95 protein-coding genes (1 of these 95 cut by a window edge) are annotated in these 115,057 nt (G+C 59.9%); 47 read left to right on the top strand and 48 right to left on the bottom strand.

Going from position 1 to position 115,057, the window contains the following annotated elements; translation table 11 throughout:
• From M2103_RS06110 to M2103_RS06095, 4 genes are all read right to left on the bottom strand, one after another.
• On the bottom strand, positions 1 to 518 hold the beginning of the coding sequence (locus M2103_RS06110) for an MG2 domain-containing protein (RefSeq protein WP_277509413.1). 5,728 nt of this gene lie to the left of the window's left edge; only the first 518 of its 6,246 coding nucleotides appear in the window; its start codon is at positions 516 to 518; its stop codon lies beyond the left edge, outside the window.
• A 120-nt stretch (positions 519 to 638) separates the two neighbouring features.
• Positions 639 to 2,066, bottom strand: a complete 1,428-nt coding sequence (locus M2103_RS06105; protein WP_277509412.1) for an NAD(P)/FAD-dependent oxidoreductase — start codon at positions 2,064 to 2,066, stop codon at positions 639 to 641.
• Positions 2,067 to 2,206: 140 nt separating this feature from the next.
• Positions 2,207 to 2,746 carry a DJ-1 family glyoxalase III gene (locus M2103_RS06100; RefSeq protein WP_277509411.1) on the bottom strand — a complete coding sequence of 180 codons (540 nt, stop codon included), beginning with the start codon at positions 2,744 to 2,746 and terminating at the stop codon, positions 2,207 to 2,209.
• Positions 2,747 to 2,956: 210 nt separating this feature from the next.
• On the bottom strand, positions 2,957 to 3,937 hold the full coding sequence (locus M2103_RS06095; RefSeq protein WP_277509410.1) for an RNA polymerase sigma factor RpoD/SigA: 981 nt from the start codon (positions 3,935 to 3,937) through the stop codon (positions 2,957 to 2,959).
• Between the two features lie 413 nt (positions 3,938 to 4,350).
• On the opposite strand from M2103_RS06095, the gene M2103_RS06090 reads away from it, so the two are divergent.
• A complete protein-coding gene (locus M2103_RS06090) occupies positions 4,351 to 5,679 on the top strand; it encodes a hemolysin family protein (protein ID WP_277509409.1) in 1,329 nt (442 codons plus the stop codon).
• Positions 5,680 to 6,042: 363 nt separating this feature from the next.
• On the opposite strand, the gene fmt is transcribed toward M2103_RS06090, so the two are convergent.
• The 4 genes from fmt to M2103_RS06070 all read right to left on the bottom strand — a co-directional run bounded on the left by fmt (position 6,043) and on the right by M2103_RS06070 (position 10,157).
• Positions 6,043 to 7,119: a methionyl-tRNA formyltransferase gene (gene fmt, locus M2103_RS06085; protein WP_277509408.1), complete on the bottom strand. Its 1,077-nt coding sequence runs from the start codon at positions 7,117 to 7,119 to the stop codon at positions 6,043 to 6,045.
• 96 nt (positions 7,120 to 7,215) lie between these two features.
• Entirely contained in the window at positions 7,216 to 8,748 is a 1,533-nt protein-coding gene (gene der, locus M2103_RS06080; protein ID WP_277509407.1) for a ribosome biogenesis GTPase Der, read from the bottom strand.
• Between the two features lie 167 nt (positions 8,749 to 8,915).
• Complete coding sequence (locus M2103_RS06075; protein WP_277509406.1) at positions 8,916 to 9,344, bottom strand: biopolymer transporter ExbD; 429 nt, start codon at positions 9,342 to 9,344, stop codon at positions 8,916 to 8,918.
• Positions 9,345 to 9,470: 126 nt separating this feature from the next.
• Positions 9,471 to 10,157, bottom strand: a complete 687-nt coding sequence (locus M2103_RS06070; protein WP_277509405.1) for a MotA/TolQ/ExbB proton channel family protein — start codon at positions 10,155 to 10,157, stop codon at positions 9,471 to 9,473.
• A 223-nt stretch (positions 10,158 to 10,380) separates the two neighbouring features.
• On the opposite strand from M2103_RS06070, the gene ribH reads away from it, so the two are divergent.
• From ribH to ftsY, 3 genes are all read left to right on the top strand, one after another.
• Positions 10,381 to 10,860 carry a 6,7-dimethyl-8-ribityllumazine synthase gene (gene ribH, locus M2103_RS06065; protein WP_108825572.1) on the top strand — a complete coding sequence of 160 codons (480 nt, stop codon included), beginning with the start codon at positions 10,381 to 10,383 and terminating at the stop codon, positions 10,858 to 10,860.
• Complete coding sequence (gene nusB, locus M2103_RS06060; RefSeq protein ID WP_108825573.1) at positions 10,857 to 11,309, top strand: transcription antitermination factor NusB; 453 nt, start codon at positions 10,857 to 10,859, stop codon at positions 11,307 to 11,309. The genes ribH and nusB overlap by 4 nt, the downstream gene beginning before the upstream one ends.
• 209 nt (positions 11,310 to 11,518) lie before the next feature.
• Positions 11,519 to 12,469: a signal recognition particle-docking protein FtsY gene (ftsY, locus tag M2103_RS06055; protein WP_108825574.1), complete on the top strand. Its 951-nt coding sequence runs from the start codon at positions 11,519 to 11,521 to the stop codon at positions 12,467 to 12,469.
• Between the two features lie 18 nt (positions 12,470 to 12,487).
• On the opposite strand, the gene M2103_RS06050 is transcribed toward ftsY, so the two are convergent.
• The 9 genes from M2103_RS06050 to M2103_RS06010 form a co-directional block, all read right to left on the bottom strand.
• Positions 12,488 to 13,069, bottom strand: coding sequence for an NAD(P)H-dependent oxidoreductase (locus tag M2103_RS06050; protein WP_277509402.1), 582 nt, complete (start codon positions 13,067 to 13,069; stop codon positions 12,488 to 12,490).
• A 432-nt stretch (positions 13,070 to 13,501) separates the two neighbouring features.
• The gene (locus tag M2103_RS06045; RefSeq protein WP_277509400.1) at positions 13,502 to 16,615 is read right to left on the bottom strand and encodes a type I restriction endonuclease; all 3,114 of its coding nucleotides are present in this window, start codon (positions 16,613 to 16,615) and stop codon (positions 13,502 to 13,504) included.
• Positions 16,612 to 17,961, bottom strand: coding sequence for a restriction endonuclease subunit S (locus tag M2103_RS06040; RefSeq protein ID WP_277509399.1), 1,350 nt, complete (start codon positions 17,959 to 17,961; stop codon positions 16,612 to 16,614). Before M2103_RS06040 ends, M2103_RS06045 begins: the two co-directional genes overlap by 4 nt.
• A gap of 7 nt (positions 17,962 to 17,968) precedes the next feature.
• Positions 17,969 to 20,269 carry an AAA family ATPase gene (locus tag M2103_RS06035; protein ID WP_277509398.1) on the bottom strand — a complete coding sequence of 767 codons (2,301 nt, stop codon included), beginning with the start codon at positions 20,267 to 20,269 and terminating at the stop codon, positions 17,969 to 17,971.
• A gap of 67 nt (positions 20,270 to 20,336) precedes the next feature.
• Complete coding sequence (locus tag M2103_RS06030; RefSeq protein ID WP_277509396.1) at positions 20,337 to 21,338, bottom strand: virulence RhuM family protein; 1,002 nt, start codon at positions 21,336 to 21,338, stop codon at positions 20,337 to 20,339.
• Positions 21,335 to 23,668, bottom strand: coding sequence for a class I SAM-dependent DNA methyltransferase (locus tag M2103_RS06025; protein WP_277509394.1), 2,334 nt, complete (start codon positions 23,666 to 23,668; stop codon positions 21,335 to 21,337). Before M2103_RS06025 ends, M2103_RS06030 begins: the two co-directional genes overlap by 4 nt.
• 62 nt (positions 23,669 to 23,730) lie before the next feature.
• Entirely contained in the window at positions 23,731 to 24,771 is a 1,041-nt protein-coding gene (locus tag M2103_RS06020; protein ID WP_277509392.1) for a PDDEXK nuclease domain-containing protein, read from the bottom strand.
• 119 nt (positions 24,772 to 24,890) lie between these two features.
• A complete protein-coding gene (locus M2103_RS06015; protein WP_277509390.1) occupies positions 24,891 to 25,772 on the bottom strand; it encodes a carbon-nitrogen hydrolase in 882 nt (293 codons plus the stop codon).
• A gap of 61 nt (positions 25,773 to 25,833) precedes the next feature.
• Positions 25,834 to 26,373 carry a L,D-transpeptidase gene (locus M2103_RS06010; RefSeq protein WP_277509389.1) on the bottom strand — a complete coding sequence of 180 codons (540 nt, stop codon included), beginning with the start codon at positions 26,371 to 26,373 and terminating at the stop codon, positions 25,834 to 25,836.
• A gap of 15 nt (positions 26,374 to 26,388) precedes the next feature.
• On the opposite strand from M2103_RS06010, the gene M2103_RS06005 reads away from it, so the two are divergent.
• From M2103_RS06005 to M2103_RS05965, 9 genes are all read left to right on the top strand, one after another.
• The gene (locus M2103_RS06005; protein ID WP_277509388.1) at positions 26,389 to 27,420 is read left to right on the top strand and encodes an aspartate-semialdehyde dehydrogenase; all 1,032 of its coding nucleotides are present in this window, start codon (positions 26,389 to 26,391) and stop codon (positions 27,418 to 27,420) included.
• A 90-nt stretch (positions 27,421 to 27,510) separates the two neighbouring features.
• Entirely contained in the window at positions 27,511 to 28,620 is a 1,110-nt protein-coding gene (gene ribB, locus M2103_RS06000) for a 3,4-dihydroxy-2-butanone-4-phosphate synthase (RefSeq protein WP_108825584.1), read from the top strand.
• A gap of 236 nt (positions 28,621 to 28,856) precedes the next feature.
• Positions 28,857 to 29,384: a sigma-70 family RNA polymerase sigma factor gene (locus M2103_RS05995; RefSeq protein ID WP_277509387.1), complete on the top strand. Its 528-nt coding sequence runs from the start codon at positions 28,857 to 28,859 to the stop codon at positions 29,382 to 29,384.
• Positions 29,381 to 29,869 (top strand): hypothetical protein, encoded by a 489-nt coding sequence (locus tag M2103_RS05990; protein WP_277509386.1) that lies wholly within the window; start codon positions 29,381 to 29,383, stop codon positions 29,867 to 29,869. Before M2103_RS05995 ends, M2103_RS05990 begins: the two co-directional genes overlap by 4 nt.
• A 40-nt stretch (positions 29,870 to 29,909) precedes the next feature.
• Positions 29,910 to 31,556, top strand: coding sequence for an RDD family protein (locus tag M2103_RS05985; RefSeq protein ID WP_277509385.1), 1,647 nt, complete (start codon positions 29,910 to 29,912; stop codon positions 31,554 to 31,556).
• Between the two features lie 42 nt (positions 31,557 to 31,598).
• Positions 31,599 to 31,805, top strand: a complete 207-nt coding sequence (locus M2103_RS05980) for a hypothetical protein (RefSeq protein ID WP_277509384.1) — start codon at positions 31,599 to 31,601, stop codon at positions 31,803 to 31,805.
• Between the two features lie 84 nt (positions 31,806 to 31,889).
• On the top strand, positions 31,890 to 33,920 hold the full coding sequence (gene ispG / locus M2103_RS05975) for a (E)-4-hydroxy-3-methylbut-2-enyl-diphosphate synthase (RefSeq protein ID WP_345783542.1): 2,031 nt from the start codon (positions 31,890 to 31,892) through the stop codon (positions 33,918 to 33,920).
• A gap of 475 nt (positions 33,921 to 34,395) precedes the next feature.
• Positions 34,396 to 35,763 (top strand): chromosomal replication initiator protein DnaA, encoded by a 1,368-nt coding sequence (gene dnaA / locus M2103_RS05970; RefSeq protein WP_277509382.1) that lies wholly within the window; start codon positions 34,396 to 34,398, stop codon positions 35,761 to 35,763.
• 114 nt (positions 35,764 to 35,877) lie between these two features.
• Positions 35,878 to 36,489 carry a hypothetical protein gene (locus M2103_RS05965; RefSeq protein ID WP_277509381.1) on the top strand — a complete coding sequence of 204 codons (612 nt, stop codon included), beginning with the start codon at positions 35,878 to 35,880 and terminating at the stop codon, positions 36,487 to 36,489.
• 167 nt (positions 36,490 to 36,656) lie between these two features.
• On the opposite strand, the gene M2103_RS05960 is transcribed toward M2103_RS05965, so the two are convergent.
• Complete coding sequence (locus tag M2103_RS05960) at positions 36,657 to 37,973, bottom strand: hypothetical protein (RefSeq protein WP_277509379.1); 1,317 nt, start codon at positions 37,971 to 37,973, stop codon at positions 36,657 to 36,659.
• 28 nt (positions 37,974 to 38,001) lie between these two features.
• Positions 38,002 to 39,699 (bottom strand): DEAD/DEAH box helicase, encoded by a 1,698-nt coding sequence (locus M2103_RS05955; protein WP_277509378.1) that lies wholly within the window; start codon positions 39,697 to 39,699, stop codon positions 38,002 to 38,004.
• 267 nt (positions 39,700 to 39,966) lie between these two features.
• Here M2103_RS05955 and M2103_RS05950 point away from each other — a divergent pair, with 267 nt between their 5' ends.
• Positions 39,967 to 41,034, top strand: coding sequence for a M42 family metallopeptidase (locus tag M2103_RS05950; RefSeq protein ID WP_277509377.1), 1,068 nt, complete (start codon positions 39,967 to 39,969; stop codon positions 41,032 to 41,034).
• 275 nt (positions 41,035 to 41,309) lie between these two features.
• Positions 41,310 to 42,584, top strand: a complete 1,275-nt coding sequence (gene glyA / locus M2103_RS05945; protein WP_277509376.1) for a serine hydroxymethyltransferase — start codon at positions 41,310 to 41,312, stop codon at positions 42,582 to 42,584.
• A gap of 191 nt (positions 42,585 to 42,775) precedes the next feature.
• Here the strand turns inward: glyA and mgrA are convergent, their stop codons facing one another.
• The 5 genes from mgrA to pyrF form a co-directional block, all read right to left on the bottom strand.
• Positions 42,776 to 43,768, bottom strand: coding sequence for an L-glyceraldehyde 3-phosphate reductase (mgrA, locus tag M2103_RS05940; protein ID WP_277509375.1), 993 nt, complete (start codon positions 43,766 to 43,768; stop codon positions 42,776 to 42,778).
• Between the two features lie 55 nt (positions 43,769 to 43,823).
• Positions 43,824 to 44,507, bottom strand: coding sequence for a DUF480 domain-containing protein (locus tag M2103_RS05935; RefSeq protein ID WP_277509373.1), 684 nt, complete (start codon positions 44,505 to 44,507; stop codon positions 43,824 to 43,826).
• Between the two features lie 81 nt (positions 44,508 to 44,588).
• The gene (gene ispF, locus M2103_RS05930) at positions 44,589 to 45,071 is read right to left on the bottom strand and encodes a 2-C-methyl-D-erythritol 2,4-cyclodiphosphate synthase (RefSeq protein ID WP_277509372.1); all 483 of its coding nucleotides are present in this window, start codon (positions 45,069 to 45,071) and stop codon (positions 44,589 to 44,591) included.
• A 36-nt stretch (positions 45,072 to 45,107) separates the two neighbouring features.
• Positions 45,108 to 45,836 (bottom strand): 2-C-methyl-D-erythritol 4-phosphate cytidylyltransferase, encoded by a 729-nt coding sequence (ispD, locus tag M2103_RS05925; RefSeq protein ID WP_277509370.1) that lies wholly within the window; start codon positions 45,834 to 45,836, stop codon positions 45,108 to 45,110.
• Between the two features lie 58 nt (positions 45,837 to 45,894).
• Positions 45,895 to 46,620, bottom strand: a complete 726-nt coding sequence (pyrF, locus tag M2103_RS05920; RefSeq protein ID WP_108826558.1) for an orotidine-5'-phosphate decarboxylase — start codon at positions 46,618 to 46,620, stop codon at positions 45,895 to 45,897.
• 213 nt (positions 46,621 to 46,833) lie between these two features.
• Between pyrF and M2103_RS05915 the strand changes: the two genes are divergently transcribed.
• Together M2103_RS05915 and M2103_RS05910 are read left to right on the top strand one after the other, a co-directional pair.
• Entirely contained in the window at positions 46,834 to 49,692 is a 2,859-nt protein-coding gene (locus tag M2103_RS05915) for an insulinase family protein (protein WP_277509367.1), read from the top strand.
• 46 nt (positions 49,693 to 49,738) lie between these two features.
• Positions 49,739 to 50,560, top strand: coding sequence for an RNA pseudouridine synthase (locus M2103_RS05910; protein ID WP_277509365.1), 822 nt, complete (start codon positions 49,739 to 49,741; stop codon positions 50,558 to 50,560).
• A gap of 21 nt (positions 50,561 to 50,581) precedes the next feature.
• Here M2103_RS05910 and M2103_RS05905 read toward each other — a convergent pair whose 3' ends face one another.
• Positions 50,582 to 51,481: a hypothetical protein gene (locus M2103_RS05905; RefSeq protein ID WP_277509364.1), complete on the bottom strand. Its 900-nt coding sequence runs from the start codon at positions 51,479 to 51,481 to the stop codon at positions 50,582 to 50,584.
• 37 nt (positions 51,482 to 51,518) lie between these two features.
• On the bottom strand, positions 51,519 to 51,911 hold the full coding sequence (secG, locus tag M2103_RS05900; protein WP_277509363.1) for a preprotein translocase subunit SecG: 393 nt from the start codon (positions 51,909 to 51,911) through the stop codon (positions 51,519 to 51,521).
• Between the two features lie 224 nt (positions 51,912 to 52,135).
• On the opposite strand from secG, the gene M2103_RS05895 reads away from it, so the two are divergent.
• The 6 genes from M2103_RS05895 (at position 52,136) to M2103_RS05870 (ending at position 59,243) form a co-directional block, all read left to right on the top strand.
• Positions 52,136 to 52,564, top strand: a complete 429-nt coding sequence (locus M2103_RS05895) for a hypothetical protein (RefSeq protein WP_277509362.1) — start codon at positions 52,136 to 52,138, stop codon at positions 52,562 to 52,564.
• 69 nt (positions 52,565 to 52,633) lie between these two features.
• Positions 52,634 to 54,628, top strand: coding sequence for a DUF3857 and transglutaminase domain-containing protein (locus tag M2103_RS05890; RefSeq protein ID WP_277509361.1), 1,995 nt, complete (start codon positions 52,634 to 52,636; stop codon positions 54,626 to 54,628).
• Between the two features lie 71 nt (positions 54,629 to 54,699).
• Positions 54,700 to 56,646: a DUF3857 domain-containing transglutaminase family protein gene (locus M2103_RS05885; protein ID WP_277509360.1), complete on the top strand. Its 1,947-nt coding sequence runs from the start codon at positions 54,700 to 54,702 to the stop codon at positions 56,644 to 56,646.
• A 292-nt stretch (positions 56,647 to 56,938) separates the two neighbouring features.
• On the top strand, positions 56,939 to 58,192 hold the full coding sequence (rho, locus tag M2103_RS05880; RefSeq protein WP_277509359.1) for a transcription termination factor Rho: 1,254 nt from the start codon (positions 56,939 to 56,941) through the stop codon (positions 58,190 to 58,192).
• A 56-nt stretch (positions 58,193 to 58,248) separates the two neighbouring features.
• A complete protein-coding gene (locus M2103_RS05875; RefSeq protein ID WP_277509358.1) occupies positions 58,249 to 58,701 on the top strand; it encodes a hypothetical protein in 453 nt (150 codons plus the stop codon).
• A 209-nt stretch (positions 58,702 to 58,910) separates the two neighbouring features.
• Positions 58,911 to 59,243, top strand: coding sequence for a hypothetical protein (locus M2103_RS05870; RefSeq protein ID WP_277509357.1), 333 nt, complete (start codon positions 58,911 to 58,913; stop codon positions 59,241 to 59,243).
• Positions 59,244 to 59,436: 193 nt separating this feature from the next.
• Here M2103_RS05870 and M2103_RS05865 read toward each other — a convergent pair whose 3' ends face one another.
• Positions 59,437 to 61,998, bottom strand: a complete 2,562-nt coding sequence (locus M2103_RS05865) for a glycogen/starch/alpha-glucan phosphorylase (protein ID WP_277509356.1) — start codon at positions 61,996 to 61,998, stop codon at positions 59,437 to 59,439.
• A gap of 328 nt (positions 61,999 to 62,326) precedes the next feature.
• Between M2103_RS05865 and M2103_RS05860 the strand changes: the two genes are divergently transcribed.
• Positions 62,327 to 63,256: a GNAT family N-acetyltransferase gene (locus M2103_RS05860; protein WP_277509355.1), complete on the top strand. Its 930-nt coding sequence runs from the start codon at positions 62,327 to 62,329 to the stop codon at positions 63,254 to 63,256.
• A 114-nt stretch (positions 63,257 to 63,370) separates the two neighbouring features.
• Here M2103_RS05860 and M2103_RS05855 read toward each other — a convergent pair whose 3' ends face one another.
• Together M2103_RS05855 and M2103_RS05850 are read right to left on the bottom strand one after the other, a co-directional pair.
• On the bottom strand, positions 63,371 to 63,835 hold the full coding sequence (locus M2103_RS05855) for a family 16 glycoside hydrolase (RefSeq protein ID WP_277509354.1): 465 nt from the start codon (positions 63,833 to 63,835) through the stop codon (positions 63,371 to 63,373).
• The gene (locus M2103_RS05850; RefSeq protein WP_277509353.1) at positions 63,775 to 64,212 is read right to left on the bottom strand and encodes a family 16 glycoside hydrolase; all 438 of its coding nucleotides are present in this window, start codon (positions 64,210 to 64,212) and stop codon (positions 63,775 to 63,777) included. Before M2103_RS05850 ends, M2103_RS05855 begins: the two co-directional genes overlap by 61 nt.
• A 322-nt stretch (positions 64,213 to 64,534) precedes the next feature.
• On the opposite strand from M2103_RS05850, the gene M2103_RS05845 reads away from it, so the two are divergent.
• Complete coding sequence (locus tag M2103_RS05845; RefSeq protein ID WP_277509352.1) at positions 64,535 to 65,761, top strand: M14 family zinc carboxypeptidase; 1,227 nt, start codon at positions 64,535 to 64,537, stop codon at positions 65,759 to 65,761.
• 168 nt (positions 65,762 to 65,929) lie between these two features.
• Here M2103_RS05845 and M2103_RS05840 read toward each other — a convergent pair whose 3' ends face one another.
• The 4 genes from M2103_RS05840 to M2103_RS05825 form a co-directional block, all read right to left on the bottom strand.
• Positions 65,930 to 66,382, bottom strand: a complete 453-nt coding sequence (locus M2103_RS05840; RefSeq protein ID WP_277509350.1) for a hypothetical protein — start codon at positions 66,380 to 66,382, stop codon at positions 65,930 to 65,932.
• A 518-nt stretch (positions 66,383 to 66,900) separates the two neighbouring features.
• Positions 66,901 to 68,316: an NAD(P)(+) transhydrogenase (Re/Si-specific) subunit beta gene (locus tag M2103_RS05835; RefSeq protein WP_277509349.1), complete on the bottom strand. Its 1,416-nt coding sequence runs from the start codon at positions 68,314 to 68,316 to the stop codon at positions 66,901 to 66,903.
• A gap of 3 nt (positions 68,317 to 68,319) precedes the next feature.
• Positions 68,320 to 68,604, bottom strand: a complete 285-nt coding sequence (locus M2103_RS05830) for an NAD(P) transhydrogenase subunit alpha (RefSeq protein WP_108825619.1) — start codon at positions 68,602 to 68,604, stop codon at positions 68,320 to 68,322.
• 397 nt (positions 68,605 to 69,001) lie between these two features.
• The gene (locus M2103_RS05825; RefSeq protein ID WP_277509348.1) at positions 69,002 to 70,141 is read right to left on the bottom strand and encodes an NAD(P) transhydrogenase subunit alpha; all 1,140 of its coding nucleotides are present in this window, start codon (positions 70,139 to 70,141) and stop codon (positions 69,002 to 69,004) included.
• Positions 70,142 to 70,404: 263 nt separating this feature from the next.
• On the opposite strand from M2103_RS05825, the gene M2103_RS05820 reads away from it, so the two are divergent.
• Positions 70,405 to 71,835 carry an MFS transporter gene (locus M2103_RS05820; RefSeq protein ID WP_277509347.1) on the top strand — a complete coding sequence of 477 codons (1,431 nt, stop codon included), beginning with the start codon at positions 70,405 to 70,407 and terminating at the stop codon, positions 71,833 to 71,835.
• Positions 71,836 to 71,911: 76 nt separating this feature from the next.
• Here the strand turns inward: M2103_RS05820 and nth are convergent, their stop codons facing one another.
• Positions 71,912 to 72,589 (bottom strand): endonuclease III, encoded by a 678-nt coding sequence (nth, locus tag M2103_RS05815; protein ID WP_277509346.1) that lies wholly within the window; start codon positions 72,587 to 72,589, stop codon positions 71,912 to 71,914.
• Between the two features lie 176 nt (positions 72,590 to 72,765).
• Here nth and M2103_RS05810 point away from each other — a divergent pair, with 176 nt between their 5' ends.
• Positions 72,766 to 73,551, top strand: coding sequence for an SDR family oxidoreductase (locus M2103_RS05810; RefSeq protein WP_277509345.1), 786 nt, complete (start codon positions 72,766 to 72,768; stop codon positions 73,549 to 73,551).
• A gap of 133 nt (positions 73,552 to 73,684) precedes the next feature.
• On the top strand, positions 73,685 to 74,491 hold the full coding sequence (locus M2103_RS05805; RefSeq protein WP_277509344.1) for an RNA methyltransferase: 807 nt from the start codon (positions 73,685 to 73,687) through the stop codon (positions 74,489 to 74,491).
• Between the two features lie 62 nt (positions 74,492 to 74,553).
• On the opposite strand, the gene M2103_RS05800 is transcribed toward M2103_RS05805, so the two are convergent.
• The 3 genes from M2103_RS05800 to glmS form a co-directional block, all read right to left on the bottom strand.
• Positions 74,554 to 75,126, bottom strand: coding sequence for a queuosine precursor transporter (locus M2103_RS05800; protein ID WP_277509343.1), 573 nt, complete (start codon positions 75,124 to 75,126; stop codon positions 74,554 to 74,556).
• A gap of 185 nt (positions 75,127 to 75,311) precedes the next feature.
• Entirely contained in the window at positions 75,312 to 76,526 is a 1,215-nt protein-coding gene (locus M2103_RS05795; RefSeq protein ID WP_277509342.1) for a DUF1015 domain-containing protein, read from the bottom strand.
• A gap of 118 nt (positions 76,527 to 76,644) precedes the next feature.
• Positions 76,645 to 78,507, bottom strand: coding sequence for a glutamine--fructose-6-phosphate transaminase (isomerizing) (gene glmS / locus M2103_RS05790; protein ID WP_277509341.1), 1,863 nt, complete (start codon positions 78,505 to 78,507; stop codon positions 76,645 to 76,647).
• 128 nt (positions 78,508 to 78,635) lie between these two features.
• On the opposite strand from glmS, the gene M2103_RS05785 reads away from it, so the two are divergent.
• Positions 78,636 to 79,922, top strand: a complete 1,287-nt coding sequence (locus M2103_RS05785) for a glucose-1-phosphate adenylyltransferase (RefSeq protein ID WP_277509340.1) — start codon at positions 78,636 to 78,638, stop codon at positions 79,920 to 79,922.
• Positions 79,923 to 80,106: 184 nt separating this feature from the next.
• Here M2103_RS05785 and M2103_RS05780 read toward each other — a convergent pair whose 3' ends face one another.
• Positions 80,107 to 81,057 carry a ribose-phosphate pyrophosphokinase gene (locus M2103_RS05780; RefSeq protein WP_277509339.1) on the bottom strand — a complete coding sequence of 317 codons (951 nt, stop codon included), beginning with the start codon at positions 81,055 to 81,057 and terminating at the stop codon, positions 80,107 to 80,109.
• Between the two features lie 31 nt (positions 81,058 to 81,088).
• Positions 81,089 to 82,135, bottom strand: a complete 1,047-nt coding sequence (gene lpxD, locus M2103_RS05775; RefSeq protein ID WP_277509338.1) for a UDP-3-O-(3-hydroxymyristoyl)glucosamine N-acyltransferase — start codon at positions 82,133 to 82,135, stop codon at positions 81,089 to 81,091.
• A 343-nt stretch (positions 82,136 to 82,478) separates the two neighbouring features.
• Between lpxD and M2103_RS05770 the strand changes: the two genes are divergently transcribed.
• The 8 genes from M2103_RS05770 (at position 82,479) to M2103_RS05735 (ending at position 91,076) form a co-directional block, all read left to right on the top strand.
• Entirely contained in the window at positions 82,479 to 83,759 is a 1,281-nt protein-coding gene (locus M2103_RS05770) for a class I SAM-dependent rRNA methyltransferase (protein ID WP_277509337.1), read from the top strand.
• Entirely contained in the window at positions 83,756 to 84,421 is a 666-nt protein-coding gene (locus tag M2103_RS05765) for a peptidase M22 (protein ID WP_277509336.1), read from the top strand. Before M2103_RS05770 ends, M2103_RS05765 begins: the two co-directional genes overlap by 4 nt.
• Positions 84,422 to 84,463: 42 nt before the next feature.
• Positions 84,464 to 85,615, top strand: a complete 1,152-nt coding sequence (alr, locus tag M2103_RS05760) for an alanine racemase (RefSeq protein ID WP_277509335.1) — start codon at positions 84,464 to 84,466, stop codon at positions 85,613 to 85,615.
• 125 nt (positions 85,616 to 85,740) lie between these two features.
• Positions 85,741 to 87,012 (top strand): MFS transporter, encoded by a 1,272-nt coding sequence (locus M2103_RS05755; RefSeq protein WP_277509334.1) that lies wholly within the window; start codon positions 85,741 to 85,743, stop codon positions 87,010 to 87,012.
• A gap of 112 nt (positions 87,013 to 87,124) precedes the next feature.
• The gene (locus M2103_RS05750) at positions 87,125 to 88,207 is read left to right on the top strand and encodes a zinc-binding dehydrogenase (RefSeq protein ID WP_277509332.1); all 1,083 of its coding nucleotides are present in this window, start codon (positions 87,125 to 87,127) and stop codon (positions 88,205 to 88,207) included.
• Positions 88,208 to 88,323: 116 nt separating this feature from the next.
• Positions 88,324 to 88,812 carry an Lrp/AsnC family transcriptional regulator gene (locus tag M2103_RS05745; RefSeq protein WP_277509331.1) on the top strand — a complete coding sequence of 163 codons (489 nt, stop codon included), beginning with the start codon at positions 88,324 to 88,326 and terminating at the stop codon, positions 88,810 to 88,812.
• A 31-nt stretch (positions 88,813 to 88,843) separates the two neighbouring features.
• Positions 88,844 to 90,022 (top strand): aminotransferase class I/II-fold pyridoxal phosphate-dependent enzyme, encoded by a 1,179-nt coding sequence (locus M2103_RS05740; RefSeq protein WP_277509329.1) that lies wholly within the window; start codon positions 88,844 to 88,846, stop codon positions 90,020 to 90,022.
• Positions 90,023 to 90,167: 145 nt separating this feature from the next.
• On the top strand, positions 90,168 to 91,076 hold the full coding sequence (locus M2103_RS05735; protein ID WP_277509326.1) for a homocysteine S-methyltransferase family protein: 909 nt from the start codon (positions 90,168 to 90,170) through the stop codon (positions 91,074 to 91,076).
• Between the two features lie 33 nt (positions 91,077 to 91,109).
• Here M2103_RS05735 and M2103_RS05730 read toward each other — a convergent pair whose 3' ends face one another.
• From M2103_RS05730 to M2103_RS05705, 6 genes are all read right to left on the bottom strand, one after another.
• Positions 91,110 to 92,225, bottom strand: a complete 1,116-nt coding sequence (locus M2103_RS05730) for an ABC transporter permease (RefSeq protein ID WP_277509324.1) — start codon at positions 92,223 to 92,225, stop codon at positions 91,110 to 91,112.
• A 124-nt stretch (positions 92,226 to 92,349) separates the two neighbouring features.
• Positions 92,350 to 93,513 (bottom strand): ABC transporter permease, encoded by a 1,164-nt coding sequence (locus tag M2103_RS05725; protein WP_277509323.1) that lies wholly within the window; start codon positions 93,511 to 93,513, stop codon positions 92,350 to 92,352.
• A gap of 147 nt (positions 93,514 to 93,660) precedes the next feature.
• Positions 93,661 to 94,236 carry a transposase gene (locus M2103_RS05720; protein ID WP_277509322.1) on the bottom strand — a complete coding sequence of 192 codons (576 nt, stop codon included), beginning with the start codon at positions 94,234 to 94,236 and terminating at the stop codon, positions 93,661 to 93,663.
• 155 nt (positions 94,237 to 94,391) lie between these two features.
• Positions 94,392 to 96,194, bottom strand: coding sequence for an ATP-binding cassette domain-containing protein (locus M2103_RS05715; RefSeq protein ID WP_277509321.1), 1,803 nt, complete (start codon positions 96,192 to 96,194; stop codon positions 94,392 to 94,394).
• Positions 96,195 to 96,266: 72 nt separating this feature from the next.
• Positions 96,267 to 97,274, bottom strand: a complete 1,008-nt coding sequence (gene hlyD, locus M2103_RS05710; RefSeq protein ID WP_277509320.1) for a secretion protein HlyD — start codon at positions 97,272 to 97,274, stop codon at positions 96,267 to 96,269.
• The gene (locus tag M2103_RS05705) at positions 97,271 to 97,954 is read right to left on the bottom strand and encodes a CerR family C-terminal domain-containing protein (protein WP_277509319.1); all 684 of its coding nucleotides are present in this window, start codon (positions 97,952 to 97,954) and stop codon (positions 97,271 to 97,273) included. Before M2103_RS05705 ends, hlyD begins: the two co-directional genes overlap by 4 nt.
• Before the next feature lie 205 nt (positions 97,955 to 98,159).
• Between M2103_RS05705 and M2103_RS05700 the strand changes: the two genes are divergently transcribed.
• Positions 98,160 to 98,822, top strand: coding sequence for an energy transducer TonB (locus M2103_RS05700; protein WP_277509318.1), 663 nt, complete (start codon positions 98,160 to 98,162; stop codon positions 98,820 to 98,822).
• Positions 98,823 to 98,960: 138 nt separating this feature from the next.
• Here the strand turns inward: M2103_RS05700 and M2103_RS05695 are convergent, their stop codons facing one another.
• The 3 genes from M2103_RS05695 to M2103_RS05685 form a co-directional block, all read right to left on the bottom strand.
• The gene (locus M2103_RS05695) at positions 98,961 to 100,544 is read right to left on the bottom strand and encodes a BNR-4 repeat-containing protein (RefSeq protein WP_277509317.1); all 1,584 of its coding nucleotides are present in this window, start codon (positions 100,542 to 100,544) and stop codon (positions 98,961 to 98,963) included.
• Between the two features lie 89 nt (positions 100,545 to 100,633).
• Positions 100,634 to 101,101, bottom strand: a complete 468-nt coding sequence (locus M2103_RS05690; RefSeq protein WP_277509316.1) for a transcription elongation factor — start codon at positions 101,099 to 101,101, stop codon at positions 100,634 to 100,636.
• A gap of 8 nt (positions 101,102 to 101,109) precedes the next feature.
• Complete coding sequence (locus tag M2103_RS05685) at positions 101,110 to 101,901, bottom strand: 4Fe-4S binding protein (protein ID WP_277509315.1); 792 nt, start codon at positions 101,899 to 101,901, stop codon at positions 101,110 to 101,112.
• A gap of 133 nt (positions 101,902 to 102,034) precedes the next feature.
• On the opposite strand from M2103_RS05685, the gene hemB reads away from it, so the two are divergent.
• The 9 genes from hemB (at position 102,035) to M2103_RS05640 (ending at position 115,003) form a co-directional block, all read left to right on the top strand.
• Positions 102,035 to 103,051 carry a porphobilinogen synthase gene (gene hemB / locus M2103_RS05680; protein ID WP_277509302.1) on the top strand — a complete coding sequence of 339 codons (1,017 nt, stop codon included), beginning with the start codon at positions 102,035 to 102,037 and terminating at the stop codon, positions 103,049 to 103,051.
• Positions 103,052 to 103,189: 138 nt separating this feature from the next.
• Positions 103,190 to 104,089: an ABC transporter ATP-binding protein gene (locus M2103_RS05675; protein WP_277509301.1), complete on the top strand. Its 900-nt coding sequence runs from the start codon at positions 103,190 to 103,192 to the stop codon at positions 104,087 to 104,089.
• A 36-nt stretch (positions 104,090 to 104,125) separates the two neighbouring features.
• A complete protein-coding gene (locus M2103_RS05670) occupies positions 104,126 to 105,478 on the top strand; it encodes an ABC transporter permease (RefSeq protein ID WP_277509300.1) in 1,353 nt (450 codons plus the stop codon).
• Between the two features lie 163 nt (positions 105,479 to 105,641).
• Positions 105,642 to 108,500: a beta-galactosidase gene (locus M2103_RS05665; RefSeq protein WP_277509299.1), complete on the top strand. Its 2,859-nt coding sequence runs from the start codon at positions 105,642 to 105,644 to the stop codon at positions 108,498 to 108,500.
• 151 nt (positions 108,501 to 108,651) lie between these two features.
• The gene (locus M2103_RS05660; RefSeq protein ID WP_277509298.1) at positions 108,652 to 110,001 is read left to right on the top strand and encodes a hypothetical protein; all 1,350 of its coding nucleotides are present in this window, start codon (positions 108,652 to 108,654) and stop codon (positions 109,999 to 110,001) included.
• Complete coding sequence (locus tag M2103_RS05655; RefSeq protein WP_277509296.1) at positions 109,998 to 111,029, top strand: AAA family ATPase; 1,032 nt, start codon at positions 109,998 to 110,000, stop codon at positions 111,027 to 111,029. Before M2103_RS05660 ends, M2103_RS05655 begins: the two co-directional genes overlap by 4 nt.
• Entirely contained in the window at positions 111,026 to 112,741 is a 1,716-nt protein-coding gene (locus M2103_RS05650) for a hypothetical protein (protein ID WP_277509295.1), read from the top strand. The genes M2103_RS05655 and M2103_RS05650 overlap by 4 nt, the downstream gene beginning before the upstream one ends.
• Positions 112,734 to 113,720, top strand: coding sequence for an ABC transporter ATP-binding protein (locus tag M2103_RS05645; RefSeq protein WP_277509294.1), 987 nt, complete (start codon positions 112,734 to 112,736; stop codon positions 113,718 to 113,720). Before M2103_RS05650 ends, M2103_RS05645 begins: the two co-directional genes overlap by 8 nt.
• On the top strand, positions 113,717 to 115,003 hold the full coding sequence (locus M2103_RS05640; RefSeq protein WP_277509293.1) for a hypothetical protein: 1,287 nt from the start codon (positions 113,717 to 113,719) through the stop codon (positions 115,001 to 115,003). Before M2103_RS05645 ends, M2103_RS05640 begins: the two co-directional genes overlap by 4 nt.
• The last annotated feature ends 54 nt before the right edge of the window (positions 115,004 to 115,057 follow it).

Genomic DNA, 115,057 nt, shown 5'->3' with positions numbered 1-115,057 from the left:
GCTTCAAAGTGCGAGGCGGTTTCGGTAAGAACACGACGTGCGTCCCAAGTGAGGAAATCGTCGGAGGGGGGCTCGGCGGTTTGTGTGCGTCGGAGGAGTTGCCAACGGTTGGCTTGATAATACGCCCACCAAGTTTTCGCGAGTGCGGTTTCAAGAAGCGGGCGCATTTGCGGCGAAAGCGTTGGGCGTGCATTGCCGTTGGTGTCGGCGGGCGGCGTGTCGGCGAGCCAGGCATTGAGTGCGCGAATAACATAAGCGGGTTGCTCTTTTTGTTTTTCGCCGGAGGCGTCGGTTTGCGTTTTTTGCAGGATGGCTTTCAGCGCCTCGGCATGAGAACCATCGGCAAGCGCGCTGGTTATAATACTGTCGAGCGCGGCGGAGGCGGTTTTGGGCTGGCCTGCTTTTTGTGCGTCGGCGACAGCGCGCCAGTCCGCGGCGCGATTCGCCGCGAAGAGTGAAGGAGGAAGGGTGAAGATCGAAAGGAGGAGCGCGAGGACGAGCGGGAGGTTGCGTTTCATATAAAGGGAAAACGGTTGAGTTGAGTTTTTATTAACCATGGAGAGGCACGGAGGAATTCATGAGGAATAGCTGATCAATTTTCCTCTGTCTCCGTGTATCTCCGTGTTCTCCGTGGTTAATTATTGGTTTGTTTTTTCGGCGAGTTCTTCGAGGGGGTAGGTGATGATTTCGGCGATGGTGGGATGATACCAGGGAGCGCGGAGCATGTCGTGGACTGTCGCGCGCATTACGAGCGGGGTGCTGAAGATGTGAATCAGCTCGCCGGCGTCGCGGCCCACGATTTCGGCGCCGAGGATGCGGCCGCGTTTTGGGTCGGCGAGGACTTTTACGTAGCCGGCGTTGGCGTCCATGAGGATGGTTTTGCCGTGGTCGTTGTAGGGATAGCTGGCGGCGATGAAGGGGATTTTTTTTGCGCGGAGTTGGCTTTCGAGCAGACCGATGGTGGCGAGCGCGGGGTCGGTGAAGACGACGTTGAGGAGGTGCGCCGAGGAAAGGATTGCGGGGATCCGCGGCGGGCGGGTTGACGGGAGAAATGCGTGGCGGGCGGCGAGTTCGCCTTGGGCGATGGCGAGGTGCACGATGTCGTTGGGACCGCAGACATCGCCGCCGGCGTAGATGTGCGGCGCGGTGGTTTGCTGGTGGCGGTTGGCGCGGATGCGGCCGGCGGGTGTGAGACGGACGCCGGCGGCGGCGAGATTGAGGCCGGCGGTGTTGGGTTCGCGTCCGAGGGCGTTGAAGAGGTGGGCGGCTTCGCGGGCGACGCTTTTTGTGGCGCCGTTGTGCGTGTGCGAGAAGGTTACGCGGACGCCGCGTTTTGTCTGAGCGATTTTTTCTATGCGAGTGTGGGTAAAGAGTTCGACGCCTTCGTCGCGGAGCGCCTGTTGAATGACGGCGCTGGCCTCGGGGGAGTGGTCGCGGAGGATGTTGGGGCTGCGCTGGATGAGCGTCACGCGGACGCCGAGGCGGCGGAGGTATTGCGTGAGTTCGACGGCGATGATGCCGCCGCCGAGGACGATCACGCTTTTGGGGATGAAGTTGAGGTCGAGGACGTCGTCGCTTGTCCAGTGCGGGGTGTCGGCGAGGCCGTGTATTGGCGGAGTGGATACGCGCGAGCCGGTGGCGATGAGGATTTTTTTTGCGGAGAGCCGGGTGCGTTTGTCGTCGTTGAGTTCGACGGTGTGCGGGTCGATGAATCGGGCGTTTGCGCGGTAGAGGTCGTATTTGCCGGAGTTCATGGCGCGCGCGCGGTAGTCGGCGAACTCGGCGATGATTTTTTTCTTCCGCGCGTGCATGGCGCGGATATCCGGGCGCGCGACGGGGATGTGGAGGCCGAAGGTTTTGCCTTTTTGCGCGAGGTGGAGAACCTCGGTCATCCAAAGGAGGGTTTTCGACGGCATGCATCCGCGAAGAATGCACAGGCCGCCGAGTTCGCGCGCGCCGTCAACGATGGCGACGCGTTTGCCGAATTCGTCGCGCGCGACTCGCGCTGCGTTAAAACCGGCGGAGCCGCCGCCGAGGACGAGAAGGTCGTAGGGTTTGGTGGGCATGTGAAAAAGGTTTGCTGGCGTTAAATTTCAGGCAGGGGAGCGGCGGAAGGGTGATGAGTGAATGGTGACGGGTGAAAACGGAAGAAGTGCGCTTTTTCTTCACTCTTTATTTTTCAGGTTTCACTCTTCCGCGCAGCGGTTCAGGCGCAAATGGAGGCTTGGATTTCGCGGGCCTTTTCGGGGGTGGTGAGTTTTTCGACGAGCACCAGTCCGAAGTCGATCGCGGTGCCGGCGCCGCGCGAGGTGATGATGTTGGCGTCAACAACAACGCGTTCTTGCATGAGCGCGTTGGGGAGTTCGTTGAGGACGGAGGTGTGGCAGGTGTGACGGCGTCCGGCGAGGAGACCGGCGTCGTTGAGGACGGTGGGCGCGGCGCAGATGGCGGCGAGCCAGCGGCCGGCTCCGGCGTGGGCGCGCACGAGCGCGGAGACGCGCGGGTCGGCGCGGAGGAGTTTCACGCCGGGGCCGCCGGGGATGAGGAGCATGTCGTGAAGTTTTTCCGGGTTTGCGGAAAGTGTGGCGTCGGCTTGGATTGTGATGCCGTTGCGGCCGTTCACGGAGAGGGTTTCCGTGAGCGAGGCGGTGGTGACCCCGACTCCGGCGCGGCGGAGCATGTCGATGGGGGCGATGGCTTCGAGTTCCTCAAAGCCTTCCGGCAATAGTGCAAGGACTGTTGGCATGATGGGTGTGAAAACGGAAGGAGTTAGGATGTAGGAGTCAGGAGTCAGAATACAAGAGTCAGGAGTTGAATAATGGTGAAGTGTGGAAACAAGACTACACAGAATGAGGGCGGTTGCACTCGGAAAGTTTGAGGGGGCGGCTCGGGACGGGCTGCGCAAAAAAGCCGAGCGGGGGCTCGGCTTTTTCCGGGACGCGGGTGCGCGAGGGTTTTAGGAGACCGATTGTGTGTTGGCCTCGATGAACTCGCGGATGACCTCCATGCGTTTGCGCTGGCGCGTTTCCTCGGCGACTTCGGCGCGCGAGCGCAGGGCCTCGTTTTGCGCCATGGCTTTTCGCATTTTTATGAGGGCGGAGTTTTGCAACTGCCGGATGCGTTCGCGTGTGATGCGGAATTTCACGCCGATTTCCTCAAGGGTCATTTCGTTGAGCCCTTCGAGGCCAAAGCGCAGTTTGATGATTTCGGCTTCGCGCGGGTCGAGCGCGTTGATCATGTTGCGGAGATCGATGCTGAGATTGCGCGCGCGCAGGCTGTCGAACGGGTTCGCGGTGTTTTCGTCGCCAATGAGTTCCCCAAGGGGCGCCGAGTCGCTGTCGCTGCCGACGGGTGCGTCGAGCGAGCTTGGGCGGGCGCTGACGGATTTGAGGTGCGTGACCTTGGCGGTCGGAATCTGGAGTTCGGCGGCGAGCTCCTCGTCGGTCGGCTCGCGTCCGAGTTCCTCGCTGAGCGCGTGGGCGGCGCGGCGGAGTTTTGAGATTTTTTCGACGAGATGGACGGGCAGGCGGATCGTTTTGCTTTGGTTGGCGAGGGCGCGCTTGATCGATTGTTTGATCCACCACGCGGCGTAGGTGGAGAGTTTTCCGCCCTTGTCGGGGTCAAAGCGCTCGACGGCTTTGATTAGGCCGATGTTGCCCTCGCTAATGAGGTCGAGGAAGGGGAGGCCGAAGTCCTTGTAATCGCGGGCGATTCTCACGACGAGTCGGAGGTTGGCCTTGATCATGTGGTCGCGGGCTTCCTTGTCGCCGCTGAGGACGCGGCGGGCGAGGGCGGTTTCCTCCTCCAAGCTAAGAAGCGGCGTCCTGCCGATTTCCTGCAAGTAGAGTTGCAGGTTGCTTCGTCCGGCGGACTCGGTCTCGACGGAGGGGGCCTCGTATTTTTCAAGAAACGACGGCGGCGCATCCGGCGATGGCATGCGGTTTGGCGCGAAGGGGGGTGTGGTTGTCAGTTCGGTTTTATCATGCTGTGCATGTGTGTTATTTTGGTATGGTTGATTGAACATGGGCTGCATTTCTACGTGTGTTTGAGCGCTTTTGTGGGCGCGCCACTGATGTTACTCGATTTAAAAATGCGCAAAAAATTGTTAATAAATCGCGATTTGGCAGGTGTTTATATTTTATTTACAATTTCGCGCGGAAAGTCGGGCACCAAGTGGGGGTAAATACCAAGAATTGTGTGTGAGTGCCTGCGACGTGTGCGCTGGAATCCGTGGAGGCAAACATAACAGCACTTGTTTGCGCCTAAATTGCTGAAAAAGGCGGAGCGTTCGTTTTTGGGCTCAATGTATTTGCATGGCGGGCTTCCAGCCTTCAATGATTCCGCCAATTCATGACCAGCCTTTCAACAGAACTTTTTGTCATTTTCCTTTTGTTGCTGGCCAACGGCTTTTTTGCGCTCGCGGAGATTGCAGTCGTCTCGGCCCGCAAGGCCCGCCTGAAGCAACTCGCCGACGAGGGCAAGGCGCGCGCTGCGGTCGCGCTCGCCACGGCGATCTCGCCGACCCGCTTCCTGTCCACCGTGCAAATCGGAATCACGCTGATCGGTTACACGAATGTCGCGTTCAGTAGCGAGACTGTCGGCAGGAAACTGGATGTGTTGCTGGCGCAGGTGTCGTGGATGCCGGCGTTCACCCGGGAAATCGCCATCGCGCTGGTTGTTGTCGTGCTGACGCTCGGCACGGTTGTCTTGGGCGAGCTGGTGCCGAAACGGATCGCGCTTGCGTATCCCGAGCGCATCGCGATGTGGACGGCGCCCATCCTCAACAAGCTCGCGGTCGTGGTCTCGCCGGTTGTCGCGTTGCTGTCATATTTGACCGAGGGATTCCTGCGTATTTTCGGACTGAACAAGGCGCCGAAGGACGCGCCCGTCTCGGACGAGGAGGTCAACATACTCATCGAGCAGGGATTGCACGCGGGCGTGTTCAACAAGGCCGAGCAGGAAATGGTGGAAGGCGTGCTCGAACTCGACCAGATGGCCGTGACCGCGATCATGACGCCCCGCCCGAAGATTGTTTTTCTCAACCTCGACGACACCGAGGAGGTGAACTGGCGCAAAATCGTGGCGAGCGGCCATTCGTATTTTCCCGTTTACCAAGGCAGCCGCGATCATGTGCTCGGCATGATAGCCGTGAAGGCGCTCTGGGCGCATTCGGCGATCGGGTTAAAAACCAATTTGAAGGACCTGCTCGTTTCGCCGCTGGTGGTGCCCGAGACGATGATGGCGATGCACCTCCTGGAGTCGTTCAAGAAGACCGGCAAGCACATCGCGCTTATAACCGACGAGTTCGGCGCGATCCAGGGGCTCGTCACGCTCATTGACGTGCTCGAGGCGATTGTCGGCGACCTGCCCGCGCAGGACAGCCGCGAGGCGCCCGCATCGAAACAGCGCGAGGACGGCTCGTGGCTGATCGACGCCACTCTGACCACGGGCGACTTAAAATCGCTGCTCAACATCGACGAGCTTCCCCACGAGGAGGAGGCGGATTTTCAAACGCTCGGCGGTTTCATGGTGACGAATTTCGGACGCATTCCGGCGTCCGGGGACTTCTTTGAATACGCGGGCTGGCGCTTCGAAATCGTGGACATGGACCGCCACCGCGTGGACAAGGTGCTCGTGAGCAAAACGAAAACGGATGCGCCCGACGAGACGACGAAGTAACACGTAGCGCATTCCGCAATATGGTTCATGGTTGGCGATGGCGGAAAATGCCTCGCGTATTCAGTTTTCGAATACATGATTCAAGGGGCGTGGATCTTCGATTGCGCAACCCTTTCAGGGTTGTGTGTGTTTTTTCCAATTCCCCAGGGTGGCTTGCGCTTCGCTGCAGCAACCCTGGGCTGTCTTATGGAAGCCCGTTGGGCTTCAATACCGATGTTTTATAAAAGTGTTTGGGTGGATGCGGTTGCCAAGTGCGCCAATCGGTCGAAGCGTTCGTTTCCCACCATGGTGCGTAGGGGCGTCGCTTGCGACGCCCGTGAACGGCGCGCATTGTCCCCAAGCAGGGCGTCGCGAGCGACGCCCCTACGAGAGCAATTTCGTCATGGGTTGCGAGCTCAGTAGCGTGCCGGGGCTGATGGAACATTTAATCTGGTAGTCGGCCGCGGGAACCATTTTGCCGTATGGGCGTTGCAGGCGGTGAATGCGAAGGATGCCGTCGGCAGTGGCGATGTGGATGATACTGGTGTCAGAGGGGAGGATGGTGCCGGGCGGGAGCGGATCCGCCGTGCCAGCCAATCCGCCGGCTGCCCACATCAGCGTATTGCCAAATGACACGCAACTGACCTTGCCCTTGTAACCCGACAGTATGCGCATCCATGTGGGAATGGTCCATTCCACGCTATCCGCCTGGCCGAATTTTATCGGGTGGGTGCCGTTGATTTCGACGCTGCACGCGGGCCACGGATAAAGGCCGTTGATGCGGGCGGCGAGCACGGCGGCGGGGACGTTGAAGTCGAGCGCGCCGTCTGCCTTGTCAAGGCGCCGGCAAAAGGTGGCGTCCGTTTCGTTTTGTTCGGTGAATTGAAGCTCGCCGGTTGCGAGTCGGGGAAGCGCGCGGGCGATGAGTGGGACGCAGGCGGCGGCGAGTTTTTGCTCCACGTCGAGCGCCGTATCCAGATTTTCGATACGCACGCGCTCAACGTCGGCGACGGGGCCGGCGTCGAGTTTGCGGACGATGCGCATGAGCGAGACGCCGGTTTCGCGCTCGCCGCACGCGATGGCCGTCTGGATCGGCGAGGCGCCGCGATACTTGGGGAGCAGCGAGGTGTGGAGGTTGAGCGTGCCGAGGCGGGGCGTGTTGATGAAGTCGTCACGCAGGATGTGCCCGTAGGCCATGACGAGCGAGAGGTCGGGCGCGAGCGAGGCGAGTTCGGCGCGGGTTTCACCGGTGAGTTTTTCCGGCTGGTGCACGGGGATGCCGTGCTCGAGCGCCCACGTTTTTATGGCATTGGGCCGGATTTTCATGCCGCGCCCCGAGGGGCGGTCGGGCTGCGTGTAAACCGCGACGATGCGCGCGTGCTGTGCGCCGTCGGCGCCGGCGATCCAGTTGAGAAGCGGCAGGGCGATGGGATCGGAACCCATGAAAACGATGCGAAGCATGGAGAAGGGTGAAGAGTGAATGGTGAAGAGTGAAAGAAAGGCACTGCGGCCGGGATAGTGACTCGTGCGTTCGACAATTTAAGCCGCTGTGAGTAATCAGTCCTCGATTGTTTCGAAAGGTTGGAAGTCGTCGTCATCGCCGCCGGGAGTTTCGCCGGCGGGCGAGTTTTTGCGGAGGCGGGCGAGGTGCGCGCGTTTTTCGTCGCTGTATTTGCCGACGCGCTCGGGGTCGATTTTTTTGCCGACGAGGTCGAAATAAACGGGGCAGCCGTGGAGATCGAATTCGTTGATAACGCCGGCCTCCAGGTAGCGGCGGTAGTTTTCGGCGAGGTTTCCCTCGCGGTTGCAGAAAATTTTTATCCGGAAGGGGTGATTGCTGGTTTGCGTGGCGTAGTAGATGCGGAAGCGGCGGCCGGCGACGGCGGGCGGCGGTGTGCGCTCGGCGAGGTGGACGATGAGTTTGTTGAGTCGCGCGGTGGGGATTTTTTTATCGAGGACGCGATGCAGTTTCACGGCGCTGTTTAACATGCGCGACACTTCGTAGCCGCTCATGGCCGAGACAAAGATGAGGGGCGCGCCGGGCGTGAAGTAGAGGCGCTCGAACACGGCTTTCTCGTATTTCTCGCGGTATTCGCGCTCATCCTTGAATCCGCGCAGCGCGGTGCCGGCGGTCGTGCCGTCGGCGAACGCCTTGTGCACGAGATCCCATTTGTTGACGACCACGATGATGGGCTTGTGCTCCTTGATGGCTTCGCCGGCGATGGCCTTGTCCTGCTGGGTGACGCCTTCCATGGCGTCGAGAACCACGAAGACGACGTCGGTTTCCTTGATCGAGTCGAGCGAGCGGAGGCGCGAAAAATATTCGACGGGCGATGCGAGCTTGGTCGCGGCCTTGATGCCGGCGGTGTCGATGAGGCGGAAGGGGTGGAGTTTTTTGTCGCGTCCCCGGAATTGGAAGTCGTGGGTGACCGCGTCGCGCGTGGTGCCGGGCACGTCGCTGACGATGAGGCGGTCGGAGCGGAGGAGGCGGTTGGAGAGCGAGGATTTGCCGACATTGGGGCGCCCGATGAAGCAGACGCAGAGAGGTTTCGGCGCGCCATCTTGTGTTTCTACCGCCTCGCCGGTGTCGCTGGCGTCGAGGTGTTTTTTTATCGCGGTGCGAAGGTCGGTTTCGCCGCGTCCGTGCTCGGCGGAGATGAAGAGGGGCTCGCCGAGGCCGAGGCGGTAGGCTTCGGCGACGTCGATTTTTTCCTCGCCGAAATCGGCCTTGTTCACAACGAGGAGCACGGGCTTTTTGCCTTTGCGCAGCTCGGCGGCGATGCGTGTGTCGAGCGCGGTGAGGCCCTCGAGTCCGTCGACGACAAAGAGGATGAGCGTGGCGGTGTCGATGGCGAAGGAGACTTGTTTTTCGGACGCGGCGATGAGTTGCGCGGGCGTCTCTCCGCCCTTGAGCCCGAGTCCGCCGGTGTCCTGGAGCGTGTAGTCGCCGTCGGCGATGCGTGTGGTGACGACGTCGCGCGTGATGCCGGGCTTGTCGTGGACAATGGAAATGCGTTTGCGCGCGAGCCTGTTGAAGAGGCGGCTTTTGCCGACATTGGGACGACCTACGATGACAACGGAGCGGGACATGGGAAAAAAGGAGTCAGGATTCAGAATACAGGAGTCAGGAGGGCGCTGCCGCGCCGCAAGTTTTTTAATGATGAGATTTGGTTTGAGACACTCTGGCGATCCGGCTCTCCGGCCTTTGGCTTTCTGATTCAGCCTTTCAGCCGTTCAGTTCTTCAGCCCTTCCTTCGCTACGCTCCGGCCTGGGTGTCGAAGGTGACTTTGTTTAGGTTGTTCTGCTTGAGATCGTCGATCAGCGAAATGATTTTTTGATAGGGCACGTTGCCGTCGGCGCGGATACGGATGACGATGTTTGCCGGGTTTGCGCCAAGGGCCTTGAGGCGGGTGCGGAGTTCGCTGAGCGTGACCAGTTGTTGATCGATGAAGTAGTCGCCTTGTTCGCGGATGGTGACGGCGATGAATTGGGTTTTCGGGTCGGGCTTCAGGCCTTCGGACGGAGATTGGATGGGCAGGTTTACGGGAATGGTTTGCTCCTGGTTGATCAGGGGCGTGGCGATCATGAAAATGATCAGAAGCGTGAAGCCGAGGTCGATCAGGTTGGTGACGTTCAACTCTGCGATCGGGTGCGACTGGCGCGGGCGTCTGACAAAACGGGACATTGTGGTGGAAGTTCTGAAGTTCTGAAAACCTGAATGCTGAATTTCGGAACTTCGTCGGTGTGAGATTTGTGGTGTCTGGGATGATTTTTTCAGCCTTCAGGCCTTCAGGTTTTCAGGCTTTTCCCCTTATTGTGATTCGAGCTCGATGCGGTCGGAGAGGGAGCTGGCGAAGTTTTCGAGCTCGGTGATGAGGCGTTTGTTGTTTGAGAAAAGATAATTGTAGCCGAACATCGAGGGAATCGCGACCACGAGGCCGGCGACCGTGGTGAGGAGCGCGGAGGCGACGCCCGGCGCGAGGGTCTGGATGCTGGCGGTTTGCTGCACGGTAACGGCGTTGAAGGATTCCATGACGCCCCAGACGGTGCCGAGCAGCCCGAGGAAGGGCGCGCCGGACACGATCGAGGCGAGAAACACCATGCTCGACTCATAGTTGAGGATCTGGCGCGAGAGGGCGCGCTGGAGGGCGTTTTCGGTGTGCTCGAGGCGGTATTGTTTTGTGTCGATTCCCTTGGCCTTGCCGATCTCGGCGGCGCGCCAGTAGGCGTTGATTGCGTCGGCGAAAAGGTCGCCGTAGGGGATCGAGCGTTTGTTGCGGTAGGACTCGGGGAGATCGAGCAGCGAGCGCTGGTCGCGGAGGTGCTGGTCGAAGGCGAGATTGAGCCGGCGGAGTTGCGCGAGGTCGTTGCGTTTGCCGATCATCACGGCCCATGCGATGATGCTGGCCACGGCGAGCCCGCACACGATGACCTTGCCGACAAGATCGCAGCGCATGAACACATCAACAACGGAAATACTTGCCAGAATCGAATACATGAACGTGAAAACAATGAAAATGGTTTGAGTTTTGGAAAACGAAGGCTGAAGCGTTGCGTTTTTTGGGGGTGGGCATCAACAGGAAAAGGGCGTTTGTGCGCGGTTTTTCTTTGCGGGAGGCGGAATGCGCGCGGGGTTTTTCGCGCGAAGGCGGATCGGGCGCATTTTCGATGTTGCGCCGCGCGCCCGCCGATTGCACACAGACAGGTTCATTTTTTCACTCATGAGTCTCGACACGCCCAAGCCACAATCCATCAACGGCGCCGCCTTCAAGGTTGGCATCGTAGCCGCGCGCTTCAACGGCGTGCTCGTCGATGCGCTTCTGCATCAGGCATACGAGACGCTCGTCAGCGCCGGCGTTAAGGAAAAAAACATCCGCATTCACCGCGTGCCCGGCTCGAACGAGGCGCCCTCCGCCGTGCAACTGCTCGCCGCCTCGCAAAAGCCCGATGTTCTCATCGCGCTCGGCGTGCTCATCCGCGGCGACACCATCCATTATGAAGTGATCGCCGACGCCTCCGCGCACGCGCTCCAACGGGTCGCGCTCGACACGCGCACGCCGGTCATCAACGGCATTATTGTCGCCGAAAACCAGCAGCAGGCAAAAACGCGCTGCCTCGGCAAGATCGCGCGCGGCAGCGAGTTCGCGCACACCGCGCTCGAAATGGCCGCGTTGAAGAAAACCCTTTCCGCCAAAAAATGAACCACGGTAAAAAAGGCATTTTTGCCCAGCGCCGCGACGGCCGCGTCGCCGCCATGCAGTTTCTCTACGCCTGGAGCCTCAACACGCCCGCGAACCTCGCGCAGGATTTGCATGTGTTTTTCCAATCGCAACAAAACCCCCGCGAGCATTACGCGTTCGGCGAGGAACTCATCAATGGCGTTATCGAAAACCTCGGCGAGATCGACGCCCGCATCAAGGAGTTCGCGCACAACTGGGAGTTCGACCGCATCGCGCGCATCGACCTCGCGATCCTGCGCATGGCGATTTTCGAGATGACGCACCGCAAGGACATCCCGCCCATCGTCTCCATCAACGAGGCCATCGACCTCTCGAAACAATTTTCCACGCACGATTCAAAACGCTTCATCAACGGCATCCTCGACCGGCTTAAAGACCAGCTCGGACGCGACGCCCGAAAAGCCGGGTGATTTTGAAAGGCTGAAAGACTGAAGGGCTGAAAGGCTGAAAAAGAAAATCAAAGGCCGGCGCGCCAGAACGCCGGATTCCGCCCCTTTCCGCATCTTAAATTTGAATCTTCAACCTAAAACACTCACCGGCGCGGCAGCGCCCTCCTGACTCCTGTATTCTGACTCCTGACTCCTTCCGCATTCAGTCTTTCAGCCTTTTTCTTATTTCCATGTTTGGTTTATTTAAAAAATTCAAAGACGGCCTCTCGAAAACCGTCACGGCCATTGCCTCGAAAACAGCCGCGCTTTTTGGCGGCAAACCAATCGACGCCTCATCGCTGGAAACGCTGGAGGAGGCGCTTTACACGGCGGATTTCGGAGTCGAGACAACCGAGGAAATTTTGCAGGAAATTCAGTCCGCCTACAAAAAGGACAAGACGCTCCGCGGACAGCAGGCGGCCGAAATCGGCGCGGCGGTTTTGCGCCGCGTGCTCGCCGGCTCCGAGGGTCGCCTTGAGGACACGCCGCCGTCCACCGCCGACGATGGCGCGCCGAATCCCACGGTCATCGCCATGATCGGCGTCAACGGCTCCGGCAAAACCACCACGTCGGCCAAGCTCGCGTGGCGCTTGCGCGAAGACAACAAAACCGTCGTGCTCGCCGCGTGCGACACCTTCCGCGCCGCCGCCGTTGAGCAGCTCAAAACCTGGGCCGCGCGTCTTGAGCTCGACATCGTCGCGAGCCACACCGGCGCCGATTCCGCGGCCGTTGCCTACGACGCGTGGCAGGCGGCGAAGGCGCGCAAGCGCGACGTCCTCATCGTCGATACCGCCGGGCGCCTCCACACCAAGGCGAATCTCATGGAGGAACTCGCGAAAATCCGCCGCGTGCTCCAGAAAAACGACCCGTCCGCGCCGCAACATCGCTGGCTTGTTGTCGATGGCAGCCTCGGTTCCAATTCGATCCAGCAGGCGAAAGTTTTCCATGAAAGTTTCAACCTCACCGGCCTCGTGCTCACGAAACTTGACGGCACCAGCCGCGGCGGCGCGATTGTGGGAATCTACCGCCAGCTCAAGCTCCCCATCTATTTCCTCGGTTTCGGCGAGCAACCCGAAGACCTCCAGCCCTTCTCAATCGACAACTACGTGAACGCAGTCTTCGGCTTGGAGAATGGGAATTAAGCCATCGCGCGTCCAGCGTCAGGAACAGAAAACCTTGCGCAGGTGATCTTGATAGCGGGCGATGTCGGCTTCGATATCGGGCTGCTTGATGACGTCGTTGCACATGAAGGTGGGCAGCGGCGACATGCCGAGAAATTGATTGGCCTTGTGAACGGGCAGATAAACGCCGTCCACGCCCACTCCTCCGAAAAATTGCGCGGGATCGTCGAATGCCTCCACGGGCGCGTTCCATGTCACGGAGAGCATGTAGCGCTTATTTTTGACGAGTCCGCCGGAGCCGTATTTGGCGTCGGAGTGACGGCTGCGCCCGTCGCTGGCGTAGAGCTTGCCGTGCCCGGCGGTGAAGACGTCGTCGATGTATTTTTTGATGATCCACGGCGGTCCCATCCACCAGCCGGGCATCTGGTAAATGAGCGCGTCGGCCCGCAAGATTTTGCCGACCTCGGCCTCGATGTCGTAGCCCTGATCGACATGGGTGACTTGGACATCGTGCCCGTTTGCGCGGAGGAACGTCTCCGCGACTTCCGTGAGCGTGTTGTTCAGCCTGCCTTCGGAATGCGCAAATCGCTTTGCGCCGTTGATAATGAGTATGTGCGACATGGGTGTTGGTGTGGTTCGAGTTTGTGATGCTGATGCGAGCGATTGAAAGATGAAAAACTTAACCACAGATGAACGCAGATTGACGCAGATTCAAACCGGCGATCTCAAATTGCCGATCCGTTTGGCCGCGAAGAGGCGCAAGATGTGCAAAAGGAGAATTTTTTACTGTGCAAAATGCGCCCTCGGTAGGGCGAAGCCTCCGGCTGAGCCGAAATTGTCCGAATATCATGGCGTTTTCCGGCTCAGCCTGAGGCTTCGCCCTACCCAAAAACCGTCTGTTTCAAAGAGTAAAAGTATTGAGACAATTGGTATGAGGTGCGGGTTGGTCGGGCATGGGGGCGGGTGGTTATGGAGTTCTGTATCGTTAGGTTGAGCCCGGTTTGAGTTATTGCAATCTTTGCAACAACTCAGGCTCCACGAGGCAATCCGTCATCACTCCACCACGGGCTTTCTCAGCATTTCATAGACGTTGTGCAGCAGGTGTTCGAGCGCGAGTTTCCTGAAATCGCCGTCGCTCATCAGCTTGTTGAAGATGTCCTCGTTGCCGTCCATGCGGTCGATGACGAGGCCTTCGAAGGCTTTTTCAAAAACGTAGCGAAAGTCCTCCTTCGTGTTGGCAGCAGCGGCTTTTCTCAAGGTCTCGTTTTCGAGCGCCTCTTCCTCGATTTGATCGAAGAAAAGCTGGTCGGCTTGCGTGAAGTCGGTGCCGAAGCGTTCGTTGAGAATGTCGATGAGTTCGGACAATTTGACCGCCTTGTCATCCTGTCCGGTGCCGACGTCGCTGGGACCTTTGAGCGGGGAGCCGTCGCCGGTGTTGAGCGTGATTTGGCCCTCGCTGATTTTTTGCAGCTTGTAGTATTGGAGTTCCACATCGTCGCCGAAGTCGTATCCGGGGCCGGTGTTGCGGCGCGGGAGTTTTGTGAGGAGAAAACGCAGGTAAATGTAAAGCCGCTCCAGGTCGGAATCCTGATACGGGATGACCTGGGAGAGAAATCCATACATGTTGCGGAAGTTCACGAGCAGCGTTTTCAGCTCCTCGCGCGTTTCCTCGGTGTTCGCTTTGAATCGCTCAACGGCTTTGTCCAAAATGCCGTTCATCGCCGCGTGTTCGCGGGCGGTTTCCTTGCGGCCTGACTTGAAATAGACTTCGCAGAAGGCGGCGACTTCCTCCTCGTGGATGAGTCCGGTTTCCTCGATCTGGTGATGCAGTCGGTAGAGATGCTGCGCGTCGGTGAGCGGTTCGGAGGGCGTGTCCTCGTAGTAGGGTTTGAAGGCCTTAAAAATGTCCTCGGGCTTGTTGCGGAAATCGAGGATGAAGGTGTCCTCTTTGCCCGGATGCATGCGGTTGAGGCGGGAGAGGGTTTGCACGGCGTGCAGGCCGGTCAGGGTTTTGTCCACATACATGGTGTGGAGAAGCGGCTGGTCGAATCCGGTCTGGTATTTTTCGGCCACGAGGAGCACTTGGTATTCATGACTGTCGAAGCGTTCGGGAAGTTCGCTTTCCTTTATGCCTCCGTTCATGCCGACTTCGATGTAGTTTTTGCCCGGCGCCTCGGGGTCATCAACCGTGCCGGAAAAAGCGACGAGCGTTTTGATGTCGGTGTAACCTTTTTCAGCGATGTAGTCGTCGAAGGTTTGTTTGTAGCGCACGGCGTGGAGACGGCTTTCGGTGACAACCATCGCCTTGGCGCGTCCACCGATCTTGTGTTTCACGTGGGTGCGGAAGTGTTCGACCATCACCTCGGTTTTGGCGCGGAGGTTGACGGGATGAAAGGTGAGCGTGCGCGCGAGTTCGCGGGATGCCTTTTTGCGCTGCACGTGGGGATCGTCGTCGCCCACTTGCACGAGCCGGTAATACGCCTCGTAGGTGATGTAGTTTTTGAGAACGTCGAGGATGAACTTTTCCTCAATCGCCTGCCGCATGGTGTAGAGGTGAAAGGGTGCTTCTCCGTTCGCTCCGGGCTCGTCGAAAACTTTCAGAGTTTTGTATTTTGGCGTGGCGGTGAAGGCGAAGAAACTGAGGTTGGGTTGCTTGCCGCGTTTCATCATTTCGCGGACAACGCCCGCGAGGTGGTCGGCATCGTCGTCGGGGTCGAGACCTTGCTCGGCCATGTATTTGCCGGCTTCCTCCTCAATGACATGTTCGCTGAGGATGCCTTTGAGTTCCATCGCGCTTTCGCCTGATTGGGAGCTGTGCGCCTCGTCAACGATGACGGCAAAGCGTTTGTCCTTCGTGGAGATGGTGATGCCGTATTGGGTTTCCTCGCGCAATTTTTCCAGCGTCTCGGCGATGAAGGGGAATTTCTGGAGCGTGGTGATGACGATGGGCGTGCCGTCGGCGAGCGCCTGCACGAGCTGGCGGGTGTCCTCATCGATCTTTTTAACAACGCCCTGCTTGTGCTCGAATTGGTAAATGGTGTTTTGAAGCTGCTGGTCGAGAAGGCGGCGGTCGGTGACGACGATGACGGAATCGAAAACTTTTTTGTCCGCGTCGTCATGGAGCGAGGCGAGGCGGTGGGCGAGCCAGCCGATGGAGTTGGATTTGCCGGAGCCGGCGGAGTGCTGCACGAGGTAGTTGCGGCCTGCGCCGTGACGGCGGGCGTGGTCAACGAGACGGCGCACGGAGTCGAGCTGGTGATAACGCGGGAAAATCATCGTTTCCTTGGTGATCTTTTTTATGCTGCCGTCGTCGGAGAGGATGCGTTTTTCCTCAACTTGCAGGTGGATGAAGCGTCCGATGATGTCGAGGAAGCTGTCACGCTGCCAGACCTCGCGCCAGAGATAGTCGGTGCGGTGGCCGAAAGTGGCGGGAGCATCCTGCTCCCTTGTTGGGGAGCTGGAAGCTCCCCCCACGATGGGATTGCCGGCGTGGCCGTCGTTGCCGAGATTGAAGGGGAGAAAGTGCGTTTTGTCGCCGGAAAGGCGCGTGGTCATCCAAGCCTCGTCCGGGTCAACTGCGAAGTGGACGAGCGTGCGTTTCTTAAACTCAAAAATCAATTCGCGGTGGTCGCGGTCGGTCTTGTATTGCCGCTTGGCGTTTTCGACCGTCTGGCCGGTGAGCGGGTTTTTCAGCTCGGCGGTGGCGATTGGCAGGCCGTTGAGGAAGAGGACGAGATCGAGCGACTTGGAATGCGCCGCGCCGTAATAAAGCTGGCGGGTGACGCTGAGGACGTTGCGGGCGTAGAGCGCGAGCGTGTCGGGGTTCATGCGGTTGCCCGGCGCAAAGACGGCGACGCGCAATTTCTTGCCGTAACATTTGAAGCCATTGCGCAGCACCTTGAGAATGCCCTGCGTGTCGATTTCCTTGACGAGATGGTCAATCACGACGGCGGGCGTCTCCGCGCCGTGGATGGCTTCGAGACTCTTCCAGAGTTTGGGCTGGGTGTCCTTGATGAAATCGAGCACGAGCACGGGGTCGAGGGCGCGGGTTTTGTCGTAGCGATCCTTGGCGTCGCCGCTGCGGTAGTCGATAAACTGATAACCGCCGTGCGCGACGAGGTCGTCAACAATGGCGTCTTCAAACCGGGCTTCGGTGTGCTTTTTCATGGGGTTGTCCGGGGTGGGATTTTCACATTGCGCACGTCAATCTTGCCGGTGGTGGCGGCGGTGATGAGCGCCGTGCGGTATTCGGTGAGGCGGGCGATGGCGGAGTTGATTTTTACAGAAAGCATGTCGATTGCTCCTGTTTCTGCATCAAGGTAACGGATGATGGCAGTTTGTTCATTGAGGGGAGGAATTGCACTCTGAAAGGTTAACATAGTCGATTTTGGGAGATTATTTGCCAAGCCGTCGGCTCCACTTATTGCTGACTCGATTTGTGAGCGCATTGGCCGCGAGTTGAATACAGCAACAAAAAAACGTGGTAGCATTTTTTCGTCGAGATGAATGCGGAATGTTTTGTCTGAGAGCATCAATCTTGAGCGTGTTTTATGCACGTAAGCGGTTGAGCCGACAAGTTCAGGAGAACCATTCGCCCGCGATACCAGCACATCCCCCTTATTGATTTCATAGGCTATGATCGGATCCAATTCACTTGGGAGGGCTTTGTTTTCATTTTCATTGAATTCTCCGCGATTGACGCATCCCGCTTTCAGCACACCCCACTCGTCCAACTCTGCTGGATGTGAAAAACATTCAGGACTCCAACCCTGTTCAATTTTTCGAATTACACGACGAACCGATGTGACCTCCCAATGTTGCGGCACGTTGCCGAGCCAGGGGATGCCGGAGTCTTTGAGCGGGGCGTTGGGGTTGAGGCCTTTGGTGACGGCTTGGGTGATGAGCGCGAGCCGCTTTTCCTTGAGCTTCTCCAGCAGTGCTTGCTTCTTCGCAATCAACGCGTCGATCTGCCCCGTCTTCCAATCCAAAAACGCCGCGATCTTCCGCTGCTCATCCGTCAAAGGAAGCGCGACGCGAATATTTTTTGTTCCATGATAAGTGAGTCCAAAGCGAGTAACACCATTCGCCACCAAGTAAAATTGATAGGCACTCAATCGCGATTTCAGTGCATAAAATAAATAGCTTCCGACGGCCTTATCCTTGAACGGACGCAAGATTGTGAGGTGATAGCCGCAAACAAGATCAGGTGCGGTTTCGGCAATTAAAGCCGGGATGCCTATGTCATCAGGCGATTCAGAATCTTTCGTGATGACCACATCGCCAACCTGCAAATTGAAACGCTCAATTTGCGCCTTTGTCGCCGTTGCCTCCATGAAGTCGAAAGCCATCGTGACTTTGTCATTTTTATAAACATCAACATAGTTGCAGAGTCTTACAGGCTGTTCTCCTTCTGCGGATTTTTTATCGACATTACTGGTGCGTAATTCCGCAATATCTTGAAGCCGTTCCTCGCTCCAGCGACTTTTGTCGCTTATGGAATAAATAGATATCATGGGCGTTTCATTTCTTTGCGGTCAAATCGCCAACCGTCGATTCGGGTGTTAAAGCATTTTCAACATCATCTTGTTCATTAGGGTTGTCTGGCTCATCGTCAACGAACGCATTACCCATCATCATTTTGTAATGTGCGAAGTGATCCGACTTTTTGAATATCTCCCTAAACACTTTCAAATAAACTTCCACCATTGAATCGTCTATAGAAATGTAAAGATCATCGTGGGCGAAATGCGAACCGTCGTTGATCCAGGAGAATAACGACTTGCAGATGAGTTTTTCTTTTCCAAAAAACAGTTCGCAAATTCTATCAGAATCGACCCCTCCGAGAATTTTAAAATAATTCTCAAGAATTCTTCTTAGTGTGTTTTGAATCGTTAAATTAGAGCGATCTTCCCTGCGAACCTCAGACCAAAGCAGGTCATAGGACGTCTTGATTGGATTTGAATTATGTTTCTCGATTTTGGAGCACTGGCCGGACTTACGCACGACCCAAAAGGTTTCTTCATTCATGGCCTTCTTCTGACGTTTCGTATTGAAGGTTACTTCCTTGTGAAAATAAACGTTATGCGTAAGCACGAAGACTTGTTTGATATGCCCAATTTTCGATCTGACATCATCAACTAGACCTTTTATGAGGCTGCTCACTATAAAAAGAATTTCGCTATCAAGACTGGAAACAGGGTCATCAAAAACAACTATTCGATTAGTCGTCATTCCACTGTCTGATTCGCTGCCTTTGAGTAGATTGTAAAAATAAAGGAATGTGACAAAGGTTTTCTCGCCTTCGCTTAAGGTCATTTTTGCATCAGAGCCATCTGTGCGAATCAATTTGTAAGAGTTGCCGCTTGCGGCCTTGGCGAGCTTAAAACTTTGAAATCCAAATGCGGCGAGTAATGCATTAATTGCATCAATCGTAGGTTGAACACTGGTTGTTTGTTTTTCCAACGCTCGAATTTCCGCATGCTTTTTGACTTTATCCGCTGTTGCCTCGGCGATCTGTTTTGTCATGGACGCGATGGCTTTATCCAACGCGTTTTTTTCTGTTTTATAAGATGAAAGCTCTGTTTTTAGCTCCTCAATTACGAATCTCCAAACCTGATCTGTTAGTTCCTCTCTCGCTTTCTCTATATGGGCAACAAGTTGATTGTGTGTATCGATTTTTTCATTGGCCGAAACAATCAGCGATTTTATCGCAGCAAGTATATTGCTCAATGACTCCAATTCTACGACTTGACTTGCTTCCTTTTTCTTCGTCGCAAGACGTTGGTTGTTTAGGGTTATTTTTGCGGTAAGTAACTCTTTTTCTGACTTTAGTTTTTCGACATCTAGGAATTTCGACTGAGATGCGATTATTGACGCAAGCTGTTGTTGAAGCCGGTCTGCATCTGTTGCATAATTGGCCACAAGTTCATCAATTGATTTACTATCTTTCACAAAGGTTTCATCGAAATATTCATTCAAGCTTTTGGCCAATGTTTCAGTTGTGCTCTGCTGACAAAATGGACACGTTCCATCGTTTACTTCATAGAAGGATCGTCCTTCACGAACCCAATCACTATTTCCAAGTTTTTTGATCATCGCAGCTATATCAACATCTTCTTTCCCAATAATTCGCTTTTTAAGGATGGGATTTTTTTCGTGTGCTATAATTCTGGCAATATCAGTATCAATATCTGCAACTGGATGTTCATTTATGGGGGTTTCGCCAAAGACACTCTCGGCTTTCTTTTCAAGTTCGGCCAATGTTAAGAGTGATGACTTATTGGAATCTATCTCTTGAATTACTTTAGCTTTAAATTTATCCGCACTGCCACGAAATCCTCCAAACGCTCCTTGAAGCTTAGCATCATACTTCCTTTTCTGTTCCCAGCATTTGTTTTTCAGTTCGGTTTCAAGTGCTCTTAATTCTCCATTTTTGCCTCCTTGCCCATCTTCACCTTGAAGTCCATGAGTAAGGGTTTCTATTTTTACAGTCAGATCGTCGTGTTCTTTTTTCGCTACAGCGATCTTTTCTAAAGTATCCTTCTGTTTTTCACCCAAAGTGAACACGCCGGGCAACTCTGCTGATTGTAGAAAAACTCTATCTATAAAATCCCGATTATAAACCATTGTCTCCAATTTCGTCCCACCTTTCCAAGTTACGAAGCATGTGGGATGTTTAGATTCGTCTGCGATGACGCGGCTGATAGTGGTTTTACCTGTTCCGTTTGATCCGAAAAGATAGTTGAATTCTAAAAGCCCTGTCAGACTCTCGGGCGTCGCAGGATAGGTCGCTACATTGGCAACGGATATGGATTCAATCATGATGATATCTCCTTGAGCAGTTCGAGGATTTCGGTTTCGAGGGTTTTGATGTCGGCTTCGATGAAATTCATGTGCTTGGCTTTCTTTTGCGTGCGTTTTTTTCGGCGTCTTCGAGTTCCTTGATGTCCTCGGCATCGGCGGCGAGGGCTTCGGCGGCGCGGCGGGCGGCGTCAAAGGTTTCGTAACGCTCGTGGGCGATGGTTTTCATGGTCTCGTGGCTGATGGCGCCGGCGTGGTCGAGCACGGGGCGTTCGTTGAATTGCAGGAGGCGATCCACGTTTTGCCGCCAGTATTCGAGCGTGAGTTCTTTGCGCTCCTTGACGCGCAGCTCGGCTTGTTCGAGGAAAATGACGACGAGACGGTTGAGCGTGTCGACTTCGTCCGCAGTCAGGTAATTTTTGGCGGTGATGACGTCTTTTTTGCGCACGCGGCCGCCTTCCCATGCGGTGAGAGCCATGTTGGGCGCGGTCGGGTCGGCGCGCTCGACCACAATTTCGGCGGCGGTTTTTGAGGTGACGGCGTAGAGGAGTTTGTTTTGCACCTCGGCAAAGAATAGTTGGGCGTCGTGCTCGCCGGCGCGGTAATCGGTGCTGAGCGCGAAGAGGTCGCGCACTTTTTGGTAAAAACGCTTTTCCGAGGCGCGGATTTTGCGGATTTCGGCAAGAAGTTCGTCAAAGTAATCCCAGCCGCCGGGGTTTTCGAGGCGCTTGGTGTTGATGACAAATCCTTTGACGAGGTATTCGGCCAAGTGCGCCGTTGCCCACTGGCGGAATTGCGTGCCGCGCGGGCTTTTGACGCGGTAGCCGATGGCGAGAATCATTTCGAGCCGGTAGAGTTTGGTGCGGTAGTTCTTGCCGTCGGCGGCAGTTGTCAAGGATTCCTTGACAACTGAATTTTCGCTTAACTCATTTTCATCAAGTATGTTTTGAATATGCAGGCTGACGTTCTGCTTGCTCGTTGCGAACAGCTCGGCGATTTCCAATTGAGTCAGCCAGACTGTGCCACCTTCCAAGCGGAGTTGGATTTCGGCGCGGCCGTCGTCGGTGTGATAGAGGATGAATTCGCTCACGCGGAGACCTCCTTGAGCAGGTCGCGGATTTCGGTTTCGAGGGTTTTGATGTCGGCTTCGATGTCGGCGAGCGGGCGCGGGGGTTCGTATTCGTAGAAGTGTCGGTTGAAGGGGATTTCGTAGCCGACTTTGATTTTGTCGTGGTCGATCCATGCGTCGGGGCGGTAGGGCAGGACTTCTTTTTTCAGGTAGGTTTCGCAGTGGTCGCGGACGAGGGCGAGGAGCGGGGCGGTGTCCACTTTGCCTTTGTTTTTCTTGCTTTCGTAGTCGAGCGGAAGCGGGAGGGCGATGTTGTCGGGAAAGGGAACGTTTTCGGTGTCGCGGAGTTCGGGGTCGGGTTCGGGAGAGCCTTTTTTGTCGGTGCAGGCGTCGGCGTCGGGGTCGCGTTCGCCGAGCGCGCCGGGGGATAGGAGCGCGTCGCGGAGTTTGCCGGGGAGTTTTATGCCGACGGCATCGAAAGCGGCGTCGAGTTGGGCGGCGAAGGTGTCGCGGTTTTTGATGAGTTTGGGTAGGGCGTGCTCGCCGAGCGCGCCGTTGTCGTCGGAGGCGGAGGATTTCGGCGGCTTCGGCGAAGCCGCCCTACCATGTGCCATGTTTTCGAGGACTTCGAGGATGGCGGCTTGCGCTTCCGTGCCGGCGAGTTCCTCGGACTCGATGGCTTTTTTGTTTTTTCGTTTGCGGGAAATGGCGATGCCGGCGAAGGCTGCGGTTTGTCGGACGCGCGCGATGCGTTCGGGGGTGACGGCGAAGTTGAGACGCAGCGGGCGTTCGACGGTGATTTTGAGGAAGCCGAAGTCTTGGTTGTTAAAAATTTTGCTGACGGAGCGGGGTTTTTGTTGGTCGCGTTCGGGGTCGATGTTGGTGCGGATTTCGGCAAGGGTGGCGCGGACGTCGTGGCGGAAGGTGTCGTAGAGTTTGGTGATGGCGGCGATGTGGTCGGGGCTTTTTTCAGTGCCATCGCCAATTTTTTTGCGTTTGTTGCCGAGGCTTTTTGTCATTTTCCAGGCGAAATCGACGGCGTTGATGAGCTGGATTTTGCCGCGGCGTTTTTTGGATTTTCGGTTGGAGACGATCCAAACATAGGTGGAGATGCCGGTGTTGTAGAAGAGCTGGTCGGGGAGGCCGACGATGGCTTCGAGCATGTCGTTTTCGATGATCCAGCGGCGGATGTTGCTTTCGCCGCTGCCGGCGTCGCCGGTGAAGAGCGGGGAGCCGTTGAAGACGATGCCGATGCGGGAGCCCTCGCCGCCGTCGGTCGGGGCGGGCTCCATTTTGGAGATCATGTGGAGCAGGAAGAGGAGCGCGCCGTCGTTGATGCGAGGGAGTCCGGGGCCGAAGCGGCCTTTGAAGCCGAATTTTTCGTGCTCGCCGGTGACGTGGTCTTTTTCGGGTTTCCACTCCACGCCGAAGGGCGGGTTGGCGAGCATGTAGTGGAAGCGTTCGCCGGGGTGGCCGTCGCCGTCGTGAAAGCCTTCCTTGGGTTTGCCGGTGCCGAGGGTGTCGCCAAAGACGATGTTTTTAACGTCCTCGCCCTTGATCATGAGGTCGGAGCCGCAGATGGCGTAGGATTCGGGGTTGTATTCCTGGCCGAAGAGTTCGAGGTGGGCGTCGGGGTTGAGGCCGGTTTCGGGGTCTTTGATGAGTTTTTCAGACTCGGACAACATGCCGCCGGTGCCGCAGGCGGGGTCGTAGATTTTGATGACTTTGCCCTTGGTGTAGACGAAATCGTCGGGCGTGAAGAGGAGGTTGACGATGAGCTTGATGACTTCGCGCGGCGTGAAGTGGTCGCCCGCCTCCTCGTTGGCCTGCTCGTTGAAGCGGCGGACAAGGTCCTCAAAAATGTAGCCCATGGCGATGTTGGGGATGTGGTCGGGATGGAGATCGACGGCGGCGATTTCCTTGACGACTTCGAAGAGACGGTTGGCTTCGTCGAGTTTTTCGATCTCCTCGTCGAACTTGAATTTCTCGATGATTTTGCGGGCGCGGGAGGAGAAGCCGGCGATGTATTTGGAGAGGTTGGCGGCGAGTTTGTCGGGGTCGCCGAGGAGGGATTGGAAGGTGAAACCGCTGGTGTTGTGAAAGGTGAGGCCGAACTTCCGGTTGATCATTTTTTCGATGGTGGCCTCGTCGTGCTTGGCGGCGGACTTGAGGCGTTTGTGCTCGGCGACGACGGCGTCCTTGGTGGATTCGAGCACGCAATCGAGGCGGCGCAAGACGGTGAGGGGAATCATCACGCGGCGATATTGCGGCGGGCGGTAGGGGCCGCGGAGAAGGTTGGCGATGCTCCAGATGACGTCGCCCTGCTGTTTGAATGCGTCGAGATTTGGCATGAAAAAGGGTGGGGGCTTGTTTGTTTTGAGTGAAGCGGGTTGGGTTCGAAATGGCGGCGGGATTATGTTTTTTTGTCGATTTCGAATTCCTTGATGGCGTTCAGGGCGTAGAATTCGTGGAGTTTTGCCTGAAGGAGTTTTTTGTCGGGCAGTTGTGTTTTGTATTCGGCGATGAGCGCAGGGGAGAGGCTGCGACTCAGGGCGTATTCCGCCACTTCGTCGTCCTTGCTCGCGCAGAGGAGAAGCCCGATGGAAGGGCGTTCGTGCGGCTTGCGAACATCGCGGTCGAGCGCTTCGAGGTAAAAATTCATTTTGCCGAGGTATTCGGGCTCGAAGCGTCCGACTTTCAGCTCTATCGCCACGAGGCAGTTGAGCCCACGGTGGAAGAAGAGCAGATCGAGCGCGAAATCCCTGCCACCGACTTGCAGGGGATATTCGGAGCCCGCGAAGCAGAAGTCGCGGCCTATTTCGATGAGGAAGTCGCGAAGGTGGTCGAGCAGGCCGCGATGAAGCTCAACTTCGGAGTGGGGTTGTGGGAGGTTGAGAAACTCCACGGCGTAGGCGTCGCGAAAAACAGAAAGTGCCTCGGGGAGGGTTTGTCTCACCACTGGCGAGACTTTTGGCGGATTGAGGGCGGTGCGCTCGAAAAGGGCGGCGGCGAATTGGCGTTCAAGCTGCCGTTTGCTCCAGTGCTCCTTGACGGCCATGCGCGCGTAGAACTCGCGTTCCTCGGGGCGTTTGCCTTGCCCGAGAATGATGAGATTGTGCGCCCATGGCAATTGTCGCACCAGTGGTGCGACAATTTCATCATGCCGGTAGGTTTCATAAAACTGGCGCATTCTAAGCAGGTTGCTACGAGAGAAACCGCGCGCGCCGGGCTGGATGAGGGCAATGTGGCGCGCGAGGCGGTCAACGGTGCCGTCGCCCCATTCGGCTGCGGCTATGCGCTGGCTGATGATTGCACCGATTTGCCAATAGAGATCGATCAAGGTTGCATTGACCGACTGCATGGCACGTTGTCTGGATGCGTCAATCAGGCGGACGATTTCAGCGAATCCCGTTTCGTCCGCAGGGGGTGGCACGTTTTTGGGCTTTTCGCTCATGATGTGGTTTTGATTTTGAGGCAGCGTGGCGAGGTGCGGGGTATAATCATACTGCGGTTATTGGGGATGGTTTTGTTGTCGCGTGTTTTTTTGGGGGGCAAAAATATGCACCCAATCACTCAGTCGATAAACCGCTTCGTCAGCCTATCGTAGGCGTCGATGCGGCGGTCGCGGAGGAAGGGCCAGTGTGTGCGGGTCACGTCAACTTTGTCGAGATCGACGGGGACTAGGAGGATTTCTTCCTTGTTGGTGCTCGCTTTCGCCAGGATTTGGCCGCTGGTGCCGGCCACGAAACTTTGGCCCCAGAACTCGATGCCGTCTCCGCCGACACCGTCGATCACTTCGTGGCCGATGCGGTTGATTGAGGCGACGTAGCAGCCGTTGGCCACCGCGTGCGAGCGCTGGATCGTCTCCCACGCGCCGTGCTGGTTGACGCCGTATTCGGCTTTTTCTGACGGGTGCCAGCCGATGGCGGTCGGGTAGAAGAGGATTTCGGCGCCTTGCATGGCCGTGAGGCGCGCGCCTTCGGGATACCATTGGTCCCAACAAATGAGGACGCCGATTTTGCCGTAGCGGGTTTCCCAGGCGCGGAAACCGGTGTCGCCGGGCGTAAAGTAGAATTTTTCGTAGAAGAGCGGGTCGTCGGGAATGTGCATCTTGCGGTAGATGCCGAGGAGCGAGCCGTCGGCGTCGATGATGACCGCGGTGTTGTGGTAAAGGCCGGAGGCGCGTTTCTCGAAGAGCGAGGCGACGATCACGACGGCGTGTTTTTTGGCGAGTTTCTGGAACGCCTTGGTCGTGGGGCCGTCGATGGGCTCGGCGAGCTTGAAATAGTCGTGGTTCTCGCTTTGGCAAAAATACTGCGAGCGGAAGAGTTCCTGCGTGCAGATGATTTTCGCGCCTTTGCGGGCTGCCTGCTCGGCGAGGGCGAGCGTTTTTTTGAGGTTCGCCGCGGGGCTGGCGACACAGGCGTGCTGGAGGAGTCCGAGTGTGACTTTCATGAGGAAAAATTAGGAAGTAGAAATTAGGAATTAGGAAGTAGAAAACGGAGGCGTTTTCCGGTTACACAATCAGCACCTGGTCGCCCGCGCGCACTTGGTCGTAGAGGTCTATTATGTCGAGGTTGCGCATCACGATGCAGCCGGAGCTCTGCGGCGTGCCGATGAGGTCCTCGCGGTTCGTGCCGTGGATGTAGATGTAGCGGTCGTGGCTGTCCACGTCGCCGCCGAGGTTCACGCCCGGCTCGAGTCCGCGCAGCCGGAGGATGCGTGTGGTGACGAGCGCGGTCGTGGCGGCGCCGGCCTCCCGCGCGGCGGGTTCGCTGAAATGAAAACCCGTCGGGCGGCGCGCCTTGAAAACCATTCCCGGCGGCTGGCCCGCGCCGATGCGCTCGGCGATCTCGTGCAGGCCGCGCGGCGTGCCGAGCGAGTTCTTGATGTTTGATGGCGGGCGTTTTGACGTGGAAATCGCGTAGCCGCGCACGAGCGCGCCGTCGCGGAAGAATTGCATGGTCTGCGTGTCGATGCGCACGAACAAAATCCGTTCTGCGGGCTTGATGCCAAGCCGCGCGCAGTTCTTAGTTATCGTTTCCCACGTTTCCATTATCGTCTGAATAAAATGAATCCATCACTCACAGTTGGCATCGTCGGCGCGACCGGCGCGGTTGGTCAAGAACTCGTGCGTCTCATGCACGAGCGCAATTTCCCGTTCACCACGCTGAGGCTCTTCGCCTCGGCGCGTTCCGCGGGCAGGACAATCGAGCACAGCGGCAAAAAATATGTCGTCGAGGAAGCCAAGCCGGGCGTGTTCGCCGGGGTGGATCTGGCGTTTTTCGCGGCGGGCGGCTCCGTGACGCGCGCGCTGGCGGGCGACGCGGTGAAGGCCGGCTGCCTTGTGATCGACAAGAGCTCCGCGCTTCGCCAGGAGCCGGACATCCCGCTCGTGATTCCCGAGATCAACCCCGAAAAACTGCGCGCGCACAAGGGCATCATCGCCAATCCGAATTGCTCGACCGCCGTCATGCTCATGGGCCTGTGGCCGCTGCACCAGTTGTTCGGCGTGAAGCGCGTGATCATTTCGACCTACCAGTCCGTGTCCGGCACGGGCGCGGAGGCGGTGCGCGAGCTAGACGACCAGGTGCATGCGTATGTGGCGAAGCAGCCGCTCGTGAAAAAAGTTTATCCGTATCAGATCGCGTTCAACTGCATCCCGCACATCGACACCTTCGACGACACCGGCTACACCGGCGAGGAGACGAAGATGGCGATGGAGAGCCGCAAGATCATGGGCCTGCCCGGGCTGAAAGTCTCGGCGACGACCGTGCGCGTGCCGGTGGTGCGCGCGCATTCGATTTCCGTGTGCGCGGAGTTCGAGCGTCCCGTCGATGTCGAGAAGGCTCGCGCGGCGGTGGCGGCGTTTCCGGGCGCGGAGCTCGTCGATGATCCGGCGAACAAGAAATATCCGACGCCGGTTGATTTTGCGGAAAAAGTGAAATGCGGCGTGGGTCGCATCCGCAAGGACACCGCGTTTGAAAACGGCCTCTCGTTCTGGGTGAGCGGCGACAATCTCTGGAAGGGCGCCGCGCTCAACGCCGTGCAAAATGCCGAGCTGATGATCCGCGAAAACCTGCTCAAGCCGTCGGCGGCCTGAGCGCGGGTTGCGTGTTTGCGCAGGGTGGGGCGCAAATATCCAGCTCAACCTTTGTTGACACGCGCGCCCGCCCGACAGATTTTTCTCCGCATGTCCGCCAATTCTTCCGCTTCTGTTGAATTTGATTCCGTCGAGTCCGCCATTCAGGACATTGCCGACGGAAAGATGGTCATTGTCACCGATGACGAGGGCCGTGAAAACGAGGGCGATCTCACCATCGCCGCGGAAAAGGCGACGCCCGAGCATATCAACATGATGATCCGCCACGCGCGCGGACTCATTTGCACGCCGATGACGGAGCCGCACCTCAAGCGCCTCGGCATCAGCCCGATGGTGCAGCAAAACCGCGAGTCGCACAAAACCGCGTTCACCGTTTCGGTCGATGCCGCCGAGGGCATCACCACGGGCATCAGCGCGTTTGACCGCGCGCGCACGATCAAACTCCTTGGTGACCCGAACACGGGGGCCGACGAACTCGTGCAGCCCGGGCACATCTTTCCGCTCGCGGCGCGCTCGGGCGGCGTGCTCGAAAGGGCGGGGCACACCGAGGCGGCGGTCGATCTTGCCGCGCTTGCCGGGCTGACTCCCGCGGCGGCGATTTGCGAGATCATAAACGAGGACGGCTCCATGGCGCGCATGCCCGACCTTGTTGAATACAAAAAGAAGTTCGGCCTGAAACTCATCTCCATTTCGTCGCTCATCGAATACCGGCACAAGCGCGAGCAGCTCATTGAGGAGGTGTGCGCGAAACCTTTTTCGTCGGAGTTTGGCGAGTTCACGCTGCATGTTTTCCGTAACAAGCTCGACCATCGCCAGCATCTCGCGTTCGTGATGGGCAAACCCGGCCCGGGGGCCGCGCTTGTGCGTGTGCAAAGCGAAAACCTGCTCAGCGATGTGTTTCGCGCGCGCGGCATGAACGGCTATCACGCGCTCACCGTTTCGCTCGCGGCGGTTGCGCGCGAGGGCGCGGGGGTCGTCCTCTACATGGAGCCCGCCGATCACGGGGCGGGCAACGTCCGCCGACTTGGCTTGACGCCGGGCGAGATGCCCGCGCCGATGGGATTCCGCGACTATGGAATCGGCGCGCAAATCCTCTCCGCGCTCGGTTTGCAAAAAATCCGCCTGCTCACAAACAACCCGCGCAAAGTCGTCGGACTCGCGGGATATAATCTCGAAATTGTCGAGCAGGTGTCGCTTTAAAAAAACTTTTTTTCGCAAGGACGGAAAGGCGCAAAGATTTGGCCGGGTTTAACTTGGCTCATCTTTGCGCCTTTGCTGTTTCCTAATTTGAAATAAACTGCAACTTTCGCGCGCCGCCCTGTGTTCTGTGCATGAACAATGAAACACAAAAGCCAGTTTCACCCTCGACGCCGCCCGTGTCCGCGGAAGCACGCCCGCACATGAGCACGTCCCGGGAAACAGACTTTTCTCTCTTCATGCGCAAACACCAGAACATGGTTTTTACCACTGCCGCGCGCCTGACCGCCAACGACGCGCAGGCCGAGGACATCGCCCAGGAGGTTTTTATCAAGGCCTACGATCATTTCGACGCGCTCCGCGACGAACCCGCCGCGCCCGGCTGGCTGCGCACCGTCGCCACGAATCTTTCGCTCAATCACCTGCAACGCTACCGCAAGCGCTGGCGGTTTTTCTCGGAGTTCCGGCGCGCCGACGACGATGACTCGTCCGAAAACACGCCCGGGGTCGAGTGGGCCGCGCCCGACACGTTTTTTGACGACCTCGACCGCGCCGACCGGCGCGCCTGGGTCGAAAACGCGCTCGCCAAACTTCCCGAGCACCAGCGTGTGCCGCTCGTGCTCTTCCACTACGAGGACATGCCCTACGACGAGATTGCGAAAACCCTGCGCGTCTCGCTCTCGAAGGTGAAGATCGACATCCTGCGCGCGCGCGCCGCGCTTGCGCGCACGCTCACGCAAAACCCCGAAAACCCGGTTTCAAAATGAACAACACACCGCAACCTCACGATTCCAACGACCGGCTCTCCCGCGAAATCCACCGCGTGCTCCGCGCCCAACCCGACCGCGCCGCCCCCGACTCGCTCGAGGCGCGCGTGTTTGCCGGGATCGAGCGCCGCGCCGCGCTTCCGTGGTGGAGGCAGTCGTTCGCGCGCTGGCCGATCGCGGCCCGCGCCGCGTTCATGATTGTTTCGGCGGCGCTCGCGGCCGTGATGATTGTGACATTCGCGCGCGTGCTGAACATCGTGCCCGCGCAGATCGAATCGCGGACGGGCGCCTTGGTTTCGGACTACAGGGAAATTATCACCGGTTACTGCGCCCGTTATCTGGCGGGCATACCGTCGCATGTCTTCGCGATCGCGGCGGCCGTGATCGGCGTGTGTTACGCCGCGCTCTTCGGCTTGGGCGCGGCCGCGTATCGTTATTTTTGGAAACCCGGCGCGCGCCACTCCGAACCTGTTTCGCACACATGACCAATCCTTCAACAACGGCCCGACCATAAAACTCTTTATCATGAAAAAAATCTTACATCTTTTCACACTGCTGGGCGCATTCAGCGTCCTCTCATGCGGCGTGCTTCAATCGCAGGACAACACGCCCGCGGAGCCCCAGGCTCTGCCGCCAACGGAAGCCGCATCGGGTGAAACTCCGCCCGCGCCGGATGCGCAACCCGCTTCCGATGCGACTGCCGGCGATGATGAAAAACCGGCCAAACCCGAAAGGAAGAAACGAAAATCGCGCGACCGCGCCTCCGTTTCGCGGGCAGGCGGGGAGATTGTGACCTTTTTTTCCGACGCCATTGTTCCCAAGGATAAAAAAGTGGAATCCGCCGTTGCTGTTTTCGGTGACGTGCGGGTTGACGGCAGCGCGGACGAGGCGGTTGCGGTCATCGGCTCGGTCACGGCCAACTCAAAAGTGCGCGAGGCGGTTTCGATTGTCGGCTCCACGACTGTCAACGGCGGAGCAAGAGAGGCTGTCGCGGTTGTGGGCAATGTCTATGTGAACAGCCATGTGACGGGGCAGGTCGTTGCCGTCGGCGGAGGCGTGGAGCTTGGTCCGGACGCGCGCGTGGACGGCCAGGTTGTCGCGCTCGGCGGCGGCATCACACGCGACGAGTCGGCGAGCATCGGCGGCGAGATCGTGGAGATGAAGCTGTTCAACGACATCAACGGTTTTAACGTGTGGATCACGCAAGCGATTGCGAAGGGGCGGCTGCTCGCGTTTGATTCGGCGCTTGTGTGGGCGTGGATTATCGCGGGTGGTTTCCTGCTGTGCTATTTGCTCACGGCGTTGTTTGTCCCGAAGGCGGTCACCGCGAGCGCGGTGGCGCTGGAGCAGCGTCCCGGCGGCACCTTTTTGGCGGCGCTGCTCACCGCGATCATAGCGCCGATACTTGTGGTGCTGCTGGCCGCGACCGGCGTCGGCATTTTCATTTTGTTTTTTGCAAAACTCGCGCTCGTCCTGGTGGGCAAGGCGGCATTTCTCGCATGGATCGGACGTCGCGCCAGGATAACGCATCCGTTGTTCGCGGTCCTTTTCGGCGGTGTGGTGCTCGCGCTGCTCTATTGCGTGCCCGTGCTTGGCATTGTGATGTGGAAGTTCAGCAGTTTCCTCGGCGCGGGCATGGTGGTTTATGCCGCGCTTCTGGCGCTTCGCCGCCGCCGCGACGAACGCGATGCGGCGCGCAACGAAAAGGCGGCCGCGGCCGCGGCGAATCCCGCGCAGCTCGGCGAGCCTCCCGTCATCACCGGAACGGAGATTGTCACGACCCAAACCGCCGCGTCGTTCGCGACACGCGCGGGCTTCTGGGTGCGCGCGGGAGCACTGTTGATCGACTTTGTGTTGATCGCGATTGTGGCGAATGTGTGCCACGTTGGCGTGCTGATGCTGCCGTTGTTCGCGGTGTATTGCGTCGTGATGTGGGCGTTGCGGGGAACGACGATCGGCGGCATCATTTGCGGCCTGAAAGTTGTGCGCCTGGACGGACGGCGGGTTGACTGGGTCACTGCGATTGTTCGCGCGCTGGGCGGCTTCATATCCGTGGCGCCGGCGGGGCTTGGTTTCATCTGGGCGGCGTTCGACGACGAGCGCCAGGCTTGGCACGACAAAATCGCCGGCACCGTTGTCGTTTACGCGCCCAAGGGGCAGTCTCTTGTTTGAATACGAAATTCAAAATCCTCGTTTCGCGTTTTTAATGTTCCCATGAAACTCATCCTTACAATTCTTCTCTGGTGCATTCTGTGGGTGTTGTGCTGGCCGCTGGCGTTGCTCGTGCTTCTGGTGCTTCCGTTCATCTGGCTGCTTTCGATCCCGTTCAAGATATTTGCGGTATGCTTGAAGTCGCTGCTGGCGTTGCTCGAATCGCTTCTGCTTTTGCCCGCGAGGATGCTCGGATACCGGGTGTCGTGAGGGCGCGCCGGATCGCGCCAAATGGACGGGTTTTTCTTGTGCGGGCTTGCCGCGCATCCGTTGCCGCGTATCTATTTTCGGCAAATGTCCTATTGCGTGTCACGATTTCAGACCATCCGCCGCCGCACCGTCGAGGTGCGGGCCGGCGTCGTCGGCATGGGCGGGGAAAATCCCATCCGCATCCAATCCATGACGACGAGCGACACTCAGGACGTCGCCGCCACCGTGCGCCAGTGCGTGGCGCTTGCCGGGGTCGGTTGTGAAATCATCCGCGTCACCGCGCCCAACGTCCCCGCGGCAAAATGCCTCCGCGATATTCGCGCCCAGTTTTCCGCCGCCGGGTTTGCGGACATCCCGCTTGTCGCCGACATCCACTTCCTGCCCGCCGCCGCGATGGAGGCCATCGAGCATGTCGAAAAAGTTCGTGTGAATCCCGGCAATTACGCCGACAAAAAAAAGTTCGCCGTCAAGGATTACACCGACGCCGATTACGACAACGAGCTCCAGCGCATCCACGACGCGTTTACGCCGCTTGTGCTCCGCGCAAAAACACTCGGTCGCTCGCTTCGCATCGGCACCAATCACGGCTCGCTCTCCGATCGCATCATGAACCGCTACGGCGACACGCCGCTCGGCATGGTTGAAAGCGCGCTCGAATTTCTCCGCATCGCCCGCGGGCACTCGTTCGACCAAATCGTGCTCTCGATGAAAGCCTCGAATCCCAAGGTCATGATTCAGGCCTACCGCCTCCTCGTCGAGCGCATGCGGCAGGAGGACATGCACTACCCGCTGCACCTCGGTGTGACCGAGGCTGGCGACGGCGAGGACGGACGCATAAAGGGCGCAATCGGCATCGGCAGCCTCCTTCAAGACGGACTCGGAGACACCATCCGCGTTTCCCTCACTGAGGACAGCATCCACGAAATCCCCGTCGCCCGAGCCCTTGCCGCCAAGGCAATGTCCCTCTGGAAGGATTGCCATTTTTATCCCCCTTCCAAATCGATAAATAATTTCGAATATGCACGTCGTGCCGTTACTCCGCTCGCACTTGCTCCTACTGTCGAAATTTCCACGGCGCACCCGCCTCGCGTCATCACGCGAGTATCTTCCGTCACTGCACTCCCCGAAACACTCGCCAAACTCTCTTCCCCCAGTCTCATCGACACGCAAGCTGAATCCCTACTTGTGCCTGTCTTCACTACCGCTGATCTTGACGCGATTCCGCGTGACAACAATAAAACCCTTGTCCTTGAATTAGCGCCTTCGCTTCTGCCTGACGACCTCGGTCGCGTGTGTTCGTCTCATCATATTATCTTACGCACATTCACTAAAGCCGATACCGATGTTGCACTGCTCCGTGATTTCGCCGCGCTTGCGGCAAAGCACAATGCCATCCTTGCCATCGCCACCACCGCTTTTGACCTTCTTGCGCTTACCTCGACACTCGTAACCTTACCCCAAATTCCCCGCATCATATTCACCCTCAGTGATGCATCGCGATTCACCCCACCATCGCATCCAACTGGTGGATATAGAGGGCTCGCCGCACTTCTTAGCAATAGTTTCGCACCAGCATCATCCCTCGGTTATGCGCCCATCTGGATACGCAACACCGCCGCCACCGCGCTTGCCTCTTCCGGCAATCCCGGCTCCCCCGATTTTCTCTCCCGCCTTCTCGATGCCTCCATTCTCACCGGATCGCTTCTTTGCGACGGCATTGGTGACATCGTCAGCGTCGAAACGGAAAGCGATCCCGTGCGCGCCACCACGCTCGCCTACAACATCCTTCAGGGCGCGGGCGCGCGCATTTCGAAAACCGAATTCGTCGCCTGCCCCTCGTGCGGACGCACGCTCTTCGACCTGCAAACCACCACGCAGCGCATCCGCGAAAAAACCGGACACCTCAAGGGTGTAAAACTCGCCATCATGGGCTGCATCGTCAACGGCCCGGGCGAAATGGCCGACGCCGATTTCGGCTACGTCGGCGGCGCGCCAGGAAAAATCAACCTCTACGTTGGCAAAACGTGCGTCCAATACAACATCCCCCAAGCCGAGGCCGACAACCGCCTCATCGACCTCATCAAGCAGCACGGCAAGTGGACTGACCCGGTGTGAAAAAGACACCGAAATCCGGGTGAATAATCTCGACCGCCACACAAGTTTTTAGCATTTTTTTAGCCTCGTTTTTCGTTTCTCACTCTTAAAAATTCGCCCCGCACCGACCTCAATGATGGCAACAAAAAAATTGAAAAAGTTATCACCAAACCGAGTGTGAATAACTTGTTGGAAAGTTCATCTTGCCAGCGCTTTTTTTGTCGCCGTTATTTCTGCCTCGCCCATCCTCCCGGATTCGAACCTGCCGTTCTTTCTCACATCACTGATTCTGCTTCCCCGTAGCTCGCGAAGAGGTTTTCCGCATCAATCGGGATACCAAGCTGTTACCGAGGCCCGAAAAGCCCGCTATCAACGAGGTGTCTCTCGACACAATTTACTCTTCCCAAGCACGCGCCCAAGCCGCGTCCGCGATGTGTCCAATAGCGCCCGTTCGAGCCCATGTGAATAAACCAGCTCAACCACTACTCAACCGGACATGCCTACACTCTCCGCCCCCTCCATTTGGGAAGCCGTGAAAAACGACTTCAAGACCCTCTTTTCAGACGAGGTCTACCACATGTGGTTCAACGAACTCGTGTGCCTGGAGCAAACCGACACCGCCATCACACTCGGCGCGGCCACGGATTTTGCCGCCTATTTTGTCCACGACAACTATCTCGACCTCATCAAGCAGCGCCTGCAGCTCGCCACAGGCACCGATTACACGGTGCGCGTGAAAAAGAACCCCTCCGTCGCGACGCCCGCCGCGCCCGCGCAAACCGCCGCCGCGGCCGAGCGCCGTCACAACCGTGTCGCCGCCGCCGAGCGCCCCCCCGTCAACGGCACACTCGCAGCGCGCAACACTTTCGAGAATTACATCATCGGCGAAAACAACATGATGGCGCATGCCGCCGCCATGCGCGTCGCGCAAAGCCCCGGCCAGGCCTACAACCCCCTGTTTATTACCGGCAGCACCGGCCTCGGCAAAACGCACCTCATGCACGCCATCGGCCACGCCGTGCTCAAGTCCAACCCCCACGCCAAGGTCATCTACCTGACAACGGAAAGGTTCACCAACGAATACGTGCAGGCCATCAGGGAAAACGCGCTCGTCGCCTTCCGCCGCCGCTATCGCAACGTGGACGTGCTCCTTCTCGACGACATCCAGTTCCTCGGCGGCAAGGAGGGCATCCAGGAGGAGTTTTACCACACCTTTAACGACCTCCACACCGCCGGAAAACAAATCGTCATCTCCAGCGACCGCCGCGCCTCCGAAATCAAGGATCTCGAGGCCCGCCTCGTCTCCCGCTTCGAATGGGGACTGCCCACCGACATCCAGGCGCCCAATTACGAAACGCGCCTCGCCATCCTCCGCAGCAAAGCCGCCTTCTTCAAATACGAGCTCCCCGGTGATGTGCTCGAGTTCATCGCCAAAAACGTGGCCAAAAACATCCGCGCCCTCGAAGGCGCGCTCATCAAGGTCGCCTCCACCGCCTTCCTGCTCAAGACCGGGCCGATCGACGTCACCCTCGCCGAGAAACTCCTCCAGCCCATTCTCATTGAGCAGGCGCAAAGCCAGCTCACCATCGATGCGATCCAGAAACGCGTTTCCGATCACTACGAACTGCGCCCCGGCGACATGGTCAGCAAACGCCGCCCCGCAAACATCGCCTTCCCCCGCCAGATCGCCATGTATCTCGCCCGCCAGCTCACCAAGCACTCGCTTCAGGAAATCGGCGCGGCCTTCGGCGGACGCGACCACGGCACCGTCATTCACGCCTGCAAAACCGTCGAAAACATGATGGAGCAGGACCCCTCCGCCCGGCACTCGGTCGAATATCTGCGAGTCCAACTCTCGCGCTAAACGGAACAGGATATCAGGGACTGGAATATCAGGGAGTTAGTTCCGGGCGACCAGTCCGCCGCCCTCTGCTGAAGCTCCGTTTTCACTCTTCATTTTTCACCCATCACTCTTTCCATGACACTTACGACCGAACAAAAAACCGCAGTTGCCAACTGGATCGCCGCGGGGGACACGCTTGCCGACGTTCAGAAAAAACTCGCCGGGCAGTTTAACCTCACCCTCACCTACATGGACGTCCGTTTTATCGTGGATGACCTTGATCTTACGCTCAAGGACCCCGCGCCCCCCCCGGCGCCATCGCCAGAGGCGGGCGCGCAACCACCGGCTGGCGGCGCGGCTCACGGCGGCCCGATGGAGGACGACCTCGACAACGAAAGCCTCCCTCCCAATCACCTCGCGCAAAACCGCCCCTCGCCCTATCCCGGCGACCCGTCCGATGACGAGGATTTTGCGGAGGACGAATCCGTCCCCGCGGCCGCCGCGCACGACACCCCTCCACTGGACACCAACGTCCGCGTCGAGCTGGACAGCGTCACGGTGATTCCGAACGCCGTTGCGAGCGGCAGCGTCATCTTTACCGATGGAGTGACGGGCAAGTGGTTTGTGGACAACTACGGACGTCCCGGCTTCACGCAAATCAGCCAGCCCGACTACCGACCCACGCAAGCCGACGCCCAGGCCTTCATGCAGGAACTCAGCGCCGCCCTGCAAAACCGCGGTTTCTAAAAAGGGTGGGGGAAAGCCTCAGACTGAGCCGAAATTGTTCGAGTATCGTGACGGGTTCCTGATCAGCCCGGAGGCTTCGCCCTACCAATCAAGTATTACGCTTGGCCCATCTGCGCGGGATCAGCCAGCGTCCCGCGCACGATTTCGCCGGGCAACCGAATAAATACTTACTTTTTCGCCCAGTCCAAAATTACGAAAGCCCGCCGACCAAACGGCTCGGCATCCTCCTCGAATGCAAACGAGCCGTCATCAACAAGCCGCTCCGGCCCGGCGCAATAAAGCAACGTTTTTGACGCGTCGTATTGCATCGGTCTTTTGATAAACGGATCTTCCGGAACCGAATCCATATAAGCCGGCACAAGCACATCAAGCGATTTCGGCAGCGTATGATAATCCAACCAATAGGCGCGCAATACAAACGCACAGGCGATCTGTCTAGTTATGGCCTGCATATTTAGCATACGTATATATACTGAGGCAGGTTCGGATGCGCTCACAACTGCCATGGCTTCGCCGGATGAATTTGGCCAAATGAGATAACGCAATTTATCTCGGTTTTCATACGCATCAAGTGTTGCCTGGTCAAACGCAGGTGCAATGTCATTGCGCACATCCTTGATAACTTTTCGTGTCAATTGGCACAATCTTGCGCGGGTCATGTTTGGCCTGTAAAAATAGCGGCAGTTGGAGCGGGAAATTGGCAGAAAATAATATTTTCCCGGTTCAGGAAGTCTCATCAAACTATCTTCATACACATACGACCCTCGCATCATTGTAATAAAATCGTCTTTCCCAACCTCGTTTTTTGATAGCTGGCGTGAGATTTCGAGGCATATCAATTTGTCTTTGAATTGTCCTGTGTTTTGCATTGCTGTCTGCAAGCACATCGCATCGGCAGACAGGCCCATTAAAAAACTGTTCATAAATCCATCAGGTGCGGCCATGTATCGTTGGACGAATTTTCTTACCAAAAGAAGCTCATCCATTACCTCCATTAAAAAACCGTCTTGCACCATGTATCTCCACCTGAGTTGCATGCATCGCATGCAGCCTTCAAGCGTTTTGATGGCATAATCATTCATGTATGCTTCATTGGTTGCCCCGAAGCCCTCGTCGAATTGCAACTCTGGTTTTTTCATGGCTGCAAAAAAAAGCGAAACAGCCGGCTTGTTTTTCTCTATTATTGATCGAACCATCCGCTCGTCATCATCAGACTTACCACTCAAAACCGAGTAAAATTTTATTATAGAGGAACCTTCGGTTAGCCCTAGTTCGGTAAAATCTTCATGTGTTACCTTTAGTAATTTCGATAGCTCCCTCATTACAACCATCGCATTATCCTCATCCGCCACGTTTTTTAGAATCGGGCGCAAATCCGAATCATCTGGATGCGGTGTATCATAAAGAATAGCGACCAATGCACTCGCGGCGATCGCCGCCGCAAAACATACGAAAGCAATTACAATCTTTCTATGATGTTTCATGGTTTCGGGCGGTGTCTTGCCCGCGCGCTCAATCGCCCTTCATCTGCCCCGGTTCCGCCATCGTCACGCGCACGGCGTCGCCGCGCATGCGAATGCCGTTCACCTTTTCGATAATCAACTCCGCGGCGTCCTTGCGCACATCGACAAGCGTGTGCCGCTGGTGAATATCAATCGCGCCCACGACCTCCGCGGGCAGGCGCGTGACGCCCGCGATCTTGCCGACGATATCCGCCGGCGTGACAAGCTGTTTCCTCCCCGCGCTGAAAAACAATGTCGCAAACCCCGCCTCGCGTCCCGTCCGTGCCGGGCGGTCGTATTTCTGTTTTTGTTTCGCGGGCTTGGGCGGTTTGCTTGAAAACTTCTCATGTTTTTTCCCGTCCTTTCGGCCAGCGGGCTCAACCCATTCGGCAGGGCTTGGCTGGCTTTTCTTATCCCCCTCGCCGCCATGCATCACATGAATCAGCGCCGCGATGATGTCCGTGCTCGCATAACCCTGCTCGAGCAAACGGTCGATCAGGCGATCCTGCTTGCGATACTCGGCGGCGTCGAGGGTGGTGCGCAGTTTTTCAAAAAACTGGTTTTCGCGCGCCTCCTCCACGAGGTCGAGCGACGGGATTTTTTCGCGGCGGATTTTTAACTTTCCGTAACGGATCATGTTTTGCAGCGAGTAGAGCTCGCGCCCCGAAACAAACGTGAACGCCCGGCCCGACTTGCCCGCGCGGCCCGTGCGCCCGATGCGGTGCGTGTAATCCTCGGCGTCGTTCGGCAGGTCGAAGTTGAACACGACCTCGAGGTCGTCCACGTCGAGCCCGCGCGCCGCCACGTCCGTTGCGATCAGGAACTCAAATCCGCGCCGGCGAAACTTGTCCATCACGCGCGTGCGCTGCGCCTGAGAGATGTCGCCGTGCAGCCGCTCCGTCGCGTAGCCGCGCGCGTGCAAGTGCTCGTCGAGCTCGTCAACCATCAGCTTCGTGCTGCAAAAAACAATGCCGTAGCGGAAATCGTTTATGTCGATGATGCGCGTGAGCACCTCGATCTTCGAGCGCCGCTCCACCTCGAAATAAACCTGGTCAACCTGGGGCGCGTTTTGCGCGACCGCCTCGATTTTGATGCGCTTCGGATTGCGGCTGTATTTGCGGATCAACTCCTCGATCTGCCTCGGCATCGTCGCCGAGAAAAACAGCGTCTGGTGCTCCGTCGGCACCTGCATGAGCACGCGCTCGATGTCCTCGCGGAAACCCATGTCGAGCATCCGGTCGGCCTCGTCGAGCACGAGCATCTTGAGCGCGTCGAGCCGCAGCGTGCCGCGCTCGATGTGGTCGATCACGCGCCCCGGCGTGCCGATCACGATTTGCACGCCGCTTTCCAGCGCGCGAAACTGCCGGTCATACGATTGCCCGCCGAAAATCGGCACCGCCTGCACGCCGCGTTTGAAAAGCGAAATCTTCGCAACCTCCTCCGCCACCTGCACCGCAAGTTCGCGCGTCGGGCAAAGCACGAGGACCTGCACCTTGCGCATTTTCGGGTCGATTTTCTCGACCATCGGAATCGCGAACGCCGCCGTTTTTCCCGAGCCGGTTGACGAAAGCCCGACAATATCCTCGCCCGCCATGATCGGCGGAATCGCGGCGGTCTGGATTGGCGACGCCTCCTCGAAACCCATCTTGTCAACGGCCTTCAATATTTCGGCGGACAAGCCGAGTTCGGAAAAACGGAGATTGCTCATTTGCCGGACGATGCACGTTGCGCGTCGCAAAGCGAGCCGTAGATTTCGCGGACAGAATTTTCAGGATAGGATTAACAGAATGAACAGGATTTAATACCCCCCGGCTGCGCAAACGCCAATCAACTCCACAATCCTGTAAATCCCGTTAATCCTGTCCTCAAATTCCGAAATCTGATTCAAGCACCAGCCCCTTTTGAAGTCCGAAATCTGAGATCTGAGATTTGAGATTTGCAGAATCAGCGAGCACCGAGCAGGCTTCGCGCCATTATGAGCAAATACACAGCCCCCGAATTCCTCACCGACCTTCTTCACGCCCGTTCTCCCTCGGGCTACGAATTCGAAGCCCAAAAAGCTTTCGACAAACACGTCAAAACTCACGCCGACGTTTACGAAAAGGACGCCATGGGCAACCGCCTCGCCACGCTCAATCCCAAGGGCGACCCCGTCCTCATGCTCGCCGGTCACATGGACGAGCTCGGCCTCCTCATCACCTACGTCAACAAGGACGGCTACCTCTATTTCCAAACCATCGGCGGGCACGACCGCACCGTCATCTCCGGGCGTCGCGTCATCATTCAAACCGCCAACGGCCCCGTGAAAGGTGTCACCGGCAAACGCGCCATTCACCTCATGGACGAGGCCGACCGCAAAAAAGTCCCCGAGATTCACGAAATCTGGATCGACATCGGCGCGCGTTCCAAAAAAGACGCGCTCGCCCGCGTTTCCATCGGCGACTGCGCCACCTACGACCACGAGTTCGAGCTCATCAACGGCAGCATCGGCGCCGCCCGCGCCTTCGACAACAAAGTCGGCGCCTATGCCGTCGGCGAAGTCATTCGCCGCCTCGCCAAGCAAAAGAAAAAACTCGCGGCCAAAGTCGTCTCCGTTGCGACCTCGCAGGAGGAAATCGGCACGCGCGGCGCCGCGACCTCCGTCCATGCCGTCAATCCGCACATCGCCATCGCCATCGACGTCGGCCACGCGACCGACCACCCCGATTGCGACAATCGCAAATACGGCGAAACCACGCTTGGCGGCGGCCCGATCATTTGCCGTGGCGCGAACATCAACCCGAAAGTTTACGATCGCCTCGTCAAGTGCGCCAAAAAACTCCGCATCCCCTACCAGCTTGAGGCCGATCCGCGCCCGACCGGCACCGACGCCCGCGCGCTGCAAATGGGCCGTGGTGGAGTCGCCACCGGCCTGATCTCCGTCCCTCTCCGCTACATGCACACCCCGAGCGAAATGGTCGACCTCGAGGACGTCGAAGCCTGCGTAAAACTCCTAGCCGCCTTCGCCCTCTCCCTCGAAAAAGGCGACTACGCGCATTGGTGACAACCGCGGCGTGGACGCCGCAACCCGCAGGAGCCCAATCAAGTTGCAGCGGCGTAATCACCGCGTTGCCGGTCATGCGCGCCCTGCGAAGAAAATGACGGCTGATTTTGGATAGAATTGGCAGGCTGATCAGGATGAAAAACACCCCATTTTCATAATCCTGTTCATTCTGCCATTCTGTCCAAACGTCTGCTTGGAGATTTTTCAGGATTTCGGGATTTGGGATTTTTTCTTTGCCAGCCTTCGCTGTTTGGCGATGTATTTGCCTTTTCCTCATGACCACGCTCAACGCCACACCGCTCAAAACACTCGACCCGGAAATCTACGACTGCATCAAGTCCGAACTCGGGCGCCAGCAAAGCCACATCGAGCTCATCGCCTCGGAAAACTTTGTCGTGCCCGCCGTCATGGAAGCCCAAGGCAGCGTCCTCACCAACAAATACGCCGAGGGTTATCCCGGCAAACGCTGGTATGGCGGCTGCGAATTCGTTGACCAGGTCGAGCGGCTCGCCATCGAGCGCGCCAAAAAACTCTTCGGCGCCGAGCACGCCAACGTGCAACCGCATTCCGGCTCGCAGGCCAACTTCGCCGTTTACACCGCCGTGCTCCAGCCCGGCGACAAAATCCTCGGCATGAACCTCAGCCACGGCGGACACCTCACGCACGGAAACCCCGCCAATTTCTCCGGCAAACTCTACAAATTCGTGCAATACGGCGTGCGCGAGGACAACGGCCTCATCGACTACGACGAGCTCGCCAAAGTCGCCGCCGCCGAGCAGCCCAAGATGATCACCGTCGGCGCCAGCGCCTACTCGCGCATCATCGACTTCAAGCGCATGTCGGAAATCGCGCAAAGCGTCGGCGCGTATCTCTTCGCCGACATCGCGCACATCGCAGGCCTTGTCGCCACCGGCATCCACCCGTCGCCCGTTCCCTACGCGGATTTCGTCACCACCACCACGCACAAAACCCTGCGCGGCCCGCGCGGCGGCTTGATCATGTGCAAGGAAAAGCACGCCAAGGCGATTGACTCCGCCATGTTCCCCGGCGGCCAGGGCGGCCCGCTCATGCACGTCATCGCCGCCAAGGCAGTGTGCTTCGCCGAGTGCCTCAAGCCCGAGTTCAAGGCCTACACGACGCAGCTCGCCGCCAATTGCAAGGCGCTCTGCGCCGCGATGGAAAAACGCGGTTATAAAATCGTCTCTGGCGGCACCGAAAACCACCTCTTCCTCGTCGATCTGCGCACGAACCTTCCCGAGCTCACCGCGAAGAAGGCGCAGGAAACACTCGATCTGGCCAACATCACCTGCAACAAAAACACCGTGCCCTACGAGACACGCTCGCCCTTCCAGGCGTCCGGCATCCGTCTCGGCACGGCGGCGGTGACATCGCGCGGCATGAACGAGGCCGACATGGACGACATCGCCATGTGCATCGACCAAGTGTTGAAGGCAATCGGCACGCCCGACGAGGCCACCGCAATCGAGGCGTCCAAAAAACGCGTCCTCGAGCTGACGGCAAAATATCCGCTGCCCTACACGATGGCGTAAGGGCATTTTTCGACGTCGCGTCATAAAGCGATGGCATTGCAGGGCGCGCCGCAAGCGCGCCTTTTTTGTGCGAACGCATCAGCAAAGTCATTCACATGCGCGGGGCGCGCACGCTGGGCACGGCCCCATGGGCCGCGCGGCAAAAGATGAACGAGCGCGCCGCTGTGCTTAACACGCGATTTTGCGGATGATCACGATGCCAGGATTTTGTCGATGCTTGCGATTTCCGCGTCGCTGAAGTCTGTGTTTTTCAACGCGCCGAGGTTGTCATCGATTTGCTTGGTTTTGCTTGCGCCAATGAGCGCGGTCGTCACCACCGGCTGACGCAAAACCCATGCGAGCGCGAATTGCGCGAGGGATTGTCCGCGCGCTTTTGCCATTTCATTGAGCGCCCGAAGCTGCGCGAGCTTGGCCTCGGTGATATCCTCCGGTTTCAGGAATCGCGGATCGTGCGCGGCGCGCGAATCGGCGGGGATGCCGTTCAGGTAGCGATCCGTGAGCAGCCCTTGCGCGAGCGGGCAAAAGGGAATGCAGCCAATGCCTTCGCGCGCGAGCACGTCGATCAGGCCGTGTTCCGGCGTGCGTTCATACATGTGGTATTTCGGCTGGTGGATCAGGCAGGGTGTGCCGAGGTCGCGGAGGATCGCGGCGGCGCGGGCGGTTTGATCGGGATTGTAGTTGGACAGCCCGGCGTAAAGCGCCTTGCCGGAGCGCACCGCATGCGCAAGCGCGCCCATGGTTTCATCGAGGGGTGTTTCGGGGTCGAAACGGTGCGAGTAAAAAATGTCCACGTAATCGAGGCCGAGTCGCTTGAGGCTTTGGTCGAGCGAGGCGAGCATGTATTTGCGGCCGCCCCATTCGCCGTAGGGGCCGTCCCACATCTGGTAACCGGCCTTGGTGGAAATGATGAGTTCGTCGCGATGGGCGGCGAGTTCCTCGCGGAGAATGCGTCCGAAGTTGGTTTCCGCGCTGCCCGGCGGCGGGCCGTAGTTGTTGGCCAGGTCGAAGTGCGTGATGCCTTTGTCGAAGGCATGCAAAACGAGCGTGCGCGCGTTTTCAAAAAGCACGTTGTCGCCAAAGTTGTGCCACAGGCCGAGCGAGAGCCGCGAAAGTTTCAGCCCGCTGCGGCCGCAGCGTTTGTAGATCGAGGAGTCCGAATAGCGCGAAGGAGAGGGTGTGTGCATGAGTTATTGTGAGACCGGTTCGGGATTTGGTTTTCTGGAATTTAAGTTTTCCCCCTTACGCGCCTCCGAGCGCTTTGTGAAGCGTTTCGAGTTCGTTGCGTAAACACGCGACTTCCGCCTCCAGCGCGGCGAGGCGCTGCTCGACCTCGGGAGGAAGCGTTTGCGTGACTGTGACCGGGGTGGCTTCCGGCGCATCGGCGGCGGGTTCGCCCGTCAGGAGTTGCGCCCAGCGCGCCTCTTTTTGCCCGCGTTGCGGAGGAAGTTTGCGCGCGAGCGGTTCGGCGCGCGCGGCGAGATCTGCGAGAATTTGCTCCAGTTCGCCGATGGTGGCGGGCATGGCGGCCATGCGTTCGCCGCGCGTGCGAAGCTCGGCGGTGGTTTGCGGACCGCGCAGGAGCAATTCGGCAAGAATCACGCGGGCGGTCGGTTCCATCGGATAAACCTGGTCGAGCATGTGCCTGAATTTTGCGACGCGCGCCTCCGCGCCGGCGAAGTGCGTGGCGAGCCGCTTCTGGCGCAAGCCGTCGAGCGCGTGCTCGATATCCTCGTGCGTGGCGGCGAGAATCGGGTTGCGGTTGTTGCGCTGGTTGGCGGCGTTGACAAGCGCGTTGAGCGTGAGCGGGTAGATGTCGGGCGTGGTGAGTTCCTTTTCAATCAGGCAACCGAGCACGCGCGCTTCGAGCGGCGAAAGAGTGTTGGGGTTTGAGGACGATAGATCGGGCTGCGTTTCTGTTGTCATGCGCGCAAGCATCACCGCGCGCGCGATTCTGCGCAAGGGTGTTGCTCAAAAAACCACACGCGTGGCCGCCCGCGGACGGGCTCAGGGTTTGCTGATGAGGGCGACGGCGTGGGCGGCGATCGCGAGGGAGCGGCCGATGTCGTCGGAGCCCTCGTTGGTCGTCGCCTTCAGGCCGATGCAATCGGTCGCGATGCCAAGCGAGGCGGCGAGTGTGTTTTTCATTTCATCGAGCCGGGGCTGGATTTTCGGTTGCTCGGCGATGAGCGTGGCGTCGATGTTGACGGGGCTCCATCCGCGCCCGGCAAGGGTGGCGATCACGCGGCGGAGGAGGATTTGCGAATCGATGTCCTTGCAGGCGGGATCGGTGTTCGGAAAAAAGTGTCCGATGTCGGGGAGGCCGGCGGCGCCGAGGAGTGCGTCGCAAATGGCGTGCGTGAGGCAGTCCGCGTCGGAGTGTCCGTCAAGCCCGACGGGCGACTCGTCAAAGCGGACGCCGCCAAGAATCATGGGGCGCCCGGCTTTGGTGCGATGGATATCATAACCGAGGCCGATGCGGATGGGCATTTTTAGAGCGGGAGGTTTCAGGTTTTTGCGGACGGCTCAATTCGATGGCCCGGCGCTTTTGCTCCAAAGCGCATTTTCCTCCGCGATGCGCTCGATGGAGTTGTTGATGAACTCAAAATAGGAGAGGTCGGCGGGCGTGGTGAGCTTTGGGTTGGGGTGGGGGTTTTCCAAAAGCGCGACGGGCTGGCCGAGCAGTTCCACGGCGGCGGCGTCGTCCGTGATCTCCAGTCCGCGGTCGATGATGCGGGTGTAAGCCCTGGTGATGAGTTCGCGGCTGAAAACCTGCGGCGTTTCCATTGCCCAAAGATTGGAGCGGTCGATCGTTTTGAGGCGGCCCTCGCCGGAGTGTTGCTTGATGGTGTCGCTCACGCGGTGCGCGAGCACGACGGCGTGTTCGCGGCGGACGATCTTGAGCAGGCCGACGAGTTGTTCGGGGCGAACAAAGGGGCGCGCGCAATCGTGGATGAACACATGCTCGATGTCGGCGGGCAGCGCCTCGAGCGCGGCGGCGACCGAGGCCTGCCGCGTGCGCCCGCCGCGCACAAAAATGGCGGGGGTCGGCGCGTAGGCGGAAAGCGCGGTGAGCTGGCGCTGGTCGCGGGTGGTGACGATGTAGAGATCGGCGACGCCGCTTTCCATGAATGCTGCGACGGAATGCGCGAAAAGCGGACGTCCGCCGAGGGGGACGAGCACCTTGTCGGTGACTGCGCCTTGCATGCGCTTGCTTGATCCTGCGGCGAGTAAGATGGCTGCGGTGCGGCTCATTTTTTGGATGTTGGGAGTTATGAGTTAGGACGTGGAAAGTAAGAGGGACACAGGCGCGTCATCCATCATTGGCCTGCGTCTGGTTGTGACGCTGTCCAAGTTCCTCCATGATTGCGCGGGCGGCGGCGGCGGGATCGGGAGCCTTGAGAATGGGGCGGCCGACAACGATGAATGACGAGCCCGCGCGCGCCGCCTCGGCGGGAGTCATGGTGCGCTTTTGATCGTCGGTGCCCGCGGCGGCGGCGGAGCGGATGCCGGGGGTGACGAGTTGCATGTGCGCGGGAAGCTCGCGGCGAAGCACGGGGACTTCGAGCGGCGAGCAAACGAGGCCGCGCAGACCCGCGTCCGTGGCGAGTTTTGCGAGGCGCAAAACCTGGGATTCGGGAGCGGCGTTGACGCCGGTTTCGGCGAGGCCGGCGGCATTGGTCGAGGTGAGGACGGTGACGCCGAGGAGGAGCAGCCCGGGCTTGGTTTGCGCGGCGGCTTTTTGCGCGGCGACCATCATTTCCCGTCCGCCGCAGGTGTGGAGCGTCAGCATGCCGATGGGAAGCGGCGCGAGCGATTCAACGGCCTTGGCGACGGTGTTGGGGATGTCGTGGAGCTTGAGATCGAGAAAAACATTGAATCCCTCGTCGGCGACGGCGCGGACGTAATCGGGGCCGTGGGCGGTGAACATTTGCAGGCCGATTTTCACCCAGTTGAGCGATCCGCGCAATTGGCGGAGCAGGGGCGCGGCTTCTTCGCGGGTTGGAACGTCGAGTGCGAGAATCAGGTCGGTGGACATTGCGGAAATGTTGAATGCGGATTGCGTGACGCGAAATGTAGGATGCGCGGGGCGCGGGTTGCAATCGCAGTTTTTGGATAATGATTTGGACGAAGGGCATTGGGTTTCTGTGGTCAAATGCCGGGCGCTCTTTATTTTCATAAATAAACCTTCATAATTTGGGCTCCGATTTCTGGTTGCGGCGATTGCGGAGTGCTCGCAAAAATCGGCGCCATGAATCACAAGTCCGTGCGCCGGTTTTTATTTGTTTTGTGTTTGCTCGCGCTTCCGTTTGTTCGCGCGGAAAATAACGAGCCCGCGGTGCCGCCGCTCAAGCGGCTCGCGAACGACCAGTCGGAATACCGCCGCTTCACGCTCGACAACGGCATCAAGGTCATCCTGCTCTCCGACCCGAAGCTCAACAAATCCGCCGCGTCGCTCGCCGTGGGCGCGGGCTCGCTCAGCGATCCGCGCGACAGGCAGGGGCTCGCGCATTTTCTCGAGCACATGCTTTTTCTCGGCACGGAAAAATATCCCGACGTGAACGATTACGGGAACTACCTCACCAGCAACGGCGGCTATAACAACGCCTACACCGCCGACGACCACACGAACTACCTTTTCGAGATTCGCCACGAGGCGTTCGAGGGCGCGCTCGACCGGTTCGCTCAATTTTTTATCGCGCCGCTTTTCACGCCGGAGTTCACCGAGCGCGAGTTGAACGCGGTCAATTCCGAGAACCAGAAAAATCTCGAAAACGACGGCTGGCGCGCCTACCAGCTCCGGCGCTCGGTCTATCGCGCGGATCATCCGGCAAACCATTTCGGCACGGGCAACAGCGACACGCTCGAGGGCGTGACTCGCGAGGAACTGCTCGCGTTCTACAATAAACACTACAGCGCCGACCGCATGACGCTCGCGCTCGCCGGACGCGCCGGCCTCGACCAAATGGAGCAGTGGGTGCGCCGGTATTTTTCGCCGGTCAAAAACCGCGATCTCGGCGCACTGCGCTATGATCCCGATTACCTTTCGCCGAAGGCGGCGCTGCGCGTCGTGCGCATCGAGCCGATTGCCGATCTGCGCCAGATTTCGATTGAGTTTCCGATGCCCGCGTCGGGCTCCGAGTGGCGTTCGAAACCGGCCGGGCTGCTCGGCTTCATCATCGGGCACGAGGGCGAGGGCAGCCTGCTTTCGCAACTGAAGGCCGAGGGCCTCGCGATTAGTCTTGGCGCGGGAGCGCACGACGAGACGCGCGACTACGGGCGCTTTTCGATAAGCGCGCAGCTCACGCCCGCCGGTTTGCAAAATTACCAGCGCGTGCTCGAGCTGGTCTTCACCGCAGTCGCCGAAATCAAGCGCGCCGGTTATCCCGCGTATCTGTTTCACGAACGGCGGACGATGGCCGCGCTCAACGAGCTTTATCAGGACAAGGGCGAGGGCGCGAGTCGCGCCGTGTTTCTGGCGAACCAGCTCGCGTATTATCCGCTCCCGATTGCGGAGCGCGTGCCCTACCTCTGGCTTCGCGAGGACCCGGCGGCGTTTGAAAAATTTCTCTCGTATTTGCGACCCGACAACATGCTTGTTTCGATCACCGCAAAAGGCGTCGAAACCGACGCGACCGAAAAATACTACGGCACGAAATACAGCTACCGCGAGGAAACGGGTTCCGCCTACGACCGGCTCGTCGCCGCGCTCGGCGCGCGCGCGCTTCCAGAAGGCGTGGCGATTCGCATTCCCGCGCCCAATCCGTATATTCCCGCGAGCGCGGCGGTCCGCTCCATCGCGCCCGCGCGCTTGATCGACGAGCCGGGGCTCAGCCTGTATTACGCGCAAGACACCGAGTTTCAGCGCCCGATGGTCACGCAGATTTTCACGTTTCGCCTGCCGCGCTCGTTTGCCTCGCTCGAAAACGCCGTCGCACTCCGCTTCTACGCCTCGTGCCTGAACGAGGCGCTCAATGAAACCACCTACGTCGCCTCGGAGGCGGGGCTCGACGTGCGCGTGTCGGCGTCGCTCACCGGCGGCGTCACGATCACGCTCAACGGTTACGATGAATCCGCCGCGCGACTGCTCGCCACCGTCTCGTCGCAACTCGTGGATTTCAAATTGGACGGGGAGCGCTTCGCCGCGCTGAAGGACCGCATCGTTCGCGGCCTCCGCAATTTCGAGCGAGGCGACGCCTACCGCATCGCCATGACGACGCTCAACAGCATCACCGGCGAGTTCGTCTACCGTCCCGACGAGCAGATCGCCGCCGCCGAAAAAATGACGCTCGCCGACGTGCGCGCCTTTGCGCGCGAACTCTACAAAACGGGCAAGGTCGAGGCGCTCATTTACGGCAACGTCACCGGTGATGACGCCGTCGCGCTGGCGCGAAAATTCCGCAGCCACAAGCCCGCGCCCGAAAGCGCGCTGCTGCGGGATCGTTATCTGGAGATTGCGGCGGGCGCGGAGGTGCGCGCGAGCGAGAAGCTCATCGTCAACAATTCCGCCATGGTGCTGCGCTACAAACTCGGCGACACCTCGCCGGAGATGCGCGCGGCGGCCGGCGCGCTCGGCATATTTGTGGCGGAACCGTTCTTCACGGAACTGCGCACGCGCCAGCAACTCGGCTACATCGTCAGCGGCGGCGCGTCGTCCGGGAAAACCGAGAGCATCGCCTATTTTATCATTCAGTCGGGCAATCATCCGGCGGACGAATTGGAGAAACGCGCGCTCGCGTTCATCGACACGCTGCCCGGTCAACTCGCCGCGCTCGACGATGCCGCGTGGGCGCAGATCATCGCCGGCGCACGCTCGCGCCTTGAGGAAAAAGACAAATCAATCGACGAGCGCGCCGGCCGCCTCTACGCGCTCGCCTACGATTACAACGCGGACTGGGAGCGCCGCGCGCAAACACTCGCCGCGCTTGACAAGCTCACGAAGGCGCGCGCCGTCGAAATCCTGAAAAGCGCATTCGATGAAAAAACGCGCGGACAAGTCACCGTGCTCGCCTTCTCGCGCGACCACGAGCCAGCCGACGCGAACGCGCCGAAACCGACGTTTGATTTCGAAAAACGCGCCGAGTGGAAAAAGACGCGGAGTTACAAGTGAACGCGTTTATCAATATGGCACGGACAGGAATGTCTGTGCTCCCGTTATGAGTGCTGATTACGAAAAGCCAATCGGCCCCTGGGTGCGGCGCGCGAAGGAGCACGGCGAGGGCGTGATCAAGAAGCTCACGCGCGACGAGCTCGTTGCGTGCGTGATGCATGTGGACGAGCGCATTATCGCAATCAACAAGCCGGGCGACATTCCGTGCCATCCGTCGAAGGACGGCCCGTGGTCGAGCCTGTCGGGCGCGGTGCGCGAGCATTTCGGCGACGCGGCGGCGCACTTGATTTTTCGCCTGGATCGCGAGACGAGCGGAGTGGTGGTGTATGCGCGCGATCCAAGGACGGCGCGGCGTTTGCAGATGGCCGCGCAAAATCGGAAGTATGGCAAAGCATACTTTGCGATACTATGCGGCGAGCTGCGCGAGGCGGTCGCGGTTGATCAACCGCTTGGTCCCGATTACGATTGTCCGGTCGCGATTAAAAACAAGGTCGTGCGCGCGGGGCAGGGGCAGTCGGCGCGCACGCGGTTCGAGCCGTTGCAATGTTCGGGCGGTTTCACGTTCGCGCGAGTGATCACGGAAACCGGGCGCAAGCACCAAATCCGCGCGCACGCGCAATGGCTCGGGCATCCGCTCGTCGGCGACAAAATCTACGGTCCCGACGCGCGTTTGTTTCTTGAGTTTATTGAGACGGGATGGACGCCGAAACTGGCGGGGCGGTTGCTGATGGCGCGGCAGGCGCTGCACTGCGCGGAGATCGACTTGAGGGCTGCGGGCGTGGATTATGTTTTTCGCGCGCCGCCGGCGGCCGACATGCTGGAGTTTTGCCGCGAACGGGGTTTTGATTGCTCGAAGTGGCTGGCGTGAGCGCGCCGAAGGGGCGCGGGCTCAGCGCGATTTCCAGAGTGTTTTGAGCGGAGGGGGCTCGACGGAAATGGATAGTTTTTCGGGCGAAAAGATGTCGCGCGGAAGATCGAGTTTCACGCCCGTGAGCAACACGTTGAAGTCGGTGCCGTTGCCCGTGGTTTCGTTGCGGAGCTCCGCTTTGCGCAGGAAAAACATGTCGGACACTTTGTGAAAATCCTTCAGGCGCATCGTTTTTTTCACGGCGCCACCGGGGCCGAGGATTTCAAAGACGGTGATCGTGCGATAGCCTTCGTCGTAATAAAGGCGCACGCCGGTCAGGTCGGGCCGCGCGTTGGCAATCTCGGCGGGCGGGCGCATCAGGAACGCGTGCGTGACGCGGAAGTTGCCCGATCTCAATCCTTCGTAGGTGTGGTCGTTCCAGTGGATGAAGGGCATTTGGAGTTCGAAGGCGCTGAGGTCCGTGCCCGCAAGCGGCTCGAACATCGCCGAGGGGTTGAGTTGCGCGGCGGCGGCCTTGGCGTTGTTGCGCGAATAAGTCCACACGGTGCTTTGCGGGCCGCTCTGGACGAGGAGTTCGCGCTCGTCGTTTTGCGAGCCGGGGCGGAGTGTGATGCGCGTGACCGGCCCGCGTTCGTTGCGACTGCCCCACATGCGCCCGGGGATGATCGTGCGCGTGCTGGTTCCCTTTGGGCGCAGGATGAGTTGAAACTCGAAATAAAAATCGCCGTCGATGGCGCTTGTGCGGATGGCTTCGAGGATCGTCCTGCCCTTGTCCTGGTCAACGGGCGCGGCCTGCCGGTAATCGGGAACGGACGGCGTGATGCTGCGCGATTGGGCGAAGGCGTGCGGCGCGCCGAGGATGCAGAAAAGGCAGGCGAAAATAATCGCCTGCCCCGTGATGGTTTTGCCGCCGGTGGTCATTGTGTTTGTGACAATGGCTGGTGGCGCGAGTGCCGCGTTATTGTTGCGCGGGCGCGGGAGCTTCCGGCGCGGGCGTGCCCGCCGGAGTCGCGGCGGGGGTTGCCTCCACGGTCGTGTTTTGCGGCGATGTCACAGGCGCGGCGGGTGCGGCGATTTCGGGAGCGAGAACGCCCGAGGTGGCGCGGTTAGCCATATAGATGTAACCGAGGTAAAGGGCGAAGGCCAAAACAAAGAAGATGACCGCGCCCTTGATGGTCGCCTTGCTGAGCACATTGCTGGTTTCGGCGCCGAAGGTGGCCTCGGCCATGCCCCCGCCCATGGCAGCGCCGACGCCGCCGTCGTTCTTGGCGCGTTGCATGAGAACAAGAAGCACGACAATGATGGAGACGAAAACCAGGATAAGAATACCTACTGTGAGAAGAATGCTCATTGGAAAAAGATGAGGAGAAAGCAGACTGAAACGCGGTTTGTCAACATGCGAGCACGGGGTCTCGATTTTAGGGGCAATTTTATGTGCGGGCGCGACAAGCGGCAAAAGCGAGGCTTGAGGCCTCGCCGTTCGCTTTGAGTTTGTCTGGTGAAGGTTTTTGCAACTGTCGTTTTTTCGAAAATGCGGGCTTTAAATCACAATAATTTGCCGACAAAAATTATGGCATGTTGCCCCTGTCTTTTTTTGCGCCCCTGTTGCGCGGACCGATGCGGATGTTTTTTGCGGTGTTTTTATTTGTCGCGACCATCCCGTTTCTTCGCGCGCTCGACTGGCTGCCCATAACCGACGAGGACCGCGAGGCCGTGGCGTCCACGATCGATCCCTCGCTTGATGAGGATGACGTCGTGATCGCGCTTCCGGCGGGCTACAAGATCGAGGAGGGCTCGTCTCCCAAAGTGGTGGATCGCACAAAATGGGGGCGTTACAGCATTGAGATCGCCCACAACCGCACCAAGAACACGATCATCTATAATCGCATTTTCGAATTCCTGCCCGTGCACATGCCCGCGGCGAAGTATTCCGACGTCAAAAGAATCTTCGACTTCGTGCACCTTCAGGACTCGCACACGCTCACAATCCGCGCGGGCGAATAAAGCCGTCACCCGCCATGCGCGACCGCTTCCACCGGTGTTCATTCGACAAATAATCTTTGTAATCGCAGTATGTTTCAAACACTCAAACTCCCTGCCGCCCTTTGTTTTCTAGCGACGTTTCCGGCGCATCCATCCGCCCGCGCCTTTGACAAAATCCCGGAGCACCAGCGCGCCCTCGTCTTTGCTGGCTGGATCGCGCCGACGCCGGAGGAGCTTTCCGCGACGGCCTCCACGATCGATCCCGAGGCGGGCGCGGAGATACTCCACAGGGTGAGGCAAATCGACGATAGCGAATACATTGCGCCCTCCACCGAGGAGTATTTTCGAATCAAAATTTTCGATGAAAAAGGCGTCGGGCAATTCACCAAAGTGGACATCCCATGCGAATCCGACGAGCGCTTTGTCACCTCGGAGGCTCGTGTGATCAAGCCCGACGGAACGATCATCAACGTCGATGAAAAGGCGTTTTATGATCGTGTCGCCATAAGGTATGGCGGCAAAAAGGCGCGCACACGCTCCTTTTCATTTCCCCAACTCGAACCGGGCGATATCGCCGAGTATAAATACTGCATTACCGCGAATGACAACATTGTCGCGGCCCGTTTCTATTTTCTGAGCGAGATACCCACACGGCACGCCGTTTTCCGGATAAAACCCGCGCCGCTCGCGGCCAGCTACAAGACAATGGCCTATTTTTACAAATGCGACGAAATGAAGGTCCGGCACGACGATGACGGTTTCAATTGTATTGAACTGAAAAACCTGCCCGCGCATGTGGCCGAATCCTGCATGGCGCCCGATCAGGACGCGCAGCCGTGGATATTGTTTTATCCGGTAATGCGCGGGCAGACCGCGCAGGCATTTTGGGAGAAAACTGCCAGGGCTGCGGGCAAAAGGGTTGAGCGTTACGCCAAAAAACCGAGCAAGCTCGTGAGGGAGACGGCGGCGCGCATCGTTGCGAATGCGACAAGTCCCGAGGAAAAACTGGCCCGCATCAACGACTATTGCCGCGCGAACATAGTCAATTACTGGATTTACACGCCGAAGGGCGGGCATGATAAAAACATTCGCGCCATGCGCGACCGGTCCCCAAGCGAGTTGATCAAGACCGGGCTCGGAAACAGCGACGATATTCCCGTGCTGTTTGTCGCGCTCGCCCGCGCGGCGGGCATTGACGCGCGCATCGCCCTCTGCGCCAACCGCAACGACGGCGTGTTCAAAATGACGCTGCCAATCGAGTATTACCTCAACGAGATATTCATCGCCGTGAAACTCGAGAAGGGATGGCGCATGTATGATCCCTCGCACAACATGGTGGGCACCGGCATGCTGCGCTGGCAAAACGAGGGCGTGCCCGCCTTGATCGTCATGCCGAAGGGCGTGGAGTGGATAACGACGGCCATGACATCCGCCAAACGCTCGCTCACGAAACGCACCGCAAAACTGCGCCTCAATGAAGAGGGCACTCTGTTCGGCGATGTGACCATCGAATACAGCGGGCAGGCCGAGATTACCGCGCGCTACCAGTTTCACAACGAGACCGATCAGAAGATTGAGGAGCTCGTGAAAGAAGACGTGCGGGCGAGGCTGCCCAACGCGGAGTTGTCGGACATCAATGTGACCAATTCAAGCGATGTATTAAAGCCGCTGGTGCTCACATACAGCGTCAAGGTTCCCGGTTATGCCGAGCGCACGGGGCGGCGGCTTTTCATGCAGCCGTGCTTTTTCACCAAGGGCGAGCCGGCCCGGTTCACGCGCAGCACGCGCACGCACAATATGTTTTTCAGATACGGCGAGTCTTTCAAGGACGAGGTCACGATTCAGGTTCCCGCAGGTTTCGCACTGGAGGAGGGCAGCGCGCCGGTTAATTTGGAACCGGGAAATTGGGGTTATTATAAAACCAGCATCGCGCTGAAAAAAAAGACCAACGAAATAATATACACGCGCGAGTTTGCCTTTGCGCCGTTGCTCGTGCCCGCCGAGGCCTACAAGGCGGTCAAATACATATTCGACACCGTGCATTCCAGGGACTCGCACACACTGATCCTTCGCTTGGGGGAATAGACGCGCCTCATATCAACACGATTTAAAACATGTTCATTAAACTTAAACGCCCATTATTGACGGCCTGCGCGATGCTAGTCCTTTTCCCGTGCGCCCAAGCCGCGAAGCTAAAGCTGCCGTCGTGGCTGGCCGAGGCCTCGCAACGGCAGGCGCCGCTGGAAAAGGACACCTCGGCGATCGTGCTGCATGACGAGGAAATCTGCGAGGTTTCCTCCAGCGGGCGCATGACCACCAAGACCCGTCGCGCGGTGCGTGTGGTGACGCGCGACGGACGATCGTCCGCGGGCGCGATCATTAGTTACGATTCATCCACCGACAAAGTCACCAGCTTCAAGGCGTGGCTGGTGCGGCCCGACGGCGAGGGGAAAACTTATGCAAAAAACGACACCGTGGATATCGCGGCATCCTCCGAGGCCGTTTACGCCGAGTCGCGCGAGGTCAGGTTTTCCGCCTACGCCGACGCGTTTGAGGATTGTGTTTTCGCTTGTGAATACACGGTGGAAGACAAGGGCGTGTTTGGGCAAAACATCTGGTCTTTTCATACAACACAGCCGGTTGCCTTGTCTCGCGTGACCTACAAGATTCCGAAGGGCTGGTCGCTCGTGGCGAGCATGATCAACCACGCGCCCGTCCAGCCCGTGGTGAAGGGCAACACCCACACATGGGAACTGCGTGATTTGCCGGCATTCAAGATCGAGCCTCTCAGCCCCTCTCCCTCCAAGGTCGCGCCGCGCATGAACATCGACCTGATGCCGCCCCCGGACATGAGGAATCCGCCGCGCATCACGTTTCCCGACTGGAAGGCGGTTTCCCTGTATAATTCCGCGCTTTATGTGAAACCCAGCACGCCCGACGCGACAGTCGGGGCCAAGACCCGCGAATTGCTGGCGGCGGCGGGCCCCGGGCTTTGGGAGCGCATCGACGCGCTGGCGCGCCACGCGCAGGGCATCAACTATGTGCAGATCGCCATGAACGTGGGCAGGGGCGGCGGTTACACGCCGCGCAACGCCGCCGAGGTGCTGCGAACCGGTTACGGCGATTGCAAGGACAAGACCGCGCTTTTGCGCGCAATGCTCACCGCGGCGGGCATCGAATCGCATGCGGTGACAGCCTACTCGGGCGACCGGTATTTTGTGACCGAGGCATGGCCGACGCCGATGCAGTTCAACCATGCCATCATTGCGATCAAGATTGATGATCCCTCGATCAGCTCGCCGATGATCGTGGAGCATCCCGCGCTCGGAAGGCTGCTGTTTTTTGACCCCACCGATCCCTACACGCCGCTGGGCGATCTGGATTACAACCAGCAAGGCTCGCTCGTGTTTGTGCTCGCGGGCGAAAACGGCGGGCTGGTGCGACTGCCGTTCACCTCGCCGATGGCGAATCATCTGGATCGCACGATCACCGCGCAGGTTTTTGAGTCGGGCTCGATTGGCGGGCGCATCGTCGAGCAATACACGGGGCAGGCCGCCGCGAGGTCGCGCGCGATTCATCGCCTGCCCAGGGTGAAGTTTGACGAGGTGATTCGCGGATGGGTCAACGACACCGTGCGCGCGGCGAAAATCTCAAAAGTGGACGCGGTTGACGAACAACAGCAGGGCAGGTTCAAGATGACGGTGGATTTCGCCGCGCCGGGTTACGGGCAGTCCATGCGCGGGAAGCTGCTGATCTTCAAGCCGGCGATTGTGAGCCGTCGCGATTTTGTTCCGCTCACAAAACCCGAGCGGACGCATCCGGTCGTGCTTGAGCCGCGTTCCTACAGTGAGCTGAGCGACATTTACATTCCGCGGGGATTTCAAGTCGATGAACTGCCGCCGCTGGTGGAAACAGCAACGCCCTTCGGAAGCTACAAGGCCGTGTGCACGTATGACGCCGCGACGCACCACGTGAAATATCAACGCACGCTCGTGATGAACGCAGCGGAAATCCCCGCCGCCGATTACGCCAGCGTGCGCGATTTCTTCGAAACCATCCGCAAGGCCGAGCAAACGCCGGTGGTGCTAAGCAAGGAGCAATGAGCTCTTTGGCCGCCAAAAAAAACTCTGGGTTGTTGACACGGCATGCATAAAGCCTTTCATGTGCCTTCAGATTTCCACGATTTGCCTGGCGCTGAAGTTTCGCCGAATGCTTAAAAATCCGGATTCCGGAGTAATTGATTAATGCCTTTGTTCGACACGTTTTGGTGCGGCTTATTGTTGGCTTGAAAGGCCCTGCATTTGTAAAGATGCGCCTTCACATTCCGACGCGGAAATCGACCATCAACCGATTTGGTTCTCACCTTTTCTCTTACTATCAACACCTTGCACTACAATGGACAAAAAAGACACTCCGGCGTCCGACGCGCCTGAAAAGACGCCCGCGCAACAAGCCGCCCCCGCCGCCGAAGCTCCCGCGACAAATCCCGAATCCGCGGCAAATCCCGCACCCGAGCCCAAGCCGGAAAAACCCGACAATACGATTCGCGTCGAAGGCGTGCTCGACATCGACACGCAAAAAGGCGGCAACGGCCAGCTCCTCGACCTCGCGCGCTACGGCAAACGCCGGCCGACCGATGTCTTTGTGCCGAAGGAATTGATTCGCCGCTTCAAGTTGCGCACCGGCTCCGTCATCAGCGGCACCGCGTATCCCGCCGAGGGCAAATTTCCGAACCCCAAGATGAAGTTCATCGAAAAAGTGGACGGCCTCGAAATCGACGAGCGCCGCGCCAAGTTCGACTTCAACTCCCTCACCACCATTTCGCCCGAAAAAATGCTCCGCATGGAAACGAAGGACGAGCGCATGACCACGCGCGCCGTCGATCTTTTCTGCCCGGTTGGCAAGGGCACCCGCGGCCTCATCGTCGCGCCGCCGCGCACCGGCAAAACCACGCTCCTGCGCGACATGGCGCTCGGCGTGCTCGAAAACAATCCCGAGTGCCACGTCATGATCCTCCTCGTTGACGAACGCCCCGAGGAAGTCACCGACTTTAAACGCTCCGTGGCCGCCGAAATCTGGGCGTCCTCAAACGACGAGCAAATCGAAAACCACATCCGCGTTGCCGACCTCTGCATTGAGCGCGCCAAGCGCCTCGTGGAAACGGGCAAGGATGTCGTGCTTTTTCTCGACTCGATCACCCGCCTTGCCCGCGCCCACAACAACGCGCGCCACGGCGGCAAGACCATGTCGGGCGGCATTGACTCGCGCGCGATGGAAAAACCGCGCCAGCTCTTCGCCGCCGCGCGCAACACCGAGGAAGCCGGCTCGCTCACCATCGTCGCCTCCGTGCTCGTCGAAACCGGCAGCCGCATGGACGACATCATTTTCCAGGAGTTCAAGGGCACCGGCAACATGGAGCTCGTGCTCGACCGCAAGTGCGCCGAGATGCGCCTCTGGCCCGCCATCAACATCGCCAGCTCCGGCACCCGCCGCGAGGAACTCCTCATCGACGCGAAGAATCTCGACTCGATCCACTTCTTCCGCCGCGCCCTCGTGCAGCAGCGCATCGAGGATGCGACCGAGACAATGATCATGCGCCTCTCAAAAACGAAAAACAACGAGGAGTTCCTAAAACTTATCGCACGGTAAAGGGGGAGGCAAAAGCACGGAAAAATTCCGTGCTTTTTTCTATTCCCAATTAACGCATGAAAAAAATCATCATTGGGATGGTTATTGCCGGCTTCCTGCTGGTGGCGGGTTTGTGCGGCCTGTTTTATCGCGAGCTGAATCGCAGAGAGGCGGGCGAACACGTTGCCAATGTGCGTTATTTGCCGAAATCTGCCAGTGACATTACCTACGTAAAAATAATGTTCTGTGAAGAATATGAATTTGCCATTTCCGAGTCGGAATTTGTGCAATTTGCGAAGAAAAAAGGTCGCATACTTCAAGAAATCCAAGAGCCAAAATCCGTGAGGCCAATTTTAATCTGGCCTGAAAAAAGAAATAAAGAAATTCAAAGTCTTGCCGATTATGAATCCACCGAAGTTAAAGCGGACAAGGGATTATTTCATCAGGAGCAACGGAATAATGGCGGCGGTTATACGTTTCTCTATAATCGTGACACTGGACGCGCGTATTATTGGTATGCTCATCATTAATCTTATCATATCTCATGAGTGACCATTCAGACAACACTCCTCGCAAATTTCATAAACGAGCAATTTTATACATTGGCATAACTCTTCTTCTCCCAGCCCTTCAGTTTTTCATTTCTTCAGCCTTTTCCTCTCCCGCCCCCTCTCACTACGATACGGTTCTCATACCGAAGGTCAAAACTTCGATTTATGTCGGCAGCGTTACGTTCACGATGACGCCCTTTGTGCGGAGCGGGGGACAAGTTTACACAGCCGAATACAAGGCCAGCGTTGTGCCGTTTTTTTTCTTCAGCGAAAGCGGCCGGTTGAGCATCAACTTTACGGATGAACAACTCGCCCGGCTCGAGCGCGGTGAGCGGGTGGATTTTACCGGCGATGGCAAAAACAAGAAGAACAAGGGCCGTCGCATTCTCGGTCACGCCCAGGCCGAAGTCCCCGGCGCGCGAACGGGCAAAATAAAAGTGCGCGTTTTTGTCACCAAAAACACCGACCTCGTTCTCGACACCACCTACACTTTTGCCGAAAAGCAGTCGGGGGCTGAATAGAGGAGGAGGAATGTCGCCCCTGTTTTTTGAACGCCAAACGCGATGCTTTCGGCGTTTCGGGTGTTAGTGCTGTTTTGGTTTAAATTGTCGCGAGGACATGCCTTTTGGCTGGGCGAACCGTCCCGGTGAACCGGGGATGTTACGGTTTACCGGGACGGTTCGCCCTGCCTCAAATGCGACAGAACAATCGCGCTCAGGCTTTTACCGAGGGGAGGTTCCAGATGTCCTCGGCGTATTCGCGGATGGTGCGGTCGCTTGAGAACTTGCCGACGCGGGCGGTGTTGAGGATCGCGGCGCGGGCCCACTTGGCTTTGTCGCGATAGAGCGCGTCCACTTTTTCGTGGGCATCGCTGTAGGCGCGGAAATCGGCCAGCACCATGAAGGGGTCGCCTCCGTTCAACAGGCTGTTGTGCAGCGGGGCGAAGGCGCCGTGCTCGCCGGGCGTGAAATAGTCCGAGCCAATCCAGTCGATGATGGCGCGGAGTTCCTCGTCGGCGTTGTAATAGTTCCACGGGTTGTATCCTTTGGCGCGGAGGGCCTCCACTTCGTCGACGTTCATGCCGAAGATGAAGATGTTTTCGTCGCCGACCTCCTCCTTGATTTCCACGTTGGCGCCGTCGAGCGTGCCGATGGTGAGGGCGCCGTTGAGGGCGAGCTTCATGTTGCCGGTGCCGGAGGCTTCCTTGCCGGCGGTGGAGATTTGCTCGGAGAGATCGGCGGCGGGGATGATCTTTTCGGCGAGCGAAACGCGGTAGTTGGGCAGGAAGGCGACCTTGATTTTGCCGCCGATGCGGGTGTCGGCGTTGATGTGCGCGCCGATGACGTTGATGGCTCGGATGATGTTTTTCGCGAGGTCGTAGCCGGGCGCGGCCTTGGCGCCGAACACAAAGACGCGGGGGACGATGTCGAGGTTCGGATTCTGGAGGATGCGGCGGTAGAGCGCGAGGATGTGAAGCAGGTTCAGGTGCTGGCGCTTGTATTCGTGGAGGCGCTTGATTTGCACGTCGAAGAGCGCGTCGGGCGAAACTTCAATCTGGCAATCGGTTTTGATGATGGCGGCGAGTTCGTTTTTGTTGACGCGCTTGACTTCCATGAACGCCTTTTGGAAGGCGGGTTTGTCGGCGTGTTTTTCGAGGCCGCGAAGCAGGTCGAGGTCGCAAGGCCAGTGGTCGGTGCCGAGGGTGTCGGTGATGAGTTGCGAGAGGCCGGGGTTGCAGTCGAGGAGCCAGCGTCGGGGGGTGATGCCGTTGGTTTTGTTTTGGAAGCGTCCGGGGAAGAGCTCGTCGTATTGGGGGAAGAGGTGTTTTTTCAGGAGCTCGGTGTGGAGCGCTGCGACGCCGTTGACGGCGTGCGAGGCGACGACGGAGAGGTTGGCCATGCGCACGGATTTGCCGCCGTTTTCCTCGATGAGGGAGCAGTCGCGTTTTTTGCCGTCGTCGCCGGGCCAGCGCGCCTCGACGAGTCGGAGGAGGCGGTCGTTGATGGCGTAGATGATCTGGAGGTGGCGAGGGAGGACGCGGTCAAAGAGGCCGATGCTCCATTTTTCCAGCGCCTCGGGAAGTAGGGTGTGGTTGGTGTAGGCGAAGACCTTGGTGACGATGCCCCAGGCTTTTTCCCATTGCATTTCCTCCTCGTCGAGAAGGATGCGCATGAGCTCGGCGATGGCGACGGCGGGGTGGGTGTCGTTGAGTTGGATGGCGATTTTGGAGGGGAAGTTGTCCCAGGAATTCTCGGGGTTGCGGAAGTGGCGGCGCATGATGTCGCGCAGGGAGCAGGCGACGAAGAAGTATTGCTGGATGAGGCGCAGTTCCTTGCCGTTTTCGGTTTTGTCGTTGGGGTAAAGAACCTTCGAGATGGTTTCGGTGACGGCCTTTTCGCGGACGGCCTCGACATAGCCGCCGGAGTTGAACGCGGCGAGGTCGAACTCGGAGGCGGATTGCGAGGCCCAGAGGCGGAGGAAGTTGACGGTGTTGGTGTCGTAGCCGGCGACGGGGATGTCGTGGGGGATGCCGATGATTGAGTCGGTGTCAACCCAGCGCGGGCGGTAGTTGCCGCGGTCGTCGAAGACGTTTTCCACGCGACCCCTGATTTGAATGGTGACTTTGTTTTCGGGGCGCGCGATGTCCCAGGGCGTGCCGCCCATCATCCACGAGTCGGGATGCTCGACTTGGGAGCCGTTGACGAACGCCTGGCGGAAAAGGCCGAATTCGTAATAGATGCCGTAACCGATGGCGGGCAAATCGAGGGTGGCGAGCGAGTCGAGGAAGCAGGCGGCGAGGCGCCCGAGGCCGCCGTTGCCGAGGCCCATGTCTGATTCCTCGTTGAGGATGGTTTCAAAATCGACGGGAATGTCGGGGTCCTTGATGGCCTCGCGGGCGGCTTTGTAGAGGCCGGTGTTGTAGAGGTTGCTCTCGGTGAGCCGTCCCATGAGGTATTCGAGGGAGAAATAATACAGGCGGCGAACATTGCCGCGATTGTGCACGGCCTGGGTCGAGATCATGCGCGAGAGGATGTGCTCGCGGACGGCGAGCGAGGTGGCGATCCACCAATCGTGCGGTTGGGCCGAGTGGAGGTCGCGGGCCAGGGTGTAGGTGAGGTGGCGGAAGATGGCTTGCTTGAATTTGCCCGTGCTCGCGGCGTCAAAGGGCGAGGTGGTTTCCGGGCTGGGGCAGGGGGAGTTTGGCCAGGATGCGTCTTTCGACGCGGCTGTTTTTCCGGAAGCGGTGTTTTTTTGTTTTTTGCTGTTGGTTGCCATGTGAAAACTGGAATTAGAGTCTTTCAAAAATGAATTCGCCTAGGGTGGCATGACTGTGTGCTTGGTCACGTCTAAAATGCGGCTGTTGGCCGCATAGGGGGCGCCTCTCAAATTAAAACCCGGGAGCGCGGGCATCCTGCCCGCCGGTTTGGAGGCTTGCGCGGCGCGGTGTGCCGCGCCGTCTTGCGGGCAGGATGCCCGCGCTCCCAGGGCGCAAGCGTGGATTCGGGTTTGCGCTGGGAGGCCAGCCCGCCGCGCGGGGCTTTGCGCTTTCCTTTGCGCCCAAGTTCCCAAAGTATATGCGCCGCAGTTTGATCTTTCGATTACCATGCCGACTTTTGAAACACGACTCATGCAGGCGGGCGATTGGGACGAGGTTGCCCGGTTGATCCATGCCTCGCTCAACCTTTGGTATGAAAAGAACCGCGGCTACCGGCTCGTGAGCGGCGGCTGGGAAACGATGCGGCTGTTTCCGCGCGTTTACGAGGACCTCGATCCCGGCTGTTGCGTGATGGCCGTGGAAACCTCGTCCGGCCGCATCGCGGGCGTGTGTTTTTTTCACCCGCGGCCCACGCATGTCGCCCTCGGCATCATGAACACGCATCCCGATTTTTTTGGAAACGGCGTCGCCTCACTGATGCTCCGGCATATCATCGGCGATGCGAAGCGGCGGGGGCTGCCCGTGCGGCTTGTGTCGGCGGCGACCAATGTCGATTCGTTCTCCCTCTACAACAAGGCGGGGTTTGTGCCGACGCGGTTTTTTCAGGACATGACGGTCAGGGTTCCCGAAACCGGTTTCGATGTCGCCGCGCCGCAAGGCTGGACTTTTCGCGACGCGACTGTCGGGGACATCCCGCAAATCGTCGCGCTCGAAAGGGAGCTCGCGCACATTGAGCGCGAAAAGGATTATCATTTCTTTCTGCGCAATCCCGGCGGCATCTGGCACATGAGCGTGCTGGTCGGGCCGGATGGCGGGCTCGGCGGTTTTCTCGCCTCGGTCAATGATCCCGGGAGCAATATGCTCGGCCCCGGCGTGGCTCGCAACGAGGAGCTGGCGGCGGCGTTGGTGCGCGGGGAGCTCGGATTCCATCGCGGTTGCTCGCCGGTCTGGCTTGTCCCGTCCGAATCCCGCCGGCTGGTGGATGCGATGTATGCGATCGGGGCGAAAAACTGCGAGCTGCACATCACGCAGGTTCTCGGAAATTATACGCGGGAAACAGGCATCGTCTTCCCCACGTTCATGCCGGAAACTGGCTGATGGCGGCGGCGATGGCTGGGGGCGGTAATGGACGAACGTCAAAGGCAAGGCATGCCCTGCCTCATGACTTCTCTCATCCGTCAGTCATCCCGAATCACGCCTTCACGCGCCGGTTCACGGCGCGGGCGGCCATTTTTCCTCGAATGTGTCCAACGGCCACAGCTCGAAGCGGCGCACGATTGTCTCCGCGCCTTCCGTCTGGATGCCCACCTTGCCCGCATGCGGTGACATCGCGAACGCTTCATTGACCAGCTTTCCGTTGAAAATGTGGGTCACCGTGTCGCCCCTCGCGATCACCTCCAGGCGATTCCAGCCGCCGACAGGCGCGTCCAAATCGTGTTTCCCCGCAAAGGTGAGACTGTCCTTCCAGTCCTCATCGCGTTTCTCCCAATTTATCCGTCCTTTGGTGACGGCTTGGCGCGGGGCCCCCTTCCTCCATCGCTTCTCCCCGTCGCGATCCAACTCGAATTCGCAGTCCGCGCGGTGGGTAAGTTTCGCGCCATCCTCCGTTTTGGCATTCAGCACCAGAAGGTCCCCATGCCGCCTTGGATGATGTTCGCCTCGAAGCAGGCCGGCCACGTCTTGCCCAGCGCGCCGTGCGGTCCCGTTATATGATAGAGAATGCCGTTGTCGCGGGCGCGCGTCTTGCGTTTGCCCCAAGTGTTCGGCCCCCACTTAAATTCAACCACAAGATGATAGTCGCCGAACGATTGTTTCGTTGCCAGGTATCCGTAGCCGCGCCCGCTGATGTGCAACGCTCCGTCCCGCATCCTGAATATCTCCGAAGGCGGGTCGTTCAGGTCTTTGGCCGGCCCCAAGTGAATCTCCGTCCGTCCGTCGCGTATCAGGTCGAACACATCGATTTTAGTCTTTACCGTCCCGGCAACGGCGGAGCTGGCGGCCCCGCACGCCGCGGCGAGGAGAAGACTGGAAAAAAGCGTCAAGAAACGCGGCATTATCCGATGCTTGTTTTGGAGCGCGCCAGCGCTTCCTTCGCACTGTTTTTTGGGGGGATTCATGCGCCGTGCATGCTCCCGTTTTTATTTCCACGCACAAGCGTTATCTTGCAATTCCGGCCGTCATTAGGCGGCCTTGCAAAAGCGCGCTCCTCGCCAGGTTTCGCGCGGCGTCTTTTTGCGGCCTTGCGCGGCCCCCTTCGTTTCGTTGTTCTGTTTTTCGTTAGTTGCCATAGTCGGCGGTCTGGTTGCGCGCTTCCGGCTTTTCTTCCCACTCCGTTTCATTCCCGGCTCGCACGCATCAATCAACAAAACCACCCCCATGAAAAAACACATCCTGTCATCATTCCTTGCGATTGTCCTGCTTGCCGGCTCCACCGCCGTCGCGTCCGCAGCCGAAAAAACAAAAGTCGAAATCGACGCCGGCTTCCCCGGCGGCAACATCATCGTCGTCGATGCCGGCGAGAGCGTCGTGCGACTGAGGCAGGACTTGCGCGACACCAAGGGCAGATGGTTCTACTGGTCGTTCCGCGTCCGGGGCGCGCAGGGCAAAACGCTGGAGTTCCAGTTCGACGACAAAATCATCAGCTACCTCGGCCCGGCGATCAGCAAGGACGGCGGAAAAACATGGGCGTGGCTTTACAACAAAACCGGCAACCTCCCTTACTCAGCCGTCTCCTCCGCCTTCAAATACACATTCGGCAAGGATGACACGGAGGTGTTTTTCAGCCTCAGCCCCAATTACACCGAAAAGGAACTCAACGCCTTCCTCAAAACACACAAAACAAACCCCGCGTTAAAAATCGGCACGCTCTGCAAAACAACCAAGGGCAGAAATGCCGAGTTGCTCCGCATCGCCGGGCAAAACCCAAGGCGCGGCTTCAAAGTTGTTCTCACCGCAAGACACCACGCCTGCGAGACGATGGCCAGCTACGCCCTTGAGGGCATCATTGACACCATCCTTTCCGACACCCCCGACGGCCGCTGGCTGCGCGAACACGCCGACTTCCTCATCGTGCCGTTCATGGACAAGGACGGTGTCGAGGACGGCGACCAGGGCAAGAACCGCAAACCCCACGATCACAACCGCGACTACGCCAAGGAAATTCACCCAACCGTCCGCGCCTTCAAAAAACAAGTCACCGAATGGATCGACGGCCGCCCCGCGGTTCTCTTCGACATGCACTGCCCCAGCGAAAAAGGAAAAACTATCTTCTTCTTCACCGAGGCTGCCGAGTTGAACAAAAAGATTTCGGACAATGTGAACCGCTATTGCTCCCTGCTTGAGGCGGAAAGAAAAAGCCCGCTCTACTACAAAAAATCCCACAACCGGATAGCCAAAAACTCAAAGAACCCCGCATTGGTGAAATGCAACACCTGGTTCATGACCCTGCCCGAAACGATCGCGGCCATGACATTGGAGATACCCTACGCCCTCGCCGCGGACATCGGCGCAACGGACGGCGTCGCCGTGACAGCGGATCGCGCGCGCCTGTTCGGAAAAGACATGGCGAAGGCGCTCCGTATCTTCCTCGAAACCCAGCACTGACACCGAGCAAGGCCTTGGCGTCGCACTGTCCCCATTTTCACCCTCCTTCAAAATTTTCTTCTGACTTTTCTCGCGTCCGTCGGCCATGCTCCTAAAAAGTTACAAAACACGACCCGGCCCCTTTTTCACCTTCCAACAAAACTCGGCCCGGCCCTTTTTCACCTTCCTCTAACTGTTGGTTCGCTGGTCTAATTCTCTGCGCCACTCGCCAAGCAAACCCTCGGCAAGCGTTCGATCTATTCGCCCGTCTTCCACTGCGCCTACAAACGTCCCGTCGAGTTCAAATTCGATGGCTAGGTTGTGCTCGCCAGAAAACTGCCGCAGTGCCTCAACCAGCCATGTGACTTCCTCAAGGTGTTGCCTGTCGGTGTCGATGGGCAGCTTCCACGGAGGAAGTGCAGAGTAAACCAAGAGAACACCTCCAACAGTTCGAACGGATGTTCCCAAGTTCGATGTGTGGATTTCGTCAATGAACTGCGGCGGCCCAATTAGCCAGTTTCGCCCACGCGCAATCTCGCCAACCACTCGTTGCACGATTGGGGGGATATCTTCTCCAAAATCCTGCGCGATGTAGAAGATAAGTTTTTGCTTTGGATGATCGGAGGTGATCTGGGACGACATAGTTCAGACTCACTGAGTTCGTGCTGGATAAATCGGAATCTGGCCGCCCGGGCCACCAGGGTTGTAACGGTAGCCACCAGGCATATGTGCGTTCAAGTGGCGAGTTGCTGGCAATGGCACAGTGACGGGGGTTCCTTGGATATGATGCATCGGGATGCGTTCACCCAAAAGACCTGCATCTTCGGGGAAGTGCCGCACCCAAGCCTTATCGACAACCGGCGTCCTGCCTTTCCCTATAGCGGCACGATTTGCAGGACTCAGAATGTCACCGTAGCCACCCGCATCCCACAAATCTCGCGTCGATCTCCAATCAGCCGGATTATTCCGAACAGTGCCAAGCCGTGTTGTGCCCGCCGCTCGGGTTCCTGCATTCTCTGCGGCTAGAGCGAATTCGGTATCGTAAGCATAGCTATTAGGCTGCCACCCGGGGATGAGCAGCGTCAGAAATAAAAAGATCCGAAGCATCGTAGCCATATTCGCGGGGTTTAAATCGTAGCTCGGATCTTTTGATATTCACTTCACCCCTTCATCTGGCTGACCAGATCGGCGACTGTGGCCTTTGCGTCGCCGTAGATCATGCGGGTGTTGGGCATGAAGAAGAGTTTGTTTTCCAGGCCCGAGAAGCCCGTGCCTTTGCCGCGCTTGAGCGCGAAAACCGTCTTCGCCTCGTGCGCGTTGATGATGGGCATTCCGTAAATCGGGCTGGACGGGTCGGTCGCGGCGGCCGGGTTCACGACGTCGTTCGCGCCAATCACAATCGCCACGTCAACCGTCGGCATGATCGGGTTGATGTTGTCCATTTCCACGAGTTGCTCGTAGGGCACGTCGGCCTCGGCGAGGAGCACGTTCATGTGGCCGGGCATGCGGCCGGCGACGGGGTGGATGGCGTAGCGGATTTCGGCGCCGTTGTTTTCCAAAAGTTCGCCGAGTTCCTTGACGACGTGCTGCGCTTGCGCGACGGCCATGCCGTAGCCGGGGATCACGACGACGCTGCGCGCGGCTTCGAGGATGTAATACGCGTCCTCCGTCGAGACGGCTTTCATTTCGCCTTGCTCGGCGCCACCGCCGGAGCCCGACGAGGCCGCGCCGAAGCCGCCGAAGAGCACGTTGCCAAGCGTGCGGTTCATGGCCTTGCACATGATGACGGTGAGGATGAGGCCGCTCGCGCCGACGAGGCAGCCGGCGACGATGAGCACGGTGTTGCCGATGATGAAGCCGGCAAAGGACGCGGCGACGCCGGAGAGGGAGTTGAGCAGCGAGATGACGACGGGCATGTCGCCGCCACCGATGGGAATCACGCCGAGCACGCCGAGCAGGAACGCGCCGCCGATGAGCGTGTAGAAGGCCGTGGCGGAGTAGTCCTTGAGGGCGAGCGCGAGCACGACCGTGGCGGCCGCGAGCACGAGCATGACAACAAAGTTGATCGCCTTTTGCCCGGCGAAGAGGAAGGGGCGGCCGGACATTTTTCCGGAGAGTTTCAGGTAGGCGACGAGCGAGCCGGTGAAGGTGATGCCGCCGACGATCACGGTGAGCGCGCTCACGATGAGGGTGAAGCGCATCTCGCCGGAAACGGGGAGGAGCCCGAGCACGGGCAGCGTGGCGTATTCGGCCCAGGCGACGAGCAGCGAGGCGAGTCCGCCGAAGCCGTTGAGCAGGGCGACCATTTCGGGCATGCCCGTCATCTGGACGCGTTTGGCGAGGATGCCGCCGATGAGCGCGCCGAGCGCGATGCCGCCGGCGATCCACGCGTAGCCTTGGATGCCCGCGCTCACGATGCCCTGGTTGAAGAGCGTGATGATGACGGCGAGGAGCATGCCGATTGCGGAGAGGCGGTTGCCGCGGCGCGCCGTGGTGGCGGAGCCGAGCATTTTTATGCCCATGATAAAAATGCCCGCCGAGACGATGTAGGCGATTTGGATGGCGATGTCTCTCATGGCTTATTTGTCCTTCTTCTTGAACATGCCGAGCATGCGGTCGGTGACGACGTAGCCGCCGACGACGTTGATGGTGGCGAGCACGAGCGCGCCGAAGCCGATCCATTTGGCGGCCTCGCCGCCGATGTGCGCGGTGGCGATCATGGCGCCGACGATGGTGATGCCGGAGATGGCGTTGGAACCGGACATGAGCGGCGTGTGCAATTGCGACGGCACTTTTGAGATCAGCTCGAAGCCCAGAAACGCGGCGAGCGTGAAGATGAACAGGAGAAGCAGTAGTGTTTCCATGTGTGTGTTAAATGAGCGTGTGTTTTGTAATATTAGTTTTTGCGAAATGAAGGGGACATTGTTTGAAGCCCAACGGGGTTGCGGGCAGATCGACGGGCGCATCCCAGAATTTTGATTGAAGAGCGCGTGCGGAACGGAGCGGCGTTCTCCAGGACGCCGGGACGAGGCGCAACGCGCCTCGCCATGCCTTGATTTTCGCCACTTGAACAGGGCGCGACTTCGTCGCGTCCGGCGTCCTGGAGAACGCCGCTCCGTCCAGAAGCAGTTCCTCGCGCCAACCCTGGGCTAAGGGATGCATCCCCGTTGGGGATGTGCGAGTGTTCAGGTTGGATTCTCATGGCGGTATTATTTCGAGAGACTTGGAGCCTTGATGACGTTGGGAAAGCGCGAGTGTTAATCAGGCGGTTGTTTTGGGCGCGAAGCCCGGGTGGACGACCTGGCCGCCGTGCGTGATGAGGCAGCCGCCCATGATCGAGTCGGCGGTGTCGATGGGGAGCTGTTTTTCCTTCGCGTTCCAGAAGTGCGTGATGAAGTTGGTGAGGTTGGCCGAGAGCATCTGGCTGGCGTGGAGGGGCAGGGTGCGTTCCAGGCATTCGGGGCCGATGATGGTGACGCCGTTTTCGGTGACGGTCTCGCCGCCGGGCCTGGTGAGCGCGACGTTGCCGCCGCCGGACGCGGCGAGGTCGACGATGACGCTGCCGGGTTTCATGCCGCGCACCATTTCGTCGGTGATGATGACGGGCGATTTGCGTCCGAAGAGTTTGGCGGTGGTGATGATGACGTCGGATTGCGCGCAGACCTTGGCCATGCCGGCGCGTTGTTTTTCGATTTGCTCGGGCGTGAGTTCCTTGGCGTAGCCTTGCGCGGTCTGGCCGGTGTCGCCGAGGTCGATTTTGACGAACTTGGCGCCGAGCGACTTGACTTGCTCCTCGACGACGGGGCGCGTGTCGAAGGCGTCCACGCGCGCGCCGAGGCGCTTGGCGGTGGCGATGGCTTGCAAGCCGGCGACGCCGACGCCGACGATGAACACGCGCGCGGGCGAGAGGGTGCCGGAGGGCGTCATCATCATGGGGAAGATTTTGTTGAGGCGCGTGCTGGCGAGGAGCACGGCGGCGTAGCCGGCGAGGTTGGCTTGCGAGCTGAGCACGTCCATTTTTTGCGCGAGGGTGGAGCGCGGGATCATTTCGAGGCTCACGGCGCTGATGTTTTTTTGCGCGAGCGTCTGGATGAGGGCGGACTGGTTGAAGGGGTCGAGGAAGCTGAGGTGGAGGCAGCCGGGCTTGAGGCGCGCGATGCGCTCGGGCGTGGGGGCGGCGATGCCGAGGACGATGTCCGCGGAGGCGAGGGCGGCGCCGGCGTCGTCGCTCATGGTGGCGCCGACGGCTTCGTAATCGGAATCGGGGATGAGGCAGGTTTTGCCGAAACCGCGCGGAAGGGAGACGGCGAGGCCGGCGGCGACAAGCGTTTTTACCGAATCGGGCAGGAGCGTGACGCGTGTTTCGTTTGGTGTCGTTTCGAGGGGACAGTGGATGAGCATTGGTGAAAAATTGCTGTCTGTAGGTTGTGGACGTTAAGCGTTGGCTTGTCGCTACGTGCAAGAAAAAGTTGCATGTCAGAAGTTTGGGCGTCGTGGCAATGGGTTTTTCGAGAAATATTTGTTTGCCGTCGGATTTCGCAAAAAGGCGCGCTTTTTCCCCGTGAGCCGCCTGTTTTTTCCGCACGGGAGTGTTTTTCGCGTTTTTGTTGCGAAAATAGTGCGTGCAACTTTGCGCGGTTATTGCACAGTGAGTGGCGATTTTTATGGACGCCGAAAACCTCGAACGCGAACACAGGTTAAACGTCTCCCGCCAGCTCCCCAAGGGGTTTCGCGCGCGTCGAGGCTTGAACTGGGGCGTCATCGGCCTGCTCTACACGTCGTTCTACATGTGCCGCTATAATTTTTCGATAGCGAACAAGTCGATCGCCACGGAGTTCGGCTTTTCCAACGAGCAAATCGGCTGGATCATCACCGTGAACATGTTCGCCTACGGGTGCGGGCAGATCATCAACGGCCTGCTCGCCGACAAGCTCGGCGGCAAGCGCGCCATGCTTATCGGCGCGGCGGGCACCGTGATCATGAACATCCTCTTCGGCGTGGCGTCGTTCTGGGGACTGCTGGGCCTGTTTATCATGTTGCGCGGCATCGACGGGTATTTGCAGGCGTTCGGTTCGCCGGGTTTCATCAAGATCAACGTCACCTGGTTCAACAAGCGCGAGCGCGGCAAGTTCTCCGGCATCTTCGGGTTCATGATCAATCTCGGGCGGCTGGGAATCTTCTGGCTCGGGCCCTCGCTGCTCGCGGGGTTCACGCTTTTCGGCATGTTCCATGTCGATCCGTTGCACTGGCGCTGGCTATTCTGGGTGCCCGCGGGCATCGCGACGCTGGTCGCGCTTGTGTTTGCGTTTGTCGTGAAGGCCACGCCGGAGGAGGCGGGGTATCATATCGCCGACTTGAAGGAGCCGGACTCCGTGGCGAACGGCGGCGCGGAGGAGGGCAAGGACCCGACGATCAAGGATGTGTTTTTCCGCATCGTCACCAATCCGGTGATTTGGCTGGTGGCGTTCGCCTACGCGTGCACGGGCACCGTGCGCCAGAGCGTGGACCAGTGGTTCCCGCGCTACATCCAGGAGGTGTTCAACACGGACCTGAAGAGCACGCATTTTTTCCTGCTGGGCACGTTGATTCCGATCGTGGCGTCGGCGGGCTCGCTGATTTCGGGCTACATTTCCGACACGTTTGTCAACGGGCGTCGCGCGCCCGTGGCGGCGGTGATTTATTTTATCGAGACGATCATCATCATCCTGGCGGCGCAAATGAGCACACTCAACGGCGTCATCGTGTTTTTTGTCCTGATCGCCTTCACCGCCAACTCGACGCACTCGCTTCTCGGCACGGCGGCGGCGATGGACATAGGCGGCAGAAAAATGGCGGGCTTCGCTGCGGGCGTGATCGACTCGTTCCAGTATTTCGGCGGCCTGCTTGCGGGCTTCCTGCTCGGACGCCTGCTCGACGGCAAGGGCTGGGTGTTCGATGCGTTCAGCCGCATGCACGAACTTATACTCGGGACGCCGCCCGAGGGGCACATGGGCTGGGGGCTGTATTTCTACTTCATGGCGCCGTTTGGCATGACGGGATGCGTCTTGATTTTGATCGCCGCAAGGATGAGCAAAAAACGCGGCATGACCCTGTGATTTAAGACCGCGAAAAACAAATCCGCGCAGACAAAACCAAGGAGAACCATTCGCGGCTCCGCGCCCGCATGGCTCATCACTTGCTCCTCACCCGCACCGCCTTTTTGCGGTTCGGAAAAAGCGTTCGGCAAATTTCGCACACCGTGCCGTCGCAACCGCGCGCCGTGCAGTGTTCGCGCCCGTAATAAATCATGCGCAAATGCAGTGCGTTCCAATGCTCCCGAGGGAACAGCTTTTTCAAGTCCCGCTCGGTTTGCACGACGCTTCGCCCGTCGCTCAGCCCCCAGCGAAACGCAAGGCGGTGTATGTGCGTGTCCACCGGAAACGCCGGCACGCCCCACGCCTGCGCCATGACGACCGACGCCGTTTTGTGTCCCACTCCGGGCAACGCCTCCAGCTCCTCAAACGTGCGCGGCACCCGTCCGTTGTGCTTTTCGACAATGATTTTTGAGAGACCCGAAAGCGCCTTCGACTTTTGCGGCGTCAACCCGCACGGCCTGATAATCCGTGCGATTTCCCCGACAGGCAGGCGCATCATTTGCTCCGGAGTCCTGGCGAGCGCGAACAACCCGGGCGTGACCTCGTTCACTCGCTTGTCCGTGCACTGCGCGGACAGCACAACCGCCACGAGCAGCGTGAACGCATCGTCGTGCTTGAGCGGAATCGGCGTCTCGGGATAAAGCGCGGCCAGCCTTTTATCAACGTAAGCGGCGCGCGCCGCCCTGGTTTTGATCGAGGAAGATTTGCCCGGCATGGCTGTTACGAGAACCCCAGGCGGGGCGCATCGCGAGAGAAAAAACCGCGGGGAAAGGGAGCGTTGTTGAAAAATCGGACACGAGACTCTTGCGCCTTGCCTTGCGTTCCGCGGCATGGCATTCTTCTGGCTTTCAGGAGCTAAAACAAACACCCAACCCAACCAAAAAAATCGCCATGCCCTCAGCCCAATATCTCGATTCCCTCTTCAACCTTAACGGCAAGGTCGCCGTCGTGATCGGCGGCACGGGCGAACTTTGCGGCGCGATGGCCGAGGGCCTCGCCGGCGCGGGCGCCGAGGTCGTCCTCGTCGGGCGCAACGAGGAAAAAGCCAAGGCCCGTCTCGCAAAAATCACCGACGCCGGCGGCAAGGGGTATTTTGTCGCCGCCGAGGCGAGCAGCAAAAAAGCCATCGAGGATTTGCTCGCCACCGTCCTCCAGCGTTCCGGCAAGGTCGATATCGTCGTCAACGGCGCGGGTGTGAACTCCGCCACGCCCTATCTCGAAATTCCCGAGGACGAGTTTGATCGCATCATGAACATCAACCTCAAGGGCGTGTTTCTCGGCTGCCAGATTTTCGGCAAATACCTCGTCGAGCGCGGCGAAGGCGGCTCGATCATCAACCTCGGCTCGATGTCCGGCGTGATTCCGCTTTCTCGTGTGTTCACCTACTCGGCCTCGAAGGCGGCGGTGCACAACCTCTCCAAAAATCTCGCGCGCGAATGGGCCGAGAAAAACGTCCGCGTCAACATCCTCGTCCCCGGCTTTTTCCCCGCCGAGCAAAACCGCAAGGTGCTCACGCCCGACCGCATCGCCTCGATCATGGGCCACACGCCGATGAAGCGCTTCGGCGAGGCCAACGAACTGGTCGGCGCCACGCTCCTCATGGCAAGCGACGCGGGCAAATTCATCACCGGAGCCGAAATCATCGTCGATGGCGGTTACCATGCGATGACGATTTGAGTTTCTCCGATCCATTTGGAAAAAGGCGCGGACTTTTTTAGGTCCGCGCTTTTTTTAGTTTTGTAGCGCGAATGAACACGATTGCTTGCTTGCCATTCCGCAATCCGCATTCCGAAATCCGCATTTCAAAAAGATGGAACGAATCACCAGCCTTCAGAACCCGCGCGTAAAGCAGCTCGTGCGCATGCGCGACCGGCGTCCGCGCGACGAGGCGGGCGCGTTTCTCATCGAGGGCTACCGGCAAATCCGGCGCGCGCTCGAAAAGAACATAATGCTCTCCGAATTGTATTTTTCGCCCGATTGGTTCCTCGGCGAAAACGAACCCGCGCTCATCGAGCAGGCGCGCGCGGCCGGCGCGCAGGTTGTCGAGCTCTCGAAGGACGCGTTTGCCAAGGTCGCGTATCGCGAGCGTCCGGACGGTTTGCTCGCCGTCGCCCCGCAATGGCACAACACGCTTGAATCGCTCGAACCGATTTTGAAGGGCAAGGCCGCGCCGTTTTTGCTGGTCGTCGAGGCGATTGAAAAGCCGGGCAACCTCGGCACAATTTTGCGCAGCGCGGACGCGGCGGGGATCGACGCGGTGATCGTGTGCGATCCGGTGACGGATATTTTTAATCCAAACGTCGTTCGTTCATCGACGGGCGTTTTGTTTTCGGTGCCCGTGGTCATTGCGGAGAGCCAGCCGGTGCGCGCGTGGTTGCGCGAGCGCGGCATTCGCGCTGTGGCCACGACTCCGTCGGCGACCGGGCTGCACTATGAAGCCGACTTACGAGGCCCGCTCGCAATCATCATGGGCAGCGAGCAATACGGCTTGAGCGATTTTTGGCTGGCGGAAAGCGATGCGCGCGTGCGCATCCCGATGGCCGGCCAGGCCGATTCGCTGAACGTGGCGATGGCGACAATCATCACGCTGTTCGAGGCGGTGCGGCAGCGGAGGTAGCACAGACATTCTTGTCTGTGCCGTGAATCGTGCGCCGCTTTGCACAGACAGGAATGTCTGTGCTACCTTGTCGTCTGGCGGGGCATCAAGCCCATCGCGCCGATTATTGCGCGGAAGGGCGCGAGGAGCACGAGGGCCATGGCGAGTTTCATGCACAGATCGCCCGCTCCAAGTGTGATCCACGGCAGGCCGGTGCCCGCGAAGGCGATGGCGAAAAAGATCAGAGTGTCGATGAAGGACGCCACGCACGAACCGAGCAGCGGCGCTTTCCACCATGTTTTTTTGCGCAGCTGGTTGAACACCGCGATGTCGAGCAGTTGCGACACGATGAACGCCGCGCCCGACGCCACCGCCACGCGCCATTGCACTTGCGCAAGCAGCGAAAACGCCACGCCGCACACAAAGCCGACCCACGCCACGCGGCGCGCGAGCGACGGACCCGCCCAGCGGTTGCACACGTCGGTCACAAGATATGTGAGCGGATACGAAAACGCGCCGTAGGTCAGCCAGTCGTTTATCGGATACTGCACGAGTATGTTCGAGAGCGTGACGACAAACGCCATGCTCAGCACCGGCAGCACGATGCGCCGCCACGAAAAGCCGCCCTCGGCGGCATCAGTTGGATTATTGTTCATGTTCAATTTTGTTATAGCGGGTGGTTGAAACCGCGTGGAGGGAAAGGCTGAAGGTCTGAAGGTCTGAAGGACTGAAGGGCTGAAGGGCTGAAGGTGGCGGCCTTTAGATTCTGTCTTCTGGCACTCTGGCCTCTGGCTTTCTGGTTATTTCAGCCTTCAGACCTTCAGGTTTTCAGGCTTTTTCTTCAAAACGTGTGGATTGCGAGGCCGGAGCGGAGTTTGGGTTCGAACCAGGTGCTCTTGGGCGGCATGATTTCGCCGGCGTCGGCGATGTCCATGAGTTGCTCCACGGTGGTCGGATACATCGAGAAGGCCACGCCGCCGTCGGCGTCAACGCGCTTCACGAGCTCGTCCGTGCCGCGGATGCCGCCGACGAAGTCGATGCGCTTGCTTGTTCGCGGGTCGTCGATGCCGAGGAGCGGCGCGAGGAGTTTGTTTTGCAGCACGCTCACGTCGAGCCGGTCAACGGGGCCGGCGTTCGCGTCGGCGGAGCAGCGGAGTCCATACCATTTTCCGCCGAGATACATGCTCACGCGGCCAACGGCGTCGGGCGACGGGTTTGCGTTTTCCTCGAGTCCGAAAATGTTTTTCACACTGGCGAGAAACGCCTCGGGTGTGTGGCCGTTGAGGTCGGCGACGATGCGGTTGTAGGGGAGGATTTTCAGTTCGCTCGCGGGGAAGAGCACGGCGAGGAACCAGTTGTAGTCCTCGGCGCCGTTGTGTTGCGCGTTGCGCGAGCGGCGGAGGCGGGCGACGCGCGCGGCGGAGGCGGCTCGGTGGTGTCCGTCGGCGATGTAGGTGACGGGCACGGCGCCAAACGCGGCGATCCACTCGGCGCCGCCGGCCACGCGCCAAAACGTGTGGCGAATGCCGTCGGGCGCGGTGAAGTCGTGGAGCGGTTTTTCCGCGGTCTTGGCGTTGACGAGCGCGGTCACGGCGGGGGCGTCGCGGTAGGTGAGGAACACGGGGCCGGTGTTGGCGCTGATGGTGTCGATGAGGCGCGTGCGGTCGTCCTCCTTGTCCTTGCGCGTTTTTTCGTGCTTCTTGATCAGCTCGGCGTCGTAATCCTCGACGTTGGTGAGCGCGACGATGCCGCGCTGCACGTGCTCGCCCATTTGCTGCTGGTAAACGTAAATGCACGGCTCCGTTTCGCGGACGAGCGCGCCCTCGCCTTGGAGCTTCTGGAACATTTCGAGCGCCTTGGCGTAAACCTGGTCGCTGTAAATGTCGGTGCCGGCGGGGAAGGCGATTTCGGCGCGGTCAACGTGCAGCAGGCTGAGGGGCTTGCCGGCGGCGAGCGCGGCGGCCTCGGTTGTATTGACGACGTCGTAGGGCACACAGGCCACCTCGGCGACGAGTTCGGGTTTAGGAACGAGACCTTTGAAGGCGCGGATTCTCATAAAAAATGCGGAATGCGGATTTGGATTGTGGAATGAAAAACCGTGAAGGGTGGGGCCGCCCGGCGCGTGCGTCAAGCGAGCGCGTGCACACGGCGCGGTTGTGCTTTGCGGGACAGGCTCACTCCACCGTCACCGATTTGGCGAGGTTGCGCGGCTTGTCCACGTCGCAGCCGCGTTCGAGGGCGATGTGGTAGCTGAGGAGTTGGACGGGGATCGTGGCGATGACCGGGAGGATGGCTTCGTGGCAGTCGGGCAGGTGGATGATTTCGTCGGCGACACCGGGCGGGAACTCGCAGCCTTCGGTTGTGATGACGATGGTTTTGCCTTTGCGGGCCTTGATTTCCTGGATCGATGAAACGAGTTTGTTGAAGATTTCCCCCTTGGGCGCGAAGAAGACGGCGGGGCATTTTTCGCTGACGAGCGCGATGGGGCCGTGCTTCATTTCGGCGGCGGGGTAGCCCTCGGCGTGGATGTAGGAAATCTCCTTCAGCTTGAGCGCGCCCTCGAGCGCGATGGGGAAGAGCGAGAGGCGCCCGAGGAAGAGCATGTCCTGGTAGTGCGCGTAGCGTTTGGCGATGTCGCGGATGTGAGCGGCTTGTGTTTCGAGCACGCGGCGCACGAGGTCGGGCGCGGACTTGATCGCCTGCGCGTAGGCGAGGCCGTCGTTGTAGCTCATGTCTCTCATGCGGGCGATGTAGAGCGCGAGCATGGCGCCGATGAGGATTTGCGAGGTGAAGGCTTTTGTGGAGGCGACGCCGATTTCGGGGCCGACGTGCTGGTAAATGCCGCCGTCGGATTCGCGCGCGATGCTGGAGCCGACGGTGTTGTTGATCGCGAGCACCTTGTAGCCTTTGCGCTTGGCCTCGCGGAGCGCGCCGAGGGTGTCGATTGTCTCGCCGGACTGGCTGAGGACAAAGAAGAGCGTGTTGCGGTCGAGCGGGGTGTTGCGGTAGCGGAACTCCGATGCGTAATCGACTTCGACGGGCAGGCGCGCGAAGCGCTCGATGAGGTGCTCGGCGACGAGGCAGGCGTGCCACGCGGTGCCGCAGCCGAGGAAGACGATGCGGTCAACCTGGCGGAGCTCGGCGGCGGTGAGGTTGAGGCCGCCGAAATTGGCCGTGCTGCCGTCCTCCGAGAAGCGGCCTCGCATGGAGTTTTCGAGCGCGGCGGGCTGCTCGAAAATTTCCTTTTCCATGTAGTGTTTGTAATCGCCGAGCGAGGCGGCCTCGATGTTCCAGCTCACGGTGTCCACGACGGGGTCAACGTCCTCCTCGTTTTGCGTGATGATGGAAAACTCCTTCGGCGTGATGTGCAGGAGCTCGCCGTCCTTGAGATAGACGACGTTTTGCGTGCGGCTGACGAGCGCGGCGACATCGCTGGCGAGGATGTATTCCTGGTCGCCGACGCCGAGGACGAGCGGCGAGGCCTTGCGCGCGGCGACGATTTCGCCCGGGCAATCTGTGCAGAGCGCGGCGATGCCGTAGGTGCCCTCGACGTGCATGAGCGCGCGGCGCACGCTCTCGAAGAAACGGCTTTTGCCGGAATCGGGCGCGGGCTCGGGTTCCTTGGCATAGTGGTAGGCGATGAGATTGCAGAGCGCCTCGGTGTCGGTTTCGGACGAAAACGCGTAACCCTTGCCGACGAGAAATTTCTTCATGCCGGCGTAGTTTTCGATGACGCCGTTGTGGATGAGCGCGAACTTGCCGTCGCTGCTGGCGTGCGGGTGGGCGTTGGCGTCGGTGACGCCGCCGTGCGTGGCCCAGCGCGTGTGGCCGATGCCGGTCGTGCCGGTGAAGCGGTGGCGGGCGGCTTCCTTGACGAGGTTTTCGACGCGGCCTGTTTTTTTGGCGATGTCGATCTGCCCGCCTTGAAGAACCGCTATGCCCGCCGAGTCGTAACCGCGATATTCGAGGCGCTTGAGGCCCTCGATGAGGATTGCCGCTGCTTTTTGTTTGCCGACGTAACCGACGATGCCGCACATGTGGGATCAGGAAAATTTGATTGTTGAGAATTTATTTTTCTTTTGACTCGCGAAACTAGGGACAAGACGGAAAAGTGTGGTGACACTTCAGCCCTATCAGAAAAAACATACCTTAATAGCATACAACCATGGCGACACAAAAAGTTATCTCGGTGATTATGGGCGGCGGGCGCGGAACTCGTCTCTACCCTTTGACAATGGAACGATGCAAACCGGCGGTGCCTCTTGCCGGCAAGTATCGACTGGTCGATATTCCGATCAGCAACTGTCTTAACTCGGGGCTGAACCGCATTTTTTTGCTAACGCAGTTTAACACGGCATCGCTGCACCGCCATATTCAAAACACCTATCGCTTTGATCCGTTCGGCGGCGGGTTTGTCGATCTTTTGTCCGCGGAGCAGACCGAGAAATGCGCCGACTGGTATCAGGGCACGGCGGATGCGGTGCGGCGCAACCTGCAACACTTCCGCAATTTTCCTCACGACCTGGTGCTCATTCTTTCGGGCGACCAGCTTTACCGGATGGATTTTCGCAAGATAATCAACCAGCACATCGAGACCAACGCCGATGTGACGATTGCGGCGATTCCGTGCCCGGTGTCCAAGGTCGAGGGGCTGGGCTTGATGCGCGTGGAAGACGATCTTTCCATCGCCGAGTTCGTGGAGAAACCCAAGGACCCGGCGGTCATCAGCAAGTTCACAATCAGCGACGCCGTGCACAACAAGCTCCAGCAGACCAGCAAGGACGAAAAGCACTGTCTCGCGTCGATGGGCATTTATGTTTTCAACCGCGCGGTCATTGCCGAGGCGCTCAACAACACGATGACGGACTTCGGCAAGGAAGTCATTCCCAGCCTGCTCGGACGCCGCCGTTTGTATTCGCACATTTTTGAGGGCTATTGGGAGGACATCGGGACGGTAAAGGCATTTTTCGACGCCAACCTCGCGCTTGCGCAACCGCTGCCGCCGTTCAACTTTTTCGACGAGCAATCGCCGATCTACACGCACGAGAATTATCTGCCGGCCTCGAAGATCAACAAGTGCGATGTCGATTACACGGTCATCGGCGACGGTTCGATCGTGGAGGATTCGTTTATCAAGCACAGCGTGCTCGGCATCCGCTCGTTTATTCGCAAGGGTTGCCGCCTTGAGGACGTGGTCATGATGGGCGCGGATTATTACGAGACGCCCGAACAGTCCGCGATGAACGCGCGACAGGGCATCCCGTTGCTCGGGCTCGGGCACGGTTGCGACATTCGCGGCTCAATTATCGACAAGAACGCGCGCATCGGCGACAACGTGAAACTTTCGCCCGCGAACAAGTCCGACGGCACCTACGCGCACGGCGTCATGGTTCGCGACGGCGTGTTGATTGTGCCGAAGAGCTGCGTCGTGCCGAGCAACACGGTGCTGTGATCTAAAAACATCGTCGCGGACGGGGAGTGGGAAACGCCGACTCCTTTGCGTTGCTGTGTAAATTAAACCGCGTCCGTCATTGGACGGACGCGCTTGGCGAACGCGACGGGAATTACGGGCAACAGATGCGACGATTCCTGAGCGACCGTCCTAACAAGAACGGTCGCTCAATTTCAAAATTCGGTTAAAACCCTTTGATCTGGAACAGGCTCGAAACGCTTTCGTTGTTGCTGATGCGCATGATCGCGTTGCCGAGCAGGCCGGCGATGCTGAGCACGGTGATGTTCAGGTCGCGCGGGTCGGTGGGCACCGAATTGGTCGTGATGAGTTCGTCGATCGGGCCGTTGCGCAGGCGTTCGTAGGCGATTTCGTTGAGCACGCAGTGGCTCACCGCGGCGCGCACGGAGCGGGCGCCGCTTTCGCGGAGCATCGTGGCGGCGGCGACAAGCGTGCCGGCGGTTTCCGTGATGTCGTCGGCGAGGAGCACGTCGCAGCCTTTCACTTCACCGACGATGTTGGTCGCCTCGACGCGCGTCGCGGAGCGGCGTTTTTTCGCGACGAAGCCGAGGCCCGCGCCGAGGATGTCCGCGTAGGCCGCGGCCATTTTGAGGCCGCCGACATCGGGCGAGCAGACGACGAGATTCGATTTGTCGAGCTTGTTGAGATAGTCGAAGAAAACGGGCGACGCGTAGAGATGATCGACGGGGATGTCGAAGAAGCCCTGGATTTGCTGGCAGTGCAGATCCATGGTGAGCACGCGGTTCGCGCCGGCGGCGGTGAGCAGGTTGGCGACGAGTTTCGCGGTGATGGGCACGCGCGGCTGGTCCTTGCGATCCTGGCGCGCGTAACCGTAAAAGGGTATGACGGCGGTGATGCGCGCGGCCGAGGCGCGCCTGGCCGCGTCGATCATGATGAGCAGTTCCATCAGGTGATGGTTCGTGGGCGGGCAGGTGGGCTGGATGATGAACACATCCTGTCCGCGCACATTGTCGTCGATTTTGACGAAGGTTTCGCCGTCGGGAAACGTGGTCACCTTCGCGGTGCCGAGCGGCACGCCGATGCTCTGGCAAATCGCCTCGGCGAGAGGCTTGTTTGCGTTGCCCGAAAAAATTTTCAGCCCTGATTTTGCGCTCATGTGGAAAAGGTTGTTTATACGTTTGGGGAGCTTATGCGGAAGCAGAATTTTTAAATTGTTTTTCCAATTCGCCCACGCGCTGGAAAAGTTCGGGCAAACGCTGGCGGAGAATATTTATGCGCTGCTCCAGCATGTAGGGTGTGCCGGGCGTGCCTTTCAGCTTCGCACCGGCGGGAACGTCGCCCGCCGCGCCGGCTTGCGCGGTGAGGACGGCGCCCTTGCCCACGCGGATGTGGCCGCCGAGGCCGACCTGGCCGGCGAGCACGACGTAATCCTCGAGCACGGTGCTGCCGGAGATGCCGGTTTGCGCGCACACGAGGCAGTGTTTGCCGATGATGACGTTGTGCGCGATCTGCACGAGGTTGTCGATTTTGGTGCCCTCGCCGATTTCGGTGCGGCTGAAACGCGCGCGGTCGATGGTCGTGCCCGCGCCGACTTCGACGTCGTCGTGGATGACAACATTGCCGACCTGCGGCACTTTTTCGTGGCGGCCCCCGACGAGTTCGTATCCGAAGCCGTCGGAGCCGACGACGACGTTGGACTGGAGGCGCACGCGGTTGCGCAGTTCGCATTCGGAGGCGATGCGCGCGCCGGTCTTGATCCAGCAATCGTCGCCGATGCGCGCGTTGCGGCCGACGAAGCACTGCGCCTCGATGTGCGCGCGTTCGCCGATGACCGCGCCGCTTTCGATCACGCAAAGCGGCCCGATGGAGGCGCTGGCGGCGATGTTCGCGCCGGGGTCGATGATGGCGCTCGGATGAATGCCGGGCGCGGGTTTGGGCCAAAGGAGTTGTTCGACGCGCGCGCAAAGTTGCGCGATGGCGACCGAGGGATTTTTGACGATGATGAAAAGCTGGCCGGGTTTGGGTTCGCCCTCGTAGTCGGCTGGCAGGAGCACAACGCTCGCGGCGGTGGCGGCGACCTCGGGTTTGTATTTCGGGTTGCCGAGAAATGTCAGGTCGCCGGCCCGCGCCTCGCCGAGCGATGCGATGCCGCGGACGGGCAGGTTGGTGGAGCCGCGCGTGGAAATGGGTTTTACGATTTCTGCGATTTGAGCCGTGGTGAACGAAATATCCATGATTGCCAGACACAGTGCGCGCGCGGGTTTGCGTGGCAATGAATAATCCAAAACGGTTTCGATTTGCGGCGGCAAGGGGAGCGTTTTCTTCGGAAATAAGGAACACAGAGGACACTGAGGACCACAGAGTTTAGGGAGGCCCGTCCGGCTGATCGGTTGGTTTCACGCGAGGGTTCTGTTTTAATTTAAAAAATCCATTCAGTGATAGCTTGCGTGCAAGCGTGGCAGTCTTGATGGCCTCACTGTTCTCTGTGGTCCTCAGTGTCCTCTGTGTTCCTTTCCGAAATAATGAAAAAATCTCGGCAACGGCGGCCCGCTTTGCTCAAAGTCTCGCGCATACGACATGCCGAACGATTCGCAAAAGCCCGCTCCCGACGCGACGCGCCCAAAATCCGCGCCCGCGCAACCGCAACCGCCGCCTCCTCCGCGCGAGGAACGCCGCCGGCCTTGGGCGCAGCTAAAATATTTCACGTTTCAGCCCGCGATTTTTCCGCGCCTGCTCGGGGCGGTTTCGCCCGACGCCAAACCGGGCGACCTCGTCACGGTTTACGACAAGGCGGGTTATCCGCTTGGCGCGGGTTTGTATAATCCGCGCGCGAAAATCGTGCTGCGCGTGGTAGCCCACGGCGCGGACGCCGCCGGCGGTGACGCGGGCGAGGCATATTTCGAGCAGGCCATCCGCCGCGCCGTGGAACTGCGCCGCGATTTGTTCAAGCTCGACGAAACGACCGACGCCTACCGCCTGATCAACTCCGACGGCGACGGCCTCAGCGGGCTGACGATCGACCGCTACGCCGACACGCTTTTCTGCGATGTGTATTCGTTCGGCATCGCGCAACGCCTGCCGCGCTGGCTGCCCTTGTTGCACGAACTCGCCGGGACAAAGTTTGCGCGCGTGCATGTCGATCACGACATCGGCTCGCTCGAGGGCATCAAGCCGTCCGTCTTTAACGAAACCAACGCCGCCGCGCCGCGCCGCGTGAAGATCCGCGAAAACGGAATCCGCTACGAGGTCGATTTCGCCGAGGGGCACAAGACAGGCTTTTTCTGCGACCAGCGCGAGAACCGACGCGCGCTCGCGCGCTTCACAAAAGGCGCGCGCGTGCTCGACCTGTGCAGCTACACGGGCGGTTTTTCGCTCTCCGCAAAAATCACGGGCGGCGCGGACGATGTCACCGCCGTCGATCTCGACGAGGCCGCCATCGCGCAGGCCAAGCGCAACGCGAATCTCAACCAGGCGCGCATAAAATTCGTGCACGCCGACGCGTTCGCCTACGCGCGTCAGATGCAGACCAACGGGGAAAAATGGGACGTCGTCGTGCTCGATCCGCCGAAATTTATTTTCACGCGCGACGAGTCCGGCAACTGGGAGGGCCGCCAGAAATACGAGGACCTCAACCAGCTCGCAATCAGCCTCGTGAAACCGGGCGGCATCTTCGTGACGTGCTCGTGCTCGGGTTTGTTGAGCCTTGAGGATTTCGAGCAGCACGTGATCAAGGCCGCGCATCGCCTGGGTCGCCGCCTGCAATTTTTCGACCGCGCGGGCCCCGGCCCGGATCATCCGGTGTATTCAAACTGCCTCGACAGCCGTTACCTGAAAGTTTTGTGGAGTCGCGTGGCATGAGCACGACGTTGTCACAAATCACGCAAACCGGCCCCGCGCTGCTGATCGATTCCGCGTCGGCGCGCGTGCAACTCGCGCTGTTGCGCGCGGACAATGACGCGCTCTGGGAAACGCAAACCGGCGAGGCGGGCACGGCGATATTTTCATGTGCCGAAAAACTTCTCGCCCGCGCATCGCTCAAGCTCGACGGCGTGGCCGCGTTTGTTTTTTGCGACGGCCCCGGCTCGGTGCTCGGCATCCGCACGGCGGCGGTCGCGCTGCGCGCGTGGCGCGTGTTGCGCGAACGACCGGTGTATTCGTATTGCAGCCTCGCGCTCGCGGCGCGCTTCCTCGCGAAAACGGAAAACGCCCGCAACCTCTCGCTCATCGCCGACGCGCGCCGCGACACATGGCACCATGTCGGCATCGACGCCGGCGGCCGCGTTTCCGCGCTGCGCCGCGTGCCGACGTCGGAGCTGGACGGCGCGCTCGCGATGCCTGAACATTTTCGCAACTGGACTCCGCTGCCGCCCGATGTGCGCGTCACGCCCTACGCGCTCGAAACGATGCTGTCCGCGCTCGCTGGCGAGCCGTTGTTCGCCCCCGCGCCCGAGCCGGATGCGTTTTTGCACGAGGAACCCGTTTACCAAACCTGGACGCCGCGAATTCACCAGGCGGGTTGACGCCTTGAAAACCCGCGGCAAGCAGCCATACCTGAAACCAAAATGAAATCACGACTTCCACTCCGTTGCTGGGCAGAGATCGACCTGGCCGCGCTTGAGCGCAACTTGCGCCTCATCCGCGCGTCGTTGCCGCCGCACATGCGCTACGTGGCGGTCGTGAAAGCCGACGCCTACGGACACGGTTTGCAGCAGGTCGCCGCGCGCCTCATGCACGCCGGCGCGGATTTGTTTGCCGTGGCGAATCTCGCCGAGGCCGCGTCGTTGCGCGAGATCGGCCCCGGCTGGCCGATCCTGCTGCTCTCGCCGCTTTTGCCGGAGGAGGACCGGTATCTGGTCGAATACGATTTGATCGTGACCGTTTCGACGAGTGACGAGGTGCGGCGTTTCGACGCGGTCGGACGCGCGGCGGGCAGGCCCGTCACCGTGCACCTGAAAATCGACACCGGCATGGGCCGCGCGGGCATCTGGCATGAATGCGCGGAAAAATTGTGCGCGGAAATCCTCGCCTCGCCCAACATCAGGCTCGGCGGCGTTTACACCCATTTCGCAAGCCCCGACGAGGATGCCTCGTTCACGGATGAACAGCGAAAACGGTTTTTGAAGGCGCTGGCATGCTGCCCGAAACTCGATCTTTCGCAGCTTTTTGTGCACGCGGACAACAGCGCCGGGCTCGACACGCTCGAGGCTGCCGGGCCGTTCAACGCGGTGCGCATCGGCCTGCTTCAATTTGGCATTGTGCCGGGGCGCGACGGACTTTTGGCGCACGTGAAAACGGAGCCGACCTTCAGCTTCAAAACGCGCGTGGGCATCGTGAAAAAACTGCCGCTTGGCACGGGCATCAGCTACGGCAGCACGCACACGCTCCGGCGCGACAGCAAGGTGGCCGTTCTTACCGCGGGTTACGGAGACGGCATCCCTCGCTCGGTGAGCAATCGCGCAAGCGTTTTGGTGCACGGTATTCGTTGTCCGGTTCTCGGCCGCGTGACAATGGACCAAACCGTCATCGACATCACCGACATCCCGACGATGACCAAGGTCGCCAGCGGGGACGAATGCGTTATTATCGGACGACAGGATGGCGCCGAAATCACGATCAGCGAGTTTAGCCACGCCGCCGACACGATCCCATGGGAAACCCTGTGCTCCGTGACAAAACGCGTGCCGCGATTGTATAAAACCGTGCTGGGGGTTTGACTGCGCATGCGCCTTCGAGGTTCGTTCATTTTTGAACACCATGCCGCGGTTGAATCCATGCGGGGAGCCATGAGGGCAAACATGGGGGCATTCGCATCCATTCGCGTTTAAAATAATTGCCGAACATGCACACCCACCACACACACTTCCGGCGCGCGCAATGGCGTGTGCTCGTCGCGGTGATGATTTGCTACCTGTTTTATTACACCGGACGCCACGCGCTCGGGTTTGCGATTCCCGGCATTTCCGAAGAGCTTGGCATGAGCAAGGAACTGCTCGGTTGGGCGTCCGCGGGCATGCTTTGGGCGTATGCGCTCGGGCAGATTTTCAGCGGCGGCGCGGGCGACCGGATCGGCGGACGCCGGATGATGACCGCCGGCGCGCTCCTGTCCTTCGCGCTGAACTGGGTGACCAGTTTCGCGACCGGCTTCGTCACGCTCTTCGCCGGCTGGAGCCTGAACGGACTCGCGCAAAGCATGGGTTGGGCGCCCGGCACGCGGCTCGTCGCAAACTGGTGGGGGCCGCGCGAGCGCGGTTTCGCCTTTGGGCTGTTTTCGCTTTCGGCGGGCCTCGCCTCGGTGCTGGCGTTCGGCGTCTCAATTTTTGTCATCGACGGGCTCGGCCTCAACTGGCGCTGGCTGTTCCGCCTGCCTGTGCTGCTCATGCCGCTGGGCGCGCTCGCCGTGTGGCGAATGTCGCGCGATCATCCCTCCGACCTCGGCTTTGAAAACCTGGAGGACGAGGCGCCGCCCGAAAACGTCCGCGCGACATTGCGGCGCGCGGGCGCCGGCGCGCCGCAATGGAGGCGCCACCTCGCGATTCTCGGCAACCGCGAACTGTTGCTCGCCAGCCTCGCGATCGGTTTTCAAAACGCCGTGCGCTTCGCGCTGCTGATCTGGGTGCCCGTGTATTTTCTCGACGGGGACGGCTCCGGCGGCGGGGTGTGGGCGAGCCTGGGGCTTCCGGCGGGCATGGCCCTGGGCGCGTTTGCCAGCGGCTGGGTTTCGGACCGCTTTTTCGGTTCGCGCAAATCCGGTGTCATCGTGATTTTCATGAACGTGGCGGCGATTCTCGCGGTTATCCAATACCTGCTGCCGTTCGGCCACTGGGCCGCGATGCCCATCCTTTTGTTTCTCGGATTTTTCGGCTGCGGCTCGCAATCCGCGTTCTGGGCGATGGCCCCCGATTTGCTCGGGCGCGCCAACACGAGCACGGCGATTGGCATCATGGATTTCTTCGCCTATCTCATCGCCGGCCTTTGCGGACCGCTGATCGGCTGGCTGGTGCAGCACGACCCCGTTGCCAACAGCGGCGGCGAAAACACATCGCTCGTCTTCCTTTTTGTCGCGTTTCTTTCCGCCTGCGGCGCGGCGGTCGGCTTCCTTATAAAACGGTGAATTGAAAGTGTCGTTGCAATCAACCGGCGCGCCCATACGTTGATGAGAAATCAATAAACACGAAGACATCGTTGAGTTACTGCCCCCTTGTGACCCTTTCCCCTCACCATCCATGATATCGATCAACATCCCCGAAGAAATGTCCGCGGCCACGCTGCCCGGCAACAGCACCGCCAAACTTGAGGCGCGCCGCGTCCCGCAACCCGGCCATGGCGAAGTCCTCATCCGCATGAAATGCTCCACCATTTGCGGCTCCGACATCCGCTGCATTTATCACGAGCACCTCGGCAAGGGCCCCGAAGGTTACCAGGACGGCATGGTCGCCGGGCACGAACCCTGCGGACAGATCGTCAAGGCCGGGCCCGGATGCCGTCGCTTCCGCGAGGGCGATCGCGTGATCGTGTATCACATTTCCGGCTGCGGTGTGTGCAACGACTGCCGGCGCGGTTACATGATCTCCTGCACCAGCGAAAAGTTCCGCCGCGCCTACGGATGGCAGCGCGACGGCGGCATGGCCGACTATCTGCTCGCCGAGGAAAAGGACCTCGTCCATCTGCCCGACTCGCTTAGCTACGCTGACGGCGCGCAAGTCGCGTGCGGCTTCGGCACCGTTTACGAGGGGCTCGAAAAAATTGGCATTAGCGGAAACGACGCCGTGCTCATCACCGGCCTCGGCCCCGTGGGATTGGCCGCCGGCGCGCTTTGCCGCAAACTCGGCGCGCGCAAAATCATCGGCATCGACGTGATTGACGACCGCCTGAAAATCGCGCGCGACCTCGGCCTCTGCGACGAAGTGCTGCGCTCCGGCCCCGACAACGTCGACGAGGTGCGCGCGCTCACGGGCGGCCACGGTGTCGAGCGCGCGGTCGAGTGCTCTGCCAACGCAAGCGCGCGCAACACCGCGCTGCGCGCCACGCGCAAATGGGGCCGCATGGTCATGATAGGGGAGGGTGGCAGATTGGAAATGAATCCCTCGCCCGACATGATTCACGATCAGAAAACGCTTTACGGTTCCTGGGTCACCTCGATCTGGCGCATGGAGGAGCTTGTCGAGCGTCTCGTGCGCTGGAACCTGCATCCCGCCGAGTTGATCACACACCGTTTCCCGCTCGAAAAAGTCAACGACGCCTACGCGCTCATGGCCTCCGGCCGCTGCGGCAAGGTCGCCGTCTGTTTCGACGAGGAACTTGCCTGACATGAAGGCCTGTTGGCGGCTTGCCGGCTTCGTCGAGCCACTCCCGTTTCCCGCGTTTTATTTTGCATTTTTGTGTGGCAACGCGGACAGCGTTTCGTGATTGTGCGCGCCTCACCATGAATCCTGTTCTAAAACTGTTACTCGAAGGCGGCAGCCTCTCGACCGCGCAAATGGCGCAGGTCGCGGGCATTTCGCCCGCCGAAGTCGAACAGCACCTGGAACAGTTGAAGAAAGATAAAATCTTCCTCGGCTGGCGTCCGGTGCTCGATCTCTCGCGCGAGGCCGCCGCAGCCGCCGCGGTGCGCGCCGTAATCGAGGTCAAGGTCACGCCGGAGCGCGGCGGCGGGTTCAACCGCTTCGCCGAGCGCCTCGCAAAATTCGACGAGGTCGAGTCGTGCTACCTGATGTCGGGGCGTTACGACCTGCTGGTGTTCGTGCGCGGCGCGTCCCTGCAAAAGGTCGCGTCGTTCGTGTCGGAAAAATTGTCCACGGTCGAGGGCGTGCTCTCGACGGCCACGCATTTCATACTGCGTTGTTACAAGGAGCAGGGCTACCTGCTTGACAGCGACGAGGACAATTCATCCCGCCTCACCGTTTCGCCATAACCCCAAACCAGTGAGGAGCACTTGAATTAAAATGAGCACCGACCCAAACAAGTGGGTGGCGGGCCACGTGGCCACGCTGCCCAAAAGCGGCATCCGCGATTTTTTCGACCTGGTTGCCAAAATGAAGGGGCAGGACGTGATCTCGCTCGGCGTGGGCGAACCCGATTTCGTGACGCCGTGGCGCGTGCGCGAGGCGGCAATCTACGCGCTCGAGCACGGCAAAACCTACTACACGGCAAACCTCGGCCTGATCGAGTTGCGCCGCGCGATTTCGAAATACGTGGCCGAACACTTCGGCGTCGAATACAGTCCCGACAACCAGGTTCTCGTGACCGTCGGCGTGAGCGAGGCGGTCGACCTGGCGTTCCGCGCGTTCTGCAATCCGGGCGACAAGGTGATGTTTCACCAGCCTTGCTACGTGTCGTATCATCCGAGCGTGACGCTCGTTCACGGCACCGGCATCGCCGTGCCGACCTATGCGAAGGACAACTTTGCGCTGACTGCCGAGGCGCTTCGCGCCGCATGGCAGCCCGGCGCAAAAATCCTCATGCTCAACCTGCCGTGCAACCCGACCGGCGGCACGTGCACACGCGAGCAATTGGAAAAAATTGCCGAGTTCTGCCGCGAAAAAGACATGCTCGTGCTGAGCGACGAGATTTATTCCGAGCTTACCTTCGACGGCGTGCACACGAGCATCGCGAGCCTGCCGGGCATGGCGGAGCGCACGGTTTTCCTGCACGGATTTTCGAAGGCATTTGCGATGACCGGCTGGCGCATCGGCTACGCGTGCGGCCCCGCCGTGCTCGTGGACGCGATGATGAAAGTGCACCAATACTCGATGATGTGCGCGTCGATCATCTCGCAGGAGGCCGCAATCGAGGCGCTCACCCACGGATGGGACGACGTGTGCCGGATGCGCGAGCAATACCATCGCCGCCGCGATTTGGTCGTGCGCCGCTTCAACGAGATCGGCCTGAAATGCCACTCGCCGCGCGGCTCGTTCTACGCATTCCCGAATGTCACCGCGACCGGCCTCGACGAAAAGCAATTCGCCGTGCAGTTGCTCGAAAGGGAAAAAGTCGCCGTGGTGCCAGGGCAGGCTTTCGGCGAAAACGGCGCGGGTCATGTGCGCGCCTGTTTTGCAACCAGCTACGAGCAGCTCATCGATGCGTGTGATCGCATGGAGCGGTTTGTGGGCGCCAAACGATGAGCTTCCGAGCGTCTTGATTGAATTGCGTGGCGCGAGTGGATTGCTTGCTCCACGCAATTTGCCAATCTGCCGCTTTCAGGTTTTGGGGATTAGGCGATTCGCAAGATTGTCAACCGGCATTCCTCGCTCCACAGTTCGCATTCCCATGACCCGCACCGATCGTCTTCTTGCCACCCTCGCCGCCCGCCCGCTCCAATGCGACGGCGCCACGGGCACGCAACTCCAGCAACTCGGCCTGCAACCCGGCGAGTCCTGCGAACGCTGGGTGCTCGATCACCCCGAGCGCGTCCAGCTCGTCCATCAACGCTATCACGAGGCCGGCGCCGATCTGCTCACCACAAACACCTTCGGCGGCACCACGCTTTCGCTTGCCTCGCACGGCCTCGATTCGCGCGCCGCCGACATCAACCGCAACGCGGTGCGCCTCGCCCGCGAAGTCGCCGGCGACCATGCGTGGGTGCTTGGCGACATGGGCCCTTTTGGCGGCATCCTCGAACCCTACGGCGAAAGCGAGCCCGGTGCCGCTCGAGATGCTTTTCTCGCGCAGGCCGCCGCGCTTGTCGAGGGGGGCGCGGATGCGATCCTTGTCGAAACAATGTCCGATCCCGCCGAGGCGGCGCTGGCCGTTGAGGCCGCGCGCGAAGCCGGCGCGCAATTTGTCATTTCCACCTTTGCATTTCAGCACACGCCCGCCGGTTTTCGCACCATGATGGGCGCCTCGCCCGCGGTTGCGGTTCAGGCCGCGCTTGACGCCGGGGCAAGCGTCGTTGGTGCGAATTGCGGCACGCAACTTTCGCTAGAGGATTACGCGAATCTGGCCGCCGAACTCGTCGCGGCCGCGCACGGCATTCCCGTGATCGCGCAACCCAACGCCGGGTCGCCCGCGCATGATCCCGCCACCGGACAAATCACCTACGCAACCACGCCCGCCGCCTTTGCGGAAGCGGCCGCGCGATACATCACGCTCGGCGCGCGCATCGTCGGCGGCTGCTGCGGCACCACACCGGCGCACATTTCAGCATCCGCCGCGCATAACAAAAAAGCAAAGGCGTGATTGTCGCGAGGCGAGGGTGGGGAGGTGATTGCCTCACGCGGCTTTTTTGCGGAAGAGCACGGCGGCGCTGGTGAGTGTGATCGCACAGATGACGAGCAGCGGCCAGGCGAGTTGCGCGGCATGGGCGACCGTGGCGTCTTTCAGGTAAACCGCCTTCACCACTTCCATGAAATGGCGGATCGGGTTTATCCAGGTTATATGTTGCAGCCACACGGGCATGTTTTCAATCGGGGCGGCGAAACCGGAGAGCATCATCGCGGGCATCATGAACGCGAACATGCCGAGAAAGGCCTGCTGCTGCGTCGCGCAGAGCGACGAGACGAAGAGGCCGACTCCGGCGAGCGCGAGCGCGTAGAGGATGGTGCCGAGGCAGAGGATGACGAGGCTGCCTTGAAACGGAACGTGGTAAATGAAAACGGCGGCGAGCAGGATGAGCGCGGCTTGGAATGACGCGATGAGGATCGCCGGCACGATTTTGCCGGCCATGATCATCTCCGGCGTGTAGGGGGAAACGAGGAGCTGGTCGAAGGTGCCTTGCTCGCGTTCGCGCGCGACGGAGAGCGTCGTGACGATGAGCACGCCCAGCGTCGTGATGAGCGCGATGAGGCTGGGCATGATGAAGTTGATGTAGTCGAGATTCGGATTGAACCAGTTTCGCACGACGAGCTCGGAGGGCGCGGTCGCGGTGTTGCGCGCGGAGGCGAGGTCACGCTGGTAGTCTTGCACGATTTGCTGGATGTAGCCGGCGGCGATTTGCCCGGCGTTGGTGCGGCGTCCGTCGAGCAGGATCTGGAGTTGCGGGGCGCCGTTTGCGCGCGCGATTTGCGCGGAAAAATCGGACGGTATGCGGACAACGGCAAGCGCGCGCTGATGCTCGATGGTGTCGTTGAGTTGTCGCGGGTTGTCGATGTCGATGAACTCGGTGAAGGTGACGGCTTGCGCGCGGAGGCGTTGCGTGAGCTCGATGGCGGCGGGTCCCCGGTCCTGGTCGTAGATGGCGAGCGCCGCGTTTTTGATTTCGAGCGTGGCGGCGAGCGGGAAGATCGCGACTTGCAGGATCACAGGCATGATAAGAAGCATCCGGCTTTGTTTGTCGCCGAGGACGATTTGAAGCTCCTTGCGGATGAGTGTGATGAGGCGGCGGAACATGGAGGAATTTTGGATTTTCGATTCTCGATTCTCGATTTTCGATTGGGAGCTACCGCTCCGTTTTCGATTTCGAGACCGCGCGGTAGCGCGCAATCGAAAATCGAGAATCGAAAATCGAAAATTTCTACTCGAGTCGTTTGCGGGTGAGTTTGGCTGTGAGGCCGATGAAGAGCGCGGCGGTGCCGGTGAGGAAAAGCAGCGGGTAAAGCAAGGTGCGCCAGGAGTCGCCGACTTGGAAAAGCGTCTGGATTGAGGTCACAAAATAACGCGCGGGTATGACGCTGGTCACGGCGCGGATGGGCGCGGGCATTGAACTGATTTCAAAGAGAAAACCCGAGAGCATCATCGCGGGGAGGAATGCCGCGATGAGGGCGATTTGGGCGGCGTTGAACTGGTTGCGCGTGGCCGTTGAAAACAGCAGCCCCATGCCGAGCACGCTGAGCAGAAACAGCGAGCCGCAGGCGAGAAGGGGCGGCAGCGAGCCGCGGAATTGCACGCCCATGACAAAATGCGCCACGGCGATGCAGAGCAGGAGCACGATCATGCCGAGCAGGTAGTAGGGGATTATTTTGCTGAGCAGGATTTCGAGGCGCGAGACGGGCGACGAGAGAAGCGACTCCATCGTGCCGCGCTCCCATTCGCGCGCGACGACGAGCGCGGTGAGCAGCGCGCCGATCACGGTCATGATGAGGGTGATCGAGCCGGGGATGAGATAGTTGCGGCTTTCGGCGCTCGGGTTATACCAAAACGTGCTTTCGACGGAGATCGCGGGCGGCATGGATTGGCCGCGGGCGGCGGCGCGTTGCGCGAGCCAGTTTTGCCATGCGCCGCGCGCGTAGGCCTGGACGAAGTTTGCGGTGTTGGGCTCGGTGCCGTCGGTGACGACCAAGAGCGGCGCGGGCTCGGGCGGTTCGCCCGCGGCGAGCGCGGATTCGGCGCGGCGTATTTTTGCGGAAAAATCGGAGGGAATCACAACGAAGCCGCGAATGCGCGAGCGCGTCAGCGCCTCGGCCGCGGAGGCGTGCGAGGCGTAATCGGTGACATCAAGATAAGGCGAGCCGGTGAGGCTGGCGGCGAACTGGCGCGCATCAGCCGAAGTGTCCTCGCAGATGAGCCCGATGCGTGTGACGCCGGTGTCGAGATTGATGCCGTAGCCAAAAATAAACAGCATGACGACGGGCAAAATAAACGCGATGAGGATGCTCGTCGGATCGCGAACAATCTGAATCGTTTCCTTGCGGCAAAGCGCGCGCAGGCGGCGAAGGGAAAATGACGAACAAATGTTCATGGCGAGTGCGGTGCCTTTTTTTGGAGTGCGGTGGCAGAGCGCAGCGGCGACACCGCTTTGCTGTGCGTGCGCAAACCAATAATCGGGAAATGTTCAAAGCGGCGTCGCCGGCCTGCGGCCTCTGCCGCCGCACTCCAAAGAGGGGAATCAGCGTATCGGTTCATATTCATCGGGAACGTTTAATTTGTCGGTTTTGAAACTGTAGATGGTTTTAATTTGCGAGGCACTTGCTGTGGTTTCGAACCATCCGGCGGAACACCAAGGATACTGGCTGGCAACCGGAACCAAACCGTGTTTCACGGGATTTTGATGTGTGTAATTGAGGCGCGCGTGATACGACTTTTCGTAAGATAAGCGCGTCTCCCAATAATTGTGCCAGACTTTGCGCGCCGGCACGTCGTCCAGTTTGTTTATCCACTTTGCTGTTTTCTCGTGCAGCAGGGAGATCATCGCGCGAAGGCTGTTCGCGTCCTCGGATTTCTCCGGCGCATGGGCGACAAAGTGATAGTGGTTTGAAAATATCGCCCACGCCTCAAGCGTCCAGCCATGCTCGGCGGAAACTTGAAGAAGTCCGCGTTGCAACACGTCGAGGCGTTGTGGTTCTTGAAAGTAGTGTTGTTTGTTATAAGTGCCGGCAGTGACAAAATATGTGCCTGCTTCGCGCAGTCTGTGCTCCGGGGCATGCGGCCATGAGATGGCGTGAATGTGACGTGTTGTTTGCATTGGGGGGAGGGCGTTGGTGATTAATCATTCGGAATGCGATGACGGAGGGAACGCAAGCGGGCGACGATACCGCTTTGTTATGGGTGAATGGGAAAGCTGGCGTAAGTTGCTCAAAGCGGTGTCGCCGCTTCGCTCTGCCACCGCACTCCAAAGTTTCATGAGCCGCTCCTTTCCACGAGCGCGATAAACGCATCCTCCATCGTCGGCGTCGGGGTTTCCGCGCTGGCGGCCTGGCGTTTGAGGGCCTCGGGCGTTCCGGTGGCGATGAGCTTGGAGCGGTAAACCAGGCCGATGCGGTCGCAGTATTCGGCTTCGTCCATGAAGTGCGTTGTGACCATCACTGTGACGCCGCGTTGAACCGCCGCGTAGATGTGCATCCAAAATTCGCGGCGCGTGACGGGATCGACGCCGGAGGTGGGCTCGTCGAGGAAAAGTATGTCGGGGCCGTGCATCACCGCGCAGGCAAGCGCGAGGCGTTGCTTGTAACCGAGCGAAAGGATGTCGGCTTTTGTGTTGTGATGGGGCGCGAGGTGAAAGCAGTCCGTGACGGCGGCGATGGCGTCGCGTTGCGCGGTGCCGTGGAGTCCGTAGGCACCGGAGAAAAACGAGAGGTTTTGCGCGACGGTGAGGTTTCCGTAGAGCGAGAATTTTTGCGCCATGTAACCGATGCGCTGGCGGGCGCGCGCGGGACTGTGCGCAAGGTCGATGCCCGCGGCGCTGGCTTCCCCGCCAGTCGGCTTGAGGAGTCCGCAGAGCATTCGGAATGTCGTGGATTTGCCCGCGCCGTTGGGGCCGAGGAGTCCGTAGATTTCGCCGCGCTTGATGTTGAGGTTGATGTGGTCGGCGGCGGTGAAGCTGCCGAACTTGCGCGTGAGGTCGCGGGTTTCGATCACGGTTTTTCCGTCACGGGGAATGTCGCGAAGGATGCGCGTGAGCGATGAATTGCCGGATTGCGCGCCTCCGAGAATGTCCATGAACGCGTCCTCAAAACGCGGGGCGGCGGCAGTGGCGGCGGTTTCACCGCCTAATGAAGAATGAATAATGGATAATGAAAAATGGGGCGCCTCCGCGCCGGTGGTGGAGTCTTGCGGGCTGTTGGCTTGGGCATTTTCCATTCCACATTTTTCATTCTTCATTAGCGCGGCATCACCGCGCGTAACGATTCTGATGTTTTGCGCCTGGATGGTGGCGTCGAGGATTTGCGGGTTCGCGGCGAGTTCGGCGAGTTTTTCGCGGCGGGTTTCGGCGGGGGCGGCGATTGTGAAACAGCGGCCCTCCATGCGGCGGGTGAGGTCGCGGGGCGGGCCGGCGTAGAGCGGTTTGCCTTCGTTGAGCAGGAGGACGTCGTCGCAGCGTTCGGCTTCGTCGAGATAGGCGGTGCTCCAAATGATCGCGATGCCGTCGGTGGCGAGTTCGCCGACCATGCGCCAGAGTTCGCGGCGCGAGATGGGATCGACGCCGACGCCGGGCTCGTCGAGGAGGAGCAGGCGCGGCGTGCCGAGGAGCGCGCAGGCGAGGCCGAGCTTTTGTTTCATGCCTCCGGAAAGTTTTCCGGCGAGGCGGTCGGTGAAGCGCGCGAGGTCGGTGAACTTGAGGAGACGCGCAAAGGTTTCGTCGCGTTCGACACCGACGACATTTCGCAGGTCGGCGTGAAAGGTGAGGTTTTCGATAACGCTGAGGTCTTCGTAGAGGCCGAACTTTTGCGGCATGTAACCGATAATGCCGCGAAGCCCGGCGGCATCGCGAATCGGGTCCCGGTCGAACACGCGAATCGCGCCGGAGTCGGGCTCGAGGAGTCCGGCGATGATGCGCATGAGCGTGGTTTTGCCCGCGCCGTCGGGACCGACAAGTCCGGTGATGCGGCCCGTGTGGATGGCCGCATTGACGCGATCAAGCGCGGGCGCGGACATGCCGGCGAAGCGGCGCGTGAGATCGGTGATGTGGACGGCGGGGGACATGGGGAAAGGTGAAGTGTGAAAGGTGAAAGGTGAAAGCCGGCGGGCTGAATTGCCTGTGTGTTTTTTCACCTTTCACCTTTCTAATTTCTCATTTTCAGCGGGCGCAACGCGCACGCTGACCGGCATACCCTGCCGGAGCATGTTGTCGGGGTTTGTGACGGTGATGCGAAGGCGATAGACGAGCGTGGTGCGCAGGCTTTCGGTCTGGACGGTTTTGGGTGTGAACTCGGCGCGCGGGGAGATGTGGCCGATTTTGCCCTGATAGGGTTTTCCGGGACGCGAGTCGGTGAAAACATCCACGGTCATGCCGGGCGCGATTTTGCCGAGGTCGGGTTCGTTGATGTAGGCGCGCAGCCAGACGGGGTTGTCGAGCGAAAGCGTGAAGACGGTTGCCCCCGCCTGCGCGATGGCGCCGGGTTCGAGCGCGCGCGTGGAAACGGTGCCGGCGGAGGGGGCGGCGAGTGTTGTATCCGACAATCGGATACGCGCGGTTTCGAGCGCGGCGCGGTTTTGCGCGACTTGGGCGCGGGCTTTTTCGATGTCCTCGGCGCGATACCCGGCGAGCATCAGGTCGAGGGCGGCCCTGGCGGACTGGAGTCGCTTTTCGGCGGTGAGGACGGCGGTGGCCGCATTGTCGTGGTCTTGCTGGGTGGAGGCGTTTTGCCTGAGAAGCTCGGCGATGCGCTTTGCGTTGACCTGATTGTTTGCGAGCGTGGCTTCGAGTTCGTTGACGGTGGCCCGGGCCTGCGCGATTTCCTCGACGCGGTAGCCCGCGGTGAGGCGCGCGAGCTCGGCCTCGGCGGCGGCGAGCGCGGCACCGGCTTGCGCGACTTCCTGCTCGTAGGGCGCGGCGTCAATGCGGGCAATTGTCTCGCCGGGCGCGACGGGGTCGCCCTCGTCCTTGAGGATTTCGGTGACGCGGCCGGAAACGCGAAAGCCGAGATTCACTTCGCGGATATCGACATTGCCGTGGAGCGTGAGGTGCGTGGCGTCCTGTTTTTCGAGGGACGAGTGCCAGAACCACGCGCCCAAGCCGGCGGCGGCGGCGAGAAAAAGAATGAGGGGGATTTTGCGTTTCATGTGCGTGCGGGTTTGGCGAGTTTGTCGATGTTTTCGCTTAAAATGGCGGAGATCGTAGCGCGGGTTTGTCGGTCCAGCGTGTTCTTTCCGAGCCGGCGGCAGATCGCGGCGTTGGCGAACACGAATGAGAGGATTTGCCCGAAAAGCATGTGCGCGCGGATAATGCACTCCTGCGTTTCGGGGTTTCGTCCCGTTGCGATGCCAAAAAGCCGGGTGACCGTTTTGTGCAATGTCTCCATGCCGCTGCCAAACACGATGTCGAAACCGGCGGTGGGTTGCGTTTGCTCCCGGACAATCAACCTGGCGGCCAGCAGTATTTCACCCGAACTCAATGCGTTGTTTGCAAAGCCGCCCAGCAGCGTCTTGAGCATGTCGCGGGCGTCCGCGCGCGACGGATTCTGGATGCGCTCGTCCCCGTATGCGGCGGTGAACCTGTCCAGGGCGGCCTGCACGCGGTTCACCACGATGGAGCGAAGGAGCTCCTTGTAGAGCTGCTCCTTGCCCCCGAAATGATAGGAGACAAGCGCGACGTTGGTGTTTGCGTCGCGGGCGATGTCGCGGATGGAGGCGCCGTCGTAGCCGCATTCGCCAAACACGCGGAGCGCCGAGGCGAGAAGTTTTTCGCGCGCGGTTTCGGGGGCGGCGGACGGGGCTGGTTTTGCGGAGGATGTCCGGGTCATGGCCGAATGGATTTAAACGATTGTTTAAATCAGTCAATCATTTGTTTAATGCCAGTGATTTGCCGCGCGCATGGATGGGTGCGGGGCCTCGTCCGGGGCGAAACAAAAAATGAAATAAAATTTTAATAAAACGCCGGCTGGCGCGTTGTCATGGTGAACGCAGAGACCAACCAACAACCACTCCAGGAACGAAAGGCATAACATCATGATCACCCGATTCATCATACCGGCCACAATCACCGGAACCGCATGCGCGGCCTTGTTCTTCATAAATCCCGCCGAGCAGCCGCCGCCGCCCAAGAAGAAAGCCGAACCCATTGTCATCACCTTTCCCCCGCTGCCGCCAGTGCCTCCCCCCAAGACCCAGGAGGACAATGCAAAACCAACAATCGACGTCAGGGATCTCAAGCCGCCGCCGATGCTGTCGGACACGATTTCCACGGATATCGATCGCGCGTTTGTCACGCCGTTCAATCCGACCATTCCCGCGCCGAACCTCAATGACGGCGCCACCATGACGCTGCCGACTGGCAATTACGAAGATGCCGCAAATGCCGGACAGAAACTGGCCGACACATTCCGGCTGGTGGATCTCGACAACAGGCCGCAGACACTATTCCAAGCCTCGCCGGAGTATCCCTACACGCAAAAGAACACGGGCAATCCGGGCGAGGTGATCGTGAACTTCACCGTAGATGAGCGCGGTCATGTGCAGGATGTGCTGGTTGTGAAATCCTCGCATCCGGACTTTGACGCGCCGACGGTGCGCGCGGTCAGCAAGTGGCGTTTCGAGCCGGGCCGCAAAAATGGCAAGCGCGTCAAGTTCCGCATGAGCGTGCCGATCGCATTCAACCTTAACGACGTTTGAGCAAGCACGGTTTTGGTTCCGTGATGGAGTGAGACAAAGGGGACGGAACAAAGGCGCGGGTGTCGCAATGATGCCCGCGCCTCTTGCGTATTTGGTTTTTGAATACCAGGCGGCCTTGCCGGAATCCGGGCTGAAAACTTACCGGGGGGCTTGAGAGGCGGCGGGCAATAATTCGGGACGCGCCTCGTCGCCGGACATTTTGTAGGGGAGTCGCCAGGTTTTTGTGCCGTCGGAATTGGTGAAATACAGGCGGGATTCGCTGAGGTGCGAGGGATTCCCGTCGGCCCAGAACGCATAAAATGGATCGGCGGCAGGCTCGGGACGGCGGACATAGCCGTGGTTAAGCTCGCTGGAGTTGGTGACCCGGCGCTCGCGTTTCCATGAGACTCCGTTGTCATTGCTTGTCCACACGGCGACCTCGCCGCCGGTGCCGTAACGCTGCGGGCCGGTTTCCGTGGGGGCGATAATTTTCCAGTTGTTGCCGTTCACGTAGATGCTGCCCATGTCGTAGTTGTGGTCGGAGGTGGTGATGGTGCGGGTTTCCCATTTTCCGTTTTTCCAGTGCATTAGGAACCACTCGCGCGGATCACCCTTGGGGCCGGGCTCGCCGGCGCGGCTCACGATGCAGAGCAGGATTGGGTTGCCCGACGCGTCGAAATTGAGGTCGCAGGTATACATGAATTTCCCCTGCGATTTCAGGTCAACGAGCAGGGCGGGATTGTCGGGTGAGGTGAGCGGGAGCGCGAGGGGGGCGCCGGCCGCGGTGGTCCATGTTTTTCCGGCGTCGGTGGTCTGCGCGTAGTAGATGTTGGTGCGGCGGTCCACATGGCTCTCAGGGTGGTAGTTGAAAAATGTCGCGTATTTTGTGACGCGTTTTCCGTCGGCTCCGGCGCCCGTCCAGCGGCCGCTGGTTTGGTAGTGCCCGCCAAAGGCGGCGAGCGCATGATCCTCGCTCCACGCGCGCCCGTCGGCGCTTGTTTTCCAGAAGAGGTTTCGGGCGGGGCCGTTTTTGGTGCCCTTGAAATATTTTGTGAACAGGAGAAAGAACCCTCCGCTGTCATCCGGGCCGTGCCAGATTTCGGGATAGGTGAATTCCTGCCGCGCGACGCATTCGAATTCACCGATGTCATAGGGGCGCGTGCTTCGGAAAATAATACCGGGGCGTCGTCTGCCGCGTCCGCTTTTGAGCACCCAGATATGTCCGTCGGCGTCAATCTGGATGGATGCGTTGTCATGAGGATCTTTGACGGAGGGATCGGCGTAGAGCGCGACGGGGCGGGGGACGGTTCCCTTTTCGTGGTCGTAATACGAGACCATGATGACGAGGAGGCGCTGGTCGCCCGCGGGTGTGCCGCCCCAGGTGAAAAATGTTTTTTTCACCGCCGGCGCATAAACGGCGAGCGGCTGGTGGTTGGCGGTGTAGGTGCCGAGGCCGCCCGAATACTTGTCGCCGTATTCAAACTTGAACCCGAGCGTGAACCAGATGCCGCGATAACCGTCGGCGCGGACGGATTTGCGGATGTCACCCTCGGGAAACGCGGTCGGAGCGTTTTTTTTGAAACTGTGCGTGAATGTTACCCGCTCCGCGACGGGAGATGCCCCGGGTGCCGCAATGGCATTGGCGGTTTTGGGCGAGGTTGATTCCGCCGCGCGGCTACCGGGCAATGCGATGGCGAGGAGCGCGAGGGCGAGCGCGAGTGTTCGGGGATGTGGGAGGGGCATGGAAAAATTCTCGGGTCCTGGCGCGGTTTGAAATCGACCGACCCGTGGCGATGAAACGTGTTGATGGCGAGCCCGGCGGGGCGGATCCTTTACTCTATGGCGGCGACGCGGAACGAGCGGCCGGGGAGATGGATGACGTCGTCGATATATTTGCCGAGCAGTTCGCTGCCGAGCGGGGACTGGGGGGTGACGATCATGATCGTTTCACCCTGGAAGGCGAACTCCACGCCGCCGTTGCGGGGGCCGAGAAAATATTTCGAGGGCTTGCCGCGAAGCTCGAGCGTGATCACCGCGCCGACGGCCACGGGCTGGCCAATTTCAAATGCGGGGAGGTCCAGGGTTTTGTAGAACTCGATGTTGTCGCGTATTTCGCCGGCGAGGTTGGCCTGGCTTTCGGCGAGATAGGCGGCTTCCTGGCCGTGTGTTTCGTATTTTGTGGTGGCCTTGCTTTCCTCGTGGGTGGCTTCTTCGCGCGCCATGAGGGCGGCGCGTGAAAGCATGTCGAGGTCGGCTTGCAGTTTTTCGAGGAGAGCCTGTCGGAGAATGTTTTTGTCCATTGGTTTTTTTAGATAAAAATTTCGGGTTCGCGACGAGTCATAAAAAGTGTTTCGAGCCGGTTGACCGTTGCAAGAATTCGCGGGTCTTCCATGTGGCGCGCGTCGTTGGGGCAGACTTTTACGCAGTAGCAGCAACTGATGCATTTATCCTTGTCGGTCAGGCGCGGATTCTGGCGGTCAATCGCCTCCGTCGGGCACCCTTCGACGCACGTGTGGCAATCAATGCAGTTGTCGTTTGCGACAGGGGTGATCCGGGAGTTCACAACGGGCTTTTCGTAGGGAAAATGTCCGGGCACGTCGACCAGGCCGCTCGCGTCCATCGTTGCGGATGCGTGGGCTTGCGCCTTTTGCAGGAAGCGGGCGCCGAAGCTGTTTCCGGCGGTGGCATCGTCAGCGTCGGGACGGTTGGCGGCGACCTTGCCTGTGTAGGAATGCTCGCCGAGAAACGCGCCCGCGGCGATGGGCATGAAGCCGGCGGCGATCGCACAGTTTTTCAATTCGATGAGCGCGTCGTCGTAGTGGCGGTTGCCATACACGGCCACGATGGCCGCGGGGGTTTTGTCCGCGGTGATGCCGGCGAAAAACTCATTTGAGATGCCGGGCAGCCGTCCGCCGTAGACCGGAAGCGCGATGACAACGAGGTCTTTGCTGGAGAAGTGGTGCGGCTGCTTGCGGCTGGAAACCGCGGTGCGGTCGATTTCCTGAAGGGGCAGGGCGATGCCCGCCGCGATGTTTTGAACTGTGCGCCGCGTGGTGCCGGTGGGACTGAAATAGACGAGGCTGAGTTTTTCGAAGCTCATTTCGAGTTGTCAGATTGAGTGCTTTTTGGCGCGGGGCGAGGGATTTTTATCCGGTGCGCGCGTTTGTGTTTGCTCATGAAAAATCGAATTGGCGAAACCCCGCTCCGTCGGTTTTATGCAAAACATGCCATCAATGCCTTCCTCCGGTTTCAAACTTGATTTGCCCGCGCGTCCGCGCCGGCTGCGCCGCAACGCGAGTGCGCGCGCGCTTGTGGAGGAGACCGTGCTGCGGCCGGCGGATTTTATCGCGCCGCTGTTTGTGATCGACGGGAAGGGCGCGCCGGAGCCAATCGCCTCGATGCCGGGCGTGGCGCGTTTTAATGTCGCGGATTTGGTGCGGGAGTGCCGCGCGCTTTGGAAACTCGGCGTGCCGGCGGTGGCGTTGTTTCCCAAAATCGACGCCAGGCTCAAGGATCCCTCGGGCTCGATTGCGCTTGATGAGGACGCCTTGGTTTTGCGCGCCGTGCGCGCCGTGAAAAAGGCGCTGCCCGGGCTGGTCGTGATGACGGACATCGCGCTCGATCCATACACGAGCCACGGTCACGACGGTTTGCTTTCTGACGATGGTCGCGAGGTGTTGAACGACGCCACCGTGGAGGTGCTCGCAAAAATGGCCGTGCTGCATGCGCGCGCGGGCGTGGATTTTGTCGCGCCGTCCGACATGATGGACGGGCGCATCGCGGCGATTCGCAAGGCGCTCGACGCGGAGGGATTTGATCAGACCGCGATTATGGCGTATTCGTCGAAATTCGCGTCGGCATATTACGGACCGTTTCGCGACGCGGTCGGCAGCGCCAAGGCCGCGGGCACGAGCTTGCTCGACAAGCGCACCTATCAGCTCAATCCCGCCAACCGCCGCGAGGCGATTGCCGAGGCGATCATCGACGAGGGCGAGGGCGCGGACATCCTGATGGTGAAACCCGCCGGCCCTTATCTGGACATCATCCGCGACGTGCGCGAGGTCACGCGCAAGCCGCTCGCCGCGTATCAGGTTTCGGGTGAATACGCTCAGCTGCATGCCGCCGCGAAACTCGGCTGGCTCGATCTTGAGCGCACGAGCATGGAGTCGGTGCTCGCAATCAAGCGCGCCGGCGCGGACATGATCCTGACGTATTTTGCCAAAACTCTGGCAGTGCGCTTGAAAGCGTGATCGCTGCCAACAGCCGCGCAGTTTTTCACGAGTGATTCGCGTGGATGCCAAACGCGCGAAGCGCGAAAAAAATAAAAAAAAGCTGTTACCTTGTGCGGCGGACGCGGTTTATAGGGGACAACAAATAGTCCCGCATTAATGCTTTCCATACGATCCATCACCAAACGCTTCGGCGGGTTCACCGCGCTGGACGAGGTTTCCCTCGAAATATTTCCGGGCGAATGTTTCGGCCTGCTCGGGCCAAACGGCGCCGGCAAGACGACGCTCATGTCGCTCATCGCCGGGCTTCGCAAACCGGACGGCGGCACGATTTCACCCGGCAAATCAGGCGCGCGCGCCTCGCTCGGCTTGGTGCCGCAAAACATCGCGCTCTACACCGACCTGACCGCCGGGCAGAACTTGGAAATCTTTGGCAAGCTGCAGGGATTGCGCGGCGCGACATTGCGCGAGCGGGTGGGGGAGGCGCTTGAGGCAGTGCAGCTTTCGGAGCGCCGCAAGGATGTCGTGAAAACATTTTCGGGAGGCATGCAGCGACGCCTTAATCTTGCCGCGGCGCTCCTGCACCGTCCGGGGCTGCTGCTTTGCGACGAGCCGACCGTCGGCGTCGATCCCCAGTCGCGCAACGCCATCTTCGACTACCTCGGGCAACTCAATCGCGACGGGCTCACGATCGTTTATTCCACGCATTACATGGAGGAGGCGGCGCGCCTCTGCTCGCGCATCGGCATCATTGACCACGGAAAAATCCTCGCGCTCGGCACGCTCGACGAGCTGCTTGCGCTGCTGCCGTTCGAGGACGAGATCATTTTTCCAAACACATCCGAAACGAAACTTTTCGCAGAGCGCATGGCGCCGCATGGAAAACTTGTTTCGGAAAACGGCGCGCAATATCGATTCTTTCCGCAGCTTAAACTCTCGGAGTTTTACCGGCGCGCGGAGGAACTCAACCTGCCCGCGCGCCTTTTCGCGCAGCAACGTCCCACGCTCGAGGCGGTGTTTTTGCACCTGACCGGGCGCACCTTGCGCGACACGAAATAAACCGGCGAGAGCCATTCACCCCTGATTTTTTGAAGCATGTCCATCATCCTCACTTTGCTCCGCAAGGAATATCTGATTTTCAAGTGCGACCGCGCCGCGTTCGCGCTTACTTTTCTCGTGCCGGCGCTGATGATCTATATATTCGGCATGGTCTTCGGCATCAATCGCGCCGACACCGGCCCGAGGGGAATTCCCCTGGCCGTCGTCAACGAGTGCGACAATCCGGCCGCGTTGCGCCTGATCGATGTGCTGCGCGCTGAAAAGGGTTTTAGGATAATCACCACAACAACGCCGGACGGCGGCGCGGCGCGCGACCTCGAGGCAGGCGACTTGAAACCGCTCATGCGCGACAATGTGTTTCGTTTTGCAATCGTGATTCCCTCAAACCTGATTGAAACCAGCACGGTCGGCGTGAACCTGAAACTGCTTTCCAACCCGCGCAACGAGATCGAAACGCAAACAGTCAACGGCCTGCTGCAAAAATGTATTTTTTCGAACGTTCCCCAACTGCTCGGCCAGTCAATGCAAGCCAGCATGAAATCGATGCTCGGCGGCGCGGGGAAGGACAAGCTCAACCGCAACATCGCGGGCGCCATTTCAGAATCGTTTGACGTCAATGAAACCGAGGTGCTCAGGGAGCTCGAGGCGGGCAATTTTGGATTCGACCGGATGACCTCTCGCGCTGAGGGCGCCGCCGATGACGGAAAAACAAAGAAAGGCAATCCGCTCGGCGAACTAATAAAAATCGAAAACGAGCAGGTGGTGGGCAAGGATGTGAAAAGTCCCGCGGCGGCGCGCAATGTGGGCGCGTGGGCGGTCATGTTTCTCCTGTTTTCGGTCTCCCATCTGGCGATCACGCTTTTTGAGGAGAAGCGCGCCGGTTTGCTTCAACGGTTGATGTCCTCCTCGGTGCGGCCCTCGCATGTGTTGTGGAGCAAATTTTTGTTCGGTGTGCTTCTCGGACTTGTGCAATTGATGGCGCTTTTCTGCGCGGGCCGCTTGCTATACGGGCTGGATATCGTCTCGCACTTTGGCCAGCTCCTGCTGGTGAGCGCGGCTGCCGCGGGGGCATGCGCGGGCTTCGGAATGTTGATTGCGTCAATCGCCCGCACCTCCGCCGCGGCGGGGTTCCTGACAACACTTTTGGTGATGCTGATGAGCTGCCTCGGCGGCGCATGGGTGCCGGTTTCGTTCATGCCGGAAGTCGTCCAAAAAATCAGTGTGTTCACGATTCCTTACTGGGTCATTGAGGGATTCATGCAAGTATTCTGGGAGGGCGGTTCGCTCGCGCGACTAGCGCCGACAGTCGGCGTGCTGTGCGGCATCACACTCGCCGCGATGAGCGTGGCCTGGTGGCGGTTCAAACGCGGGACGATTTTTGAGCCCTGAGCGGCGCGGCCGACGGGACTTGAAACATGGCGTGGCGGGCGAGCTTGGCTTGCGCGACCCGGAAGGTCATTGGCCTGTGCAATATGCACCGCGGCGTTGCGTTGGAATCATTCGGCATAATTTGCAACATCCCGTCGCTTTTGTTTTCATACTGTTACTGCCCATGATGAAACCGCGCATTTTTTATAATTTTCCGGAAGGTGTTTTTTTAACGCTGGTTTTATTGTGCGGCGTGTGCGTTTCCGGCACCGCGCAGACATTTCGCTCGTCCGACAAGTCCCCGCCGCCGAGGGCCTCGACAACAACCTCGTCGGGAGCGCCGCGCGATTTTTCGAATCTCGCCTATGGGGACTCGCTTTCTAACAGCGGCGCGGCGGGCGACGGCGCGTATGCGGTTACGATTCCGCTCACCACCGGGGCGATGACGCAGCTTGCGCAACAATCCGCCGTCGTTGTTGCCAGTCCGGGCGCGGACACCAATCCCGCCGGCGAGGTCATTTCCGCCACGCGCTCCAGCCTTACCATGAACGCCAATCCATGGACGCCGGTCATGGGCGAGTTTCATTATTCGCGTTATCCGGCGGCGGAATGGCGCGACGAAATCCTCAAGATGAAATCGGGCGGCATCGACATCGTGGCGACGTATGTTTTCTGGATACACCACGAGGAAATAGAGGGGCGCTTCGATTGGAGTGGCGATCGCGACTTGCGGCGCTTCGTGCAAACATGCGGCGAGCTGGGCATGCGCGTGATGGTGCGGCTCGGCCCGTGGTGCCACGGCGAGGTGCGTCACGGCGGGCTGCCCGACTGGCTCGTGGCGAGCGGCTGCCGGCTGCGCTCCGACGACCCGCGCTACATGGACAAGGCCCGCATTCTCTACAGCGAAATCGCCGCGCAAATCGACGGTCTGCTTTGGAAAGACGGCGGACCGGTGATCGGCGTGCAGCTTGAGAACGAATACCGCGGCCCCGCCGAGCACCTGCTCGCGCTCAAAAAAATGGCAATCGACGCGGGCATGGTCGTGCCGCTCTACACGCGCACCGGCTGGCCCGCGCTTTCCACCCCGATGCCGCAGGGCGAAATCGTGCCGCTCTACGGTGTTTACGCGGAGGGATTTTGGGATCGTGAAATCACACCGATGCCGGGCAACTACTGGACTGGTTTTCGTTTCACGACGCTGCGCGTTGACAGCAACATCGCGAACGAGGCGCTCGGGCGCGACAACGTCGCCGATGACCCCGATGTCGCGTCGTATCCCTACATGACTTGCGAGATAGGCGGCGGCATGATGAGCTCGTATCATCGGCGCCTTCTCATTGACCCGCGCGACATCGAATCGACCACGCTCGTCAAGCTCGGCTCCGGCAGCGTGCAACCCGGCTACTACATGTATCATGGCGGTGCGAATCCCGAGAGCGCGACCGGCGTCACGCTTCAGGAAAACCAATCCACGCGCTTCACAAACTGGAACGACCTTCCCGAAAAAAACTACGATTTCCAAGCGCCCCTCGGGCTCGGCGGCCAGGTGCGCCCGCACTACCACCTGCTGCGCCGGCAGCATTTGTTCATGCACGATTTTGGCTATCTGCTTTCGGGTATGCCCACCGTGCTGCCCGCGAACCGCCCCTCCGGCAAGGACGACAAACGCACGCTTCGCTGGGCGATGCGCTCGAACGGCCGCTCCGGTTTTATTTTCGTCAACAACTACCAGCGCCACCAATCCATGCCGATTCATCGCGGCGTGCAATTCGCGCTCAACCTGCCTCCGCTCGAATCCGTCTCGCCGCTTCCGAGCAGCGCGGACGCCACGCGCGCCGCGGGACTGTCCGGCACCACGCCCGACGCCGCGCGCCGCGCCGCCGTCGCGCAAGCCGTGAGCAAGCGCATGGTGCCGGTCGCGCCGGTGGACATTCCCGCGGACATCTCGTTTTTCTGGCCCTTCAACTTCGACCTCGGCAACGGCGCCATCCTCGCTTACGCGACCGCGCAGCTACTCTGCTTTGCCGACACACCCGACGAAAAAGAGCGCGTCTATTTCTTCTCGGAAATCCCCGGCATTCCGCCCGAGCTTGCATTCAACGACCTCACCGTGCGCGACGTTAGCAACGCCTCCGGGCGCCAGCGAAAAGGCGACGGCCTCGTGCGCATCACCAGTCCGAAAAGCGGCCACTCGCCCGCGATCACGCTGCGCTCCTACGACGGCAGGGCGATCAGCATCGTGATTCTTTCTTACGCCGATTCGCTCAACCTCTACAAACTCACCTGGGGCGACGAGGACCGCGTATTTCTCTCGAAACATCCCGTCACAATCGACACCGACGAAACGCTCCGCGTGCATGCTCCCACGCCCGATCCGGTGGACGTGCTCGTGTATCCGCGCCCCGACCCCAACGCGCCCGGCGCGAAAAATGGAACGAAGTTTGCGCGCTGGCTGCTCGCATTCCTGACCGGCATCCAGGCGGGCGAGGGTGTGTTCGCAAAAATCACCGTGCCCGGCGCTGCAAACCCCGCGCTCGCAAAAGTCGCCGCGCCCCGTGCCGAGAAAATGCGCGACGCAGGCCCGCCGCGCGAAATCCCTCTCGGCAAATCGCCCCGACCCGTTCCCGCCGCGCCCGGCGCCGCGGATTTCGCCGCCGCGGCCGCATGGAAAATCACACTTCCCTCCGGAGTCTGGAACAATCCGACCGAGCCAATCCTGCGCATTCACTACACCGGCGACGTCGCCCGCGTGTTGCTTGACGGAAACCCAATCCTTGACGATTTCTACAACGGCCACCCGCTCGACCTGCCGCTCGCGCGCCTCGCCGGAAAACTCGACACCGGCGCGCAACTCACCCTGGAGATATTACCGCTGCGCAAAGACGCGCCGATACTGCTCCCGAACAGCGCGTTCCCGCGCTTTGGCCCGCGCGCGTCGGTAGCCGAACTCGGCAAACTGGAAATCCTGCAAACCTTCACGCACACCCTTGTGCCATCGATCAACGACGGCACGAGCGGGAGCGAGGAGAAGGACGAGCCGTGAAAATGAAGTGAGGCGGCAGCGCGCGTATTGGAGCGGCGATCTCCATGCCGCCGATTGCCGCGTCTGGATCGAAAATAATCTGCATTTTCTCCGAGGGCGGGCTTGCAGGGTATTCTAGAAAACAGCCAGTGTATCGTAATACTGCAATTTTATGACTGATGCGCAAACATCCCGGGCTTACTGGCTGCGGGCGATCTCGGGAGTGAGACGCCGCGTAAATGCCGTTGCGTGGATGGAATGGTTTGCGCCGGGCGTGTTCGCATGCGGAACACTGGCGGGGCTTTTGTTTTACGCCATGCGCCGGGTGCGAGTGGACGCGACCGGCTGGATATGGCTTGCGCTGGCGTTTGCGTTTGCGATTGCCGCGGTCATGGCGTGGCGCATTGCGCGCGGAGCTTTTTTCTCCCGTGACGACGCGCGCGCGTTTCTGGAATACCAGTTGCGCATCAACTCGGGTCTCAGCGCGGCGGAGGCGGGAATGGCAAAGTGGCCGCGGACGTCCGTGTTTTCCTCGCGGGTTTTGCGCTGGAAGCCGCAGGTTGTCCTGGGCTGGCTCGTCGCCGCGGTGGTGATGTTCGCCGCGGGTTTTTGGCTGCCGGTGCCCGCTCAAAATATGCGCGTGGTTCCCGTGGAAAAACCGCCCGCGCTCGCGCAAACCGAGGAATGGCTGAAGGACCTCGCGCAGGTCAACGCCGTCGATCCTCAATCGATTGAAAACCTGGAGTCACGGGCGCGCGAACTCGCCTCGAAACCGGCGGAGACGCAGTATTCGCACTCGTCACTTGAGGCGGCGGACGCGCTGCGCGAGCAGGCGGCGCAGGCCATGCAATCGCTTTCGCGCGAATTCGAATCCGCGGAATCGACACTTTCATCGCTGGCATCCGCCCGGAATTCACTTTCCGAAACCAATGAGTCGCTCTCCGGGGAACAACTGAAACATGCCGCCGGGCAGCTCGACAAAGCGTTGCACGGTTTGAGCGAGGGCAATCTCACCGCGAGCCAGGAATTGCGCGAGGCGCTGCAAAAACTCGACGCGTCGGCATTGCGCGAACTCACCGCGGAGGAGGCCGCCAGGCTCGCGCAACAACTGGGTGAGGCCGGGCGCGCCGTCCGCCTCGTCATGGGCAACGAAAACAACGGGGACTCGGAGAGCATGGCCGTGTTGCTCGCCGCGCTCGACGGCGCCGGAGGCACCCCGATGCGCATGCGCGGCACCGGCGATGTTTCACGCGGTCGCGGCGACGCGCCGCTGGAGTTTGACCGGCGCGAAAGCGACGCGGGCGGCGGCAATCTGCAAACAGTGCGCAACGACGACTATTCGCGCGCGGCGCTTGGCGACAAACTCGGCGTGCAAGTCGGCGAGCACACCGTCGATCCCAATGCGGCCCAAGGCCCCGTCAGCGCGGGCGCGATGGCGGGCGCGGCGCGGGGCGGCGAGGCCGTTTGGGTCAACAAGCTCACGCCCGCGGAGCGCGAGGCGCTCAAGGAATTCTACAAATGACACCCTCAACACCCACACTTCCAAACGATGCCGAGCTCGCCTCGGCCTCGGCGTCGATCAACCGCCTGGTCACCGCGCTCGACGGCGTGCTTTACGGCCAGCACGAGCTGATCGAGCTCGTTGTCGCGGGCGTGCTCGCGCGCGGGCACATCCTGCTTGAGGGCCTGCCGGGCCTTGGCAAGACGGAGCTCGTCAAGGGGCTTGCGCGCACGCTCGGCCTCGACGCGCGCCGCGTGCAATTCACGCCCGACTTGCTTCCGGGCGACATCACGGGAAACCCCATTTTGCAGGAGGTGGACGGCAGGCGCGCGTTTGTTTTCCAGCGCGGCCCGATTTTTGCGAACATCCTGCTCGCCGACGAAATCAACCGCGCGTCACCCAAAACGCAGTCGGCGCTCCTTGAGGCGATGCAGGAGCGGCGCGTGAGCGCGGGCGGCGAAACGCACACGCTGCCCGATCCGTTTTTCGTGCTGGCAACGCAAAACCCGATCGAACTCGAGGGCACCTACCCGCTGCCGGAGGCGCAGCTCGACCGTTTCCTTTTCAAGATCGAGGTGCGGCGCAACTCCGCCGAGGTGCTGCAGCGCATCGTGCTCAATCGCGAGATCGGCGTGGAGCCGCGCGTGGAGCCGGTGCTGGCGCGCGAGGAGTTCACCGCGCTGCTCGGCATGGCGCGGCGTATCCACATGCCGGATACAGTCGCGAATTACATCGCGCGGATGGTGACGGCCACGCATCCGGGCGAGTCGGCGGCGTCGGCGGGCGTGCGCTATGGCGCGAGCCCGCGCGCGGCGCTCGCCCTGGCGTCGGCGGCCAAGGCGCGCGGTTTGCGGCACGGGCGGGGGCATGCGAGTTTCGAGGACGTGCAGGCGGTGGCGCGCCCCGTGCTCGCGCACCGCGTCCTGCTGGAGCACTCGGCGCGGCTCGACGGCGCGACGCCGGCGGGCGTGGTCGAAAAACTGCTCGCGGAAATACCCGCGCAGGCAAAACCGCTTCCCACTTCACTCGCCGCGGCAAAGATCAAATGAGGGCCGAACGCAATTTCAGTTTCCGCCTCGGAAAGGCCGCGCTCGCCTGTCTTTTCCTCGTTGCGCTGTTTGCGGCGGCCTTGCGCGCCGACTCCGTCACGGAGCAGGTGCCGCTTGACCCGTCGCGGAAGGCGGCGTTGAGCGTTTTGTTTCCGGTCGATGAATGGGACGGCTTTGGCTTTTTGCCGGTCATGGTGCACGCCGAGAACAAGTCGGATTCGGACTACACGTGGCGGTTTGGGTTCACCCATGGGCTATCGCGCGGGCGGGATCGCGCGCTTTCGTTTCAGTCGGAATTCACTGTGACGGCACCGGCGCACACCTCGCGCTCGACGGTGCTTTGGGTGCCGGGAGGCCGCGCCGCGGCGGACGAGGTTTGCGTTTCGCTTTCCCTCACGGTTCAGGGGGCGGGAGTTCAGGGGCTTCGCTGGAACTCGTCGATCATGAGCGGCTGGCGCGGAAAGGGCGTGTGTTTCGCGGTCTCGCCGCAACTGGAGCGCAATTATCGCGTGAAGCACGACGAGATAAAAAACACCAACAAGAGCGCGCCCTGCACAACCACGATGCGCGCGTCGGACTGGCCGGCGGACTGGCGCGTGTGGTCGCCGTTCACGGTCGTGGTGATGGCCGAGGACGAGTTCACCGCGCTCGACATGGCGAGGCAGGCGGCATTGCGCGAGTGGGTTTCGCTTGGCGGGCATTTGTTTTTGAAACCGCAGGGAAGCGTGCCGGCGCGGTGGAGTTCGACCGCGAAAAAAATCCGCCATGGTCTGGGCGCCATCACAATGTCCGAGTTGCCGGCGGGCATGTATGTTATGGAGGACAGCCAGCGCCCCCTTTGGCGCGGGCAGCGCGTGCAGCCGTGGAAGTCGCTCATAAAGTTGCTTGATCTGGAGGACGCTGAGTTGATGCGGTTTTCCTCGGTCGTGTGGTGGTTAATGATCTTTTTGCTGCTTTTCGGCGTGACGATAGGCCCGGTGAATTTGTTTTTGCTGGCGCCCGAGGGAAAACGGCACCGTTTGTTTTTCACGGTGCCGGCGATTTCGATCGGCGCGTCGCTGCTGTTGATGGCGGTGATTGTGTTTAGCGACGGCTTCGGAGGGCAGGGCGTGCGGCGTTCACTGGTCGTGTTGATGCCCGGTGAAAACAAGGCCGTGGTCGCGCAACAGCAGGTGACGCGCACGGGCGTGTTGATCGGGAAGAAATTTTCGCTGGCGGACGACACGGTGATGGGAAAGGTCGGGATTGATTCCGACGGCGACATTCCGGGGAAAAGCGCGGCGCGCGGCAATGGCGCCGCATCGGGAGACTGGTTCACGAGCCGCGCGGTGGAGAGCCATGTGTTGATGCGCGTGACGCCGACGCGCGAGCGCGTGGAGCTCGTCGCCGGCGGCAAGCCGGGCGTGGCGCCCATCGTGCAATCGAGCATGTCGGGCGTGTTGCGGGACTTCCTTTACCTGGATGAATTCGGACGCATGTGGAGGGCGGACGAGGTATCCCCGGGGCGGCGCGTGGCGCTTTCGCCGCACGATAAAAACGCGAGCGTGTTCGAGGTGTTGCATTCGTTCGTGAAGAAGGACGGGCACGGTTATTTTCATGCCACGATGACGGGCGGCGAGCTCGGATTGATTTCCTCACTCGGCGCAATCAAGTGGACTGACGACCGGACGACCGTGATTGGTTTCGTGGAAGGAGGGGCTCGCAATGAGTGATCCGATTGTGAAAGTGCGCGGGCTTGAGCGGGCGTTCGGCAGGGTGCGCGCCGTGGACGGCATTTCGTTCGACCTGGCGCGCGGGCAGGTCGTGGGGCTGATCGGCGCGAACGGCGCGGGCAAGACAACGGCAATGCGCATCATGGCCACGCTCGACATGCCGGATGCGGGGACGGTGACGATCGGCGGTGTTGACATCGTTGATTATCCGACGCGCGTGCGCCGGCACATCGGCTGGATGCCCGACCACTTCACGCCCTACTCGGACACGACGGTGGGCGACTATCTCGATTTCTTCGGACGCGCGCACGGCTTTGCCGGCGCGGAGCTGGCGCGGCGTGTCGATGAGGTGCGCGATTTCACGGACCTTGTTTCGCTAAACGACAGGCCGACGACGGGGCTTTCAAAAGGGCAGTCGCAGCGCCTTTGTCTCGCGCGCACGCTGCTCAACAACCCGGAGTTTCTCATCCTCGACGAACCCGCCGCAGGACTCGACCCGAAGGCGCGCCTGGAGTTCAAGAATCTCGTGCGCGTGCTGCGCGAGCGCGACAAGACGTTGCTCATCAGCTCGCACATTTTGTCGGAGCTCGGCGAGATGTGCGACTCGCTCATCTTCATGGACGCGGGGCGGCTCGTGCACCACGGCGACACGGACAGCCTGCAACGGCGCGACGCGCGCACGGGCATTGTGTTTGAGATTGAAACACTCGGGCCGGCGGCGGCGTTGCTAGACTGGCTCGCGGTGCGCCCGGGGTGGCGCGTGGTCGAGCAATTGCGCGACGGCGCGCGCGCCGAGTTCGCAAGCGGCGAGCCCGGCGCCGTCGCGGCGGAGTTGCGCCGGATGTCGGCGGATTTGCAGATCGTGGAATTTAGGAGGCAGGAGCGCAGGCTCGAGGAGGCGTTCGTGGAAATGTTGCGAGCCGGAAACGGGGCCCCGCCGCCGCTGCCCTTTGCGGGAAACGGAGGTGATGCGCAATGAGCGGGACCGCAAACCAGGCCGGACAGACGGCTGAAACAAAACCGAAATTCGACTTCCCGACATGGCTGCCGCCGATGCTCGTGAAGGAGCTTCGCCAGGGGCTGCGCACGCGCGCCTTCGTGCTCAGCCTGATCGGGCTGCACACGGCGCTGGTGCTCGCCTTCGGATGGGCGCTTGTCATGCAGATATTCGACAGGAGCGCGGGGCTGAACATGGCAAACAACTTTTTCTGGATGCTGACGTTTGTGATACTCGTGTTTGTGATGCCGCTGCGCGCGCTTGGCGGACTGCGCTCGGAAATCGACGCGCGCAACATCGACCTGCTCATGCTCACGCAGCTGACCTCGTGGCGCATCGTGTTCGGAAAATGGACATCGCTTGTCACGCAGACCGCGCTGCTGCTGGTCACGCTGCTGCCCTATGGCGTGATTCGCTACTTTTTCGGGAGCGTGGACTTGATCCAGGACATGGTCACGTTTGCGTGGCTGTTCGCCTTCAGCAGCATGGCGACGGCGCTGTTGCTGTGGGTGTCGGGGCTGCATCGATTTCTTCGGGTGCTGTTGGTCGTGGTCGTGCTGATAATTTTCAACGGCATGCTCGGATCGTCGTTTTTCGGAATGTTGCGCTACGGCTTTGGCGGCAGCAGGGGTATGTTTTCGGGGCTCCACGCGGGTCCCGTTGCCATCCAGTTGTGCCTGCTTTTCGACATGGCGATATTTCTCGTGTTTTGCCTCGTGCAGGCGGTGCGTCGAATCGCGCCGCCCTCGGAAAACCACTCGATGGCCACGCGCCTGATTTCGCTGGCGCCGCTTTTGCCGCTGCCGCTGCTCATGCTCATGCGCCATGCGAGCCGCGGCGTGCGCGACGCGATGGAGATGCAGTCGGTGCTGGCGCTGGTTGTGTTCATGCTGGTGTGCGTGCTGGAACTGGCATCGATGGAGCTGCCGATGGCCGTCCAGGTGAGGCAACTTTACGGCAAGGGCGGTGTGGTGCGCCGGTTCCTCGCCAGGATATTCCTGCCGGGCTGGTCGAGCGCGGCGCAATTCACGTTTGCCGGATTGTGCCTGTTTGGCGCGCTGGTGCTCGCAAGCGCGTTTCCCGACGAGCTTCGACAGGCGCGGTTTTTGCGCGTGCTCGCGCTTGTGTGGGTGGCGGTGGTGACCCCCGCGGCGCTGCTCTCGCTATTCCTGCGCCGCGTGAGAATTTTTCCGCTGATCATCTACGGGCTGATCCAAAGCGGAATGAGGTTACCCCTGATTTGTGGACAGGAGGTGCAGACATAACCACAAAAGAAAAACAAACATGCCAAAAACAAAACCAGCCTACACGCCGGAATT

It is taken from the genome of Ereboglobus sp. PH5-5 (assembly GCF_029504805.1).
Classification (GTDB): domain Bacteria; phylum Verrucomicrobiota; class Verrucomicrobiia; order Opitutales; family Opitutaceae; genus Ereboglobus.
The sequence above is the reverse complement of the archived record's forward strand: the minus strand, read 5'-3'. Positions and strand labels throughout refer to the sequence as shown.

What these genes read in the sequence shown, in the direction of transcription:
- M2103_RS05770 (WP_277509337.1), top strand. Translation starts at nt 82,479, where the DNA reads ATGCCGAACGATTCGCAAAAGCCCGCTCCCGACGCGACGCGCCCAAAA.
- M2103_RS05675 (WP_277509301.1), top strand. Translation starts at nt 103,190, where the DNA reads ATGCTTTCCATACGATCCATCACCAAACGCTTCGGCGGGTTCACCGCG.
- ispD (WP_277509370.1), bottom strand. Translation starts at nt 45,836, where the DNA reads ATGAGCCGCACCGCAGCCATCTTACTCGCCGCAGGATCAAGCAAGCGC.
- M2103_RS06105 (WP_277509412.1), bottom strand. Translation starts at nt 2,066, where the DNA reads ATGCCCACCAAACCCTACGACCTTCTCGTCCTCGGCGGCGGCTCCGCC.
- M2103_RS06095 (WP_277509410.1), bottom strand. Translation starts at nt 3,937, where the DNA reads ATGCCATCGCCGGATGCGCCGCCGTCGTTTCTTGAAAAATACGAGGCC.
- der (WP_277509407.1), bottom strand. Translation starts at nt 8,748, where the DNA reads ATGTCCCGCTCCGTTGTCATCGTAGGTCGTCCCAATGTCGGCAAAAGC.
- M2103_RS06005 (WP_277509388.1), top strand. Translation starts at nt 26,389, where the DNA reads ATGAATCCATCACTCACAGTTGGCATCGTCGGCGCGACCGGCGCGGTT.
- M2103_RS05820 (WP_277509347.1), top strand. Translation starts at nt 70,405, where the DNA reads ATGGACGCCGAAAACCTCGAACGCGAACACAGGTTAAACGTCTCCCGC.
- ribH (WP_108825572.1), top strand. Translation starts at nt 10,381, where the DNA reads ATGAGTCTCGACACGCCCAAGCCACAATCCATCAACGGCGCCGCCTTC.
- M2103_RS05725 (WP_277509323.1), bottom strand. Translation starts at nt 93,513, where the DNA reads ATGAACATTTGTTCGTCATTTTCCCTTCGCCGCCTGCGCGCGCTTTGC.
- M2103_RS05715 (WP_277509321.1), bottom strand. Translation starts at nt 96,194, where the DNA reads ATGTCCCCCGCCGTCCACATCACCGATCTCACGCGCCGCTTCGCCGGC.
- M2103_RS06050 (WP_277509402.1), bottom strand. Translation starts at nt 13,069, where the DNA reads ATGTCGCACATACTCATTATCAACGGCGCAAAGCGATTTGCGCATTCC.
- rho (WP_277509359.1), top strand. Translation starts at nt 56,939, where the DNA reads ATGGACAAAAAAGACACTCCGGCGTCCGACGCGCCTGAAAAGACGCCC.
- M2103_RS05805 (WP_277509344.1), top strand. Translation starts at nt 73,685, where the DNA reads ATGGAACGAATCACCAGCCTTCAGAACCCGCGCGTAAAGCAGCTCGTG.
- M2103_RS05835 (WP_277509349.1), bottom strand. Translation starts at nt 68,316, where the DNA reads ATGAGAGACATCGCCATCCAAATCGCCTACATCGTCTCGGCGGGCATT.
- M2103_RS05875 (WP_277509358.1), top strand. Translation starts at nt 58,249, where the DNA reads ATGAAAAAAATCATCATTGGGATGGTTATTGCCGGCTTCCTGCTGGTG.
- M2103_RS05960 (WP_277509379.1), bottom strand. Translation starts at nt 37,973, where the DNA reads ATGAAACATCATAGAAAGATTGTAATTGCTTTCGTATGTTTTGCGGCG.
- M2103_RS05955 (WP_277509378.1), bottom strand. Translation starts at nt 39,699, where the DNA reads ATGAGCAATCTCCGTTTTTCCGAACTCGGCTTGTCCGCCGAAATATTG.
- M2103_RS05690 (WP_277509316.1), bottom strand. Translation starts at nt 101,101, where the DNA reads ATGGACAAAAACATTCTCCGACAGGCTCTCCTCGAAAAACTGCAAGCC.
- dnaA (WP_277509382.1), top strand. Translation starts at nt 34,396, where the DNA reads ATGCCTACACTCTCCGCCCCCTCCATTTGGGAAGCCGTGAAAAACGAC.
- M2103_RS05750 (WP_277509332.1), top strand. Translation starts at nt 87,125, where the DNA reads ATGATATCGATCAACATCCCCGAAGAAATGTCCGCGGCCACGCTGCCC.
- M2103_RS05825 (WP_277509348.1), bottom strand. Translation starts at nt 70,141, where the DNA reads ATGCTCATCCACTGTCCCCTCGAAACGACACCAAACGAAACACGCGTC.
- alr (WP_277509335.1), top strand. Translation starts at nt 84,464, where the DNA reads ATGAAATCACGACTTCCACTCCGTTGCTGGGCAGAGATCGACCTGGCC.
- M2103_RS05915 (WP_277509367.1), top strand. Translation starts at nt 46,834, where the DNA reads ATGAATCACAAGTCCGTGCGCCGGTTTTTATTTGTTTTGTGTTTGCTC.
- hlyD (WP_277509320.1), bottom strand. Translation starts at nt 97,274, where the DNA reads ATGAAACGCAAAATCCCCCTCATTCTTTTTCTCGCCGCCGCCGCCGGC.
- pyrF (WP_108826558.1), bottom strand. Translation starts at nt 46,620, where the DNA reads ATGTCCACCGACCTGATTCTCGCACTCGACGTTCCAACCCGCGAAGAA.
- hemB (WP_277509302.1), top strand. Translation starts at nt 102,035, where the DNA reads ATGCCTTCCTCCGGTTTCAAACTTGATTTGCCCGCGCGTCCGCGCCGG.
- nusB (WP_108825573.1), top strand. Translation starts at nt 10,857, where the DNA reads ATGAACCACGGTAAAAAAGGCATTTTTGCCCAGCGCCGCGACGGCCGC.
- ftsY (WP_108825574.1), top strand. Translation starts at nt 11,519, where the DNA reads ATGTTTGGTTTATTTAAAAAATTCAAAGACGGCCTCTCGAAAACCGTC.
- ispG (WP_345783542.1), top strand. Translation starts at nt 31,890, where the DNA reads ATGTCCTATTGCGTGTCACGATTTCAGACCATCCGCCGCCGCACCGTC.
- M2103_RS05740 (WP_277509329.1), top strand. Translation starts at nt 88,844, where the DNA reads ATGAGCACCGACCCAAACAAGTGGGTGGCGGGCCACGTGGCCACGCTG.
- glyA (WP_277509376.1), top strand. Translation starts at nt 41,310, where the DNA reads ATGACCACGCTCAACGCCACACCGCTCAAAACACTCGACCCGGAAATC.
- M2103_RS05765 (WP_277509336.1), top strand. Translation starts at nt 83,756, where the DNA reads ATGAGCACGACGTTGTCACAAATCACGCAAACCGGCCCCGCGCTGCTG.
- M2103_RS05645 (WP_277509294.1), top strand. Translation starts at nt 112,734, where the DNA reads ATGAGTGATCCGATTGTGAAAGTGCGCGGGCTTGAGCGGGCGTTCGGC.
- M2103_RS05995 (WP_277509387.1), top strand. Translation starts at nt 28,857, where the DNA reads ATGCGCAAACACCAGAACATGGTTTTTACCACTGCCGCGCGCCTGACC.
- ribB (WP_108825584.1), top strand. Translation starts at nt 27,511, where the DNA reads ATGTCCGCCAATTCTTCCGCTTCTGTTGAATTTGATTCCGTCGAGTCC.
- M2103_RS05865 (WP_277509356.1), bottom strand. Translation starts at nt 61,998, where the DNA reads ATGGCAACCAACAGCAAAAAACAAAAAAACACCGCTTCCGGAAAAACA.
- M2103_RS05895 (WP_277509362.1), top strand. Translation starts at nt 52,136, where the DNA reads ATGTTGCCCCTGTCTTTTTTTGCGCCCCTGTTGCGCGGACCGATGCGG.
- ispF (WP_277509372.1), bottom strand. Translation starts at nt 45,071, where the DNA reads ATGCCCATCCGCATCGGCCTCGGTTATGATATCCATCGCACCAAAGCC.
- M2103_RS05980 (WP_277509384.1), top strand. Translation starts at nt 31,599, where the DNA reads ATGAAACTCATCCTTACAATTCTTCTCTGGTGCATTCTGTGGGTGTTG.
- fmt (WP_277509408.1), bottom strand. Translation starts at nt 7,119, where the DNA reads ATGCTTCGCATCGTTTTCATGGGTTCCGATCCCATCGCCCTGCCGCTT.
- M2103_RS05705 (WP_277509319.1), bottom strand. Translation starts at nt 97,954, where the DNA reads ATGACCCGGACATCCTCCGCAAAACCAGCCCCGTCCGCCGCCCCCGAA.
- M2103_RS05935 (WP_277509373.1), bottom strand. Translation starts at nt 44,507, where the DNA reads ATGACAACAGAAACGCAGCCCGATCTATCGTCCTCAAACCCCAACACT.
- secG (WP_277509363.1), bottom strand. Translation starts at nt 51,911, where the DNA reads ATGAGCATTCTTCTCACAGTAGGTATTCTTATCCTGGTTTTCGTCTCC.
- M2103_RS05870 (WP_277509357.1), top strand. Translation starts at nt 58,911, where the DNA reads ATGACGCCCTTTGTGCGGAGCGGGGGACAAGTTTACACAGCCGAATAC.
- M2103_RS05845 (WP_277509352.1), top strand. Translation starts at nt 64,535, where the DNA reads ATGAAAAAACACATCCTGTCATCATTCCTTGCGATTGTCCTGCTTGCC.
- nth (WP_277509346.1), bottom strand. Translation starts at nt 72,589, where the DNA reads ATGCCGGGCAAATCTTCCTCGATCAAAACCAGGGCGGCGCGCGCCGCT.
- M2103_RS05780 (WP_277509339.1), bottom strand. Translation starts at nt 81,057, where the DNA reads ATGAGCGCAAAATCAGGGCTGAAAATTTTTTCGGGCAACGCAAACAAG.
- M2103_RS06010 (WP_277509389.1), bottom strand. Translation starts at nt 26,373, where the DNA reads ATGGAAACGTGGGAAACGATAACTAAGAACTGCGCGCGGCTTGGCATC.
- M2103_RS06070 (WP_277509405.1), bottom strand. Translation starts at nt 10,157, where the DNA reads ATGTATTCGATTCTGGCAAGTATTTCCGTTGTTGATGTGTTCATGCGC.
- M2103_RS05950 (WP_277509377.1), top strand. Translation starts at nt 39,967, where the DNA reads ATGAGCAAATACACAGCCCCCGAATTCCTCACCGACCTTCTTCACGCC.
- M2103_RS05655 (WP_277509296.1), top strand. Translation starts at nt 109,998, where the DNA reads ATGACACCCTCAACACCCACACTTCCAAACGATGCCGAGCTCGCCTCG.
- M2103_RS05785 (WP_277509340.1), top strand. Translation starts at nt 78,636, where the DNA reads ATGGCGACACAAAAAGTTATCTCGGTGATTATGGGCGGCGGGCGCGGA.
- M2103_RS05745 (WP_277509331.1), top strand. Translation starts at nt 88,324, where the DNA reads ATGAATCCTGTTCTAAAACTGTTACTCGAAGGCGGCAGCCTCTCGACC.
- M2103_RS05685 (WP_277509315.1), bottom strand. Translation starts at nt 101,901, where the DNA reads ATGAGCTTCGAAAAACTCAGCCTCGTCTATTTCAGTCCCACCGGCACC.
- M2103_RS05890 (WP_277509361.1), top strand. Translation starts at nt 52,634, where the DNA reads ATGTTTCAAACACTCAAACTCCCTGCCGCCCTTTGTTTTCTAGCGACG.
- M2103_RS06040 (WP_277509399.1), bottom strand. Translation starts at nt 17,961, where the DNA reads ATGATATCTATTTATTCCATAAGCGACAAAAGTCGCTGGAGCGAGGAA.
- M2103_RS05755 (WP_277509334.1), top strand. Translation starts at nt 85,741, where the DNA reads ATGCACACCCACCACACACACTTCCGGCGCGCGCAATGGCGTGTGCTC.
- M2103_RS05665 (WP_277509299.1), top strand. Translation starts at nt 105,642, where the DNA reads ATGATGAAACCGCGCATTTTTTATAATTTTCCGGAAGGTGTTTTTTTA.
- M2103_RS05885 (WP_277509360.1), top strand. Translation starts at nt 54,700, where the DNA reads ATGCTAGTCCTTTTCCCGTGCGCCCAAGCCGCGAAGCTAAAGCTGCCG.
- glmS (WP_277509341.1), bottom strand. Translation starts at nt 78,507, where the DNA reads ATGTGCGGCATCGTCGGTTACGTCGGCAAACAAAAAGCAGCGGCAATC.
- M2103_RS06025 (WP_277509394.1), bottom strand. Translation starts at nt 23,668, where the DNA reads ATGCCAAATCTCGACGCATTCAAACAGCAGGGCGACGTCATCTGGAGC.
- M2103_RS06100 (WP_277509411.1), bottom strand. Translation starts at nt 2,746, where the DNA reads ATGCCAACAGTCCTTGCACTATTGCCGGAAGGCTTTGAGGAACTCGAA.
- M2103_RS05670 (WP_277509300.1), top strand. Translation starts at nt 104,126, where the DNA reads ATGTCCATCATCCTCACTTTGCTCCGCAAGGAATATCTGATTTTCAAG.
- M2103_RS05830 (WP_108825619.1), bottom strand. Translation starts at nt 68,604, where the DNA reads ATGGAAACACTACTGCTTCTCCTGTTCATCTTCACGCTCGCCGCGTTT.
- M2103_RS06045 (WP_277509400.1), bottom strand. Translation starts at nt 16,615, where the DNA reads ATGAAAAAGCACACCGAAGCCCGGTTTGAAGACGCCATTGTTGACGAC.
- M2103_RS05985 (WP_277509385.1), top strand. Translation starts at nt 29,910, where the DNA reads ATGAAAAAAATCTTACATCTTTTCACACTGCTGGGCGCATTCAGCGTC.
- M2103_RS05695 (WP_277509317.1), bottom strand. Translation starts at nt 100,544, where the DNA reads ATGCCCCTCCCACATCCCCGAACACTCGCGCTCGCCCTCGCGCTCCTC.
- M2103_RS06020 (WP_277509392.1), bottom strand. Translation starts at nt 24,771, where the DNA reads ATGAGCGAAAAGCCCAAAAACGTGCCACCCCCTGCGGACGAAACGGGA.
- M2103_RS05720 (WP_277509322.1), bottom strand. Translation starts at nt 94,236, where the DNA reads ATGCAAACAACACGTCACATTCACGCCATCTCATGGCCGCATGCCCCG.
- M2103_RS05640 (WP_277509293.1), top strand. Translation starts at nt 113,717, where the DNA reads ATGAGCGGGACCGCAAACCAGGCCGGACAGACGGCTGAAACAAAACCG.
- M2103_RS06075 (WP_277509406.1), bottom strand. Translation starts at nt 9,344, where the DNA reads ATGTCCCGTTTTGTCAGACGCCCGCGCCAGTCGCACCCGATCGCAGAG.
- M2103_RS06035 (WP_277509398.1), bottom strand. Translation starts at nt 20,269, where the DNA reads ATGATTGAATCCATATCCGTTGCCAATGTAGCGACCTATCCTGCGACG.
- M2103_RS05730 (WP_277509324.1), bottom strand. Translation starts at nt 92,225, where the DNA reads ATGTTCCGCCGCCTCATCACACTCATCCGCAAGGAGCTTCAAATCGTC.
- M2103_RS05795 (WP_277509342.1), bottom strand. Translation starts at nt 76,526, where the DNA reads ATGAGAATCCGCGCCTTCAAAGGTCTCGTTCCTAAACCCGAACTCGTC.
- M2103_RS05735 (WP_277509326.1), top strand. Translation starts at nt 90,168, where the DNA reads ATGACCCGCACCGATCGTCTTCTTGCCACCCTCGCCGCCCGCCCGCTC.
- M2103_RS05850 (WP_277509353.1), bottom strand. Translation starts at nt 64,212, where the DNA reads ATGCCGCGTTTCTTGACGCTTTTTTCCAGTCTTCTCCTCGCCGCGGCG.
- M2103_RS05650 (WP_277509295.1), top strand. Translation starts at nt 111,026, where the DNA reads ATGAGGGCCGAACGCAATTTCAGTTTCCGCCTCGGAAAGGCCGCGCTC.
- M2103_RS05860 (WP_277509355.1), top strand. Translation starts at nt 62,327, where the DNA reads ATGCCGACTTTTGAAACACGACTCATGCAGGCGGGCGATTGGGACGAG.
- M2103_RS05840 (WP_277509350.1), bottom strand. Translation starts at nt 66,382, where the DNA reads ATGTCGTCCCAGATCACCTCCGATCATCCAAAGCAAAAACTTATCTTC.
- M2103_RS05800 (WP_277509343.1), bottom strand. Translation starts at nt 75,126, where the DNA reads ATGAACAATAATCCAACTGATGCCGCCGAGGGCGGCTTTTCGTGGCGG.
- M2103_RS05905 (WP_277509364.1), bottom strand. Translation starts at nt 51,481, where the DNA reads ATGACCACCGGCGGCAAAACCATCACGGGGCAGGCGATTATTTTCGCC.
- M2103_RS05660 (WP_277509298.1), top strand. Translation starts at nt 108,652, where the DNA reads ATGACTGATGCGCAAACATCCCGGGCTTACTGGCTGCGGGCGATCTCG.
- M2103_RS06090 (WP_277509409.1), top strand. Translation starts at nt 4,351, where the DNA reads ATGACCAGCCTTTCAACAGAACTTTTTGTCATTTTCCTTTTGTTGCTG.
- M2103_RS05700 (WP_277509318.1), top strand. Translation starts at nt 98,160, where the DNA reads ATGATCACCCGATTCATCATACCGGCCACAATCACCGGAACCGCATGC.
- M2103_RS05990 (WP_277509386.1), top strand. Translation starts at nt 29,381, where the DNA reads ATGAACAACACACCGCAACCTCACGATTCCAACGACCGGCTCTCCCGC.
- M2103_RS05810 (WP_277509345.1), top strand. Translation starts at nt 72,766, where the DNA reads ATGCCCTCAGCCCAATATCTCGATTCCCTCTTCAACCTTAACGGCAAG.
- M2103_RS05965 (WP_277509381.1), top strand. Translation starts at nt 35,878, where the DNA reads ATGACACTTACGACCGAACAAAAAACCGCAGTTGCCAACTGGATCGCC.
- lpxD (WP_277509338.1), bottom strand. Translation starts at nt 82,135, where the DNA reads ATGGATATTTCGTTCACCACGGCTCAAATCGCAGAAATCGTAAAACCC.
- M2103_RS05910 (WP_277509365.1), top strand. Translation starts at nt 49,739, where the DNA reads ATGAGTGCTGATTACGAAAAGCCAATCGGCCCCTGGGTGCGGCGCGCG.
- mgrA (WP_277509375.1), bottom strand. Translation starts at nt 43,768, where the DNA reads ATGCACACACCCTCTCCTTCGCGCTATTCGGACTCCTCGATCTACAAA.
- M2103_RS06015 (WP_277509390.1), bottom strand. Translation starts at nt 25,772, where the DNA reads ATGAAAGTCACACTCGGACTCCTCCAGCACGCCTGTGTCGCCAGCCCC.